This is a genomic window from Methylobacterium sp. Leaf108 (assembly GCF_001423265.1).
Taxonomy (GTDB): domain Bacteria; phylum Pseudomonadota; class Alphaproteobacteria; order Rhizobiales; family Beijerinckiaceae; genus Methylobacterium.
This window is the reverse complement of sequence record NZ_LMND01000031.1, coordinates 113,042-226,090: the sequence shown is the minus strand read 5'-3', so window position 1 is coordinate 226,090 and position 113,049 is coordinate 113,042. Positions and strand designations below refer to the sequence as shown.

Annotated in this window: 104 protein-coding genes and 3 tRNA genes (2 of these 107 only partly in view); 34 read left to right on the top strand and 73 right to left on the bottom strand. The window is 70.6% G+C overall.

Translation table 11 applies throughout. The annotated features are described in order from the left end of the window. The 7 genes from ASF39_RS15745 to ASF39_RS15715 all read right to left on the bottom strand — a co-directional run. Positions 1–884: the 5' portion of a Do family serine endopeptidase gene (locus ASF39_RS15745; protein WP_055882504.1), read on the bottom strand. The gene continues 652 nt to the left of window position 1, outside the view; only the first 884 of its 1,536 coding nucleotides appear in the window; it begins with the start codon at positions 882–884; the stop codon falls past the left edge of the window. A 367-nt stretch (positions 885–1,251) separates the two neighbouring features. After that, positions 1,252–1,980, bottom strand: a complete 729-nt coding sequence (locus tag ASF39_RS15740; protein WP_056285584.1) for a DUF2459 domain-containing protein — start codon at positions 1,978–1,980, stop codon at positions 1,252–1,254. 162 nt (positions 1,981–2,142) lie between these two features. Further along, entirely contained in the window at positions 2,143–4,875 is a 2,733-nt protein-coding gene (locus ASF39_RS15735) for a valine--tRNA ligase (RefSeq protein ID WP_056285582.1), read from the bottom strand. A gap of 95 nt (positions 4,876–4,970) precedes the next feature. Further along, positions 4,971–5,579, bottom strand: a complete 609-nt coding sequence (locus tag ASF39_RS15730; protein ID WP_055882677.1) for a DUF2497 domain-containing protein — start codon at positions 5,577–5,579, stop codon at positions 4,971–4,973. A gap of 191 nt (positions 5,580–5,770) precedes the next feature. Continuing rightward, the gene (locus tag ASF39_RS15725; protein WP_082494616.1) at positions 5,771–7,210 is read right to left on the bottom strand and encodes a TolC family outer membrane protein; all 1,440 of its coding nucleotides are present in this window, start codon (positions 7,208–7,210) and stop codon (positions 5,771–5,773) included. A gap of 340 nt (positions 7,211–7,550) precedes the next feature. Further along, positions 7,551–8,198 carry a protein-L-isoaspartate O-methyltransferase gene (locus ASF39_RS15720; RefSeq protein WP_055882495.1) on the bottom strand — a complete coding sequence of 216 codons (648 nt, stop codon included), beginning with the start codon at positions 8,196–8,198 and terminating at the stop codon, positions 7,551–7,553. A 168-nt stretch (positions 8,199–8,366) separates the two neighbouring features. Next, positions 8,367–8,440: transfer RNA gene (locus ASF39_RS15715), tRNA-Cys, on the bottom strand. Positions 8,441–8,711: 271 nt separating this feature from the next. Between ASF39_RS15715 and ASF39_RS15710 the strand changes: the two genes are divergently transcribed. The 3 genes from ASF39_RS15710 to ASF39_RS15700 all read left to right on the top strand — a co-directional run bounded on the left by ASF39_RS15710 (position 8,712) and on the right by ASF39_RS15700 (position 11,545). Continuing rightward, positions 8,712–8,787, top strand: a tRNA-Asn gene (locus ASF39_RS15710). Between the two features lie 146 nt (positions 8,788–8,933). Continuing rightward, a complete protein-coding gene (locus ASF39_RS15705; RefSeq protein WP_056285579.1) occupies positions 8,934–10,346 on the top strand; it encodes an oligosaccharide flippase family protein in 1,413 nt (470 codons plus the stop codon). After that, positions 10,346–11,545 carry a GNAT family N-acetyltransferase gene (locus ASF39_RS15700; protein WP_056285576.1) on the top strand — a complete coding sequence of 400 codons (1,200 nt, stop codon included), beginning with the start codon at positions 10,346–10,348 and terminating at the stop codon, positions 11,543–11,545. Before ASF39_RS15705 ends, ASF39_RS15700 begins: the two co-directional genes overlap by 1 nt. A 3-nt stretch (positions 11,546–11,548) precedes the next feature. Here the strand turns inward: ASF39_RS15700 and ASF39_RS21445 are convergent, their stop codons facing one another. Then, positions 11,549–11,902, bottom strand: a complete 354-nt coding sequence (locus ASF39_RS21445; RefSeq protein ID WP_056285574.1) for a hypothetical protein — start codon at positions 11,900–11,902, stop codon at positions 11,549–11,551. A 240-nt stretch (positions 11,903–12,142) separates the two neighbouring features. Between ASF39_RS21445 and ASF39_RS21440 the strand changes: the two genes are divergently transcribed. Then, complete coding sequence (locus tag ASF39_RS21440; protein ID WP_156648517.1) at positions 12,143–12,616, top strand: DUF3658 domain-containing protein; 474 nt, start codon at positions 12,143–12,145, stop codon at positions 12,614–12,616. Between the two features lie 43 nt (positions 12,617–12,659). Here ASF39_RS21440 and ASF39_RS15690 read toward each other — a convergent pair whose 3' ends face one another. Continuing rightward, positions 12,660–12,908: a hypothetical protein gene (locus ASF39_RS15690; protein ID WP_055889410.1), complete on the bottom strand. Its 249-nt coding sequence runs from the start codon at positions 12,906–12,908 to the stop codon at positions 12,660–12,662. 175 nt (positions 12,909–13,083) lie between these two features. On the opposite strand from ASF39_RS15690, the gene sseA reads away from it, so the two are divergent. Genes sseA through ASF39_RS15675 form a run of 3 tightly spaced genes read left to right on the top strand, consistent with a single transcriptional unit; the run spans position 13,084 to position 15,739 of the window. After that, positions 13,084–13,932, top strand: coding sequence for a 3-mercaptopyruvate sulfurtransferase (gene sseA, locus ASF39_RS15685; RefSeq protein WP_055889406.1), 849 nt, complete (start codon positions 13,084–13,086; stop codon positions 13,930–13,932). Further along, positions 13,929–14,867 (top strand): arginase, encoded by a 939-nt coding sequence (gene rocF / locus ASF39_RS15680; RefSeq protein WP_056285571.1) that lies wholly within the window; start codon positions 13,929–13,931, stop codon positions 14,865–14,867. Before sseA ends, rocF begins: the two co-directional genes overlap by 4 nt. Continuing rightward, positions 14,864–15,739 carry an urease accessory protein UreD gene (locus tag ASF39_RS15675; RefSeq protein ID WP_244472432.1) on the top strand — a complete coding sequence of 292 codons (876 nt, stop codon included), beginning with the start codon at positions 14,864–14,866 and terminating at the stop codon, positions 15,737–15,739. Before rocF ends, ASF39_RS15675 begins: the two co-directional genes overlap by 4 nt. Positions 15,740–15,818: 79 nt before the next feature. On the opposite strand, the gene ASF39_RS15670 is transcribed toward ASF39_RS15675, so the two are convergent. From ASF39_RS15670 to ASF39_RS15575, 20 genes are all read right to left on the bottom strand, one after another. Beyond that, positions 15,819–16,127: a hypothetical protein gene (locus ASF39_RS15670; RefSeq protein WP_056285794.1), complete on the bottom strand. Its 309-nt coding sequence runs from the start codon at positions 16,125–16,127 to the stop codon at positions 15,819–15,821. Positions 16,128–16,304: 177 nt separating this feature from the next. After that, positions 16,305–16,664, bottom strand: coding sequence for a hypothetical protein (locus ASF39_RS15665; RefSeq protein ID WP_056285566.1), 360 nt, complete (start codon positions 16,662–16,664; stop codon positions 16,305–16,307). A 212-nt stretch (positions 16,665–16,876) separates the two neighbouring features. Further along, a complete protein-coding gene (locus tag ASF39_RS15660; RefSeq protein WP_056285562.1) occupies positions 16,877–17,299 on the bottom strand; it encodes an acyl-CoA thioesterase in 423 nt (140 codons plus the stop codon). 267 nt (positions 17,300–17,566) lie between these two features. Beyond that, positions 17,567–17,863, bottom strand: a complete 297-nt coding sequence (locus tag ASF39_RS15655) for a hypothetical protein (protein ID WP_055889395.1) — start codon at positions 17,861–17,863, stop codon at positions 17,567–17,569. A 165-nt stretch (positions 17,864–18,028) separates the two neighbouring features. Next, positions 18,029–18,214: a DUF1508 domain-containing protein gene (locus ASF39_RS15650; protein WP_056285558.1), complete on the bottom strand. Its 186-nt coding sequence runs from the start codon at positions 18,212–18,214 to the stop codon at positions 18,029–18,031. A gap of 189 nt (positions 18,215–18,403) precedes the next feature. Continuing rightward, a complete protein-coding gene (locus ASF39_RS15645; RefSeq protein WP_055889388.1) occupies positions 18,404–19,915 on the bottom strand; it encodes a DEAD/DEAH box helicase in 1,512 nt (503 codons plus the stop codon). Between the two features lie 759 nt (positions 19,916–20,674). After that, a complete protein-coding gene (locus ASF39_RS15640) occupies positions 20,675–22,477 on the bottom strand; it encodes a hybrid sensor histidine kinase/response regulator (protein WP_082494602.1) in 1,803 nt (600 codons plus the stop codon). 630 nt (positions 22,478–23,107) lie between these two features. Continuing rightward, positions 23,108–24,358 carry a lytic murein transglycosylase gene (locus ASF39_RS15635; protein WP_056285552.1) on the bottom strand — a complete coding sequence of 417 codons (1,251 nt, stop codon included), beginning with the start codon at positions 24,356–24,358 and terminating at the stop codon, positions 23,108–23,110. Between the two features lie 60 nt (positions 24,359–24,418). Beyond that, positions 24,419–24,628, bottom strand: a complete 210-nt coding sequence (locus ASF39_RS22450; RefSeq protein WP_244472431.1) for a hypothetical protein — start codon at positions 24,626–24,628, stop codon at positions 24,419–24,421. Between the two features lie 117 nt (positions 24,629–24,745). Continuing rightward, positions 24,746–25,732: an aliphatic sulfonate ABC transporter substrate-binding protein gene (locus ASF39_RS15625; RefSeq protein ID WP_056285546.1), complete on the bottom strand. Its 987-nt coding sequence runs from the start codon at positions 25,730–25,732 to the stop codon at positions 24,746–24,748. Between the two features lie 41 nt (positions 25,733–25,773). Further along, on the bottom strand, positions 25,774–27,039 hold the full coding sequence (locus ASF39_RS15620) for a hypothetical protein (RefSeq protein ID WP_056285541.1): 1,266 nt from the start codon (positions 27,037–27,039) through the stop codon (positions 25,774–25,776). 640 nt (positions 27,040–27,679) lie between these two features. Beyond that, positions 27,680–27,756, bottom strand: a tRNA-Met gene (locus ASF39_RS15615). Positions 27,757–27,925: 169 nt separating this feature from the next. After that, positions 27,926–29,167, bottom strand: coding sequence for a tryptophan synthase subunit beta (gene trpB, locus ASF39_RS15610; protein ID WP_056285791.1), 1,242 nt, complete (start codon positions 29,165–29,167; stop codon positions 27,926–27,928). Positions 29,168–29,356: 189 nt separating this feature from the next. Continuing rightward, a complete protein-coding gene (locus ASF39_RS15605; protein WP_056285537.1) occupies positions 29,357–30,007 on the bottom strand; it encodes a phosphoribosylanthranilate isomerase in 651 nt (216 codons plus the stop codon). 7 nt (positions 30,008–30,014) lie between these two features. Continuing rightward, positions 30,015–30,377, bottom strand: a complete 363-nt coding sequence (locus ASF39_RS15600) for a lipopolysaccharide assembly protein LapA domain-containing protein (RefSeq protein WP_056285534.1) — start codon at positions 30,375–30,377, stop codon at positions 30,015–30,017. Between the two features lie 28 nt (positions 30,378–30,405). After that, on the bottom strand, positions 30,406–30,720 hold the full coding sequence (gene ihfB, locus ASF39_RS15595; protein WP_055889363.1) for an integration host factor subunit beta: 315 nt from the start codon (positions 30,718–30,720) through the stop codon (positions 30,406–30,408). A 67-nt stretch (positions 30,721–30,787) separates the two neighbouring features. Further along, on the bottom strand, positions 30,788–31,750 hold the full coding sequence (sppA, locus tag ASF39_RS15590) for a signal peptide peptidase SppA (protein WP_056285532.1): 963 nt from the start codon (positions 31,748–31,750) through the stop codon (positions 30,788–30,790). 360 nt (positions 31,751–32,110) lie between these two features. After that, entirely contained in the window at positions 32,111–33,832 is a 1,722-nt protein-coding gene (gene rpsA / locus ASF39_RS15585) for a 30S ribosomal protein S1 (RefSeq protein WP_055889359.1), read from the bottom strand. Positions 33,833–34,188: 356 nt separating this feature from the next. After that, positions 34,189–34,752: a hypothetical protein gene (locus ASF39_RS15580; RefSeq protein ID WP_244472430.1), complete on the bottom strand. Its 564-nt coding sequence runs from the start codon at positions 34,750–34,752 to the stop codon at positions 34,189–34,191. A 205-nt stretch (positions 34,753–34,957) separates the two neighbouring features. Further along, positions 34,958–35,668: a cell cycle transcriptional regulator TrcR gene (locus ASF39_RS15575; RefSeq protein ID WP_055889356.1), complete on the bottom strand. Its 711-nt coding sequence runs from the start codon at positions 35,666–35,668 to the stop codon at positions 34,958–34,960. Positions 35,669–35,989: 321 nt separating this feature from the next. On the opposite strand from ASF39_RS15575, the gene ASF39_RS15570 reads away from it, so the two are divergent. Beyond that, the gene (locus ASF39_RS15570) at positions 35,990–36,562 is read left to right on the top strand and encodes a fasciclin domain-containing protein (RefSeq protein ID WP_056285788.1); all 573 of its coding nucleotides are present in this window, start codon (positions 35,990–35,992) and stop codon (positions 36,560–36,562) included. A gap of 131 nt (positions 36,563–36,693) precedes the next feature. Here the strand turns inward: ASF39_RS15570 and hflX are convergent, their stop codons facing one another. From hflX to ASF39_RS15550, 4 genes are all read right to left on the bottom strand, one after another. Next, on the bottom strand, positions 36,694–38,052 hold the full coding sequence (hflX, locus tag ASF39_RS15565) for a GTPase HflX (protein ID WP_055889504.1): 1,359 nt from the start codon (positions 38,050–38,052) through the stop codon (positions 36,694–36,696). A gap of 395 nt (positions 38,053–38,447) precedes the next feature. Beyond that, positions 38,448–38,702, bottom strand: a complete 255-nt coding sequence (hfq, locus tag ASF39_RS15560; RefSeq protein WP_055889353.1) for an RNA chaperone Hfq — start codon at positions 38,700–38,702, stop codon at positions 38,448–38,450. Between the two features lie 162 nt (positions 38,703–38,864). Continuing rightward, a complete protein-coding gene (locus ASF39_RS15555) occupies positions 38,865–40,235 on the bottom strand; it encodes a sigma-54 dependent transcriptional regulator (protein WP_055889351.1) in 1,371 nt (456 codons plus the stop codon). Next, positions 40,232–42,613, bottom strand: a complete 2,382-nt coding sequence (locus tag ASF39_RS15550) for a PAS domain-containing sensor histidine kinase (RefSeq protein WP_056285786.1) — start codon at positions 42,611–42,613, stop codon at positions 40,232–40,234. The genes ASF39_RS15555 and ASF39_RS15550 overlap by 4 nt, the downstream gene beginning before the upstream one ends. A gap of 130 nt (positions 42,614–42,743) precedes the next feature. Between ASF39_RS15550 and ASF39_RS15545 the strand changes: the two genes are divergently transcribed. The 3 genes from ASF39_RS15545 (at position 42,744) to ASF39_RS15535 (ending at position 45,893) form a co-directional block, all read left to right on the top strand. Further along, complete coding sequence (locus ASF39_RS15545; RefSeq protein ID WP_056285529.1) at positions 42,744–43,031, top strand: type II toxin-antitoxin system ParD family antitoxin; 288 nt, start codon at positions 42,744–42,746, stop codon at positions 43,029–43,031. A gap of 369 nt (positions 43,032–43,400) precedes the next feature. Next, the gene (locus ASF39_RS15540) at positions 43,401–44,999 is read left to right on the top strand and encodes a gamma-glutamyltransferase family protein (protein ID WP_056285526.1); all 1,599 of its coding nucleotides are present in this window, start codon (positions 43,401–43,403) and stop codon (positions 44,997–44,999) included. A 24-nt stretch (positions 45,000–45,023) separates the two neighbouring features. Next, positions 45,024–45,893, top strand: a complete 870-nt coding sequence (locus tag ASF39_RS15535; protein ID WP_056285524.1) for a class I SAM-dependent methyltransferase — start codon at positions 45,024–45,026, stop codon at positions 45,891–45,893. Positions 45,894–45,956: 63 nt separating this feature from the next. On the opposite strand, the gene ASF39_RS15530 is transcribed toward ASF39_RS15535, so the two are convergent. The 5 genes from ASF39_RS15530 to dusB all read right to left on the bottom strand — a co-directional run bounded on the left by ASF39_RS15530 (position 45,957) and on the right by dusB (position 50,390). Next, on the bottom strand, positions 45,957–46,253 hold the full coding sequence (locus tag ASF39_RS15530; RefSeq protein ID WP_082494600.1) for a BrnA antitoxin family protein: 297 nt from the start codon (positions 46,251–46,253) through the stop codon (positions 45,957–45,959). Continuing rightward, positions 46,234–46,506: a BrnT family toxin gene (locus tag ASF39_RS15525; protein WP_056285519.1), complete on the bottom strand. Its 273-nt coding sequence runs from the start codon at positions 46,504–46,506 to the stop codon at positions 46,234–46,236. Before ASF39_RS15525 ends, ASF39_RS15530 begins: the two co-directional genes overlap by 20 nt. Positions 46,507–46,614: 108 nt before the next feature. Next, complete coding sequence (ntrC, locus tag ASF39_RS15520) at positions 46,615–48,078, bottom strand: nitrogen regulation protein NR(I) (RefSeq protein ID WP_055889331.1); 1,464 nt, start codon at positions 48,076–48,078, stop codon at positions 46,615–46,617. Positions 48,079–48,087: 9 nt separating this feature from the next. Continuing rightward, entirely contained in the window at positions 48,088–49,224 is a 1,137-nt protein-coding gene (locus tag ASF39_RS15515) for an ATP-binding protein (protein ID WP_055889500.1), read from the bottom strand. A gap of 104 nt (positions 49,225–49,328) precedes the next feature. Continuing rightward, complete coding sequence (dusB, locus tag ASF39_RS15510) at positions 49,329–50,390, bottom strand: tRNA dihydrouridine synthase DusB (RefSeq protein WP_056285517.1); 1,062 nt, start codon at positions 50,388–50,390, stop codon at positions 49,329–49,331. A gap of 198 nt (positions 50,391–50,588) precedes the next feature. On the opposite strand from dusB, the gene ASF39_RS15505 reads away from it, so the two are divergent. The 5 genes from ASF39_RS15505 to ASF39_RS15485 all read left to right on the top strand — a co-directional run bounded on the left by ASF39_RS15505 (position 50,589) and on the right by ASF39_RS15485 (position 55,728). Continuing rightward, positions 50,589–51,842, top strand: a complete 1,254-nt coding sequence (locus ASF39_RS15505) for a bifunctional 2-C-methyl-D-erythritol 4-phosphate cytidylyltransferase/2-C-methyl-D-erythritol 2,4-cyclodiphosphate synthase (RefSeq protein WP_056285514.1) — start codon at positions 50,589–50,591, stop codon at positions 51,840–51,842. Then, the gene (locus ASF39_RS15500) at positions 51,839–52,345 is read left to right on the top strand and encodes a nicotinamide-nucleotide amidohydrolase family protein (RefSeq protein ID WP_056285511.1); all 507 of its coding nucleotides are present in this window, start codon (positions 51,839–51,841) and stop codon (positions 52,343–52,345) included. The genes ASF39_RS15505 and ASF39_RS15500 overlap by 4 nt, the downstream gene beginning before the upstream one ends. A 114-nt stretch (positions 52,346–52,459) precedes the next feature. Next, positions 52,460–54,652: a pilus assembly protein TadG-related protein gene (locus ASF39_RS15495; protein ID WP_162240602.1), complete on the top strand. Its 2,193-nt coding sequence runs from the start codon at positions 52,460–52,462 to the stop codon at positions 54,650–54,652. Further along, positions 54,649–55,182: a TadE/TadG family type IV pilus assembly protein gene (locus ASF39_RS21680; protein WP_056285505.1), complete on the top strand. Its 534-nt coding sequence runs from the start codon at positions 54,649–54,651 to the stop codon at positions 55,180–55,182. Before ASF39_RS15495 ends, ASF39_RS21680 begins: the two co-directional genes overlap by 4 nt. A gap of 3 nt (positions 55,183–55,185) precedes the next feature. Next, positions 55,186–55,728, top strand: a complete 543-nt coding sequence (locus ASF39_RS15485) for a TadE family protein (RefSeq protein WP_056285502.1) — start codon at positions 55,186–55,188, stop codon at positions 55,726–55,728. A gap of 15 nt (positions 55,729–55,743) precedes the next feature. On the opposite strand, the gene ASF39_RS15480 is transcribed toward ASF39_RS15485, so the two are convergent. Together ASF39_RS15480 and lipA are read right to left on the bottom strand one after the other, a co-directional pair. Then, the gene (locus tag ASF39_RS15480) at positions 55,744–56,205 is read right to left on the bottom strand and encodes a type II toxin-antitoxin system RatA family toxin (RefSeq protein WP_055889312.1); all 462 of its coding nucleotides are present in this window, start codon (positions 56,203–56,205) and stop codon (positions 55,744–55,746) included. A 6-nt stretch (positions 56,206–56,211) separates the two neighbouring features. Beyond that, positions 56,212–57,180 (bottom strand): lipoyl synthase, encoded by a 969-nt coding sequence (gene lipA / locus ASF39_RS15475; RefSeq protein WP_056285778.1) that lies wholly within the window; start codon positions 57,178–57,180, stop codon positions 56,212–56,214. A 476-nt stretch (positions 57,181–57,656) separates the two neighbouring features. On the opposite strand from lipA, the gene ASF39_RS15470 reads away from it, so the two are divergent. The 3 genes from ASF39_RS15470 to ASF39_RS15465 all read left to right on the top strand — a co-directional run bounded on the left by ASF39_RS15470 (position 57,657) and on the right by ASF39_RS15465 (position 61,917). Continuing rightward, positions 57,657–58,862 (top strand): SDR family oxidoreductase, encoded by a 1,206-nt coding sequence (locus ASF39_RS15470; protein WP_244472429.1) that lies wholly within the window; start codon positions 57,657–57,659, stop codon positions 58,860–58,862. A 618-nt stretch (positions 58,863–59,480) separates the two neighbouring features. Next, on the top strand, positions 59,481–60,569 hold the full coding sequence (locus ASF39_RS20705) for an AIPR family protein (protein WP_162240601.1): 1,089 nt from the start codon (positions 59,481–59,483) through the stop codon (positions 60,567–60,569). Positions 60,570–61,641: 1,072 nt separating this feature from the next. Continuing rightward, a complete protein-coding gene (locus tag ASF39_RS15465; protein ID WP_056285494.1) occupies positions 61,642–61,917 on the top strand; it encodes a hypothetical protein in 276 nt (91 codons plus the stop codon). A gap of 56 nt (positions 61,918–61,973) precedes the next feature. On the opposite strand, the gene lpdA is transcribed toward ASF39_RS15465, so the two are convergent. From lpdA to ASF39_RS15430, 7 genes are all read right to left on the bottom strand, one after another. After that, a complete protein-coding gene (gene lpdA / locus ASF39_RS15460) occupies positions 61,974–63,413 on the bottom strand; it encodes a dihydrolipoyl dehydrogenase (protein ID WP_056285491.1) in 1,440 nt (479 codons plus the stop codon). Positions 63,414–63,557: 144 nt separating this feature from the next. After that, a complete protein-coding gene (locus ASF39_RS15455; protein WP_056285488.1) occupies positions 63,558–64,970 on the bottom strand; it encodes a pyruvate dehydrogenase complex dihydrolipoamide acetyltransferase in 1,413 nt (470 codons plus the stop codon). A gap of 4 nt (positions 64,971–64,974) precedes the next feature. Beyond that, positions 64,975–65,580, bottom strand: a complete 606-nt coding sequence (locus ASF39_RS15450; RefSeq protein WP_055889302.1) for a Uma2 family endonuclease — start codon at positions 65,578–65,580, stop codon at positions 64,975–64,977. Between the two features lie 12 nt (positions 65,581–65,592). Further along, entirely contained in the window at positions 65,593–65,868 is a 276-nt protein-coding gene (locus ASF39_RS15445; RefSeq protein WP_056285486.1) for a DUF5076 domain-containing protein, read from the bottom strand. A 10-nt stretch (positions 65,869–65,878) separates the two neighbouring features. Further along, a complete protein-coding gene (locus tag ASF39_RS15440; protein ID WP_056285483.1) occupies positions 65,879–67,327 on the bottom strand; it encodes a pyruvate dehydrogenase complex E1 component subunit beta in 1,449 nt (482 codons plus the stop codon). 55 nt (positions 67,328–67,382) lie between these two features. Then, positions 67,383–68,399 (bottom strand): pyruvate dehydrogenase (acetyl-transferring) E1 component subunit alpha, encoded by a 1,017-nt coding sequence (pdhA, locus tag ASF39_RS15435; RefSeq protein WP_156387826.1) that lies wholly within the window; start codon positions 68,397–68,399, stop codon positions 67,383–67,385. A 259-nt stretch (positions 68,400–68,658) separates the two neighbouring features. Continuing rightward, positions 68,659–68,970 carry a septum formation initiator family protein gene (locus ASF39_RS15430; protein ID WP_055889490.1) on the bottom strand — a complete coding sequence of 104 codons (312 nt, stop codon included), beginning with the start codon at positions 68,968–68,970 and terminating at the stop codon, positions 68,659–68,661. Between the two features lie 103 nt (positions 68,971–69,073). Here ASF39_RS15430 and ASF39_RS15425 point away from each other — a divergent pair, with 103 nt between their 5' ends. Together ASF39_RS15425 and mntR are read left to right on the top strand one after the other, a co-directional pair. Further along, the gene (locus ASF39_RS15425; protein WP_056285775.1) at positions 69,074–70,021 is read left to right on the top strand and encodes a LysR substrate-binding domain-containing protein; all 948 of its coding nucleotides are present in this window, start codon (positions 69,074–69,076) and stop codon (positions 70,019–70,021) included. Between the two features lie 62 nt (positions 70,022–70,083). After that, positions 70,084–70,536, top strand: a complete 453-nt coding sequence (gene mntR, locus ASF39_RS15420) for a manganese-binding transcriptional regulator MntR (protein WP_055889292.1) — start codon at positions 70,084–70,086, stop codon at positions 70,534–70,536. Between the two features lie 9 nt (positions 70,537–70,545). Here the strand turns inward: mntR and ASF39_RS15415 are convergent, their stop codons facing one another. The 7 genes from ASF39_RS15415 to ASF39_RS15385 form a co-directional block, all read right to left on the bottom strand. Further along, entirely contained in the window at positions 70,546–71,832 is a 1,287-nt protein-coding gene (locus tag ASF39_RS15415; RefSeq protein ID WP_056285480.1) for a type III PLP-dependent enzyme, read from the bottom strand. Continuing rightward, positions 71,825–73,333 carry an AMP-binding protein gene (locus tag ASF39_RS15410; RefSeq protein ID WP_056285475.1) on the bottom strand — a complete coding sequence of 503 codons (1,509 nt, stop codon included), beginning with the start codon at positions 73,331–73,333 and terminating at the stop codon, positions 71,825–71,827. Before ASF39_RS15410 ends, ASF39_RS15415 begins: the two co-directional genes overlap by 8 nt. Before the next feature lie 8 nt (positions 73,334–73,341). After that, positions 73,342–73,614, bottom strand: a complete 273-nt coding sequence (locus ASF39_RS15405) for an acyl carrier protein (protein ID WP_055889284.1) — start codon at positions 73,612–73,614, stop codon at positions 73,342–73,344. Positions 73,615–73,756: 142 nt separating this feature from the next. Further along, a complete protein-coding gene (locus tag ASF39_RS15400; RefSeq protein WP_055889281.1) occupies positions 73,757–75,919 on the bottom strand; it encodes a molybdopterin oxidoreductase family protein in 2,163 nt (720 codons plus the stop codon). A gap of 224 nt (positions 75,920–76,143) precedes the next feature. Beyond that, entirely contained in the window at positions 76,144–77,076 is a 933-nt protein-coding gene (locus ASF39_RS15395; RefSeq protein ID WP_056285473.1) for a transglutaminase family protein, read from the bottom strand. Continuing rightward, on the bottom strand, positions 77,073–79,592 hold the full coding sequence (locus ASF39_RS15390) for a circularly permuted type 2 ATP-grasp protein (protein WP_056285470.1): 2,520 nt from the start codon (positions 79,590–79,592) through the stop codon (positions 77,073–77,075). The genes ASF39_RS15395 and ASF39_RS15390 overlap by 4 nt, the downstream gene beginning before the upstream one ends. Beyond that, positions 79,589–82,852, bottom strand: a complete 3,264-nt coding sequence (locus tag ASF39_RS15385; protein ID WP_056285467.1) for a transglutaminase family protein — start codon at positions 82,850–82,852, stop codon at positions 79,589–79,591. The genes ASF39_RS15390 and ASF39_RS15385 overlap by 4 nt, the downstream gene beginning before the upstream one ends. A 348-nt stretch (positions 82,853–83,200) precedes the next feature. Here ASF39_RS15385 and ASF39_RS15380 point away from each other — a divergent pair, with 348 nt between their 5' ends. The 3 genes from ASF39_RS15380 (at position 83,201) to ASF39_RS15370 (ending at position 87,369) form a co-directional block, all read left to right on the top strand. Beyond that, positions 83,201–84,355: a putative zinc-binding peptidase gene (locus tag ASF39_RS15380; RefSeq protein WP_055889270.1), complete on the top strand. Its 1,155-nt coding sequence runs from the start codon at positions 83,201–83,203 to the stop codon at positions 84,353–84,355. Between the two features lie 127 nt (positions 84,356–84,482). Next, positions 84,483–85,721, top strand: a complete 1,239-nt coding sequence (locus ASF39_RS15375; protein ID WP_200938234.1) for a glycosyltransferase — start codon at positions 84,483–84,485, stop codon at positions 85,719–85,721. A gap of 121 nt (positions 85,722–85,842) precedes the next feature. Continuing rightward, a complete protein-coding gene (locus ASF39_RS15370; protein ID WP_056285464.1) occupies positions 85,843–87,369 on the top strand; it encodes an undecaprenyl-phosphate glucose phosphotransferase in 1,527 nt (508 codons plus the stop codon). A gap of 18 nt (positions 87,370–87,387) precedes the next feature. On the opposite strand, the gene ASF39_RS15365 is transcribed toward ASF39_RS15370, so the two are convergent. From ASF39_RS15365 to ASF39_RS15320, 10 genes are all read right to left on the bottom strand, one after another. Next, positions 87,388–87,747: a hypothetical protein gene (locus tag ASF39_RS15365; protein WP_056285772.1), complete on the bottom strand. Its 360-nt coding sequence runs from the start codon at positions 87,745–87,747 to the stop codon at positions 87,388–87,390. 86 nt (positions 87,748–87,833) lie between these two features. After that, a complete protein-coding gene (locus ASF39_RS15360) occupies positions 87,834–88,241 on the bottom strand; it encodes an EF-hand domain-containing protein (RefSeq protein WP_056285770.1) in 408 nt (135 codons plus the stop codon). Between the two features lie 372 nt (positions 88,242–88,613). Beyond that, entirely contained in the window at positions 88,614–91,055 is a 2,442-nt protein-coding gene (locus ASF39_RS15355) for a TonB-dependent receptor (protein ID WP_055889265.1), read from the bottom strand. A 416-nt stretch (positions 91,056–91,471) separates the two neighbouring features. Next, entirely contained in the window at positions 91,472–92,104 is a 633-nt protein-coding gene (locus tag ASF39_RS15350; protein WP_055889263.1) for a hypothetical protein, read from the bottom strand. Beyond that, positions 92,101–92,988, bottom strand: coding sequence for an ABC transporter permease (locus ASF39_RS15345; protein WP_055889261.1), 888 nt, complete (start codon positions 92,986–92,988; stop codon positions 92,101–92,103). The genes ASF39_RS15350 and ASF39_RS15345 overlap by 4 nt, the downstream gene beginning before the upstream one ends. Continuing rightward, positions 92,985–93,728: an ABC transporter ATP-binding protein gene (locus tag ASF39_RS15340; RefSeq protein ID WP_055889258.1), complete on the bottom strand. Its 744-nt coding sequence runs from the start codon at positions 93,726–93,728 to the stop codon at positions 92,985–92,987. The genes ASF39_RS15345 and ASF39_RS15340 overlap by 4 nt, the downstream gene beginning before the upstream one ends. Beyond that, on the bottom strand, positions 93,725–93,970 hold the full coding sequence (locus tag ASF39_RS15335) for a hypothetical protein (protein WP_056285461.1): 246 nt from the start codon (positions 93,968–93,970) through the stop codon (positions 93,725–93,727). Before ASF39_RS15335 ends, ASF39_RS15340 begins: the two co-directional genes overlap by 4 nt. Before the next feature lie 14 nt (positions 93,971–93,984). Continuing rightward, positions 93,985–94,443, bottom strand: a complete 459-nt coding sequence (locus tag ASF39_RS15330) for a hypothetical protein (protein WP_056285458.1) — start codon at positions 94,441–94,443, stop codon at positions 93,985–93,987. A 99-nt stretch (positions 94,444–94,542) separates the two neighbouring features. Then, entirely contained in the window at positions 94,543–95,544 is a 1,002-nt protein-coding gene (locus ASF39_RS15325; RefSeq protein WP_056285455.1) for a YVTN family beta-propeller repeat protein, read from the bottom strand. A gap of 152 nt (positions 95,545–95,696) precedes the next feature. After that, positions 95,697–96,887: an ABC transporter substrate-binding protein gene (locus ASF39_RS15320; RefSeq protein WP_244472438.1), complete on the bottom strand. Its 1,191-nt coding sequence runs from the start codon at positions 96,885–96,887 to the stop codon at positions 95,697–95,699. A 210-nt stretch (positions 96,888–97,097) separates the two neighbouring features. Here ASF39_RS15320 and ASF39_RS15315 point away from each other — a divergent pair, with 210 nt between their 5' ends. The 7 genes from ASF39_RS15315 to ASF39_RS15285 all read left to right on the top strand — a co-directional run bounded on the left by ASF39_RS15315 (position 97,098) and on the right by ASF39_RS15285 (position 102,618). Then, a complete protein-coding gene (locus ASF39_RS15315) occupies positions 97,098–97,619 on the top strand; it encodes a DUF3280 domain-containing protein (protein WP_056285449.1) in 522 nt (173 codons plus the stop codon). A gap of 92 nt (positions 97,620–97,711) precedes the next feature. After that, positions 97,712–98,440, top strand: coding sequence for a (5-formylfuran-3-yl)methyl phosphate synthase (locus tag ASF39_RS15310; protein WP_056285447.1), 729 nt, complete (start codon positions 97,712–97,714; stop codon positions 98,438–98,440). Beyond that, positions 98,430–99,026, top strand: a complete 597-nt coding sequence (locus ASF39_RS15305) for a uridylate kinase (RefSeq protein ID WP_056285444.1) — start codon at positions 98,430–98,432, stop codon at positions 99,024–99,026. The genes ASF39_RS15310 and ASF39_RS15305 overlap by 11 nt, the downstream gene beginning before the upstream one ends. Before the next feature lie 17 nt (positions 99,027–99,043). Continuing rightward, complete coding sequence (locus ASF39_RS15300) at positions 99,044–100,510, top strand: DUF6513 domain-containing protein (protein ID WP_056285767.1); 1,467 nt, start codon at positions 99,044–99,046, stop codon at positions 100,508–100,510. A gap of 4 nt (positions 100,511–100,514) precedes the next feature. After that, positions 100,515–101,111: a DUF447 domain-containing protein gene (locus ASF39_RS15295; RefSeq protein ID WP_056285443.1), complete on the top strand. Its 597-nt coding sequence runs from the start codon at positions 100,515–100,517 to the stop codon at positions 101,109–101,111. A 29-nt stretch (positions 101,112–101,140) separates the two neighbouring features. Then, positions 101,141–101,671: an SRPBCC family protein gene (locus tag ASF39_RS15290; RefSeq protein WP_056285440.1), complete on the top strand. Its 531-nt coding sequence runs from the start codon at positions 101,141–101,143 to the stop codon at positions 101,669–101,671. Then, positions 101,668–102,618 (top strand): YncE family protein, encoded by a 951-nt coding sequence (locus ASF39_RS15285; RefSeq protein WP_056285439.1) that lies wholly within the window; start codon positions 101,668–101,670, stop codon positions 102,616–102,618. Before ASF39_RS15290 ends, ASF39_RS15285 begins: the two co-directional genes overlap by 4 nt. 9 nt (positions 102,619–102,627) lie before the next feature. On the opposite strand, the gene ASF39_RS15280 is transcribed toward ASF39_RS15285, so the two are convergent. Together ASF39_RS15280 and ASF39_RS15275 are read right to left on the bottom strand one after the other, a co-directional pair. Next, the gene (locus ASF39_RS15280; RefSeq protein ID WP_055889225.1) at positions 102,628–102,828 is read right to left on the bottom strand and encodes a hypothetical protein; all 201 of its coding nucleotides are present in this window, start codon (positions 102,826–102,828) and stop codon (positions 102,628–102,630) included. Beyond that, positions 102,825–103,922: a hydantoinase/oxoprolinase family protein gene (locus ASF39_RS15275; RefSeq protein WP_200938233.1), complete on the bottom strand. Its 1,098-nt coding sequence runs from the start codon at positions 103,920–103,922 to the stop codon at positions 102,825–102,827. Before ASF39_RS15275 ends, ASF39_RS15280 begins: the two co-directional genes overlap by 4 nt. A 25-nt stretch (positions 103,923–103,947) precedes the next feature. Here ASF39_RS15275 and ASF39_RS15270 point away from each other — a divergent pair, with 25 nt between their 5' ends. Next, entirely contained in the window at positions 103,948–104,646 is a 699-nt protein-coding gene (locus ASF39_RS15270) for a HisA/HisF-related TIM barrel protein (protein WP_056285437.1), read from the top strand. A 138-nt stretch (positions 104,647–104,784) separates the two neighbouring features. Here the strand turns inward: ASF39_RS15270 and fae are convergent, their stop codons facing one another. From fae to ASF39_RS15235, 7 genes are all read right to left on the bottom strand, one after another. After that, positions 104,785–105,297 (bottom strand): formaldehyde-activating enzyme, encoded by a 513-nt coding sequence (fae, locus tag ASF39_RS15265; protein ID WP_055889218.1) that lies wholly within the window; start codon positions 105,295–105,297, stop codon positions 104,785–104,787. A gap of 234 nt (positions 105,298–105,531) precedes the next feature. Beyond that, entirely contained in the window at positions 105,532–106,353 is an 822-nt protein-coding gene (locus ASF39_RS15260; RefSeq protein ID WP_056285433.1) for a triphosphoribosyl-dephospho-CoA synthase, read from the bottom strand. After that, the gene (locus ASF39_RS15255; protein ID WP_056285430.1) at positions 106,350–107,258 is read right to left on the bottom strand and encodes a RimK family alpha-L-glutamate ligase; all 909 of its coding nucleotides are present in this window, start codon (positions 107,256–107,258) and stop codon (positions 106,350–106,352) included. The genes ASF39_RS15260 and ASF39_RS15255 overlap by 4 nt, the downstream gene beginning before the upstream one ends. Before the next feature lie 123 nt (positions 107,259–107,381). Beyond that, positions 107,382–108,368: a methenyltetrahydromethanopterin cyclohydrolase gene (mch, locus tag ASF39_RS15250; RefSeq protein ID WP_056285427.1), complete on the bottom strand. Its 987-nt coding sequence runs from the start codon at positions 108,366–108,368 to the stop codon at positions 107,382–107,384. Further along, the gene (locus ASF39_RS15245; protein WP_056285761.1) at positions 108,365–109,513 is read right to left on the bottom strand and encodes an ATP-grasp domain-containing protein; all 1,149 of its coding nucleotides are present in this window, start codon (positions 109,511–109,513) and stop codon (positions 108,365–108,367) included. The genes mch and ASF39_RS15245 overlap by 4 nt, the downstream gene beginning before the upstream one ends. Further along, a complete protein-coding gene (locus ASF39_RS15240) occupies positions 109,510–110,403 on the bottom strand; it encodes an NAD(P)-dependent methylenetetrahydromethanopterin dehydrogenase (protein WP_055889209.1) in 894 nt (297 codons plus the stop codon). The genes ASF39_RS15245 and ASF39_RS15240 overlap by 4 nt, the downstream gene beginning before the upstream one ends. A gap of 195 nt (positions 110,404–110,598) precedes the next feature. After that, the gene (locus tag ASF39_RS15235) at positions 110,599–111,558 is read right to left on the bottom strand and encodes a beta-ribofuranosylaminobenzene 5'-phosphate synthase family protein (RefSeq protein WP_056285760.1); all 960 of its coding nucleotides are present in this window, start codon (positions 111,556–111,558) and stop codon (positions 110,599–110,601) included. Between the two features lie 338 nt (positions 111,559–111,896). On the opposite strand from ASF39_RS15235, the gene ASF39_RS15230 reads away from it, so the two are divergent. Both ASF39_RS15230 and ASF39_RS15225 read left to right on the top strand, forming a co-directional pair. Further along, entirely contained in the window at positions 111,897–112,976 is a 1,080-nt protein-coding gene (locus ASF39_RS15230; protein ID WP_056285425.1) for a hypothetical protein, read from the top strand. After that, on the top strand, positions 112,970–113,049 hold the 5' portion of the coding sequence (locus ASF39_RS15225; protein ID WP_055889203.1) for a formylmethanofuran dehydrogenase subunit A. It continues 1,564 nt past the right edge of the window; only the first 80 of its 1,644 coding nucleotides appear in the window; its start codon is at positions 112,970–112,972; the stop codon falls past the right edge of the window. The genes ASF39_RS15230 and ASF39_RS15225 overlap by 7 nt, the downstream gene beginning before the upstream one ends.

Sequence of the window (113,049 nt, the reverse complement as noted above, 5' to 3'; positions counted from 1 at the left end):
TCGACCACCGCCTGCACGGTCTCTGCCGGGATGGCGAAGGCGAGGCCGACGCTGCCGCCCGAGGGCGAAGCGATGGCGGTGTTCACGCCCACGACCTCGCCGACCACGTTGAAGGTCGGGCCGCCCGAGTTGCCCTTGTTGATGGGCGCGTCGATCTGCAGGAAGTCGTCGTAGGGGCCCGCGCCGATATCGCGGCCGCGCGCCGAGACGATGCCGGCGGTGACGGTGCCGCCCAAGCCGAACGGGTTGCCGATGGCCACCACCCAGTCACCCACCCGCGGCGCGGTCTTGCCGAGGGAGACGTAGGGGTAGGTACCGCCCTCGGTGATCTTGAGGAGGGCGAGATCGGTCTTGGGGTCCTTGCCGATGACCTTGGCGTCGAGGGTGCGGTTGTCGTCGAGGGTCACCTGCACGGTCTTGGCCTTGTCGACCACGTGGTTGTTGGTGACGACGTAGCCGTCGGCCGAGATGATGAAGCCCGAGCCCATGCCGCCGCGCTGGTTCTTGCGCTGGGGCATCTGGCCGCCGGGACCGCCCTGGCCGTTGCCCTGGCCGTTCTGGCCGAAGCGCTTGAGGAACTCGCGCAGCTGCGGCGGCGCGTTCTGCATGCCGCGCCCGCCGGACCCGTCCTCGTCGTCGTCGCCGGCGCCGTCCTCGAGCTTCACCTTCACGGCCACGACGCCGGGCTTCACCCGATCGACGATGCTGGCGAAGGAGCCGGGCGGCTGGTCGGGGATGGTGGCCGAGGGCTTGGAGAGGGCCTGGGCCAGGGCGGGGGTCACGGGCTGGACGACGCTGACGCCGACGGCGCCGGTCGCCATCAGGGCGGCCGCGGCGACGGAGGCGAGCGCAGTGCGGCGCAGGCGGTCGGACTGGACGGGCATGGATCACTCCGGATTGTCGGGGCACCGCGAAGCGGGCCGTGGTCCGGTGCATAGCCCCCGGCGCCTGACCTGATCGTGGCGCTAAGGTTACCGTTTGGACAGGTTGGGGAGGGGCGCCGCGGCGAAGCCGTGGAAGGTTCACCGTGCCGCCTCCGCCATGGCCTCCTCATCGATCACGCAGGGAACCGGACGTGCCTGGCCCCGCCCGACCGCGGACCCGTAGAAGGCCGGGGTACGCCCGTCCTCGTCATGCCTTCTTCGTGCAGACGGTCGCTGTGCCACCAGACCGGACCCGAGCGGTCGAGGATCGGGTCTGTGGCGCGGTCCGAGCGGCAGGCCTCGATCTCGGCCCAGCGCGCCTCGCGGTTCACCGGCCCGTCGTCGCGGCGGTGGACGCCGGCAGGGCGCCAACCCCCGCCCGCCACCGCAGGTCCAGCAGCAACCCCGCCGGATGGGTGTCCACAACCGGTGTGATCGGCAGGCCCGCCGCGTCGAGCAGCCGGGCGGTCCAGTGGTTGCACAGGTTGAGCGCCGAGAACCGGCCCTCGCCCTCGTAGAACAGGCTCGGCCCGTAGAGCCCCGGCCCGCCCGCCACCGGCTGGCCGGCCTCCAGGCGGAAGCTCGCGTCGAGGCGGGCCAGCAGCCGGGCGAGGCCAGCCTGCGACAGCCGGATCGGCACGATGTCGGAATGCGGGAAGCTCTCCCGCACGCCGCGCTCCAGTCCCACCACCTGCACGACGCCGGTGCGGCCGCCCGGCGTGAACAGGGCCGCCAGGGCGAGGCCGACGTCGACCTCTGCCAGGGTCGGGGTCGCCCGGTAGAAGCGGGCCTCGCCCCAGCCGAACTCGAGGCGCGGATAGTCGCGAAAGCGGGTGGCGATGGCGCGCAGGGCGCTGCCCGTCCCCTCCCCGGTGAGGGCGTCGCGGGGAAGGACCAGGCCCGAGTGCCAGCCGTGGCTGACGAGGTGGATCGTCTCGGCGTCCGCCCCCTCGGCCGGCGGATAGAGCGCCGGGTCGCCGGGGCGCGCGGTGAGGACGGCGGCGAGGATCAGCAGGGTGACGAGGCCCGCGAGGGCACGTCCGAGGCGCGGCAGCACCTTCCCGAAGCGCCGGCTCGGCGGAGGATGCCCGTGGTCCGCGCCTCGCGGTGAGCCGGCGGCGACGGCTGTCCGGTCGCTCTGCGCGTCCGGCGGAACCCTCCCCACCCTATCCTTCCCCGTCAGCGGGATGGATCGTCGTCGCGATCGCAGGCGTCGGCCTCACGCCTCCGCCAGTCGCGCCAGCGCCTCGCGGATCTTCTCCAGCCGGGCGGCCTCGGCGTCGCGGCGCTCGCGCTGCTCGTCCACCACCTCGTCGGGGGCGCGGGCGAGGAAATCGGCGTTGCCGAGCTTGGCCTCGATCTTGGCGATCTCCGAGGCCGCCTTGGCCGCCTCCTTGTTCAGGCGCACCACTTCGGCGGCCAGATCGACGATGCCCTCCAGCGGCAGGGCGGCCACCGAGCCGCGCACCAGGAGCTGCACCGCGTTCCTCGGCGCGGTCTGCGCGAAGGTGATCTGCGAGAGGCGGGCGAGGCGCAGGAGCGTGTCCTGCCACTGGCGAGCCCGCGCCCGCAGGGCCTCGCCGGCGCCGACAATCACGAGGGGAATCTGCGCGCCGGCCGGCACGTTCGTCTCGGAGCGGGCCGAGCGGATCTCGGAGACGAGGTCCACCACCCAGCCGATCTCGGCCTCGGCCTCCGGGTCGGCCAGGGTCGACAGGTCGGGCCAGGGTGCCAGCGCCAGGAGCCCGCGCCCGGCGATGCCCTCGCCCTTGATCGCCCACAGTTCCTCGGTGAGGAAGGGCATGAACGGGTGCAGCAGCTTGGCGATCTGGTCGATCAGGAAGGCGACGGTTGCTTGCGTCTCCGCCTTGGAGGCGGCGTCGCCCTCGCCCTGGAGGACGGGCTTGGCCAGCTCGACGTACCAGTCGCAGAAGATGTTCCAGACGAAGCGGTAGGCGGCGGCCGCCGCGTCGTTGAAGCGGTAGGCCTCCAGCGCCGCCGTCACCTCGGCCACCGCGCGGGCGGCCTCGCCCAGCGCCCAGCGGTTCAGGGTCTCGGCGGCGTCCCCGGGCCGGTAGTCGGCCCGCAGGACGCAGCCGTTCATCTCGGCGAAGCGCGAGGCGTTCCAGAGCTTGGTCGCGAAGTTGCGGTAGCCCTCGACCCGGTTGACGCCGAGCTTGATGTCGCGCCCGGGCGCGTTCATGGCGGCGAGGGTGAAGCGCAGGGCGTCGGCGCCGTATTGGTCGATGAGCCCGAGGGGGTCGACGACGTTGCCCTTCGATTTCGACATCTTGGCGCCGGCGGCGTCCCGCACCAGGGTGTGCAGGTAGACCGTCGCGAACGGCACCCGGCCGGTGACGTGGAGGCCGAGCATCATCATCCGGGCGACCCAGAAGAAGATGATGTCCTTGCCCGTCACCAGGGCGTCGGTGGGGTAGAACCGGTCGAGCTCGGGCGTCGCGTCGGGCCAGCCCAGCGTCGAGAACGGCCACAGGCCGGAGGAGAACCAGGTGTCGAGGACGTCCTCGTCACGGGTGAGGGCGGTCGGGCGACCTTGCCGGGCCTCGGCCTGTTCGCGTGCCTCCGCCTCGCTCGTCGCGACGAAGATGCCGCCGTCCTCGTCGTACCAGACCGGGATGCGGTGCCCCCACCACAGCTGGCGCGAGATGCACCAGGGTTCGATGTTCTCCAACCATTGGAAGAACGTCTTCTGGTAGGTATCTGGAACAAAACGGGTTTCTCCGTCTCGCACCGCCTGGAGCGCCCGCTCGGCCAGGGGTTTGACGTTCACGTACCACTGGTCGGTGAGGTAGGGCTCGATGACCACGCCCGAGCGGTCGCCGTGCGGGACGGCATGGGTGTTGGGCTCGGTCAGGCGCAGCCGTCCGCGCTCCTCCATCAAGGCGACGACGCGGGCGCGCGCCGCCTCGCGGTCGAGGCCGTGCAGGGCGAGGGTCTCCGGCTCCGGCGATGCACCGGCCAGGAAAGCCTCGTTTCCATCGAGGGTTATGCGCGCTTGTGCATCCAGGACGTTAATGGCGGTGCAACCGGCGCGCCGGCCGACCTCGAAGTCGTTGAAGTCGTGGGCCGGGGTGATCTTGACCGCGCCGGTGCCCTTTTCGGGGTCGGAATAGGTGTCGGCGACGATGGGGATCAGCCGGCCGACCAACGGAACGCGGACCCGCCGACCCACGAGGGACGTGTAGCGCGCGTCGTCCGGGTGGACCGCCACGGCGGTGTCGCCGAGCATGGTCTCGGGGCGGGTGGTGGCCACCGTGATGACCTCGCCGGTCTCGGCGCCGGCCTCGTCCACGATCGGGTAGTCGAAGTGCCAGAGGTGGCCCTTCACCTCGACCTGCAGCACTTCGAGGTCGGAGATCGCGGTCTGGAACTTCGGGTCCCAGTTCACGAGGCGCTTGTCGCGGTAGATCAGCCCCTGCGCGTGGAGATCGACGAAGACCTTGGTCACGGCCCGGACCATCTGGTCGTCGGGCGCGCCCGAGACGCCCATGGTGAAGCGCTCGCGCGACCAGTCGCAGGAGGCGCCCAGGCGCTTCAACTGGTTGACGATGGCGCCGCCCGATTGCGCCTTCCAGGCCCACACCGTCTCGACGAAGGCCTCGCGGGTCATCTCGCGCCGGCCGGGCTTGCCGGCCTCCGCGAGCTGGCGCTCCACCACCATCTGCGTCGCGATGCCGGCGTGGTCGGTGCCCGGCTGCCACAGCACGTCGCGCCCGCGCATGCGCTCGAACCGGCACAGGATGTCCTGGAGCGTGTTGTTGAGGGCGTGGCCCATGTGGAGGCTGCCGGTGACGTTCGGCGGCGGGATCATCATGGTGAAGGGCTTGGCGCCGGCGCGGTCGGGCCGGCCCGCCTTGAAGGCTTCGCCGGCCTCCCAGGCGGCCGAGACGCGCGCCTCCACGGCGGCGGGGTCGAAGGTCTTGTCCATCATGACGGAGTCGGGGCCACTTCACGCGGAACGTCGCGTCCGGCCGCTTTCAACCCGTCACGGGGCCCGCGTCAACCGACGCTCGGCGGATCGGCGCTTCAGCGGCCGCGGGCCACGCGCTCGATCTCGGCCCGCACCAGGCGCTCGACCATCACCGGCAGGTTGTCGTCGAGCCAGGATTTGAGCATCGGGCGCAGCATGTCCTGCACGAGGTCCTCCAGCGTGCGGGCGTTGTGGCTGAGCACCGTGCTCGCCAGCATGCCGAAGGCCTGGTGGACGCTGGCATCGGTCACCGCCGAGGTGAGGCGGTCGTGCGCGCTCGCCGGCTCGGGCCGGATGTCCCGGTAGGGCTCGTGCCGAACTTCCTGGCGAGCGTCCTGGCGAACCTCCTCGCGGATCTGTTCGCGGATCTCTTGCCGGGGCGCGGGAGCCGGTTCGTCCCAGCTGAGTTCCGGCTCGGGCTCCGGCGCGTCGTCGAAGGAGATCGAGTCGAAGTCGATGACGTCGTCGGCCGTCGCCTCGCGAAAGCCGATCGGCTCCTCCTCGATCGGGGCCGGCTTGCGGATCGGCCGGGCGACCTCGGCGAGATCGAGGATGTCGTCGTCCTGGCGCCTGGGCTGGGGGGAGCGCACGGGCTCCGCGTCCTCGGTCTTGGCGACCTGGTCGTCGGCGATGATGCGGCGGATCGAGGCCAGGATCTCCTCCATGGAGGGTTCCTGGCCCAGCTCCTGGGCCTTGTCCTGCGCCTTGGGGCTCGCTGCACTCATAAGGACGATGCTCGGAGCATAAGGTTAAGGAACGGTTGATCCGGTGGATCACGATGCTCACGCCCGTGGCGGAGCACAAGCCGCGGGACTCTTCCGCAACACCGCGGGCCACAGGAAACCGTCGGCCGGGGTCAGCGCCCGTCGGGGGTCCGCACGCCGTACCAGAGGTCCTTGACCTGGTCGAAATGCTCCTTGGGGGAGTAGATCGCGGTCGGGATCGCGGTGAAGCGCACCGTCAGCCGGCCCACCGCCTGGACGACGCCGTAGGAGTTCACCACCCGGTCGCGCTGGGCGATGATGAGGTTGACGCGCGAGTTGAGCAGTTCCTGTTGCGCGTTCAGCACGTCGAGGGTGGTGCGCTGGCCGACGCGGGCCTCCTCGCGCACGCCGTTGAGGGCGACCTCGTTGGCCTGGACCTGGGCCTGGGAGGCGATCACCTGGGCCTTGGAGGCCTCGAGCTGGCCCCAGGCGGTGACGATCGCCGAGCGGACCTGGTCGCGCACGTCCTCGACGTTGATGCGGGCCTGGCCGACCTGCTCCTTGGCCTGGCGGATCTGCGAATAGGTCTGGCCGCCCTCGTAGAGCGGGATCGAGATCGAGCCGACGATGGAGGCGGTGACGCCGTTGTCGCCGGGGAACTGGGTGTCGTAGCGCTGCTGCACCGCGCCCTGCAGGCCGACGCGGGGATAGAGCTGGCCCTCGAAGATCTTCACCTGCGCCTCGGCTACGTCCACCGCATGGAGCGAGGCCAGGATCTGGGGATGCTCCTTGAGGCCGATCCCTACCGCGGCATCGAGGCCGGGGGGCACGAACCGGTCGAGGGGGCGGCCCGGGGCGAGCTGGCGCGGCTCGACGCCGATGCGGCGGCGGTAATCGCCGATGGAGGACCGCAGGTTGGATTCGGCGGTGCTCACGCTGGAGCGGGCACCGGCCAGGCGCGCCTCGGCCTGGGCGACGTCGGTGCGGGTGACCTCGCCGACGTTGAAGCGGTCGCGGGTCTGGCGAAGCTGCTCCTCGAGCACCTCGACGTTGTTGCGCTGCAGCTCCAGGTTGGCCGTGTCGCGCAGGACGTTCATGTAGGCCTGCGCCGCGCTGAACAGGGTATTCATCTCGGTGGCGCGCAGGGACTCGCGCGTGCTCAGCACGTTCGATTCGGCGCGTCGGGTCTGGTTGTTGGTCTGGAACCCGTCGAACAGGTTCTGGTTGATCGTCAGGCCCGCCCCGCCCGGCCGGGTGGTGTTGTTCAGCTGCTGGCCCGAGATGCGGCCCTGGAACTGCTGGATGCCGATGTCGGCGCTGAGGTTGACGGTCGGCCGATACCCGGCCTGGGCCTGGGCCACGTTCTCGTCGGTGGCGCGCAGGCCGGCGCGGCCGGCGTTGAGCACGGGATTGGCGCGGTAGGCCCGCGCCAGGGCGCTCTCGAGCGTCTCGGCGCTCGCGGGGGCCGCCGAAGCGACGGCGAGGCCGGCCAGGGACAATCCGGCCAGCGCCAGACGACCCAGCCCAGGTGCGGCGAAGCCGGCGAGCGCAAGCTCAGCCCGCGTCGCGGAGTTCCGTTCTCTCACGTCCATCAGCCCTTGCGGTTTCTCGATGAACCGGCCGACCGTCCAGCGACGGTCGCGGCGCCCGAGGGTTCCCACTTGACGTCCGTGGGGATCCAGAAAGCGCAGTCCGGGTTGCCCGCCCCGGTGCTCTGTCTAGACGAGCTTGGCACCATCGGCACAGGCCCCGTCGGCCGGTGGGTAAAGAAAGGTGATCGGGTGCCGCATAAAAGCGACACCCGATCGGGGGGCGCGGAGGGCGTCTCATGCCATCTCCGGTTGATCGCGTCGTGATGCGGGAAATGGGCTTCGCTCGGGCGCCGCGCGGGCTTCGTGAGACGGTTCACACTGGATTCGAGCGGAAACCGTCTCAGAAGACGAAGCCGGCGTCGGCCGCGAAGCCCGGCAGGGCCGGCAAGGCCGCGTCGAACAGCGGGCGCGAGCCGAAAGCGGAGCCGGCACGCACGAACAGGGTCGCCTTGGCGGCACGGTCGCGCCCCATCACGCAGACGAGGCGGCCGCCGTCGGCGAGCTGGTCGAGGAGGCCCTGCGGCCGTACCTCGACGCGGCCCTCCACGAGGATCACGTCGAACGGGCCACCCTCGGTCGGGCCCCCGTCGAGGGCGGCCTCGACCACGCTCACGCCGGGCCGGCCGGCCAGTCGCTCCCGGGCGCCCGCCGCCAGGGCGGCGTCGGGTTCGAGGGCGACGCCCTCGGCGCCCAGACCGGAGAGGATCGCCGCCCCGTAGCCGTAGCCGGCGGCGACGTCGAGGAAGCGGGCGCCGGGCTCCACCGCCAGGGCCTGGATCATGCGTGCGAGCAGCATCGGCGCGGGCATCGCCCGGTCCGGTCCCAGCCGCAGGGTCTGGTCGCTGTAGGCGAAGGCCGCCCGGTCCGCCGGTACGAACCGCTCGCGCGGGACCGCGCCGAAGGCGTCGAGGACCGCGACATTGGTCACGTCGAAGGTCCGCAACTGGCAATCGACCATGAGGCGTCGCGCCTGCGCATCATCGAGCATCGGTGCCCTTTCTCCCATGGCCGCCGGGGCGTGCCGAAACTCTCGCAGGACGCATCCGACAGGACGGTCCGAGCTCGGCGGCCGAAGCCCGCGGTTTGTCGGGGATCGGCTCGAGAAACGCAAGGTTCCCGGTCGGAAACCGAAAGCGTTCGAAGGGAAGAAGGAAATTGGAGGCCTCGGAGGGAATCGAACCCCCGTACAAGGATTTGCAGTCCTCTGCGTAACCACTCCGCCACGAGGCCTCGTCTGGCCGTACCCCATCCTGGGGCCGTGCCGCGCTGGTCCGGATCGGGCGGCCGATCGGGGGCGAGCGGCTCTCTAGCAGAGGCGGGCCCCCTTGAGCAACGGCCAACCCGACATCGGCGTCACGCATCCGTCACGTGAGGCAAGGCATCCCGCGAGGCAGGCAAGGAACGGCATCACGTCGGGACCGACGCTGCGTGACGGATTCGTGAAACCTCGCCCCCCGGCCCTTGCGCCCCGCCGTTCCCGTGTGTAGAGACCCCGCCGTGGTCCCCGATAGCTCAGTTGGTAGAGCAAGCGACTGTTAATCGCTTTGTCGTAGGTTCGAGTCCTACTCGGGGAGCCAATCCTTTCGATTGCGATCATGCCTCAGGTCAGCCGAAGCATCCGATGCGCGATGCGTGCGGTCTGCGACTGGCTGGACCGTTAAGGTCTTTTCCAAGGGCGCCGTGATAAGGCTTCGTCCTTGCCCGGATCGGGCCGGGGTCCGGGATGATCGCGCGCCACACCTTCACCTATGTCGGCTCGCGCGGCCTCGCCGCCGCCCTCAACATGGCCGCCGTGGCCGTGTTCACCCGGCTGGCGCCCCCGGAGGCCTTCGGGACGTATCTGCTCATCCTGTCCTGGTCGCTCCTCCTCTACAGCGCCACCAGCCAGTGGCCGAAATACGCGTTCTTCGCCCTCTACGACGAGACCCGGGCGGCGGTGCAGGTCGGCACCGTGCTGCGGCTGCTGGGTGGCATGGTGCTCCTCAGCGGGGTCGTCTGCGCGATCGCCTGCGCCCTCGGCCTCGTCTCCGGCCCTGTCGCCGTCGCGGTGCTGGCTTCGGGGGCGGGCATGACCCTGTTCGAGGCCGCCGCCGAGATCGCCCGCACGCGGCTGGCCGCCACCGCCGTGGCGGCCGCGGTGGTCCTGCGTGCCGTGCTGGTGCTCGGCCTCGGCAGCCTCTCGCTCCTGGTCTCGGGCGATGCGCGCCACCTCCTCCTCGCTATCGCGCTCGCCAACGCCCTGGCCGCCCTGCCCGCCCTCGCGGCCATCGCGCCGCTCCTGCGCGGGCGCGGCAGCCTCGCCGAGGCCCGCGCGATCCTGGCCTACGGCTGGCCCCTGATCGTGTCCTTCACCGCCGCCGCCCTCGCCCAGACCGTCGACCGGCTCATCGTCGGCGGCGTGCTCGGCACGGGCGCGCTCGGCGCCTACGGCGCGGTGTCCGATTTCCTGCGCCAGAGCTTCGTCGTGTTCGGCGAGGCCATCGCCCTGTCCCTGGTCTCCATCGCCAAGCGCGACGCCAGGGCCGGCGGCATGGCGGCGGCGCGACCCGCCCTGGCCGATGCGATGCGGCTGATGGCGCTGGTGGCGGCCTTCGGGGCGGTGTTCGTGCTCACCTTCGACGGGCCGATCGTGTCGGTGCTGCTCGGGCCGGACTACCGCGCGACGGCCCTGTCGGTGGCGCCGCTGCTGCTGGCCGCCAGCATCCTCGTGATGTTCCGGGCCTACTACTTCGGCCAGGTCATCTACTTCTCGCCCACCAGCCGCCTCGAAGCGGTGGCCTCGATGGTCCTCCTGGCCACCGTCGCCGGCCTCTCGGCGGTCCTCATCCCCCGCTACGGCGTCGCCGGGGCGGCCGTGGCCAACCTCGCCGGCCAGGCGGTGGCCTGCCTCGTCCTGGTGCTGGGTGCCCGCGAGGCCGTGCGCCTGCCGATCCCCTGGACCGATCTGATGCTCATCGCGCTCGGCGCCTTGGCCTGCCGGCTGGCGGTGGTCGGTGTCGACGCGCTCGCCCTCGGGCCCGTCGGCGCCCTCCTGCAACTGGCGCTGATCGGCCTCGCGGCGGCCGCCACCGCCTGGCACCTCAACCCGATCGGCCTCGCCGACCTGGTGCGGCGCCGGATCGGCCGGGTCTCGTGATGGCAAAGCCCGATCAGCGTTTCGGCCCGACGCGCCGCATCGGCGACCTCGTGGTGGCGCTCCGCCCCCTCTCGCCGGCCGCGCCCTGGCTCGGGGCCTGGCGGACGCTGGCCGCCGCGCCCGCCTTCGACAACTTGTTCTACCATCCCGACTTCGCGATTCCCGCCGCCGGTCCGTTCGGCTCCGGCGTGCGGGTGATGCTGGTGGGCGACCGAGCCCCCGAGGAGCCGGGCCTGCGCCTCCTCGCCCTCTGGCCGATCCGGGTCACCCGCCGCCGCTGGGGCCTGCCCCTGGCCATCGGCTGGATGCATCCGTTCGGCGTCTTCGGCGTGCCGCTCCTCGACGGCGACGACCCCGCGACGGCGCTGGCCGCCCTGTTTTCGGGCCTGGATGCGGTCGGCCAGCGCCGGGCGATGCTCACCCATGTGCCGACGCGAGGAGCCTTCGCCGACCTGCTGGCGGGCTGGGCGGCGGCGGCGGGCACGCGCCGGACGCCGTTCTGGGCCCATGCCCGTGCCCTCCTCGACCTGACCGGCCGCAGCGAGGCCGAGCGGGCGGCCTACCTCGGCCATCTCTCCGCCCGCCGGCGCCGGCGCCTGCGCCAGTCGCGCGAGCGCCTGGAGGCCGACACCCCCCTCGCCTTCGACACCGCGCGGACGCCGGGTGCGGTCGCTGCCGCCCTCGACGATTTCATCGCTCTGGAAGGCGCGGGCTGGAAGGGGCGCACCGGGGCGGCCACCGCGCTGGCCTGCCGCCCGGACGAGGCGGCCTTCGTCGCGGCCGCGGTGGCGGCCTTCGCGGCGCGGGGCGCCATGCGGATCGACCGCCTGCACCGGGACGGGCGCAGCCTCGCCTCGGCCCTCACCTTCGCCACCCGCGGCCGGGTCTGGTGCCTGAAGATCGCCTTCGACGAGGCCGCCGCCCGCGATTCCCCCGGCGCCCAGCACCTGCACCACCTGACCCGGAGCCTGATCGACGATCCCGCCGTGACGGTGGCCGATTCCTGCGCGCCGCCGGACTTCTTCCTCGCCGAGACGTTCTGGGCCGAGCGCCTGCCGCTGGCGCACGTCCTCGTGGAAACGCGAGCGGGGGATCGGTTCTACGGCCTCGGCGTTCGCCTGGAATCCCTGCGTGCCGCCGCCGTGCGCGCGGTCAAGCGCTGGCGCGGCCGCGACAAGCCGGCGGCCGAGGCGGAGTGAGGCCTACCAGCCGAAGCGCGAGATCTGCGCCGACTTGGCCTCGATCGCCGCCGGATCGCGGCCCAGGCGGGCGATGCGCACCGACAGGTCGTAGCAGGTCGGGCAGAAGCCGAAGCTCATGAGCGGGATGCCCTCGGCGCGCGAGCGCGCCACCGAAGCGATCAGGCAGGCGATCGGCAGTTCGGCCGCCGGCGTGGCGAGGCAATCCCCGCGCGGGCTGCCGAAGGGCGAGCGGTTCGGCCAGGTCAGCGACACCACGGTGCCGCCCTGGCGGTCGGGGGCCGGCGGCACGGTGTAGCTGCGCACGAACAGGGCGCAGACGGCGAGGACGGCGGCGAGGGCGAGGAGGAGGCGCATGGAACCAATCGGTTGTCGGAAGCCTGTGGGGTGCTGGGCATGGACAGGGTTGTTTCGAGTCGCGAATGATATCCGCTGGTTGGCGGAGCTTGAAAAGGGCAGGCATGACGAACGACGAGGCCCTCGACGCGATCGACAATCTTCAGACGTGGGGATGGGAAAAACCGCCCGCCCTATCCGATGAAGATTTCAGCTGTGTCATTGATGAATTATTTTGTTATTTGACCGACCGTTCGCAGATTGAGCCGTATTGTAAGACTCAATTTTTGCAAGAAACTATTGATAAATCGAATCGGCGATTACGCGCGTTTCTTCCTGATTTTCGACGCCGTTTTGAGGCTGGAAGCCGTAATCAAGCAGAATTTTTTCGAAGAAGCCATAAATTGGAGTTCGAACAAATTTGAACGGATGATAGTGAATATTTATATTGAATCGACGCAAAAAGTTCGTCAAAAACACGACATCAAGGACGATATGGGTATCGACGAAATCATTATGCAACTAGTTGGCTGCCATTGGCAGAAGGTTGCTATGATTGCGGGAACCGTCATGGCACTGCGCTCGGGACTCGTCGACACGAATATCGCTGAGCGAGTGAAGGTCCTCGTCAGTAGTGGCTTGCTCGAGTTGCAGGGTTCCCTATCGAATATGCGCTACAGTGAGGTTCGCTTGCCGGTGGGAAAGGAAGGCGCAGTAACCGATACTTTGTCGTGAGGTCGTAGCTTGTCGTGCCATCGCTCAGCCGCAACAGAAGACGCTAGCCCGGCTCGTCGTACCGGCTCCAGCGGAACACCTCGGTGCCGGCCCCGTCGATGACCCGCACGGCTTCCGCCGGGGTCCCCGTGCGCTGGGGCACCCGCGCCCTGGCGAACAGGCCGAGCGCCCGTTCCTTGGCGCCCTCGACGCCGGCCGTGCGCACCGAGATGCGCTGGCGCACGACATCCTCGTGCGGCGCGTCCGTCTCCGGGCCGAGGACTTCGATGTGGTAGGTCTCGCGAAGGCTCACGGGCGGGGCTGGTCCTGTCGTCCGGGTGGTGCATCATCGTAGGGCATCGCGGCCCGCCCGTCTGCCGCGGGTGGGTCCGACCCGCGCGGCGCGATCGTCCGGGGCCGTGCAAGGCCAGCCGCGATGTGATTGAGTGGCGCCTCCGTCCAGACCCTCGCCCGCACCGGATCGTTCCATGGCGCCCTCCCCCTTCGTCACCGCCGACTGGCTCTCGGCCCGCCGCGATGCCCCCGACATCGTGGTGCTCGACGCCTCCTGGTATCTGCCCGCGCAAGGCCGCGACGCGGCGGCCGAATACCGTGCCGGCCACATCCCCGGCGCGATCCGCTTCGACCTCGACGCCATGAGCGACGAGACCTCGCCGCTGCCCCACATGCTGCCGCGCCCGGAGGTCTTCGCCTCGCGCATGCGCGGCCTCGGCATCGGCGACGGCGCGCAGGTCGTCGTCTACGACGGCCTCGGCCTGTTCTCCGCGCCGCGGGTGCGGTGGATGCTGCGCACCTTCGGCATGCGCGACGTGGTGATTCTCGAGGGCGGGTTCCCGGCCTGGGTCGCCGGCGGCCATCCGGTGGAGGACGGCGACCCCCGACCGCGCGAGCGGCGCCACTTCACCGCCCGCCTCGACCATGGCGCCGTGGCCGATGCGGGCGACATCGCCCGCGCCCTGGAGACCGGCGCGGCGCAGGTGGTGGACGCCCGCTCCGGCCCGCGCTTCCGCGGCGAGGAGCAGGAGCCCCGCCCCGGCGTGCGCCCCGGCCACATGCCCGGCGCCCGCAACCTCCATTACGCCGCCCTTCAGGGCGACGGCCGCCTCAAGGACGAGGCGTCCCTGCGCGCCGCCTTCGAGGCCGCCGGGGTCGACCTCGACCGCCCGGTGGTCACCACCTGCGGCTCCGGCGTCACCGCCGCCATCGTCTCGCTGGCGCTGGAGACCCTGGGGCGCCCCTCCCGCGCCCTCTACGACGGGTCCTGGTCGGAGTGGGGCGCCGACCCCGCCCGCCCCGTCGCCACAGGCCCGGCGTGAGCGGCAGCGGCCGTCGGGCCGTCGAGGTCATCGGCGCCCCGATCGAGGTCGGCACCCACGAGGCCGGCGCCATCATGGGCCCGGCCGCCCTGCGCACGGCGGGGCTGGTGCGGGCGCTCGCCGACCTCGGCTGGCCGGTGACCGACCGCGGCGACGTCTCGCCCGATCCGGCTGCGCCCGCGCGCGGCGCCGGCGCGGTGGCGGCCTGGGCGCTCGCCCTGCGCGAGGCTGTCGGCGCCGCCCTCGGCCGGGGCGCCCTGCCCGTGGTGATCGGCGGCGACCACAGCCTGTCGCTGGGCACCGTCGATGCGGTCCTGCGCCATTGCGCGGCGGGCAACCGCGCGCTCTTCGTGCTGTGGCTCGACGCGCATGCGGATTTCAACACGCCCGAGACCTCGCCGTCCGGCAACATGCACGGCATGCCGCTGGCGGCGCTCTGCGGCGAGCCGGGGTTCTCGGACCTGTTCGCGGACGACGACCGCCCGACTCTGGCGCCGGGCAACGTCCACCTGTTCGGCCTGCGCTCGATCGATGCGGGCGAGCGCGCCCTGGTGGCCGCCCGCCGCATCGACGTCGTCGACATGCGCACCATCGACGAGTTCGGCGTGGTCGCGCCCCTGCGGCGCATCCTGGAGCGGGTCAAGGCCGCCGACGGGGTGCTGCATGTCAGCCTCGACGTCGACTTCCTCGATCCCTCCCTGGCGCCGGGCGTCGGCACCACGGTGCCGGGGGGCGCCACGTTTCGCGAGGCGCATCTCATCATGGAGATGCTGCACGATTCCGGCCTCGTGGCGGCCCTCGACGTGGTCGAGCTGAACCCGTTCCTCGACGAGCGCGGCCGCAGTGCGCGGCTCTTGGTGGAACTCGTCGCCAGCCTGTTCGGCCGCGCGATCCTGGAGCGGGCGCCGGTCCTGCCGGACGTGGGCGGGGCGTGAACCGGATCGAAGACCCCTCGCGCCTCGACGAGGAAAGGCCTGCCGCGCCGGCCCGGCAGCGCTCGCAGGGGTTCGCCGGCCTCCGGCTCGGCTGCCCCGGCGGTGGCGGCACCCGCGTCCTCGACATGCGCGAATCCGGCCCGCTGCGGCTGCGGCTGCCGCGCCGGCCGGAGGGCGCGCTGGAGGCCGTCCTCCTCAACACCGCCGGCGGCATCGCCTGCGGCGATGCCTTCGCCGTCGAGGCGACCCTCGACCCGGGCGCCGACCTCGTGCTGACGACCATCGCCGCCGAGAAGGTCTATCGCTCCGACGGGCCGGTGAGCACGGTGGCGACCCGCGCCCGTCTCGCCGCCGGCGCCCGCCTCGCCTTCCTGCCGCAGGAAACCATCCTGTTCGACCGCAGTGCCCTCGACCGGCGTTTCGAGGCGGATCTGGCGGCCGATGCCCGGCTGCTGGCCTTCGAGGCGGTGGTGTTCGGGCGCGCCGCCCGCCACGAGGCGATGACGCAGGGGCGCCTCGTCGATGCCTGGCGCATCCGCCGCGCCGGCCGCCTCGTGGTCGCCGACACGCTCCGGCTCGAGGGCGCGCTGGGCGACCTGCTCGACCGCACCGCCATCGGCGCCGGCGCCCGGGCGATGGCGACCCTGATCGACGTCTCCCCGCAAGCCGAAGGCCGCCTCGACGAGATGCGGGCCCATCTCGACGCCGCGGGGGCCAATGTCGTGGCGGGGGTGGAGGCCGGGGCCAGCGCCTGGAACGGCCACCTCGTCGCCCGCTTCCTCGGCCGCGACGCCGATGCCCTCAAGGCCGTGGCGATCCGGGTGCTGGTGGCCTATCGCGGAGTGCCGATGCCCCGCGTCTGGCAGAGCTGAAGAGCCGCCGGTCCCCGGCCCATGCGAAAACGGCGGCGCTTTCGCCCCGCCGTCCGCTCTTCGAACCGTGGTGTGCCGGTCAGTAGGCCGGGCCGCCCGAGGTGGTGCCGTAGTTGGGCACGACGCGGTTGTTGCCCTCGGCGTTGCCGGCCTTGGCGGAACTGTCGAAGCCGCGACGGCCGACCGACCCGGTGGTCAGGTCGTCGTCGAACGCGCCCCGGCGCGCGGCCTCGGCATTGCGGCGGGCCGTCCGGCCCTCGAGCCCGGCCGGAGCGGTCGCGGCGGCGATGCCGGCCGGTGCGTTGTAGCTCTGCGCAAGAACAGGCGAAGCAACGGTGCCGGCGGCGACGAGCAGGGCGGCGGCGAGGGAAGTAAGGCGCTTGGTCATGACGATATCCATTCCGTTCTAGGCGGTCGTTGCCGTTCCCGGTCGGCCGCGTGATCTTGTGTGATCCGGATATGGGACGGGCAACGCCGCCTCGTCGTGCGGTGCCGCACGCGACCGCGATGGCTCCGCGCCTCCTGCGGGCTCCCAAAGCCGGCGACCAGCTTTCGGTCCGATGCTCTAATCCCGACGGCGGCGCGAGGCGGTGGTCCGGTTGGGCGTCCGGCCGGCCACGGTGGCGAACAGGGCTGGATGCGGCTCGATCCCCGGCTTTGCGGGAAACTTTCCGGGCGGACGCCAGACCGTCGGCGGCCGCCGGGACGCGTCGGCGGCCGGTGTCGAGACCGTCGCCGCGCGGGCCTTGCGCGGGACGGCCCGGCGCGGGGCCGGGAACAGAGCGGCGATGCCGGCCAGCACCAGGCAGCCGAGGCCGATCGCCAGGCCGCTCGGCCCCGGCACGGCGTCCGTCATCATGACGACGAGGCCCGCGAGGGAGAGGATGCGAACGAGGTTGTGGGCCGCGAAGGGGTCGTAAGGCATGGCGGCAGGATCGTCGCCAACCCTTGCCGGACCTTGAAGCCGGTCCGTCGCAATCGATGCATCGATTGCTTCGTCAAGGGCTTACGAGCAAGGGCTTGCGAGAAAGTCCTGCGCCAGGGCTTTGCCTTGGTGGCCTGGCCCTCGCGCGCCGCCGACGCGGCACCGGCCCGATGGCCTCGGGCCGACGCTTGCGATGCCGCGCAAGGGCCGCTTCAGCCCGCCGGTCCTGCGGGCGGGAGCGGGCGGGGCCGGCCCTCGTCGTCCACGGCCACGAAGGTGAAGGTCGCCTCCGTCACCTTCTCGCGGGTCTGTGTGCGGAAGCGGCGAGCCCAGGCCTCGACCTCGATCTTCATGGAGGTGCGGCCCACGGTCGGAATGCGTGTGTAGACACACAGGACGTCGCCGACCCTCACCGGACGGATGAAGGTCATGGCGTCCACCGCCACGGTCACCACCCGGCCCTGGGCGCGGTCGACCCCGGCGATGCCGCCGGCCTGGTCCATCTGCGACATCACCCACCCGCCGAAGATGTCGCCGTTGGCGTTGGTGTCGGCCGGCATGGCGCTGGTGCGGACCGTGAGGTCGCCGCGCGGCTCGACCGCCTGATCCGTGGACGAGCCCTTGTCGCGCTCCATCGATCCCTCCCGTGCCCGCCGGCGAGCCCGGCTTGTCCCGTTCGGCGATGGGGTGCCGACCGTACCGGGCCGCCCCGGCCGCCGTGGCCGGGATCATGGGCCGCAACCGGCGGGAAGGCCAGTGCGGCGACGGCTCGGGGCGACGGCTCGCGCGAGCGCGCAGAACGACGAAGGCCCGGCAGCGGATGTCGCTGCCGGGCCTCGTCCGGGCGTGTCGCCGGCGGGGTCCCTCCCCCGAAGGAAGGTCCCCGCCCGATGACGGGAGCGTCAGTAGAAGCGGCGCGGGCCGTAGAAGCGCGGGCCGCCGTAGAAGCGACGCGGGCCATAGAAGCGACGCGGACCGTAGAACCGGCGCGGGCCGTAGAAGCGGGGGCCACCGTAGAAGCGGCGCGGCCCGTAGAACCGGCGGCGATAGCCGTAGTACTGCGCCTGCTCGACGACGGCCGGAGCGGCCTGCGCCTGAAGGGCGAGCGCGGGACCGATCGGGGCCGCCGAGGCGCCCTGGGGCGCCGTCGCAGCGAATCCAAGAGCCAGCAGGGCTGCCAGCAGCATCTTCCTCAGCACGTTCAGAACTCCTCGGATAAGGGCCACCGGCCCGGTGAACGATCGGGCGGCCGGCCGTCACCCTGGCCTTGCCGCCCGCTCGAAGTCTTCAAACGCACGATGCGCCCAAAGCGTTTCAGGCTCGACCGCCCCTTCGGTTCGGGAGGCCCCGGCCTGTCAAAGACCTCAGGCGATCTTGAGCGTCATGTCGACGACCGGTGCGTCTCCGACACGGCGAACCAAGCCGATGCCGTGCTCGCAGTCCTCGCGGCGGACGTAGCCCTCGGCGCAATCGGCGATCACGTTTCCGTTCTGCGCCCGGAGCCGCCAGCGCCATTCGCCGCCGGCATCCCGATAGAGTTCGAACCGCATCCCGATGCCTCGCCTGCGACAAACCGACCGGACATGAGATGGGGTATCGCGCGGCGGCGGCAATGCCGGTGGCACCGATGGCCCACGAAAAAACCGCCTCGGACGAACCGAAGCGGCTTTTTCGTTCCTGGCGTGTCGCGTCGGGAGGTCGACGCGACACGCGATGGCGGTGCGGTCCGCGGTGTCGGATCAGGAACGCGGGGCGCGGTCGAGCCAGCCGATCGCGCGGCCGCCTTCGCCGCTCGTGGTCCGCTGCGGGCGGCCGGCACCCTGGGGGCGACCGTCGCCGCGCGGCTCGCCGCGGGGAGCCTGGGTGCGGGCCTCGGCCTGGCGCTCGCCGCCGCGGTTGTCCGGGCCGCGATTGCCGTCGGGGCGACCGGACCGGGCCGGGGCGCCGCGGTTCTCGGTTCCACGCGCTTCGGGACGGCCGCCGTTGCCGGACCGGCCGTTGCCCGGACGGCCGCCGCCGGGGCGCTGGCCCTGGCGCTGGCCGGGACGCTGGCCCTGCGGCAGCGGGCGACGCTCCTCGGCCTGGGCCGCGTCCATCGCCTCCTGGCGGCTCGGGGGCGCGAAGCCCTCGGGGAAGCCGGCGACGGGGATCTTCTGGCGGGTGGTGCGCTCGATGTCGCGCAGGTACGCCTTTTCCTCGTCGTTGCAGAACGAGATCGCGAGGCCGTCGGCCCCGGCCCGCGCCGTGCGGCCGATGCGGTGGACGTAGCTCTCCGGCACGTTGGGCAGGTCGTAGTTGATGACGTGGCTGACCGCGTCGACGTCGATGCCGCGGGCCGCGATGTCGGTGGCCACCAAGACCCGGCAGGAGCCGTCCTTGAAGGCGGCGAGCGCCCGCTCGCGCTGGGGCTGCGACTTGTTGCCGTGGATGGCGGACGCCGCGATGCTCACCTTCTCGAGGCCGCGCACGACGCGGTCGGCGCCGTGCTTGGTCCGCGTGAAGACGAGCACCCGCTCGATCTTGGGATCGCGCAGGATGTGGTTGAGCAGCGCCTGCTTGGCACCGGTGTGGGCGAAGATGACCTCCTGGGTCACCCGCTCGGCGGTGGTCGCCACGGGCGTGACGGCGACCTGGACGGGGTCACGAAGATACTGGTCGGCGAGCCCGGCGATGTTCTTGGGCATGGTGGCCGAGAAGAACAGGCTCTGGCGCTCACGCGGCAGCATCTTCACGATGCGCTTGAGGGCGTGGATGAAGCCGAGGTCGAGCATCTGGTCGGCCTCGTCGAGGACGAGGATCTCGACGGCCTCGAGGGTGAGCGAGCGGCGCTCGATCAGGTCCATCAGGCGGCCGGGGGTGGCGACCAGGATGTCGACGCCGTTGGCGAGCGCCTTCTCCTGGCGGGAGATGGTGACGCCGCCGAACACCACGGTGTTGGTGAACGACAGGTGCCGGCCGTAGTCCGAGAAGCTCTCGGCGATCTGGTTGGCGAGCTCGCGGGTGGGCGAGAGCACCAGGACGCGGCAGCCGCGGCGGATCGGCCGGCGCGGCGTCAGGGCGAGGCGATGCAGGATCGGCAGCGCGAAGGCCGCGGTCTTGCCGGTGCCGGTCTGGGCGATGCCGCAGAGGTCGCGGCCCTGCATGGCGGGCGCGATGGCCTGGGCCTGGATCGGTGTCGGCGTGGTGTAGCCGGCTTCCTCCAGCGCACGCAGCACGGGCTGGGCGAGGCCGAAATCAGTGAATTGGGTCAAGGGTGGTCTTTCAAAGCAGCGGGACCGGCCGCACGCCATCGATCGCGATGGTCGTCGTACGCAGGCTGGTCCGTTGGGCTGGAGGCTGCCCGCGTGATGGGGCAGTCCGGGTGCATGCACGTTGAAGAGAGGGGCTCAGGTCGCTGGGGCCGCGCTGATGCGCAATCGGCGATCCGTCACGCAGCCCTCTCAAGCGGAACCATGACGGCCGCTGACGCTGCAGGGCGACATTTGCGCCTTCGCACTTGCGAAGTCAATCCCCGGACCGAACCCGCCCCGGACCGAACCCGCCCCGGACCGAACCCGCCCCGGACCGAACCCGCCCCGGACCGAACCCGCCCCCGACCCGTGCGGGCGATCGGTCGCGGAAATCCGAGGCCCGAAACGATGACGGCCACGGGTGGCGGTGCCCTGTGCGCGTACATCCGGCGTCACAGGTCACCGGCTCCGTGGCCGTGTCCGACGGTGCGACTGGGTCGCGATCGGCATGGGTCGACGATGACCCGAGATGGTTAACGCCCCGTCAACGCCGGGGCGATTCCCTCCGGGTCGGTCGCGGGATCAATAGGTCCGGCGCTGCCCGCGGCCGCCGAAGCGACGGCTGACGAACTGGATCAGCCGGGGCAGGAGGAAGGCGACGAGAAGCTTACGGATCATCGAAGGTCTCCGAGAAAGGCGGCGTGACTGCCGGTATGGAGACGTAAAGGCGCGATGCCGCGATGCGTTCCATGCCGTCGGCATCCGCGTGCCGCGGATCGGTCAGGCGGCCATCCGGCTGGATTCCGGCGCGGACACCGGAAAGACGAGCTGGACGGTCGTGCCCTCGCCCGGGCGGCTCTCGATCGACGCGCTCCCGCCGGCCTGCTGGGCGAACCGCAGGACCTGGTTGAGACCGAGCCCGGTGCCCTTGCCCACGGGCTTGGTCGTGAAGAACGGGTCGAAGGCGCGGGCGATCACCTCCGCGCTCATGCCGGGCCCCGTGTCGCTCACCGCGATGCTGACCTGGACCGTCCGCGTGGCCGTGGCGACGGCGCGTGTGGCGATGGTGAGCGAGCCCCCCGCGGGCATCGCGTCGCGGGCGTTGACGGCGAGGTTGAGGAGCGCGTTCTCGAGCTGGTTGGCGTCGAGGGTCAGGTTCGGAACGTCCGGCGACAGCTCCAGCTCCATCCTGATCTGTCCGCCCAGCGTGCTGCGCAAGAGCTTGGCGAAGCGCAGGATCAGGTCGTTGACGTCGGTCGGCGCGACCGACAGCGGTTCGTTGCGGGCGAAGGACAGCAGCAGGTGCGTGGTCTCGGCCGCCCGTTCGGCGCCCCCGAGGGCGTCCTTCACCCGTGCGAGCAGGGCCGGCTCGTGTGCGAGATGACGTTCGAGCCAGTCGAGGTTGGCGATCACCACGTTCAGGAGGTTGTTGAAGTCGTGGGCGATGCCGCCCGCGAGCTGGCCCACCGCCTCCATCTTCTGGGATTGGCGCAGCTGCGCTTCCGCCGCCTCGCGTGCGCGCACCGCGTCTTCGCGCGCCAGCACCGCCTGTGCCCGCGCGATGTTGGCGCGCGCCTGGCGCGCCAGGGTCCAGAGGATGCCTAGGATGGCGGCGATGCACAGGACGGTGGCGCCGGCGCCCAGGATCGCCTGGTTGCGCCAGTCGTGCAGGATGTCGTCGCGGGCACGGCTGACGTTCACCACCATCGGGTAGCCGGTGACGGCGCGGGTGGCGACGAACCGATGGACGCCGTCCATCGCATCCGAGACCTCGTAGTAGCCGCCCTGGCTGGCCACGAGGTCCGGGGTGAACGCCTTGATCCTGAACTGCCGCCCGACCCCGGCGATGGCCGGCTCGCGGGTCAGCAGGGTGCCGTCCTGGCGCCACAGGCTGATCGCCGACCGGCCGCCGAGCTTGAGCGAGCGGTAGAAGCTGTCGAAGTACCGGAGGTCGATCGCCCCGAGCACCAGGCCGACGAACCGTCCGTCCGGCCCCACGAGCCGGCGCGCCAGATAGATCGTCCAGGTGCCGGTGCCCCTGTTCTGCACCGGCTCGGTGACGTAGGCACCGGTCACCTCGGTATCGCGCAGGTGCGCGAAGTAGTCCCGGTCCGACAGGTCGATGGCCGGAATCGGAAGGAAGCGGGAGAAGGTGACGAGCCGGCCGTCGGCTCCCACCACCGACACGGCATCGAGCTGCGGGATGCCGGCGATCTTCGCCTTCAAGCCCTCGTGGAAGCCGCGGTCGCCCGCGAGGCTGGCGAGCCCCTCCCCCGTGGGCGGGCCGTCCTTCGAGAGGGAGGCGACGATGGTGTCGACGACGAGGTCGACGCTCTGCATCGCCCGTGCGGTCTCCTCCGCGAGCACCGTGTTGAGGGTCATCAACTCGCGCTTGGCGTCGAGCAGCTGCTTGGTGCGCAATTCCAGGATGACGAAGGCCGGCATGGCCACGAGGCCGACGCTCAGGACCAGCCCGACCAGGGCCAGCCTGCGCGAGAGCATGCCGATCGTCTGCCGGAGCTTGACGATCGAGCGGGCCTCCCCCTCCGGTAGCCGGGCTCCCGCCTCGGTGTCAGGTCTCATGCCGCCGGCCTACCCTCGCGCCCGGCCGGCGGTCGAACGGCGGGCCCGTCGACGGCGGCCACCGCTGGTCTCAGATCCGCCATTCCGTACCCGTCCGCCTAATTTATGAGGAGCGCCGCCACGCTGACATCCAAGACCGTCACGGGTGATGACACCGAGGATCGGACAATCGGACGATCCGCCTAGTCTGGTCGATGGAGCCCGTGGCGTAAATGGAGGCCGAACGTCGTATCCTCCACGTCCGGCGGCCCCGCCGCACGAGGAGGACGTCGTGGTGTGTCGGGACGGCCCTCGATCCAGGAGCGCGAACGGCACCGACATATCCGACGTCTGTCATCGGCTTCGATGCGGAAGTCGCAGGATTTATTCTGTATAAAATCTGCCGAACGGCATATCGACAATGAAAAATCAGGTTTTAATTTCTGGCGCAAGCTTCGATATTGAATAACGAGACACAAGTTCCCGATTCATTGTGGCGACCGCCGTTCCGTCAGGGGCGTTGCTCGGGCCACTCATAGATAGAATGCGCGTCGCGACAAGTCGATTGGCGGGGGATGGTTTACAACCGAGAGGCGCGGGACGCCCGCCGGATCGCCGGGCCGGGAGGGTGGCCGTTCGAGGCCGGTTCGGCTAACGCTCCGGTCCGAGCCGGTCGAGGAGGACGCCGTCGGCATAGCCGTCCGGCGTGAGCCCGACCGAGGCCTGGTAGGCGCGGATGGCGGCCCGGGTCCGGGGGCCGATCTTACCGTCGATGCCGCCGGCCGCATGGCCGCGTTCCGTCAGCCGGGTCTGCAGCGTCCGGATCTCCTCGGGCGTCGGGATGCGGTCGCCCCGCGGCCAGTCCCGGGCGAAGGCCGGTCCTCCCCGCAGGCGGTCGGACAGGTGGCCGACTGTGAGGGCGTAGGCGAGCGCGGTGTTGTAGCGCAGGATCACGGAAAAGTTCGGCAGCAGCAGGAAAGCGGGCCCGCGGGCGCCCGCGGGCAGGATCAGCGTCGCCCGCGTCGTCGCGTCGGGTGGCACGAAGCCCGGCACGGGGCGCACGCTCAAGGCTGCCCATTCGGCGAGGCTGCGTGGCGTGGTCTCGTCGGCCAGGGCGTAGTCGAAGCCCTCCGGCAGGGTGGCCTCGGTGCCCCAGCCCTCGCCCGGCCGCCATCCCATCGCCGAGAGATAGGCGGCGGTGGAGGCGAGCGCGTCGGGCACGTTCCAGAGGTCGCGCCGGCCGTCGCCGTCGCCGTCCACCGCATGGGCCTGGTAGACCGTCGGCATGAACTGGGTGTGGCCCATGGCGCCGGCCCAGGAGCCGGTGAACCGCTCCGGCGCCACCTCGCCGCGGGCCAGGAGCTGCAAGGCCGCGATCGTTTCGCCGCGCCAGTAGCCGGCCCGGCCGGTGTCCCCACAGGCCAATGTCGCCAGGGAGCGGACCACCGGCCGCACCACGGCCGCGTTGTCGAGGACGGCGCCATAGCTCGATTCGACCCCCCAGAACGCCGCCAGGGTGAAGCGGTCGACCCCGAACCGCCGTTCGATCTCCTCGAAGACGGTCGCCCACTCCTGAAGCTTGCGCTTCCCCTCGTCGATGCGCGACGGCGAAGCGCCGCCGTCGAGATAGGTCCAGATCGGGGTGACGAACTCCGACTGGTTGCGGGTGGCGGCCAGCACCTCCGGGTCCGGCGTCAGGGCCAGCAGGCGCTCGGCGATCACCGCCTGCGGCACCTCGCGGGCCGCCGCCTCGGCGCCGATCCCGGCGATGCATTCCGCGAACGGGGGCGCGGGCGCCGCCTCCTGGCCCGCCGCCGCTCCTGCCTGGAGGCCGAGCACGACCGAGGCCGCCGCCATACCGCGCGGGATCGGGGACCGGCGATGGGCCGTGCGATCGCGCATCCTGATTCTCCCGGCAGGCCATGCTGCGCCCGTGCCGGCGGGGTACCACCGCCCGCCGCCCTATGAAACTGTCCTTGAAACCGTCCCGGCCCGCCCGGCGAGGAGGCCGGGGTCCACCGAGACCTCGACGATGCGCGGCTTTGGGTCGTCGAGGTTCTTTTCCGGCCACTCGGTGGTGACGAGGGGATCGTCGGCCGCGGTCGGCGCGGCGGGGGACGCGGCTCCGGTGAAGGCGATCGCAACGTCCGGCCGGCAGGTTCGCAGTCTCATGACAGGTCCCTCGCTCATGACAGGTCCCTCGCTCATGACAGGTCCCTCGCTCATGACAGGTCCCTCGCTCATGACGGGTCTCTCGGCGAAGATGCGGGGACGACGGGTCGAGAGGGGTCAGCGTCCCGGCTTGCGCACCGCATCCGCGATCGTGACGGGCTTGGGCAGAAGGCCGAGCGCGTGGAAGGCGTCCGCGACCCGCTGCTGGTCGGCGACGGTCGCCGCATCGAGGGGCGTCACGCCGTAGGTCTGGCGCTTGAGCGCGACCGAGAGGACCGCGGCCGGGATGCCGATGGAGGGCGCGAGTTCGGCCGCGACCGCATCGGTGTTGTCCTTGGCCCAGGCGTCGATCTCGCCGATCGCCGCCACCACCGCGTCGATGGCGGCTCCGTTCGCCTCGGCGAAGCTGCGCCGCGACAGGTAGAACTGGCGGTTGGGCACGAGATCGCTGCCGTTCACGAGGGTGCGCGCGCCGGTGGAGCGTTCGCCGGAGGCGAGGAAGGGGTCCCAGATCGCCCAGGCATCCACCGCCCCGCGCGCGAAGGCGGCCGCCGCGTCCGCGGGCGAGAGGTGGACCGGGGTGATCGCCTCGTAGGGGACGCCGGCCCGCTCCAGGGCCCGTACCAGCAGGTACTGGACGTTCGAGCCCTTGTTGAACGCGACCTTCTTGCCGCGCAGGTCCGCCACGGAGCGGATCGGGCTGTCCTTGGCCACCAGGATCGCCTCGCCCGAGGGGGCCGGCGGCTCGTGGGCGACGTAGAGGAACTCGCCCGGGTTGGCGGCCTGCGCGAAGACCGGCGGGGCCTCGCCGGCCGACCCGACGTCGACCGCGGCAGCGTTGAGCGCCTCCAGCAGCGGCGGCCCGGACGGGAACTCGGCCCAGACGACCCTGTAGCCGAGCGGCTTCAGCTTCTGTTCGAGGAGGCCCTTGCCCTTGAGCAGGACCAGGGTGCCGTACTTCTGGTAGCCGACGCGGATCACCCGCTCGTCGGCACGCGCGATCAGCGTGCCGGACACGACGATGGCCAGCACCAGGAGGGCGGTCCACAGCCGTCGGGCGATGTCCGGGCGGAGGGTGGCGAGAGGCAGGGCGGATCGGGACATCGGGACGGGTGTTCCTTCGGTGTGCGGGAGACGGGTGGGGATCATTTCGCGGCGACCAGGGTCGCCGGCTCGGCGAGAAGCAGGGCGCGCAGGGCCGAGGCCGCCTGATGGAGGGGCCGGGCCAGGGCTCGGCGCAGGGCCTGGGTCCCGGCCCGGCAAGCCCCGGTCGAGGGCCGGGCGGGAGGCCGCATTCCGTCTTCGGACGCGGCGACCGCGGTCCGGCCCCCGCCCTGCCCGCGCGCCCGCGCGATCAGGGCGGCCACGCCCGCTCCCGATGGCCGGAGGGTGCCGAGCGTGTCCGCGATCACGACGGCGTCGCCGCCCGCGATCGCCTCGCACGCGCTCCCGTCCGTGGCCTGCCGCATGGCGGCGAGGGCGGCCTGCCCGAACGCCAGCACCGTCGCCTCGTCGGCCCCGCGCAGCACCGCGCGCAGATGGGCGGCCGCCTGCCGGTGCAGCCCGTCGAGGGCGTCCGCCTCGGTGCGCCCCGTGGCGTAGCCGTCGCGGTACCAGGCGGCGATCCGGTCGACGGCGGCGGGGTCGGCCCCGGCGAGGATCGGCAGGTTGCGCAGGACCTGGGTGCGGGCCGCCTGCGGGCTGTCGTCGTCGTCGAGGGTCGAATCGGGGAAGCGGTCGGTCCCGACCACGTCGGTGACCACGCCGGCCCGGACGAGCCGCTCCGGCTCGGGCGTCCACATGTCGTCGGAGGCCACCGCCAGCGCCTCGGCGACGAAGTCCGCCGCGATGCCGGCGTCGCGGTAGGCGGCGCGCTCGGGCGCGGGGTCCAGCACCGGGCTCCGCCCGGACGGCCCGGTCTCGTAGGGGGCGTGGAATCCGAGCCGTCCACCCGTCCCGAGGTAGCGCCGAGTGCCGCGGACGAAGACGAGGGTGCAGGCCGAGGCGCAATCGTCCGGGACGTAGGTGGCCAGGCCGTGCGCCGCGACGAGGCTCCCGAGGCTCATGCCCTCCGAGACGAGGCCGCCGCCGCTGGTGAGGTGGATGCGCCGCACGCCCGGGTTTTCCGCGAGCAGGGCGGCGACCCGCGCCGACACCCCCTCCATGAGATCGCCGGCCAGACGCAGGTCGCGGCCGCCCGGGCCGAGGGTCACCCGCGCCGCCGGTTCCGCGTCGTCGGTCTCGACCTCGTCCGGAAGGTCGGTTGCGACCGAGGCCGGGATGGGGCGCGGCGTCGAACCGCCGCCCGATCCATCGGACGCGACCGCGGCAAGGCAGGCGGCGCCGAGCAGGGTCGCGCCGCACAGGATCGCCCAGGGCCTGCGAGGAGGTCGGGACAGGGTGATGGGCATGAAAAGTCCTCCCGTCCGCGGGGATGCGAGAAGCATGGAACCGTCGGCCGGCCGATCCGGGCCGCCGAGCGGGACCGCGACGGCGTCAGCCTCGAGACGGCGCGCCCGGCATCGGCCGGAGGGCGCTACCGGATCTCAGGCCGTCATCGACGGGGGAGCGATCGCACGTCGGCGATGACCGACCGCATGCCGTCCACAGAGGTTCTCACCGGCTCCGCCTCGACAGGACGCACGGGACGGCAACGTCGTCTGTTCCAGAAAGTACATCCGGGCGATCATCGGCAATGCAGGCTCTCCCGTCGCAAGCCTATGCTTTCGATGGGGTGATTCTAGCCGCTCGGACCGGGGATGTGCTTCCAAAGATGGGCCGTCGTGCAGTCGGTTCGACGCGCGAAACGCCCGATGCGCGAAACGTCGGTCTTCCTGCGCGAACGGGTCGTCGGGGACCGGTCATCACGCCGAGACCGGCACGTCGGCCAGGCCGACGAAGATGCGATCGGGGACGCGGTGGCCGATGCGGATCGCCGAAAACGCAGGGCCGCGACGCCGACGCCATCCGGCGGGACGACGTCCTCCGGCCGCGACAACAAAAAACCCCGGCTGCGGGGCCAGGGTTTGAAAGCGCGATCATCGACAAATTTGGTAGCGAGAGAGGGACTCGAACCCCCGACACAAGGATTATGATTCCTCTGCTCTAACCAGCTGAGCTACCCCGCCCCAACGTCCGGGGCCTTCGCGTGAGCGACGGTCCCGACCGGAGCCGGCGGTATAGGGAAAACCGCCGCGTGGTGTCAACGGTGCGTTTGGGGTGCGTTTGGCGTCGGCTTTGCGCATCGTGGCCGCCGGCTTTCTCCCAAAGTCGGCGGCCACCTCCCGGTCCGACGCCCTAGAGGGTGGTGCCCATGATCTCGGCCACCTGCGGCACGTCCTTGTCGCCGCGGCCGCAGAGGTTGACCACCATGAGGTGGTCGACCGGCTTCGTGGGGGCGAGCTGCATCACCTTGGCCAGGGCATGGGCCGGTTCGAGCGCCGGGATGATGCCTTCCAGGAGCGAGCACAGCTTGAACGCCTCCAGCGCCTCCTGGTCGGTGGCCGAGATGTAGGTGACGCGGCCGGTCTCGTGCAGCCAGGAATGCTCGGGCCCGATGCCGGGATAATCGAGGCCCGCCGAGATCGAATGGGCGTCCGAGATCTGGCCGTCGGCGTCCTGCAGCAGGTAGGTGCGGTTGCCGTGGAGCACGCCGGGCCGGCCTCCGGTGAGCGAGGCGGCGTGCAGGCCCGAGGAGACGCCGTGGCCGGCGGCCTCGACGCCGAAGATCTCGACGTCGCGGTCGTCGAGGAAGGGATGGAACAGGCCCATGGCGTTGGAGCCGCCGCCGATGCAGGCGACCAGCGAGTCGGGCAGCCGCCCTTCCCGCGCCAGCATCTGCTCCTTCGTCTCCTTGCCGATGATCGACTGGAAGTCGCGCACCATCGCCGGATACGGGTGCGGCCCGGCCACGGTACCGATGCAATAGAACGTGTCGGCGACGTTGGTGACCCAGTCGCGCAGGGCCTCGTTCATGGCGTCCTTCAGGGTGCGGGTGCCCGATTGCACCGGCACCACCTCGGCGCCCAGCATCTTCATGCGGAACACGTTGGGCGCCTGGCGCGCCACGTCGACGGCGCCCATGTAGATCACGCACTTTAGGCCGAAGCGGGCGCACAGCGTGGCGGTGGCGACCCCGTGTTGGCCGGCCCCGGTCTCGGCGATGATCCGCGGCTTGCCCATGCGGCGGGCGAGCAGGATCTGCCCGAGCACGTTGTTCACCTTGTGCGAGCCGGTGTGGTTGAGCTCGTCGCGCTTGAAGTAGATCTTGGCGCCGTGGCCCGGCTCCGACTGCGCGCGCAGGTGCTCGGTGAAGCGCTCGGCGTAGTAGAGCGGACTCGGCCGGCCGACGTAGTGGGTCAGGTAGCCGTCCATCTCCTCCTGGAACGCCGGGTCGGCCTTGGCCTTCGTATAGGCGGCCTCGAGGTCGAGGATCAGCGGCATCAGCGTCTCGGCCACGAAACGTCCGCCGAAGATGCCGAAGCGGCCGCGCTCGTCGGGGCCGGTGCGGAACGAGTTCGGGGTCGGGGCGATGGTCACGGTGGCGGTTCCTTGCAAGCGGGCGTCCTCCGTGTCGGCGGGCAGCGTGAGGTCGTGCCTCCGGCCGGCGACGGGGATCGCGGTTCGTGAACGAAACGATGCGGTTCCGGGCTCTCACATGAGTCTAGCACGGTTTGCCGACAATGCGGCGCGAGCGCCATCCGGGCGGAAAACGCGAGGCTTCGGGTTTCACCCGCCGCCGGCGCGCGCCGCGGCCATGAAGGCCCGGATCCGGTCCGGATCCTTGACCCCCGGCGCGCGCTCCACGCCCGAGGAGACGTCGAGAGTGCCGAGGCCGGTCCGGCGCAGGGCTTGCGCCACGGTCTGCGGCGTCAGCCCACCCGACAGCATCGTTCCGGCGGGCAATTCGGCGCCCGCAAGGACATCCCAGTCGAAGGCATGGCCGTTGCCGCCCGGTAGGTCGGCGTCCGTCGGCGGCTTGGCATCGAGGAGGAGGATGTCGGCCACGCCCGCATACGGCGCCAGTGCCGCCAGGTCGTCACGCCTGGCGATGCCGATCGCCTTGATCACCGGCCGCCCGATCGCCTTGCGGATGGCGGCGACGCGTTCGGGGGACTCGCTGCCGTGGAGCTGCACGAGGTCCGGCTCGACCGCGGCGATGCCTTGCGCCAGCAGCGCATCGTCGGGATCGACCAGGAGGAGGACGCGCCCGGCACGGCCCCTCGCTTGCGCCGACAGGCGGGCTCCGGTCTCCCAGTCGACGTGGCGCGGGCTCTTTGGGAAATGCACGAAGCCGACGAGGTCGGCCCCGGCATCGAGGGCGGCCTCCAGGGTGTCGGCCGTGCTCAGCCCGCAGATCTTGACGCGCGTCGCGGGCATCGTGGTGTCAGCGCGGCGCCGGCAGGGCGACCTGGTTCGTGCCGCCGCGCGAATAGAGGTCGTCGCCGCTCGGCACCTGCGTCTTGAGCCGGGCGGTCTCGGTCTCGAGGCGGTGGATCTCGCGGCGGCGATCGCGGCTGCGGCGGCGGACGCTGGACTGGCCGAGCCAGGTGCCGATCCCGCCGAGCACCACGCCCAGCGCCACCGCCCCGAACAGGATCAGGTAGAACGGCAGCGTCACGCTGAAGACGGGCATGTCGGGCGAGAACGGATCGAAGGACAGGCGCACCGCCTCGCGATTGGCCACCGCCAGCGCGACGACGACGATCGCCACCGGCAGCAGCACAAGTCCCTTGAGGAAGCGGATCATCGAAGTCCTCCGGTTGTCGTGAATCTCGTCACGGGGCCGCCTCGGCCCGATCGTCGCCGATCCCCGCGTCGTTCAAGCGCTGGCGCATTTCCTTGCCGGTCTTGAAGACGGGGATGGCCTTCTCGGAAACGGCAACGGCCGCTCCCGTGCGCGGGTTGCGTCCCCGCCTCGCATCGCGGCGTTTCACCGAGAAGGCGCCGAAGCCCCGCAGCTCGACCCGGTCGCCCCGCGCCAGGGCGTCGGCGATCGTGTCGAGGATGGCGTTGACCAGGGTCTCGACGTCGCGCTGGTAGAGATGCGGGTTCTGCTCGGCGATCCTGAGCACGAGCTCCGACTTGATCATGCGGCCGTCTTCTCGCAGGTCTGTCGCCGGCGAGGCCGGCGGTGGAGGGTGGAGAACCGTAGGTCGATCAGGGCCGCCACAGGGCCAGCAGGCCGCCCTGGGCGAGGTCGGTGGTCTCGGTGCCGACGGCGCGCAGTTGCATCGCGGCTCCCGGGAGGCCGAGGAGTTCGGCGCCGGTGCCCAGCGCCGACCAGAGCTGGAAGTCGCTCTTGCCCTTGGGCTTCCAATCGGTCACCGGCAGTCCCTTGGCGACGCCGCGGCTGTTCTCGAGCCAGGCCACGGCATCGCGCTCGCCGCCCAGCGCGTCCACGAGCTTGAGGGGCACGCTCTGGCGCCCACTGAAGACGCGACCGTCGGCGACCACGGCTAGTTCCTTGTCGCTCATCTTGCGACGGTCGGAGACGAGGCCCTTGAACCAGCCGTAGGTATCGCCGACCACCGCGGCCAGGGCCGCGCGCGCCTCGGGCGAGGTCGGGGTGAAGCCCGACGGCTCGGCCTTGAGCGGGGCCGACTTGATGGATTCGACCTTGACGCCGACCTTGTCGAGAAGCCCGGACAGGTCCGGGTACTGGAACAGGACGCCGATCGAGCCGACCAGCGCGGTCTCGCGCGCCACGATGTGGTCGGCGGCGATCGCGGCGATATAGGCGCCCGAGGCGGCGGTGCCGTCGACGAAGGCCACCATCGGCTTCTTCTCGGCGAGCGCACGCAGGTTGCGGTGGAGTTCCTCCGACCCGGTCGTGGTGCCGCCGGGCGAGGAGATCGAGACCACCACGCCCTGGACGGCGCTCGACTCGCGCACCCGCGCGATCAGCTTGGTGGTCTCCTCGCTCCCGGCGATGAAGCCGCCCACGCTGATGCGGGCGATCTGCGGCTTGATGGCACCGAAGCCCGCGACCTCGCCGCCGCGCAGGCGAAGGCCCACGGCGCCCACCGCCACCACGAGGGAGCCGATGCCGACCACGCGCCACACCGACAGCTTTCGGCGCAGGCGGCGGCGATCGATCAGAAGTTCGGCGTCGGCTGCCATGCGTTCGGTCACTCCCGCGGGTCCGGCTCGGATTGGGGCGAGCCTGTTCTTGCCCCCTTCTCCCACAACCCCGGACCGTTTGCACCATCCTTCGGCGTCGCGTTCGGGTCCGTGACGGTCGCCAAGTCGTTGGCGGGGATGGACTTGGCGGGCATGGACCTGGCGGGCATGGGCTTGACGCCCGGGAGGTCGACTCGGGGGCGGTGTTCTAGCCCCGCCCGCGCCGGAGCGGCAAGAGGCTGTACGTGCGCGCATCGAAGAGGCTGCGCGCATGGCATGGAAAAACCCGCGCGGGAGGCGATCCCGCGCGGGTTGCGTGGTCGTCCGGCCCACCGCCCCGAAGGGCGGCGGGGGATGAGACTATTCCTCGTCCTTGTCGTCGCTGGTGCGGGCCTTCTTGAAGGCCGCGCCCAGGATCTCGCCGAGCGAGGCACCCGAATCGGCGGAGCCGAACTGGGCCATCGCCTCCTTCTCCTCGGCCATTTCGAGGGCCTTGATGGAGAGCTGGACCCGGCGGACCTTGCGGTCGAACTGGATCACGCGGGCATCGAACTTCTCGCCGGCGGCGAAACGCTCGGGACGCTGGTCGCCGCGGTCGCGGGCGAGTTCGGCACGGCGGATGAAGGTCGAGAGGTCGGTGTCGATGATCTTCACCTCGACGCCCGAATCCTTCACCTCGACCACCTCGCAGGTCACGACCTGACCCTTCTTGAGCTCGCCGGCCTCGGCGAAGGGGTCGCCGCCGAGCTGCTTGACGCCCAGCGAGATGCGCTCCTTCTCGACGTCGACGTCGAGGACCTGGGCGCGCAGCATGTCGCCCTTCTTGAACTCCTCGATGACCTGCTCGCCGGGACGGTTCCAGTCGAGATCCGACAGGTGGACCATGCCGTCGACATCGCCTTCGAGGCCGATGAACAGGCCGAACTCGGTCTTGTTCTTGACCTCGCCCTCGACCTCGGAGCCGACGGGATGCTTCTCGGAGAAGGCCTCCCACGGGTTCTGCAGGGTCTGCTTGAGGCCGAGCGAGATGCGGCGCTTGACCGGATCGACCTCGAGGATCTGCACTTCCACTTCCTGGGAGGTGGAGACGATCTTGCCGGGGTGGACGTTCTTCTTGGTCCAGCTCATCTCGGAGACGTGGATCAGGCCCTCGATCCCCGGCTCCAGCTCCACGAAGGCGCCGTAGTCGGTGATGTTGGTGACGCGGCCCTTGATCTTGGCCTCGACCGGGTAGCGCTGGGCGATGCCCTCCCACGGATCGGCGAGCAGCTGCTTGATGCCGAGCGAGATGCGGTGGGTCTCGTGGTTGATCTTGATGATCTTGACCTTGACCGTCTGGCCGATGGTCACGACCTCGGACGGGTGGTTGACGCGGCGCCAGGCCATGTCGGTGACGTGGAGCAGGCCGTCGATGCCGCCCAGATCCACGAAGGCGCCGTATTCGGTGATGTTCTTGACGACGCCGTCGATGACCTGGCCCTCTTCGAGGTTGGCCACGAGCTCGGAGCGCTGCTCGGCGCGGCTCTCCTCGAGGACGGTGCGGCGCGACACCACGATGTTGCCGCGGCGGCGATCCATCTTGAGGATCTGGAACGGCTGGGGCGTGCCGAGCAGGGGCGTGACGTCGCGCACGGGGCGGATGTCGACCTGGGAGCGCGGCAGGAACGCCACGGCGCCGTCGAGGTCGACGGTGTAGCCGCCCTTGACCTGGTTGAAGATCGCGCCGGTGACGCGCTCGTTGGCCTCGAAGGCCTTCTCGAGCTTGACCCAGCTCTCCTCGCGGCGCGCCTTGTCGCGCGAGATGACGGCCTCGCCGAGCGCGTTCTCGATGCGGTCGACATAGACCTCGACCTCGTCGCCGACCGCGAGGTCGTCGCGGCCGGGGCCGTTGAATTCCTTGAGGGCGACACGGCCTTCCGTCTTGGCGCCGATGTCGATGACGGCGACGTCCTTCTCGATCGCGACGACGCGACCCTTGACGACGGAACCTTCGGTGATCTCGTGCTCGAGGAAGCTTTCCTCGAGGAGAGCCGCGAAGTCGTCGCGGCTCGGGCTACGCTGCAGGGCGTTACCAGCGGTCATTCTGTCTCCTGACAGGCCTCCTGAAGAGGCCGGCATCGGCGGCTCGTGTGACGGGAGACCCCCTCCGACGCCGCCCGGGATCCGTTCGGGATCGACGGGCTCACCTCCCCGAGGGAGGGCCGACGCAGTCTCAACGCTGGTCGAGGGCCATCCCCGCAATGGCGCGGCGGCGGGCAGGAACTGCCCAGGAGACGTCGCATCCATCGTGAGGAACGGCGACGACATACGCGATCGCGCGCTCAGGGGCAACCGCGCCGCGCCGTTTGGGCGCCGGTCTCAGGTCAGGGGCGCCGGTCTCAGGTCAAGGAAGCCTTGGTCAGGTCAGGGAAGCCTCGGTCAGGTCAGGGAAGCCTTGGTCAGGTTAGGGAAGCCTTGGGCGGCCCACCGCCGCGCAGCCACACCGCCGAGGCCACCGCGAGGGGTTCCAGGGGCAGCGTCACCGTGCCGTGGCGCCGGCCCCACAGGGTCAGACCCTTGAAGCCGACTTCGCGGATCTCCAGCCAGGCCCCGAACGGGAAGGTGGCGTCTGTCCCCTCCCCCGGCCCGTAGCATTCCTCGAAGGCGATCGGGTCGACCATGATCTCGCGGTATCGGCCGAGATGTTCGGTCATCGAGACCTTGGAGCGGAACAGCATCCGATCGCGGTGGTAGGAGGAGAAGCAGGGCTCGTATTCGGTCAGCGTCACCCACAGCTTGCCGCCGATGCGCAGATACGGCGGGTTGGGGCCGGCCTCGCTGAAGTTCGACGCGCTCCAGCCGGCGTCCGCCATGAGCGATTCGGCGAGCGTCACAGGCTCCTGCACAGCACCCTGAACGATATTGCAAGGGCGCAGGCCGCCCGGCCCGACTGCGGATCGCTCGCTCCGCGATGCCCGGTCGTAGACCGGGCCGGCGTCGGTGTCGGTTCCCAGGGAGGCCATGGGACGCTCCAGATGCGATGCCCTCGCCCATCGCGGCGGGACACTATCCGGCATTTTATCGCGCTTGGCGAGCCGTTTCGGCTGCCCCGGCCGGGCCGGACCCGGCCGAGGCAGTCCTCGTTCGTGCTCCTGGCCGACGTCGCGATATCCCGCCCGCGGCCAAGAGGTCTCAAGAGGTCTTCGGCGCCAGGCCCGCAGGCGGTGATCAGTCCTCGTCGTCCTCGTCGGTCTGGCGCATGCCCTTGAGCTTGGCGAAGACCGAATCGACGTTGAGTTTTTCGTCGCGGGCGTTGCGGTGGTGCTCGGCGTGCTCGTCGGTCTCTTGCGCCGTCGAGAGCTCGGTGGGCAGGAGGCTCGCTCCGACGTCGGCCGGCACGGTGGCGGGCCGGTCCTTGGCGGCACGCTGCACCTCGAAATCGAGGTCGATCTGCGTGCAGAGGCCCAGCGTCACCGGGTCCATCGGCTGCAGGGCGCTCGAGTTCCAGTGGGTGCGCTCGCGGATCTGCTGGATCGTCGACTTGGTGGTGCCCACCAGCCGGATGATCTGCGCGTCCTTGAGCTCGGGGTGGCTGCGCAGCAGCCAGAGGATGGCGTTGGGCCGGTCCTGCCGACGCGACAGCGGCGTGTAGCGCGGGCCCTTGGTGGTGCGCTTGACCTCGGGCAGCTTCACCTTCGAGACCGCGACCTTGAGCTTGTAGTCGGGCACCCGCTGCGCCCTCTCGATCTCGTCGCGGGTGAGCTGGCCGGTGGTGATCGGGTCGAGCCCCTTGATGCCGGCCGCGACCTCGCCGTCGGCGATGCCCTTCACCTCCAGCGGGTGCAGCTTGCAGAAGTCGGCGATCTGCTCGAAGGCGAGCGACGTGTTCTCGACCAGCCAGACGGCGGTCGCCTTGGGCATCAGCGGACCCTGGGACATCGGGCAACTCCAAACACGGCGGGCGAGGACGAGCCGGTCCGGGAATCGGTCCGCGGGGGTCCGGATCCATTGATCCGAAGCGTCCCGTCTCACGCCATCAAAAAGGGGATGCCTCGCTTATAGGCGCGAGATCGGAGCGCCGCAATCATCCTCATGCGGACTCGCATCCCGATACGGACCTCGGCGCCCGAAAACCCCGGCTCCCGGTGCGGCTACGATCGCCCTCGGACGAAAGGCCTGAAACTTTTCCCCGGAGAGCCCCGTAAGACCGATCACCGCCCCGATCGCAGGGGCTCGTACCGAGGAAAACGCTCCATGATGATGTCCAACGCCCGCCGCTCGTTCGCCTCCACCGCCGCCGCCGTGGCCCTGGCCGTCTCGGTCGGCGCGGCCCTGCCGGCCGTGGCCTTCGCCAAGAACCCGATGGTCGGCGGCGCACCGATGTTCGCATCCAAGACCATCGTCGAGAACGCCGTCAACTCCAAGGACCACACGACCCTGGTGGCCGCCGTCAAGGCCGCCGGCCTCGTCGACACCCTGTCGGGCCCGGGTCCGTTCACGGTGTTCGCGCCCACCAACGCCGCCTTCGCCAAGCTGCCGGCCGGCACCGTCGAGACCCTGGTGAAGCCCGAGAACAAGGGCACCCTCACCAAGATCCTGACCTATCACGTGGTCTCGGGCATCTACACCGCCAAGGACCTGATGAAGCTCGTCAAGGACGGCGGCGGCGAGGCCCAGCTCAAGACCGTCGAGGGCACCCCCCTCGTGATCCAGGCCAAGGGCAAGTCGGTGTTCGTCACCGACACCAAGGGCAGCACCGCCAAGGTCACGGTGGCCAACGTGATGCAGTCCAACGGCGTCATCCACGTCGTGAACGGCGTCCTGCAGCCGTAAGGCCTTGCGCTCCGCCCTTCCCCCTCCCCCTTTAACGGGGAGGGGGAAGGGTGCGGGGTTCGAGCGTCGCGGTGCCGTCTTCGCCACCCTCGCCTCCGATTCGTCTCCCCGCACGGAGGGTCGGAGCGCCCTCACCCCGCCCGGCTCAGGCGCCGCGCCCCGTCGAACCGGTTGAGGAAACGCGGCTCCTTCTCGGGGGCGATACGGATGGCGAGGTGGATCGTGCCGCCCTCCTCCTCGCGCCGGTCGAGCACTTCCGCGTTCTCGTAGAGCCAATGCAGGGCGCCGCCGTCCTCGGGTGAGAGGACCACCGCGAAGGTCGAGCGCGACTTGGCGATCCGCGCCTCGATCCGGCTCGTGAGCGCCGCCATTCCCTCGCCGGTCACCGCGGAGACGAGGACGGGGGCGCCGCTGTCGCGGTCGCTCCGCCCGGTCCCCGTGAGGTTGAGGAGGCGGTTGCGCTCGTCCTCGTCCAGCAGGTCGGCCTTGTTCCAGACCTCGATGATCCGGTCGGCCGAGGTCTCGATGCCGAGTTCGCGCAGGACCCCGCCGACGTCCTCGGCCTGGGCCTCGCTGTCGCCGTGCGAGATGTCGCGCACGTGCAGCAGGATGTCGGCCTCGATCACGTCCTCCAGCGTCGCGCGGAAGGCCGCGATGAGGGAGGTCGGCAGGTCCGAGATGAAGCCCACGGTGTCGGACAGGATCACGGTCTCGCCGTGCGGCAGCCTGGTGGCGCGCGCCGTCGGGTCGAGGGTGGCGAACAGCATGTCCTGCGCCATCACCTCGGCCTTGGTCAGGGTGTTGAACAGGGTCGACTTGCCCGCGTTCGTGTAGCCGACGAGGGCCACGATCGGGTACGGCACCCTCGCGCGGCCCTGCCGGTGCAGGCCGCGGGTGCGGGTGACGCCGTCGAGGTCGCGCTCGATCCGGGTCATGCGCTCCTGGATCATCCGCCGGTCGGCCTCGATCTGGGTCTCGCCGGGGCCGCCGAGGAAGCCAAAGCCGCCGCGCTGGCGCTCCAGGTGGGTCCAGGACCGCACGAGCCGGCTCTTCTGGTAGGCGAGGTGGGCGTGCTCCACCTGCAGCCGCCCTTCGCGCGTCGAGGCGCGGCGCCCGAAGATCTCGAGGATGAGGCCGGTGCGGTCGATGACCTTGGCGCCGAGTTCCTTCTCGAGGTTGCGCTGCTGCACCGGCGAGAGGGCGCAATCCATCACCACGAGGCCGATCTCGCGCGCCTTGATGACGCCGGCCAGTTCCTCGACCCGGCCCTTGCCGAGGTAGGTCGAGGGCCGGATGCGCGGCAGCGACAGGCAGATCGCCTCGACCACGTCGAGCTCGATGGCGGCCGCCAGCCCCACGGCCTCGTCGAGGCGGGCATCTGTGGCCCGCGAGGCCTCGCTGCGGCTGCCGCCGGAGGCGGTCCGCGCGAGATAGGGACCGATGACCAGGGTATGGGTCGCGGCCGCGATCTCACCCTCGGGAGCCGCCATCGCCTGAAGCCGGGCTTCGCCGGGGGTGATCGTGTGGTTCGTCAACTGCTGTCCGGCCTCGTCCTGATGCGTTCCAGGACAATGGGCCTTTGCCGGCTGCAGACAAGGGCGTGCTCCCATCGAACGATGGAGGCCGATGAGCTTTTGCGGAGGATCGAACCGGTCGGACGTCATGTCCCGGACGCCCGGAGCGTCAGCGGGCGACGACCCGGGAACCGGTGTCGTGAAGGGCCGCCTCGGCGGCTCGATCTCGGCGGCTCGATCTCGGCGGCTCGATGCGAGCGGCGCAGATGGTATCGACGCCGCGCGGCTCGTCGTGCCGGACCCCGGGTCGGGTTCCGTTTCGCGTCACCCGCCCGGGGAAGGGCCCCGCGGGGATCGATCGGCGTTCGACCTCACGCCTTCTCGGGCGCGGCCTCGTCGGGTTCGAACAGCTGCACCGGGTGGCCCGGCATGATCGTCGAGATCGCGTGCTTGTAGACGAGTTGCGAATGGCCGTCGCGGCGCAGAAGCACGCAAAAGTTGTCGAACCACGTCACCACGCCCTGGAGCTTGACGCCGTTCACGAGGAAGATGGTGAGCGGGATCTTGTTCTTGCGAACGTGATTGAGGAACGTGTCCTGGAGGTTCTGAGAGCGTTCGGCCGCCATTTTTTTCTTGTCCTTGTTTAATCATGCCGCCCGCCTCACCGGGCGGGTTCTCTTCAGTCGGGGTCGCCGCCACGACTTCGTGACCGGGCGAGTCAACCTCGCCATTACACGTAGATTGCCGGCCCGATGCAAGTGCGCGACCGCTCGCGACCGCGCCATTCTTCAGGAGCCGATGCCGAGCGACTTCAGTTTCCGGTGCAGGGCCGAGCGCTCCATGCCGATGAACTCGGCGGTACGGGAAATGTTGCCGGAGAACCGGGCGATCTGGGCGATGAGGTACTCCCGCTCGAAGATCTCGCGCGCCTCGCGCAGGGCCAGGCTCATCAGCTTCTCGCCGCCTGACCCGTTGGGGGTGGTGGGCACCAGGGCACCGATCTCGGTGGGCAGCATCTCGGAGGTCACCTCCTGCTCCGGATCGGTGTGGGTGAGGATCATCAGGCGTTCGACGTTGTTGCGCAGCTGGCGGATGTTGCCGGGCCAGTCGTGCGACTGCAGCACCGCCATGGCGTCCTCGGCGATGCGCCGGCGCGGCAGGCCGGTGGCGCCCGAGATCTGCTCCATGAAGAACCCGATCAGCTCGGGCACGTCCTCGCGCCGCTCGGAGAGCGACGGCACCCGGATCGGCACCACCGAGAGCCGGTGGAACAGGTCCTCGCGAAAACGGCCCCCCGCGATCTCCTCCGCGAGGTCCCGCGAGGAGGAGGAGATGATGCGCACGTCCACATGCACCCGCGTGGTGCCGCCGACCCGCTGGAAGTTCTGGTCCACCAGGACCCGCAGGATGCGGTTCTGGGTCTCGCGCGGCATGTCCGCGACCTCGTCGATGTAGAGGGAGCCGCCGTGGGCCTCCTCCAGGGCACCGACGCGCCGGACCCGGCCCTCCCCCGCCTCGACGCCGAACAGCTCGGCCTCCATGGTCTCGGGCGTGATGGTGGCCGCGTTGATGACCACGAACGGGCCGTTGGCGCGGGTCGAGGAGGCGTGCAGGGTCCGCGCGGACAGCTCCTTGCCCGAGCCGGGCGCGCCCAGGATCATGACCCGCGCATTGGTGGGGGCGACCCGCTCCACCGTCTGGCGCAGCTGGTTGACGGCCACCGAGCCGCCCACGAGCTTGCTCGCCTGGCCCGAGCGGGTCTTGAGGTCGCGGACCTCCCGGCGCAGGCGCGAGGTCTCGAGGGCCCGCTCGGCCACCAGGATCAGGCGGTCGGCCTTAAACGGCTTCTCGATGAAGTCGTAGGCGCCCGCCTTGATCGCCGCCACCGCGGTCTCGATGTTGCCGTGGCCCGAGATCATCACCACCGGCAGGTCGGGGTGGCCGGCCTTGATCTGGTCGAGCACCTGCAGCCCGTCGAGGCGCGAGCCCTGCAGCCAGATGTCGAGGAAGACGAGGTGGGGCCGGCGCGACTCGATGGCGGCCAGGGCCTCGTCGGAACCTCCGGCGGTGCGGGTGCGGTGGCCCTCGTCGTCGAGGATGCCGGCCACGAGGTCGCGGATGTCGGCCTCGTCGTCGACGATCAGGATATCGGCGCTCATGATAGGATCTCCGCGATCTCGGGGCCCGTCCGTGCGGCGCCCTTCTCGTCTGGCGCGGCGGCACGGGGCCCCCGCATGTCGTCACCGGTTCCGGCCGGGGTCCGCCCGCCGGCGGCCTCGACGTCGCGGGGGATGCGCATGCGCACCTGCCCGCCCCGTCCGGCCGGGTTGTCGTTCAGTTCGATGCCGCCGCCATGGTCTTCCAGAACCTTGCTGACGATGGCGAGGCCGAGCCCGGTGCCGCCCTCGCGGGTCGTCATATAGGGCTCGAGCAGGCGCTGGCGCCCCTCCACCGGAAAACCCTTGCCGGTGTCGGTGACCTCGATCACCGCGAAGGCGTCCTCCACGAGAAGCCTCACGTCGACCCGGCCCTGGCCGCGCTCGGCCTCCGGCACCGCCATCACCGCCTCGACGGCGTTCTTGAGGATGTTGGTGATGGCCTGCGACAGGAGGCGGATGTCGAAGGCGGCGGTGAGCGGCTCGCCGCCGTCGCCCTCGCCCGAGAAGCCGAACTCCAGGTCGGGGTGGGCCACCCGCATCATGAAGAGGTTCTGGCGGGCGATCTCGCCGAGGTCGTTGCGGCCGATGGCGGGCTTGGGCATCCGCGCGAAGGACGAGAACTCGTCGACCATGCGCTTGATCTCGTCGACCTGGCGCACGATCGTCGCCGTGCACTGGTCGAACACATCGCGGTCCTCGACGATAACCTTGCCGTACTTGCGCCGGATGCGCTCGGCCGAGAGCTGGATCGGGGTGAGCGGGTTCTTGATCTCGTGGGCGATGCGCCGCGCCACGTCGGCCCAGGCGGAGGTGCGCTGGGCCGCCACCAGGTCCGTGATGTCGTCGAGCGTCACCACGAAGCCGCGCTGGCCCCCTTGCGCCTGCTCGCTGGTGACGCGCACCGTCACCGTGCGCTCGCGGCCGTCCCGCACGAGCTGGATCTGCTGCTGCAGCGCGCGCTGGCGGCCTTCGCTGCCCTCGGGGAAGAGGGCTTGCAACTCGGGCACCACCTGGGTCAGGGGCCGCCCGACGATCTCCTCGGCGCCGATCCCCAGCGTGCGCTCCACCGCCGGGTTGGCGATGGTGACGAGGCCGGCGGCGTCGACGCCGATGACGCCCGGCGAGACGCCCGAGAGCACGGCCTCCGTGAAGCGGCGCCGGCGGTCGATGAGGTCGCTGGCCGCCGTCAGCCCGTCGTGCTGGCGGCGCAGCTCCTGCGTCATCTTGTTGAAGCTCTCGCCGAGATGCGCGAGGTCGCCGTCGGTCTTGCGGGCCGGCACCTGCGCGTAGAAATTGCCCGACGCGACCTGGTCGGCGGCGTTGATGAGGCGCCGGATCGGCGCGACGAAGCGGTTGGCGAAGTTGAGCCCGAACCACACCGCCGAGAGCAGCGCGATCAGCGCGATCAGCACGAACACCGAGGCGAAGGTGATCTGGATCGAGCGCTTGAGCGAATCGTAGGTGAGATATTCCGCCGCCGCCGCCCGCGACACGCCGGGGAATTCCACCGCGAGCTGGCTGACCTCGCGCTGGACCAGCAGCACCGCCCCGTCGTAGGCGGTCATGCGCAGGAGGGCGGCGAAGACCCGGCCCTCGGAGGGCACGAGGCAGATCGGATCGCTCGATTTGGCCGCCTCCTCGAAGGCGGCGGCCGAGGGCAGGCGGCGCTCCTTGATGATGTCGATCTTGGCGCGGGCCACCACCTCGGTGGGGCCGCGCATGATCTCGGCCACCGGCAGGCCGAGGGCGGTCGCCCGCGTGGTCAGGAAGGTCTGGAACCAGTCGCGGTTCACGTCGAAGTTCGGCCGGGCCCGGGTGAGGTCGTCGGCCAGGATGCGGATCTCGCGGGCCAGCGACTGGCACTGGTTCTCCTGGTAGGCGTCGGCCACCTCCACGGACTTCAGCACCACGTCGCGGACGCGGTCGGTGAAGCCGAGCGACAGGCCGCGGTCGATGGTCACCGCCGCCACCACCGCCAGCAGCACGGTGGGCAGGATCGCGATGAGGCTGAACAGGCCGACGATGCGGGTGTGCAGCCGCGCCACCGCCGCATTGGCCTTGCGGGCGTGCAGGAAGACCCGCGCCTCCCAGGCGATGATCACCACGAGCCCGAGCACCAGCGCGACATTGATGCCGAGCAGGGTGACGCCCACGGTGGGCGTCGGCGTCACCCGGATGACGCCCGCCAGGATCAGGAAGGTCGCGATGGCCGAGACGAGCGCGGTGGCGACCACCAGGGCGCCGATCCAGCCCGGACCCCGCGGCGGCGGCCTGACGACCACGTCAGGGGCGGCTCCGTCCGTCGAGGCGCCGGTCTCGGAGGCCTCCGAGACCGCCTCGGGAGGCCGCTTTTTGCTGAACCGTCGAAGCCACGCCATGGGCTGATGCATCGCCACAACAGTGTGGCGAAATTAATACGAATCGGGTGTCCGACACGGTTGTGACCCAGCTCGCGAAAGCCGTAAAAGTATGACAAAGTATGATTTGCTCAATAGAAAGCCGAGCGCCATGGCCGACCTCGAACGCTTGACCATCACCTTGCCGCCAGAGATGGCATCCGTCGTCCGAGGCGCCGTAGCCTCGGGAGATTATGCTTCCACCAGCGAAGTGGTCAGGACGGCGTTGCGCGATTGGAAGATGAAGCGATCCCTGCAGATCGCGGAGCTGGACGCGCTGAAGGCCGACATCGAAGCAGGCTTGGCCGATGTCGCGGCAGGCCGGACCGGGAGTTTCGACATCGGCGACATCGTCGAACGGGGGAGGACGTTATTACGCGACCGCTCGTCCTCCGTCTGACCCGTGCCGCCGAGGCCGATCTGGCCAGGATCTGGTGGCATATCGCGACCGAAGCGTCCGAAGGACGGGCGACGTCGTTCATCGAGCGGATCAAAGGCGCCTGCGAGCCATTCTGCCTTTTTCCGCTTTCCGGAGCATCGCGAGATGCCTTGGCGCCGGGCCTGCGCGCGGGGTTCGCGAGAGACTACGTGATTTACTATCGACACGACGACCAGGCGGTCACTGTGATCCGCGTTCTGCATGGCGCCCGCGATGCCGTTGCCCTTTCAGACCAGGGCGGCTTTCACGGCAACTGACATCGCCTGCGATGTTCGACCACGCTTTGAAACGCACTATGATCGCGTCGTCGTTCACACCACGAGCTCCCCCATGCCAGAAACGCCCGTCTTCGCCTCGGCCGCCGTGGCCGCACCCCATCACCTGGCCGCCAAGGCGGGCCAGAGCGTGCTGGCGCAGGGCGGCAACGCCATCGAGGCGATGGCGGCGATGGCGGCGACCATCGCGGTGGTCTATCCGCACATGAACGGCATCGGCGGCGACGGGTTCTGGCTGGTGCGCGAGCCCGGCGGCCGCGTGCGCGGGATCGAGGCCTGCGGTCCCGCCGGGAGTCTGGCCACCATCGCCCGCTACCGCGAGAAAGAATACGAGGCGATTCCCGCCCGGGGCCCCGACGCCGCGGTCACGGTCGCCGGTGCCGTCGGCGGCTGGTGCCTCGCCCTCGATCTCGCCCGGGCATTGGGCGGGCGGATGCCGCTGCCAACCCTGCTCGCCGACGCGATCCGCCATGCCCGCGACGGTGTTCCGGTGTCGCCGTCGGAGGCGCGCTACGTGCCCAAGGAACTCGACGCCCTCCACGACCAGCCGGGGTTCGCCGACGCCTTCCTCGATGCCGGCAAGCCCTACGCCGCCGGCGCGGTCCGGCGCCTGCCCGCACTCGCCGCCACCCTCGACCAGCTCGCCCATGCCGGCCTCGACGACTTCTACCGGGGCGACATCGCCCGCGAGATCGCCGCCGACCTCGAACGCCTCGACGCCCCGGTGACCCGGGCCGACCTCAAGGCCTATGCCGCGCGCGAGCGGGCGCCGCTGTCGCTCAGGCGCCGCGACGCGGTGCTCTACAACTTCCCGCCCCCGACCCAGGGGCTGGCGGCGCTCATCATCCTCGGCCTGTTCGACCGGCTCAAGATCGCCCGGCCCGAGACCACGGCGCATTACCACGGGCTGATCGAGGCCACGAAGCGAGCCTTTGCCGTGCGCGACCGCTTCGTCACCGATTACGACCGCCTCGATGGCGATCCGTCCCGCTTCCTCGAGCCCGGCTTCCTCGACGCGCAAGCGGCGCAGATCGACATGCGCCGGGCCGCGAGCCTGCCCCTGCGCAACCCCGGCGAGGGCGACACCGTCTGGATGGGCGCCATCGACGGCAGCGGCCTGGCCGTCTCCTACATCCAGTCGATCTATTGGGAGTACGGCTCGGGAGTGGTGCTGCCGAAGACCGGCATCCACTGGCAGAACCGCGGCACCTCGTTCTCCCTCGACCCCAAGGCCGTGAACCCGCTGGAGCCGGGCCGGCGCCCGTTCCACACCCTGATCCCGGCACTGGCCGCCTTCGACGACGGCCGGGTGATGTCCTACGGCAGCATGGGCGGGGACGGCCAGCCGCAGTTCCAGGCCCAGATCTTCTCCCGCTACGCCGATTATCGGATGGGCGTCGCCGATGCGGTCGATGCGCCCCGCCTGCTCTACGGCCGGACCTGGGGCGCGGAATCGCTCAGCGTGAAGGTCGAGGACCGGTTCGACCCGGCCTGCATCGCGGCACTGCGCGCCATGGGCCACGAGATCGAGGAACTCGGCGGCGCCTACATCGATTCGCTGGGCCACGCCGGCATGCTGGTGCGCCACCCCGGCAACGGCCGCATCGAGGCCACCCACGATCCGCGCTCCGACGGCGGCGCCGAAGGTTTATGAGATTCGGCTCTGAGGAGAGCGACCATGGCCGAGACCATCACCCAGGCCGAATACTGGAACGGCGACGCCGGCCGGCGCTGGGCCCGCAACCAGCGCGCCATCGACACGGTGTTCGCCCCCCTGACGCAGGCCCTGTTCGCGGGTGCGGTCCTGCGGCCGGACTCTGCCGTCCTCGACGTCGGCTGCGGGGCGGGCGATTGCGCCATCCGTGCCGCGCGCGACCTCGGCGCCCGCGGCCGGGTCGTGGCCGCCGACGTCTCGGCGCCGCTCCTCGCCGTGGCGCGCGAGCGCGCCGCCCTGGACGCGCCGGGCGGCGCGCCGATCGCCTTCGTCGAGGCCGACGCCCAGCGCCACGATTTCGGCGGCGCGGTGTTCGAGCGGGTGATCTCGCGGTTCGGGGTGATGTTCTTCGAGGATTCCGTGGCGGCCTTCGCCAACCTGCGCCGGTCCCTGGTGCCGGGCGGGCGCCTGACGTTCCTGTGCTGGCGCCCGCTCGCGCAGAACGCCTGGATCGCGGTGCCGCTGGCCGTCGTCCAGCCCCTGGTGCCGGAGCAAGAACCCTCGCCGCCCGGCGGACCGGGGCCGTTCCGCTTCGCCGACCCGGACGTCATCGGCGACATCCTCGCCGCGGCGGGCTTCCTCGACATCGGGATCGAGGCGATCGACCGGCCCCTCGTCCTCGGCCTGTCGGGAGAGGCCGCCGCGGGTGCCGCCGCCGAGGCCGCGGCGCGCTTCGTGCTCGAACTCGGGCCGGTCTCGCGCCTGCTGCGCGACCGCGACGACGATCTGCGTGCCCGCGCCCATGCGGCGGTGGCGGCCGACTTTTCCGCCCGCGCCGAAGCGGGGGCCGTGACCCTCGGGGCCGCGTGCTGGCTGGTGTCGGGGAGGCGGTGAGCCAGTCCGTGGCAGTGCTTGCCGTGACAGTGCTTGCCGTGACAGTGCTTTGGGAGCCGCGGCCTACTTCCCGCCCCTCGGCATGTGCTCGCGCAGAACCGCGTTCATCCGCGTCTGCCAGCCGTCGCCTTCGCGACGATAGGCTTCCAGCACCTCGGCATCGAGGCGAAGGGTCTGGTTGACCTTGCGATCCGGTTTGCGAGGGCGGCCGGGTCCCCGGCGCAACGCTTCCGCCGCCTCTGCACCGAAGACGCCTTCGATGACGGTGAGCGCCGGACGAGCCGTGCTCACGTCGTGCCGCGTCCATTCCGGGTTCTCGTCGTCCGGCCGCGAGACGGCATCATCGCCTATCGTGCTCATAGCGCCTGACCTCCCGCGCATTGGCCTTGCGAAAGCTGATCACATGGAGGGCGTCACCACGCATGGTGATCACGACGGCGTACAATCGGCGATCGATGAAGCCCAAGACCCGCACACGTTTTTCGCCGTAGTCCCGGCGCGTGTCCTCCTGCGACAGGGCCGTGTCCCACTCGATGTCCGCGACCCGCTCGAAAGACAGGCCGCGCTCGGCAACGTTCCGCGCGTCCTTTGCGGGATCGAACGTGATCCGCATTTTATGCTACAGCGTAAAATCGCGAGTCAAGACGAGCGTCCACCGTCATCCCGTTGAACGAACCCTGGGTCGATGAGAGAGGGTACCGCGCAGGGGACCGTCGGGACGTCACCGCGCCGTGCGGAACACCTGCAGGTCCAGATCCCGGACCTTCTTGCGCAACGTGTTGCGGTTCACTCCCAGCAGTTCGGCCGCGCGGATCTGGTTGCCGCGGGTGGCGGCCAGGGCCGCGCCGATCAGCGGGCCTTCGATCTCGCGCAGGATCCGGTGGTAGAGGCCGGGCGGGGGCAGCGTGTCGCGGTAGCCGCTGAAGTAGTCGGCGAGATGCCGCTCCACCGCCCCCGACAGGGTCTCGCTCTCGCCCGACGCCTGGCGGCGGCCGTTGCCGCCCTGGGGCGCGCTCTGGGCCAGCGGCAGGGTGTCGAGCTCGGCCTCGATCACCGGGCCGGTGATGGTCTCCTGCGGGTAGAGGGCGGCCAGGCGCCGGACGAGGTTCTCGAGCTCGCGCACGTTGCCGGGCCAGCGGTAGCGCTTGAGCTTCTCCATCGCCTCGCCGTCGAGCTGCTTGCGGCTGAGGCCCTCCTTCTCGACGAGGACGAAGAAGTGGCGGATGAGGTCGGGCACGTCCTCCGAGCGCTCGCGCAGGGCCGGCAGGCGCAGCGGCACCACGTTGAGGCGGAAGAACAGGTCCTCGCGAAAGATCCCCTGCTGGATCGAGATGCGCAGGTCCTTGTTGGTGGCCGCGATGATGCGCACGTTGGTCTTGATCGGCACCCGGCCGCCCACCGTGGTGTATTCGCCCTGCTGCAGCACGCGCAGCAGCCGGGTCTGGGCCTCCATCGGCATGTCGCCGATCTCGTCGAGGAACAGCGTGCCGCCCTCCGCCTGCTCGAAGCGGCCGGCCGAGCGGGCGAGCGCCCCGGTGAACGAGCCCTTCTCGTGGCCGAACAGCTCGGATTCGATCAGGTCGCGCGGGATCGCCGCCATGTTGACGGGCACGAACGGGCCGGTGCGGCGGCGGCCGTAGTCGTGCAGGGCGCGCGCGACCAGTTCCTTGCCGGTGCCGGATTCGCCGGTGATCATCACGGTGAGGTCGGTGGGCATCAGCCGGGCCAGGGCCCGGTAGATCTCCTGCATCGCCGGCGAGCGCCCCACCAGGGGGATGTCCTCGTGGGCCGGGTCGGCGCCGGGCGCGGGCGTCCCGCGCGGCCGCGAGAGCGCGCGCCCGACGATGGCGATCAGCTCCTTCAGGTCGAAGGGCTTGGGCAGGTACTCGTAGGCGCCGCGCTCCGAGGCCCGGATCGCGGTCATGAAGGTGTTCTGCGCGCTCATGACGATGATCGGCAGCTCGGGCCGCACCCGCTTGATGCGCGGCAGGAGGTCGAACACGTTCTCGTCGGGCATCATCACGTCGGTGATGACGAGGTCGCCCTCCCCTTGCGCCACCCAGCGCCAGAGGGTGGCGCAATTGCCGGTGGAGCGCACCTCGTACCCGGCCCGCGACAGGGCCTGGTTGAGCACCGTGCGGATGGCGGCGTCATCGTCCGCGACGATGATGTGGCGGTTCTGCATGACGCGACTCTACGGGTTCCAGGATTCCACGCTCGATTCACGCCCGTCCCGGGCGCTCGACATGGGCAGGAGAAGGCGAAAGGTGGTCCGACGGGGCACGGGATCGCACTCGACGATGCCGCCGTGGTCGCCGACGATCTTGGCGACCAGTGCAAGTCCGAGGCCGTTCCCCTGCGCCTTCGTGGTGACGAAGGGATCGAACATGTCGGACAGGAGGTCGGGGCTGACCCCCGGCCCGTTGTCGCGCACCGCGACCTCGATGGGCAGGCTGACGCGCTCGCGCGAGCCCGGCACCTGCAGGCGCAGGCCGGTGCGGAAGGCGGTGGAGAGGGTGATCTCGCCGTCCACCGTATCGGCCCCGATCGCCTCGGCGGCGTTCTTCACGAGGTTGAGGATGATCTGGATCAGCTGGTCGCGGTTGCCGAGCACCGGCGGCAGCGAGGGGTCGTAGGTCTCCACGAAGCGGATGTGGCGGGCGAACCCGCTCTGCGCCGAGCGCTTCACCTGGTCGAGGACACCGTGGACGTTGACCGGGCCGCGCTCCACCGGGCGCTCGTCGCCGAACAGCTCCATGCGCTCGACGATGCGCACGATCCGGTCGGATTCGTCGCAGATCAGGCGGGTCAGCAGCCGGTCGTCCTCGCTGCCCGACTGCTCGAGGAGCTGGGCGGCGCCGCGGATGCCGGCGAGCGGGTTCTTGATCTCGTGGGCCAGCATGGCGCCCAGCGCGATCATCGAGCGGGCGGCCCCGCGATGGGTGAGCTGGCGGTTCATCTTGTCGGCGATGGTGCGCTCCTGGAGCATCAGCACCACCGCCTCGCCGTCGTCGCCGAGCGGCGTCGCGAACACGTCGACGCTGCGCTCCTGCCCCGAGCGCGGCTGCACCAGCTCGACGCCGTACTCGCTCACGCTGGCCCGCCGCCGGCGCACGTCGGTGACCAGGGCGATGATCGGCGAGGCGAAGGGGATGATGTCGGCCAGGCGCTGGCGCTGCATCAGCCGGGCGGAATGGTCGAAGAACGATTCGGCGGCGTGGTTGACGTGGAGGATGCGGTCTTCGGCGCCGATGGTGATCACCGGCAGCGGCAGGGCGTTGATCACCGCCTCGCTGGTGGGGATCACCGCGGCGGGCAGGCCGGCGGGCAGCGCGTAGCCGCCCTTGCGCGGCGGCCTTGCCGCGCCCTCTGCCTTGGCCGTCGCCCCGGCTTCGTCGCCGGGCTGTCCCGGACCCTTCGTTGTGGCCATGGTCGTCACGCCGCCTTCCCGATCGCGGGACGATCGCCGGAGCCGCGTCCCTCCCGGGCCGGGCCGATTCCGAAGGCGGCCAGGAGCAGGTCGCGGACCCGCGCCGGATCGGTGCCGGTGAGGAGCGCGATGCGCTCCGGCCCGTCGAGGCCGCCGGCCGCCTCGGCGTAGGCGGCCAGGTGCTTGCGGGCATGGCGCACCCCCATCCGCAGGCCGTAGAGCGCCAGCAGCCCGTCGTAATGATCGAGGGCGACCTGCGCCCGCGCCGCGGCGTCGAGCACCGGGGCGGGCCGCCCGGCGAGTTCGGCTGCGACGGCACCGACGAGCCAGGGCCGGCCCAGCGCCGCCCGCCCGATCATCACCCCGGCCGCTCCCGATTCCGCCAGGCAGGTCCGCGCGGTCCCCGCATCGGTGACGTCGCCGTTGGCGACGACGGGGATGCGCACCGCCTCCACCACCGCCCGGATGGCGCGCCAGTCGGCCCGGCCCTTGTAGAACTGCTGGCGGGTGCGGCCGTGCACCGTGACGGCGTCGAGGCCGATATCCTCCGCCCGCCGCGCCAATTCGGGGGCGTTGAGGCTGGCATGGTCCCAGCCCAGCCGCATCTTGACGGTGACGGGGATCGCAACGGCACCGCGCACGGCGGCGAGGATGCGCGCGGCCCCGTCGAGGTCGCGCATCAGCGCCGAGCCCGCCTCGCCCCCGGTCACGGTCTTGGCGGGGCAGCCCATGTTGATGTCGATGACGTGGGCGCCGGCCGCTTCCGCCAACCGCGCCGCCTCGGCCATCGGACCGGGCGCGCAGCCGGCGAGCTGGACCACGTGCGGGTCGATGCCGCCGCCCTCGGCGCGCAGGCGCGCTTCCTCGCTGCCCTTCGCGAACTCGGCCGCCGCCACCATCTCCGACACGACCGCGCTCGCCCCGAGGCGGCGCACGGCCCGGCGGAAGTGCAGGTCCGTGACGCCCGAGAGGGGAGCCAGCAGGACGGGCGGCGCGGATGCCGTGGCATCCGCCGTTCCGGAGCTTCCGCCCGAGCGCAGAACGCTCAAATAATCATCAGCTCTCATTCTGCACAACAAATAGCCATATCGGAGCCGGACGCAAGGACTGACGCAGATTTGATTTCACACCTTCCCCCGCTTACACGACAGGCCCTTCGGTGACGCGGTCCTCATCCGTGGGGCGTTGTGCGCGGGCCGCATGACGTCATGCGCGATTCCGACGCAGCGAGAATCGGCGAGGGGACTTCGAGAGGGAACTTCGAGATGGCGGGCTCGGCATTTCAGGCGGCGGCCGTGGTGGTCGCGGCCGGGCGCGGCATCCGCATCGGCGGCGACACTCCCAAGCAGTACCGTCGGGTGGGAGGGCGCGCCGTCCTCACCCGTACCCTGGCGGCCTTGGCGGCCCACGACGGCATCGCGCGCATCCAGCCGGTGATCTCCCCCGACGCCGCGGCCTTCTACGAGGACTGCCTGGCGGACCTACCCGCCGAAGTCCGTGACAAACTCGCGGCGCCGGTGGCGGGGGGCGCCACGCGCCAGCTCTCGGTGCGGGCCGGGCTCGACGCCCTGGAGCGGGCCGGCGCCCCCGACCTGGTGCTGGTCCACGACGCCGCCCGGCCCTTCGTCGACACCGCCCTCCTCGACCGGGCGCTCGCGGCCGGCCGCGACCACGGCGCCGCGGTCCCCGGCATCCCCGTCACCGACACCGTCAAGCGGGTCGAGGCGGCCGAAGGCGGGATCGCCCGCGTCGCCGAGACCCCGGCACGCGAGGCCCTGCGCGCCGTCCAGACGCCCCAGGCCTTCGCCTTCCGCCTCCTGGCCGACGCCCACGCCCGCGCCGCCGCCGCCGGCCTCGACGGCTTCACCGACGACGGGGCGCTCGCCGAATGGGCCGGGCTACCGGTCGTGGTGTTCGAGGGCGACACGGCCAACCGCAAGATCACCCAGGCCGCCGACCTGATCGAGGCCGACCGCCGCTTCTCCGAGTCAGAGGGTTCGACCATGACCGCCACCGTCACGCGCCTGGGCACCGGCTTCGACGTCCACGCCTTCACCGAGGGCGACCACGTCTGGCTCGGCGGCATCAGGATCCCGGCCGACCGCGGTGTGCTCGCCCATTCCGACGGCGACGTCGCCCTGCACGCCCTCACCGACGCCCTGCTCGGAGCCATCGCCGACGGCGACATCGGCACGCATTTCCCGCCCAGCGACGAGCAATGGCGCGGCGCCTCCTCCGACCGCTTCCTCGCCCATGCCTGCGCCCTGGTGCGCGCGCGCGGCGGCCGGATCGACCACCTCGACATCACGGTGCTGGCCGAGGCCCCGCGCATCGGCGCCCATCGCGAGGCGATCCGGGCGCGCATCGCCGAGATCTGCGACGTCCCCTTGAGCGCGGTCTCGATCAAGGCCACCACCACCGAGAAGCTCGGCTTCGTGGGCCGCGCCGAGGGACTGGCCGCCCAGGCCGCCGCCACGATCCGGCTGCCCGAAATCGACCCCGCCGGGTTCGGCGCGTGATCGACGATCCCGTCCTGCGGGCCCGGGCCGGGGCGCTGGTGGTGGCCTATGCCGCGGCGGGCCGGCGCATCGCCTGTGCCGAATCCTGCACCGGCGGCCTCGTCGCCGGCCTGCTGACGGCGATCGCGGGCTCCTCCGCCGTGGTGGAGCGCGGCTTCGTCACCTATTCCAATGCCGCCAAGACGCAGATGCTCGGGGTGCCCGCCGACCTGATCGCGGCCGAGGGCGCGGTGAGCGAGGCGGTGGCCGGAGCGATGGCGCAGGGCGCCCTCGACCGGTCCGAGGCCGACGTCGCCGTGGCGATCACCGGCATCGCCGGGCCGGGCGGGGGCAGTGCGCACAAGCCCGTGGGGCTCGTGCACTTCGGGCTCGCCGCCGCGGGGGCGCCGCCGCGCCGTCTCGAGCGGCGTTACGGCGACCTCGGCCGCGACGCGGTCCGGCGACGGGCGGTGGAGGATGCCTTGGCGCTCCTCGAGTCGAACATTGCGGTCGGCCAGGCGTGACCGGTCCGGCCCGAGATGAAATTCCCGTGAGTCAGGTATCGGCTTAACGATCCTTTCGCAGGCAATGCTTACGGCTACGCTCGACATGATCAGATGTCGGGGGCGACCACGGTGATGACGATCGTACCCGCACGGGTTCTCGGTTTCGCCCGGCGTTTCGGCTCCGATACGGGTGGCGGCATCGCGATCATCTTCGCGCTGGGCGCCGTCGTCCTGATCGTGGCCTCCGGCGGCGGCATCGACCTGATGCGCTCCTACCAGGCCAAGCAGAAGCTGTCCGAGATCGCCACCCTGACCTGCCAGTACGCGAGCCGCCCGAGCGTGCTCCAACTCCTCAACGGCACCGGCGGTCCGGGCGCCACCTCCTACCAGGCGACGGTGGACGGCTACATCGACCGGGCCGTGACCACGCAGAAGATGGGCTGGACGCTCACCAACACCGACCGCTTCGTCCAGTCCGGAACCGGCCCGGCCGACGTGAAGCTCGCGGTGGCGGTGCCCACCGCCTTCGCCAGGATCATCGGGATCACGCAACTGCCGGTGACGGCCGCGGCCCATTGCTACGACGGCCCGAACGCCCCCGATCCCAGCGGCTTCGTGGTCAAGGAGGGCTTCGAGGCCACCGGCGGCGCCAACGCCGTCCAGAAGGGCGGCTGGGCTTATTACACCATCGACGGCCGCTCCATCGCCAGGCCGTCCGCGAACCCGGGCTCGACCCCGGTGTACACCGGCACCGGCAGCGCGGTCTGGTACGGCACCGGCTATTGCCTGGAGACCGACGAGGTCGGGACCATCAGCAGCACGGTCCCGGAGGGACGCCAGTCGGCCGAACTCGATTGCGAGAACGGCTCGGGCCGGGCGGGCAACTCGGCCATTTCCACCAAGGTCGACCTGAGGGCGGGAAACCAGGAGCTGCGCTACTTCTACCGCAGCCGCGTGACCTACCGTAACTACGACCCGGCCTACCTGTGCGGCTCGACGGCGGGCGACCTGTCCTGGGCCAACGACACCGCCTCGTCGGGCGGGCCGGTGCCGAACGTGTCGCGCACCAACCAGATCAACGTCTACCTCGATGCCGCCACGGCGGGCGCGAACGCCCCCCTGCATCGCACCCTCGACGGACGCCAGGAACTGGCCGGCGCCAACCTGATCGACAGCTGCGTCTACGCGCCGGCCTGGATCGAGCGCAGCGTGCGCATCTTCGTGTCGACCCCCGGGTCGTACTGGCTGACCTTCGCCGCCGATGGGCAGGACGACAGCTACGGCGGCCAGATCGACAGCATCCGCCTGTGCAACGGCACCTGCCCGGATGCGCTGCAGGACAACTTCCCCGCCGCCTGGGCAGGGGGCGGCAAGGTGCTGTTCGCGGATTCGTTCGAGTCGCCGACCTATGCCGAGGACGTGCCGCGCCACGGCATCGCCAAGGGCGGCAACCTCGCCCTCAGTCGCGGCAGCACCGGCGGCTCCCCCCTCGGCTGGCCCGCCCAGGACCCGTCCGGCTGGACCACCGCGCCGGTCAACCAGGTCAACTACGGCACCCTCCACAACGGCCAGTCGGGCGCATCGCAGGGGTCGCAATACGTCCTCCTCGACGGCTGGAGCGCATCCGGCTCGGCCGACAAGAACCGCAAGGTGATGCGGCCCTTCCTGCTCGATCCGGGCTATTACCGGGTCAGCTACGGCTACATCTCCATCGTCGACCTGAGCGGTGCGGGCGTCACCGGCACGAGCTGCCAGGCCAACCCTGCGTCCGGCGCGGTCTATCCCGCCGACGGCGCCGGCCTCACCGGCACGATCCGCCACCACACCACCCTCGCCACCGGGCGCTGGACCAACCTCGTCGGGGTGTTCATGTCCAACGGCCAGCTGATCAGCACGCCGGTTCCCGGTGCGTCGCAGGGCGCGGCCACGAGCTTCCGGAACCCCGACGGCAGCTTGAGCGCCACGCCGGCGGTCCCGCCCGACAGGGTCGACTGGCAGAGGTACGACGCGGGCGCCGTCAATCCGGTGATCGACACCTGCGGCTATGCCGACAGCTTCCGCTGGGTGCCGCGCACGGCGAGCGTGAAGATCACCAAGCCCGGGATCTACTGGCTGACCTTCTCGGCCAACGGCGGCACCGCCGACGGCAACGGCGGGGGCATCGACGACGTGAAGGTCACCGCGCTGGGCGGCCCCTACCTGGCGAACCCGCCCGGCAACACGACGACGATCCCGGTCCCCGATCCGCAGCCCGGCACGCGGATCTATTTCACCGGCTTCTCCATCGTCGCCGATCCCTTCGCACCGACGGCGCCGCTGCAGTGACGAGCCCCCCCGCCCTTCCCCCGCCGGCCGGCGGCCGGGGTCTTCCGGCGCCCCGCCGCACCGCGGCGCGGCGCTTCACCATCGATGACGGCGGCGCGTCGGCGGTGGAGTTCGCCCTCGTGTGCGCCCCGTTCTTCGTCCTGCTTCTCTACATCCTGCAGGTCGGGATCTACTACATGACCCAGACCGCCCTCGACGCCGGGGTGATCCGCACCGCCGACGAGCTTCGCAGCAGCTTCAACACCGCCGTGCCGCTGATGCCCGATGCCGCCGCCCTCAAGACCAAGGTCGAGGCCAACGCAGGCGGGCTCGTCTCCGCGGCCGGCGCCAACGTCCTGGCCGTGGAGATGCGTCCCATGACCAGCCTGTCGGCGGCCGCCGTTCCGATATCCGGCGGCGTCGCCGACTACGGCACCGCCACCAGCGTGCTCGCCCTGCGGGCGCAGACGTCCGTCGTGGTGTTCGCGCCGGGCTTCTCCAGCCTGAACAAGGTCACCTCGACCTCCCTCCTGCGACGTCAGGCACGATAGGCGATGCGCGATCGATCCGACCCGGGCCCGGCGACCCGTTTTCGCGCCTCGCGCCGGGGCAGCGCCGCGATCGAATTCGCGGCGGTCGTGCCGATCATGATCCTGCTCGCGGCGGGGATCGTGGAATGCGGGGCGGTCTTCCAGGTCTATAACCAGACCAACCGCCTGGCGACGCAATATGCCATCGTCTGGTCCGACTGCCGGGACGACACGACGTCCTGCCAGACCGAGCTGAACACCTACACGCCGGACGCCGCCAAGGGGAACGTCGCGCCCCAGCTCAGCCCGAGCAGGATCACCCTGCAGATGTTCCAGGTGAGGATGTCGGGAACGACGCCGCAGGTGGTCTACGCCTATCCCGCCGGTGCGACCCCCACCGCGGCCCAGATCGACGCGGTGCAGAAGACGGTGCCCGACAGGCAGACCGGCGTCATCGTCACCGCCACCTACCGGCATTCGCTGATGTTCTTCTCGGCGCTGGCGGCGCCCTTCCTCGACGCGGCGGCCCTGGCCCCGTCCTACACCGTGACCCAGCTCAAGACCTGAGCCGACGGGCCGCCCTCACGGGCGCGGCAGGCCGTAGACCCGGTCGGCCCGGCTCTCGAAGGCGTCGGTGAACTTGCGGAAGGCCCGGTCGAACATCGAGCCCATCAGGAGGCCGAGCGTCCGGCTCTTGAATTCGTAGGTGATGAAGAAGTTCACATCGCAGCCGCCGCTCGCCGCCTCGGTGAAGCCCCAGCGGTTCTCCAGATGCCGGAACGGCCCGTCGATGTATTCGGCGACGATCCTGTGGTCGACCGGATCGAGGGTGACGCGGGTGGTGAAGCGTTCCCGGATCGCCTTGTAGCCCACCGCCATCTCCGCGACGCAGACCTCGGTCCCGTCCGGCCCCGGCTGCCGGCGCAGGACGCGCAGGGATTCGCACAGCGGCAGGAACTCCGGATAGCGTTCGATGTCGGCGACGAGATCGTACATCTGTTGGCGCGAGTGACGCACCGTGCGGGTGATCCGGAAGGATGGCATCGAGACTCAGGTGCTGGCGGTGGCGAGACGAGCGAGCCTGGCCGCTTTCAATCGGGAAAAATCCTCGCCGGCATGGTGCGAGGAGCGGGTGAGCGGGGTCGCCGAGACCAGGAGGAAGCCCTTGGCATAGGCCGTGGTCTCGTAGCCCTTGAACTCGTCGGGGGGGACGAAGCGGACGACCTCATGGTGCTTCTTGGTCGGCTGCAGGTACTGGCCGATGGTGAGGAAGTCGACGTCGGCCGAGCGCAGGTCGTCCATCAGCTGCACCACCTCGTGGCGCTCCTCGCCCAGCCCCACCATGATGCCGGACTTGGTGAAGACGGTCGGGTCGAGCTCCTTCACCCGCTGCAGCAGCCGCACCGAGTGGAAGTAGCGCGCCCCGGGGCGCACGGTGAGGTAGTTGCCCGGTACCGTCTCGAGGTTGTGGTTGAACACGTCCGGCCGGGCGGCCACCACCGTCTCCAGCGCGCCGTCCTTGCGCAGGAAGTCCGGCGTCAGGATCTCGATGGTGGTGGCGGGGCTGTGCGCCCGGATCGCCCGGATCGTGCGGGCGAAATGCGCGGCGCCGCCGTCGGCCAGATCGTCCCGGTCCACCGACGTGATCACGACATGGGCGAGGCCGAGCTTGGCCACGGCCTTCGCCACCTTTTCCGGCTCGTCCCCGTCGAGGGCCTCGGGCAGGCCCGTGCGGACGTTGCAGAAGGCGCAGGCCCGCGTGCAGGTGTCGCCCATGATCATGAAGGTGGCGTGCCGCTTCTCCCAGCACTCGCCGATGTTGGGGCAGCCGGCCTCCTCGCAGACGGTCACGAGGCCGTTCTCGCGCACGATCCTGGCGGTCTCGGCCCAGGCGGCCGAGCCGGGGGCCTTCACGCGGATCCAGTCGGGCTTGCGCTGCACCGGGGTGTCGGGCCGGCGCGCCTTCTCGGGGTGGCGCGGGCGCCGGTCGTTGCTCAAGGTGTCGAGGACGAGGGCCATGCCGCACCGCTGCGGGCGCCAGGAACCGGCGCCCATGGTCCTGACCTAAGCGTTCGGGCGCGCGGCCGCAAACCCGACGCGACCCGGCGCCGCGTCGAACGCGCCGATCTGTCAGGCGCGAGCGCCGTCGCCGCGAGCCGCCCAGCCCCGGATCGCGCTCGCTCATGCGGCCGGCCCTGGCGGAATTCACCCTGAGATTGCAGCGTCCGATAGCCGGCTTTGCACCCGGCCTGGGTCGGCCAGCGTAATCGCCGGTGTCCTTGGCCCGCCGGCAAGGCAAAGCGCAGGACGAGAGCCTTTCGACGCGCAGACCTCACGTTAACGATAACCCAAGATCCACCCTGTGTGCCCTGCGCGCGACGCGGCCTGTTTTTTACGGGCATAACAATTGCGCGGATGTTGATGGCGATTTGTTTACGCTATTCGTGGGTGCCGGGCTGATGGCATCGTTTTTCTGGCGAGCGGGAGTGTCGACGGTGAACCGAGTTCTATTGACGGGTGCAACCGGACTGATCGGCGGCGCCGTGCTTCACCGGGCGCTATCGAGCGGGCACCCCGCCGAATGGGTCTGCCTGGTGCGGGCACCCGATGCCGAGGCCGGGCGCCAGCGCATCGCCGCCCGGCTCGGGCGCTTCACCAACCCGCTCACCGCCCAGCGCCTCGCCCAGAAGGTGGAGGTCGTGACCGGCGACTTCACGCAGGCCGACCGCATCGCCGATCCGCGGCTCGATTCGGTGACGCAGGTGCTGCACCTGGCCGCCGACACCTCGTGGTGGGCGGAAGGGAAGGTCCACAAGACCAACCACGACGGCACCCTGGCGTTGGCGCGGCGCGCCTCGCACATGGCCGGGCTGACCCGCTTCCTCCATGTCAGCACCGCGATGATCTGCGGCGGCGAGCCGCCCCACCTCGTCGACGAGACGCTCTATCCCCGGCCCGACACCCACCACCTCGTGCATTACAGCGCGTCGAAATCGGCCGCCGAGATGTCCCTGGCCGCGCAGTTCCCCGACCTGCCGCTGGTGGTGGCGCGGCCCTCGATCGTGGTCGGCCATGCCGCGCTCGGCGCCCGGCCGGGCTCGAGCATCCTCTGGGTGGTGCGCGCCTGCGACAGGCTGCGCCTGCTCTCCTGCGACCCGGAGGGCGCCATCGACATCGTGCCGGCCGACTGGGTGGCCGACACGCTCATCGCCATGCTCGACCGGCCGGAACTCGCCCACACGGTCTACCACCTCTCGGGCGGCCGCGACCATTGCACTCGCTGGGACGCGCTGGCTCGCGCCTTCGAGGCGGCCGACCCCGAGGGGGGGACGCGTAACTACGAGCGTTTCGAGGCGACCGACCGCGCGACGCTGCAGGAACGGTTCGCCGAGACCTTCGGCCTCGACGAGGCGATCAAGGTGGCGATGATGCGCGCGCTCCAGGCCTACTACCGGTTCTGCGCCCTCAACGTGACCTTCTCCAACGACCGCCTGCTCGCCGAGGGCTTCGCCCCGCCCCCGTCCCTGCCGCGGTACCTCGCCCGCTGCCTTGAGACCTCCGGCGAGATCGTCGACCAGTTCCACGAGGACTTCGGCAACTACGCCCCCGGCCAGGCCCCGCAGCGCGCCCCGAGCCGGCGCGTGGCGGCGGCTGCCGCCTGCACCGGCACCGAAGCCAGACCGGCCCGCCGCGCCGGCTGACCGCTGGTCGCGCCGCGCTGGCAGGACGGCAATCCCAACTAGCTAGCTTTTGTAGAGCCCATTACTAGCGCCCTCTGGACGACGGTGAACGTGCTGGCAGGATCGGCAGCACACTCCTGACCGAACACGTCATTCCCATACAGGAGCGCGTCTACGGTCGGCATAGCGCGCCTGGAGCCAAAACACCGACGCGCGGTGGGGGGCAGCCGTCCCGACCGCGTTGCGGCAGTGGGCATCTGCCTGGGCACGGACGCTAAGGTCCTGCCCGAGATTTGGCGCAACGGCTTGTTTGTGGCGCAGTACACTCTCGGAATCACCGTCCAATGAGCGGCGACACGCTCGTCGGCTCCGTAGTAATACTTAATGACTTCTTAAAGACGAATGAAAAGGCACAAGTACGCCTTGTTGAGGGGGGATAAGATGGACGCGTTGCTGGTGAGTGATGATGTGGGAAAAGGGATAGGGATACAGTGGTTGGAGTAAAATTTAATTTTTATTCGAGAATGAAAAACACGGAATTTACGGTTGATTGATGCGATTCGCATTGTATGAGCACCTTACGCCAAACGGGCAAGCGTCTTTCTAATACTCAGGTCAATTTATGTTATGAGGCAATCCGTGGCAAAAACCGCCGATCCAGAATGGTTAAAAGCCTTCCAGGTAATGCAGCAAAATTTTAATTTAACTGATGATGCAATAGGTGTTTTTGCAATTAATTTGAAGTTTGAATTAGATGATATTCAGACGATCATCAGCGAAGCTATAACTGGTGGTGGCGATGATAAAAAATGCGATGTAGTTTACGTTGATAAAGAGCGGCAAATTGCTGTAGTAGCGCAATGTTATATGTCTCGCAGAGAGCGAGAGGCCGCACCTGCTAATAAAGCCTCTGATTTAAATACTGCGCTGACCTGGCTGATATCCGCTAACTTGGACGATTTGCCCGACGGCCTCAAAGGCCGCGCGGATGAGTTGCGATCTGCAATTGCAGCGGGTGAAATTAAACAGTTTTATGTCTGGTACGTTCATAATCTTCCTAGTTCAGATAATGTGAGTAATGAACTTCGAGCAGTGGAAAGAACTGCACGTGCCGCTTTGAGTTCATTTTCTGGCGGGAATGACATCAATATATTTTCGCAGGAAGTATGCACTGATACATTGAGCCGACTATACCTGCAGGCAGAGCGAACTATTATTGTGACAGACGACTTGGAGACTGTGATCCCCGATGCTGTAGAGATTTCTGAGACCGACTGGAAGTCAGTCATTACGACAGTTAGAGGGTCTTGGTTGCGTGATCTATATAATAAATATAGAACAGATTTATTTTCGGCAAACTTGCGCGGATATCTAGGGTCGCGAGAAAGCGACTCAAATATAAATAACAATATCAAGGTATCTGCACAAGAAGACCCAGATAATTTCTTTGTTTACAATAATGGTGTTACTGCTCTAGTTTTAGATTATGAGCTTGGAAAGCGTTCAAGAACAGGAAGGCGCCTCAAACTAAAGGGGCTTTCTATTGTGAACGGTGCACAAACAACCGGCTCGATTGCGAGTTTAAACTCTAAGCCTTCAGATACGCTTCGGGTTCCAATACGATTTGTCAAGGCGCGCAAAGATTCCTTAGTCGCAAATATAGTGCGTTTTAACAATTCTCAAAATAAGCTTCAGGCTGCTGATTTCAGGAGTACTGATCAAATTTAAGAGCGGCTTCGTCTGGAATTTGAATCTGTTCCAGATGCTGAGTACGAAGGTGGACGTCGAGGTGGTGCGAGTGATGCGATTAAGCGCAGCAAATTTACGCTTCCTTCTTATACTGTTGGTCAGTCTTTAGCCGCTTTTCATGGTGATCCAGTCACAGCATATGATAAAAAATCAGAAATATGGACAAATGAAAAAAATTACCGAGCAACTTTTACTGACCGTACCACGGCGCGGCACATCGTATTTTGTTATTCATTGCTTAGTTCAATAAATGAGAGAAAAATACAATTGTCTCAGAAGCATCGAAGTGATCCCACTACTCTCACCTCTATGGAAAATGTTATTCTTGCATTTCTTAACAAAAAGGGCTCCAGTTATTTGCTGGTGCATGTAATCTCAAGATGCATGGAGACAATACTTTCAAAATCGGTGCCGAATAGGTTCGATTTGCAATTTTCGCAAAACATAGGTCCTAATAAGGCGGAAAAATTATGGTCGCCTATATTAGATATGATGTTGCCACTTTCAAATCAGCTCGATCCGGCTTTTTCTCGTAATCGAATATCAAACGACACGGTTTCAAAAGCTGTCCCGAATTTCGTAGGAGTCGTTGCGTCGATTAGTCATTTACAAAAGGATACGTTCGAAAAATTTGCATCAACTGTAAAAATGGGTTCGTAAAAAATTATGAGCTAAGCTGAGCATGGTTGACGGCACGAGCGCCGACGATTTCGGCTGGCGCTCCTTACCACATGCCATGGGTAGCTGCGCGTCGGCTCCGATCCAGTGAGGTCTGGCGTGTCCCTCCCTCCTGAGGGGGTATCCGGATTAGTGTGGTTCGCAAGCCACTGAAAGCCCAGGATCATCCAGCCACCCCCACCCCACATCTCCCGCACTCAATCGGATTGACCTGATTCGAGCACTCAAGGGGGGGCAGATCCTGGGCATCCCCGAGATTGATAGGAGGAGAGGCGCGAACGTCCGTTGGTCCGTCTCTCGTCCCACAGGAACGTCGCCTCTCGACCTGATGTTGACGTCGGCGTGCGAACGCCAACGATCAGGGAGAAACACCATGTCGATCAAGACGCTTCTCGTCGCCGGCACCGTCCTGCTGGGTTCCGTCGCCCTCGCCACCGCCGGCGGTTCGGGGACCAGCAAGTCGGGTACGGCCGACAAGACGGGTGCCAGCGATGCCGGCTCGGGGTCGTCGCCGGGGGCGGCGGGCAGCGGCCCGTTCACGGGCGACAAGAGCCGGTCGGGCACCACCAACAGCACCGGCGCCAACGACGCCGGCTCGGGTTCCTCGCCGGGCGCCGCGGGCAAGGGCGCGCCGGCCCCGACCCGCTGAACTTTGGCGCGTCCCCTCCCCCTGGCGGGGAGGGGACGCGCCTGACGTGACGGGCGCTACGAGTGGATCACCCGCCCGTACGCATCCAGCACGCTCTCGTGCATCATCTCCGAGAGCGTCGGGTGCGGGAAGACCGTGTGCATCAGGTCTTCCTCGGTGGTCTCCAGGTTCATGGCCACCACGTAGCCCTGGATCAGCTCGGTGACCTCGGCTCCCACCATGTGGGCGCCGAGCAACTGGCCGGTGTTGGCGTCGAAGATCGTCTTCACGAGGCCGTCCGGCTCGCCCAGCGCGATGGCCTTGCCGTTGCCCGCGAAGGGGAAGCGGCCGACCTTGACGGAGAACCCCAGCTCCTTGGCCTTGGCCTCGGTGAGGCCCACCGAGGCGATCTGCGGCTGGCAATAGGTGCAGCCGGGGATTTTCGCCTTGTCCATGGCGTGGGTGTGAAGGCCCTTGATGGTCTCGACGCAGAGCACGCCCTCGTGCTCGGCCTTGTGGGCCAGCATCGGCGGGCCGGCGACATCGCCGATGGCGTAGACGCCGGGCACGTTGGTGCGCCCCAGCCCGTCGGTGACGACGATGCCGCGCTCGATCGTCACCCCGAGCCTGTCGAGGCCGATTCCCTCGATGTTGCCGACCACGCCCACCGCCGAGATCAGCTTCTCGGCCGACAGCTCCTGGGTCTTGCCGTCTCCGGTCTCGATGGTCGCCGTGACGGAACCCTCCGCCTTCTGCACCTTCGTCACCTTGGCGCCGGTGAGGATCTTGATGCCCTGCTTCTCGAAGCGCTTGCGTGCGAGGCCGGCGATCTCGGCGTCCTCCACCGGCAGGATCTGCGGCAGCAGTTCGATCACCGTCACCTCGGCGCCCATGGTGCGGTAGAACGAGGCGAACTCGATGCCGATGGCGCCCGAGCCCATCACCAGCAGGCTCTTGGGCATCGTCTCGGGCACCATCGCCTCGTAGTAGGTCCAGATCTGCTTTTTGTCGGGCTCGATGCCGGGGATCGCGCGCGGGCGCGCACCCGTGGCCACGATGATGTGCCTGGCCGCATACGAGCCCGCCGCGAGCGCGCCCTTGGGGGCGGGCGCCCGGGTGGTCTCCTTCACGGTGACGGTGCCGGGCTGGTCGCCCTTGGGGGCGGCCTCGATCGTGCCTTCGCCCCAGATCACGTCGACCTTGTTCTTCTTGAGCAGCATGCCGACGCCGCCGTTGAGCCGGGCCGAGACCCCGCGAGAGCGCTTGACGATCGCGGCGGTGTCGTAGCCGACCTTCTCGGCCGACAGCCCGTAGTCTCCGGCGTGCTGCATGTAGTGGTAGATCTCGGCCGTGCGCAGCAGAGCCTTCGTGGGGATGCAGCCCCAGTTGAGGCAGATGCCGCCTAAGTGCTCGCGGTCGATCACGGCGGTCTTGAACCCGAGCTGCGCCGCCCGGATGGCCGCCACATAACCGCCGGGGCCGGCGCCGATGACGAGGATGTCGTAGGTGTCGGGCATGTCGGGGCTCCGTCGGCTCTCCTCCCCCTTGCGGAGAGGACGTGGAGGTGGGGGCGGCTGGGTGACCCGCTGCGGAGTGGTGGAACCTCCCCCACCCTCGATCCCTCCCCACGAGGGAGGAGGGAAGCGCGTTGTGGTTCCGGCTTACACCAGCATCCCCATCGGGTTCTCGATCAGGCTCTTGAACGCCGAGATCAGCTCGGCGCCGAGCGCCCCGTCGAGCACCCGGTGGTCGCAGGAAAGGGTGGCGGTCATCGCCTGGACCACCGCCGGGGCGCCGTCCTTGACGACGACGCGCTTCTCGCCGGCGCCCACGGCCAGGATCGAGGATTGCGGCGGGTTGATCACCGCGGTGAAGTGCTTGATCCCGAACATGCCGAGGTTCGAGACCGAGGTGACGCCGCCCTGGTACTCCTCGGGCTTGAGCTTCTTGGCCCGTGCACGGGCGGCGAAATCCTTCATCTCGTTGGAGATGGTGGAGAGCGTCTTCTGGTCGGCCCTGCGGATCACCGGCGTGAACAGCCCGCCGTCGATGGCCACCGCCACGCCGACCTCGGCGTTGTTGAAGCGCAGGATGCGGTCCTCGGCCCAGACCGCGTTGGCGGTGGGCACCCGCATCAGCGCGAGGCCCATCGCCTTGATGACGAAGTCGTTCACCGAGAGCTTGAAGGCCGGCTTGCCGTCCTTGGCGACGGCGGCGCTCTTGTTGAGCTGCTCGCGCAGGGACATCAGCGCGTCGATCTCGCAATCCACCGTCAGGTAGAAGTGCGGCGCCACCTGCATCGCCTCGGTGAGGCGCTTGGCGATGGTCTTGCGCATGCCGTCCAGCGGCACCTCCTCGTAGGCGCCCTTCTGGTAGAAGCCGCGGACCTGATCGAGGCTGAGCCCCGCCGGTGCCCCGGTGGCGGCCTTCGGGGACGGCGCAGGGGCGGCCGCCGGCGCGGGCGCGGTCGGAGCCGACTTGGGTGCGTCCGCCTTCGGAGCGCCGGCCTTGGCCGAACCGTCAGCCGCCGCCGCCCGCACGTCGCGCTCGATCACCCGTCCGCGCGGGCCGGAGCCGGACACGGCGGAAAGGTCGATCCCCTCGATCTTGGCGATGCGGCGGGCCAGCGGCGAGGCGACGACGCGGCCGCCCTGTGCCGCACCCTCGGGGGACTTGGCCTCGGGCGGATGGGTCGGCTCGGCGCCCTCCGGTGCCGCATCGACCCGGGCATAGGCCATCTGGCCGCCGCCGGGCATCGTGTTCTCGCTGGGCGGAGCCGCCTCGGCCTTGGCCGCGCCGCTGCCCGGCGCCTGGATGCCGGCCGGGTCCTCGCCCTCCCCGGCGATGATGGCGATGAGGTCGTTCACCGGCACGTCGGCGGTGCCCTCCGGCACCAGGATCCTCGCCAGGATGCCCTCGTCGATGGCCTCCACCTCCATCGTCGCCTTGTCGGTCTCGATCTCGGCCAGCACGTCGCCGGATTTCACGGCGTCGCCCTCCTTCTTCAGCCACTTGGCGAGATTGCCCTTCTCCATCGTCGGCGACAGGGCGGGCATCAGGACGTTGATGGGCATGGCGTCAGACCTCGGGCGGGAGAGGCGCCGCAGGCGGGGCGGCCGGATCGTCGAAGGGGAACAGGTCGTCGAGTGGGAACGGTGCGGCGTCGAAGGGGGACAGGGCCACCACGTCGCCGCGTGCGACGGTACCGAGCAGCAGCCACTGGCGGCCGGTGAGCGCGAAGCCTTCGAGCACGCCCTCGCCCGGATCGAGCAGCCAGAGATGGCTCACTCCCGCCTCGGCGTAGATGCGGCGCTTGGGACCGCGGTCGAGGCGCGCCGTGGACGGCGACAGGATTTCGCAGACCCAGTCGGGCGGAGTCTCGACGAAGGCGGTGGCCGGCTCGGCTATCATGCGTTCGCGGCGCCAGCCCGCGAGATCGGGCACCACCACATGCGAACCGAGGTGGAGCTCGGGCTCGATCATGAAGATCCAGCCGCCGGGGCCGCCGCGACCGTGCCGGTAGGGGGGGCCCAAGACGGACCCAAGGTCGGATGCTGCCATGGCGTGCCGAGGCCTCGGGCGCGGATGCGTCTCCAGCACCCCAAAGACGATCTCGGCCACGAGATGGTCCGGCACGGCCTCGAGATCGGCGTAGGTGGCGAGGCGGGTCGCGGCATCGGCCATGGGCATGCGCCGCTAGTTGAAGCCGCCGGGGTCGAGGCTCTCGGCCTCCCACCCGGCGCGGATGCGTTCGAACGCTTCGTCCTCCGACATCCCGGTCTCGAGGCCGTAGGCGCGCGCGGCCTGACGGGCGAGGTCGCTGAGAAGCCGCCCCCAGGTCGCGGGGTCGTCGAAGGAGCGGCGCAGGGCCACGCTGATCGCGCCGTCCACGACGGCGGCGCGCAGGACCTCGATTCCGCCCTGTTCGAGGGCGTCCGGCGGCACGGCCAGTTCGACGAAGGACTCGCTCACGGTCTGCGCCTCAGCGATAGCAGACCGCCTTGGCCGCCTCGACCACCTCGGCGACGTTGGGGAGCGCCAGCTTCTCGAGGTTGGCCGCATACGGCATCGGCACGTCCTTGCCGGTCACGCGCAGGACAGGCGCGTCGAGGTAGTCGAAGGCGTCCACCATCAGGCGGGCGACGATCTCGGCGCCGATGCCCGACTGCGGGAATCCCTCCTCCACGGTGACGCAGCGGCCGGTCTTCTTCACCGATTCCACCACCGTGGCGGTGTCCATCGGGCGCAGGGTGCGCAGGTCGATCACCTCCGCCTCGATGCCCTGTTCGGCCAGCGCCTGGGCGGCCTTGAGGGCATAGGTCATGCCGATGGAGAAGGAGACGATGGTCACGTCCTTGCCGGTGCGGTGGACCTTGGCCTTGCCGATCGGCACCACGAAGTCGTCGAGCTTCGGCACGGGGAAGGTCTGGCCGTAGAGGATCTCGTTCTCGAGGAAGATCACCGGGTTGGGATCGCGGATGGCGGCCTTGAGCAGGCCCTTGGCGTCGGCGGCGGTGTAGGGGGCCACCACCTTCAGGCCGGGCACGTTGGAGTACCAGGCCGAGTAGTCGTGGCTGTGCTGAGCGCCGACGCGGGCGGCCGCACCGTTGGGGCCACGGAACACGATCGGGCAGCCGAGCTGGCCGCCGGACATGTAGAGTGTCTTGGCCGCCGAGTTGATGATGTGGTCGATCGCCTGCATGGCGAAGTTGAAGGTCATGAACTCGACGATGGGCTTGAGGCCGGTATAGGCTGCGCCCACCGCGATGCCGGCGAAGCCGTGCTCGGTGATCGGTGTGTCGACCACCCGGCGCGCGCCGAACTCCTGCAGCAGCCCCTGCGTGATCTTGTAGGCGCCCTGGTACTCGGCGACCTCCTCGCCGATCACGAAGACGTCGTCGTCCTTGCGCATCTCCTCGGCCATGGCGTCGCGCAGGGCCTCGCGCACGCTCGTCGTCACCATCTCGGTGCCGGCGGGATAATCCTCCATCACCTCGGCCCGGGCCTTGGTGGTGATCACGGCCGGGGCGGCGGGGGCGTTGGGCGTGTCGTCGGCGGTCTTGGCGGTGGGGGCGCTCTGCGCGGCCTGCCCCTCCGCCTGCATGTCGGGGGTCGGCGCGGGCGGCTCGGCCGCGGCGCCGTTCGCCTTCGGCTTGCCGCCGCCGCTGGCCGCCGCCGCCACGTCCTCGCCCTCGGCGGCGATGATGGCGATCGGCGTGTTGACCTTCACGCCCTCGGCGCCCTCCTCCACGAGGATCTTGGCGAGGATGCCCTCGTCGATGGCCTCGACCTCCATCGTCGCCTTGTCGGTCTCGATCTCGGCGAGGACGTCGCCGGACTTGACCGCGTCGCCCTCCTTCTTGAGCCATTTGGCGAGCTTGCCCTCCTCCATGGTGGGCGAGAGGGCGGGCATCAGGATGTCGGTCGCCATAGGGTACTCTGTCGATCGAGGATGAAGCGGGCGGCCCCGTCGTCTCGTGGGTGCGTCAGGCGCGCGCCTCGAGCAGGATGTCCGTCCAGAGTTCCGAGGGGTCCGGCTCGGGGTCGTGGGTCGCGAACTCGGCCGATTCGTTGACGACCTCGCGCACCTTGGCGTCGGTGGCCTTGAGCTCGGCCTCCGGCACGCCGTGCGCCTCGATCAGGCGCTTGCGCACCATCTCGATGGGGTCGTGCTCGTCGCGCATCTTCGAGACCTCGTCCTTCGACCGGTACTTGGCCGGGTCGGACATCGAGTGGCCGCGATAGCGGTAGGTCTGCATCTCCAGGATGTAGGGGCCTTCGCCCGAGCGGGCGTGGGCGATGGCGCGGGCCGCCGCCTCGCGGACCGTGCGCACGTCCATCCCGTCGACCTGCTCGCCGGGGATGCCGAAGGAGATGCCGCGCTTGGAAAAATCGGTCTGGGCCGAGGCGCGGGCCACCGAGGTGCCCATGGCGTAGCGGTTGTTCTCGATCACGTAGACGACCGGCAGCTTCCAGAGCTGGGCCATGTTGAAGCTCTCGTAGACCTGGCCCTGGTTGGCGGCGCCGTCGCCCATGTAGGTCATGCTGACCTGGCCGTTCTTGCGGTAGGCGTCGGCGAAGCCCAGCCCGGTCCCGAGGGAGACCTGGGCGCCGACGATGCCGTGGCCGCCGAAGAATTGCTTCTCACGGGAGAACATGTGCATCGAGCCGCCCTTGCCGCGGCTGTAGCCGCCGCGGCGTCCGGTCAGTTCGGCCATGACGCCCTTGGGGTCCATGCCGCAGGCCAGCATGTGGCCGTGGTCGCGGTAGCCGGTGATGACCTGGTCGCCCTCGACCGAGGCCATCTGCATGCCGATGACGACCGCTTCCTGGCCGATGTAGAGGTGGCAGAACCCGCCGATCAGCCCCATCCCGTAGAGCTGGCCCGCCTTCTCCTCGAAGCGGCGGATCAGCAGCATCTCGTGATAGGCGTGGAGGTCTTCGTCCTTGGTGAACTGCGGCGTGTTCGGGGCCGGGGCGTGGCCGGGGTCGCTCTCGCGCATCGCCTTGGCGGCTTCGGCTGTGGCGTGACCCGCTTCGTTCGCGGCATCCATCGGCGACCTCCCGTGAACTGCTCTCGTGGCGAGGAGTCTTAGGGCAGGGTCCGGGGGAAAGCGAGGGCCGGCACGGCGCGGAGTGAAGCAACCGCCGGTTCTGTCACTCGTCCAAGTTTCATGCCGGGTTTCGCGGCGGGCGCGTGCTCGGCCCGTCGCGCCGCCGGAACGGATCGCGGCAACCGCGGTGCGCCGGCGCGCCCCGTTTTCAGGGATCGATGATCACCACGTCGTTGGCGTGGACGCGGCCGAGCATCACCCGGGCGCGCTCCTCCAGGAGGTCGCGGTCGATCTGGTCCGACCGCAGCAGCGCGACCCGGTGCTCCCAGATCGCCCGGTCGGCCCGTGCGGCCGCGAGTTCCTGGTTGAGGCCGTAGGCCTGGATCTTGAGGGCGCGCTTGGCGACGAGGCCGCGGTTGCCGCTCTCGGCCTGCTGCACGAAATAGGTCACGACGAGCGCCGACACGGCGAAGAGGCCGAGGGGCATCAGGACGGAACGGACGCGGCGACGGACAACCATGGTGCGCAGCATCGGGCGACAAGGTTAAGGAAGTGCTGATCGCACCCGGTTCGTTTCACGCGGATCCGGCAGGACGCGCGGCGATTAGGAAACCGGCCCGATGATGCGTTTCGACCTCGTCGATCTCAGCCTGTTCCGCCACGTGGTCGAGGCCGGCTCGATCACCCACGGCGCGGCGCGGGCCAACCTGGCGCTGGCGGCGGCCTCCGCCCGGGTGCGGGGGATGGAGGAGACCCTGGGGGCCGCCCTCCTCATCCGCAGCCGCCAGGGCGTCGCCCTCACCCCGGCGGGCCGGACCCTGCTCGCCCACGCCCGCGTCCTGCTCGACCGTGTCGAGCGGATGCAGGGGGAGCTGGCCGCCTACGCCGGCGGCACGGTGGGGCAGATCAGGCTCCTGTCGAACACCAACGCGCTCACCGAATTCCTGCCCGAAGTGCTCAGCGCCTACCTCGGCCGCCACCCCGGCGTCAGCGTCGACATCGAGGAGCGGACCTCGGACGAGATCGTCGGCCTCGTGGCCGAGGGCGCGGCCGATCTCGGCATCGTGGCCGGCACCGTCGATACCGGCACCCTCCAGACCTATCCGTTCCGGCAGGACCGCTTCGTGGTGGTGGTGGCGCCCGGCCACGCCCTGGCCGCCGCCGAGGCGGCGAGCTTCGCCGACGTGCTCGCCCACGACCTCGTCGGGCTCGACCGGGCGAGCGCCCTCACCCGGTTCCTGGCCGACAAGGCCGGGCGCATCGATGGCCGCTCCCTGCGGCTGCGGGTGCAGCTGCGCAGCTTCGATGCGGTCTGCCGCCTCGTCGAATGCGGGGTCGGGGTCGGCATCGTGCCGGAGACCACGGCCCGGCGTGCCATGCGCGGCATGGCCATCGGCATCGTGCCGCTCACCGACCCATGGGCCCTGCGCGACCTCACCCTGTGCCTGCGCGCGCTCGACGCCCTGCCCGCCTTCGCGCGGGATTTCGTGGCGCACCTGCGCAGCGCACCACCCCTCGAATCCCGTGCGAACCCGTCCGGGGGGCTCCCATCCGGGGCCGGGCTTGGCTAAACAGGAGCCGGACGGCACCGCGCGACGCGGCGCCGCAGCGACCGCGAGAGTCAGCCGGCATCATGCGCGAACCCTCCCGATCCGAGGCCGAGGTGCCTCTCATCGATCCGGACGTGCATGTGGAGAGCTTCCGCCAGGCGCGCGAGGCCCGGCGCCTGGAACTGGTCGAGGATTACGTCGAGCTCATCTCCGACCTGATCGGCGACGGCGGCGAGGCGCGGCAGGTCGACATCGCCGCGCGCCTGGGCGTCGCCCAGCCCACCGTCGCCAAGATGCTCAAGCGCCTGGCCGAGGACGGCTTCGTGCAGCAGCGGCCCTACCGCGGCGTCTTCCTCACCGCCGCCGGCCAGGCCCTGGCCGCCCAGAGCCGGGAGCGCCACCGCATCGTCGAACTGTTCCTGTGTGCGCTCGGCGTCAGCCCGGAGACGGCGCGTCGCGACGCGGAAGGCATCGAGCACCACGTCAGCGCCGAGACGCTGGAAGCCTTCCGGCGCTATTCCGAGCGGGGCGCCTGAGCGACCGGTTCATGGCGAGCCGATCCGCGCCGCGCGGCCTGCGTCCACCAGCACTTCCGCCGGGAGCGGGTGGCTCAGGAAACCGGTGGGGCTGGCGGTGAGGCCGTAGGCGCCCGACTGCAGCACCGCGACGAGGTCGCCCTCGGCGAGATCCGGCAGCGCCGTCGCCCGCGCCAGCATGTCGAGGGGCGTGCACAGGGGGCCGACCACGGCGCAGGGGCTGCGCGGGCTGTCGGGGGCCTCGCGCACCGCGCTCACCGGATAGTCGCGCTTGATCACCTGGCCGAGGTTGCCCGAGGCCGCCAGGTGGTGATGGAGGCCGCCGTCGGTGATGAGGAAGCGGGTGCCGCGCGAGACCTTCACCGCCCGCACCCGTGCGACGTAGATCCCGGCCGGACCGGCGAGGTAGCGGCCGGGTTCCAGGACGACGCGGGCGCCCGCCAGCCCCGGATGCGCGGCGAGGCTCCGTGCGAGGGCCGGCACGCCCGCGCGGATCGCGTCGAGGTCGAGGTCGGAATCGGAGGCGAAATACGGGATGCCGAGGCCGCCGCCGAGGTCGATCGTGGCCAGTGGCCGGCCGATCCGGTCGGCCACCCGCGCGGCCAGGGCGAGCCCATGGCCCCATTGCGCCAGCAGCGTCGCGGCCATGAGCCCCTGCGTCCCGGCGAACAGGTGGATGCCGGAGAGCGCCAGGCCGGGCTCGGCCTCGACGGCATCGACCACCGCGTCGAGGTCCTCCTCGTCGAAGCCGAACGGCGAGGGTTTTCCGCCCATGCGCATGGCCCCGCCCTGCGCCTCGGGGCCGGGGTTGATCCGGATCGCCACCCGCGCGATGCGTCCGTGGCGTCTGGCGGCCGCGGCGACGCGGGCCATCTCCTCGGCGTTCTCGAGATGGATCTCGCCGATGCCGGCGGCCACCACCCGGTCGATCTCCGTCTCGCCCTTGCCCGGCCCGGCGAACAGGATGCGGTCCGCCGCCAGCCCTGCCCCCAGGGCCGCCTCGAACTCGGCGCCCGAGGCAATCTCGGCGCCCGCCCCCTCCTGCGCGAACACCCGGATCACCGCCGGGGCGGGGTTGGCCTTGACCGAGTAGTCCACCTGCGCGAACCCGGCCACCGCCCCTGCCAGGGCGCGATAGGCGGAGCGCATCACCGCCGCGTCGTAGAGGAACAGCGGCGTGCCGTAGGTGTCGGCGAGGGCTGCGACGGACAGGCCGCCGATCGTGAGGCCGCCCTCCCCGTCCCGGGGAAAGTGGCGCGCGATCAGGCGGTCGGCGAGGTCGGCCGGCTCAGGCATGGTCGCTTGGGGCATGATCGGTCCGTTCCGCGACGAGGCGGGTGTAGTCGACCTTGCCGTTGGGGGTGACGGGCAGCGCCTCCACCGCCTCGACGGCGCGGGGCACCATGTGGGGGGCCAGACGCGTCCGCACCCGCGTCATCGCGGCCTGCGTCGAGGGCCCATCCTGCGCCGCCACCGCCACCGCATGCACGCGCTGGCCGAGGTCGGGATCGGGCAGGCCGATCACCGCCACGGAGCGGAAGGCGCCCGTCTCCATCAGGGCCGCCTCGACCTCGTTGGGGCTGATGCGGAACCCCGCACTCTTGATGAGGGCGTCGGCCCGGCCGAGGAAGGTGAAGTAACCGTCGGCGTCCACCACCGCGAGGTCGTCCGAGCGGCACACCGGAGGCGCGGCGGGATCGTCCGGATCGGGCACGATCACCCGCGCGGTGTCCTCGGGCCGGTTCCAGTAGCCGAGCGACACGGTGGGGCCGCGGTGCATCAGGATGCCCGGCTCGCCCGGCCCGGTGCGGCGCCCCCGGGCATCGACGCAGAAGACCTCCGTCTCGGGGATGGCCCGGCCGATGGAGCCGGGGCGCCGGGCGACCTCGCCCGGCGGCAGCCAGGTCGAGCGGAAGGCTTCCGTCAGCCCGTACATCAGGACGATGTCGGTGTCCGGCAGGGCCCGGGCCAGGCGGGCCACGGTCTCGGGCGGCACCGCGCCGCCCGAATTGGTGAGGTAGCGCAGGTGCGGCAGCGCCGTGGCGGCGAGGCTGGGGGCGGCCCGGGTCAGGAGCGTCCACAGGGTCGGCACCCCCGCGAGCCCGGTGATGCGGTGTTCGGCCAGCGCCGCCACCAGCGCATCCCCGAACCGAACCCGGTGCAGCACGAGGCAGGCCCCCTGCTCCACGCTCGTCAGCAGCTGGTTTAGGCCGTAGTCGAACGACAGCGGCAGCACCGAGAGCAGGCGGTCGTCGGGCCCGATCCCGAGGTAGCCCCGCACGATCCGGGTGCCGGCCAGGAGGTTGGCGTGGCTGAGCATCACCCCCTTGGGCAACCCGGTGGAGCCGGAGGTGTAGAGGATCGCCGCGAGGTCTTCCGGAGGAGGCGGGCCGTCCCGCGGTGCCAGCGCGAAGACGCGGACGGTGTCGTCCGGGCGGTCGCCGCCCCCGAGGGACAGCGGATCGGAGGTCGCGTCGCTCACCAGCGCGCCGGCCCCGCAATCGTCCAGGATGTGCCGGACCTGGGGCGGCTTCAGGCTCGGATGGATCGGCACAACGACCCCGCCCGCGAGGCTCACGGCGAAGATCGCGGCACATTCCGCCGCCGATTTCGGCAGGAGGATCCCGACCCGGTCACCCGCCCCCACCCCCGCCGTCCTCAGGCGGTCGGCCAGAACCGTCACCCGGCCGCGCAGGGCGTCGTAGCTCACGCGGTCGGCGCCATCGACGATGGCCTCGCGCCCGCCCGCGCAGGGCGGACCGTCGAGGAGGTGGTGCAGCAGGCGTGGGACGGCCATGCCGGTGGTCAGGCCCGCACCCGCCTGCCGTCGATGGACCGGGCTAGGGCGTCGACGCTCTCGAAGTTGGGAAGCGCGAAGCTCTCCTCGTCCACGGGCACGTCGAAGCGCTCGCCCAGCTCCATCAGGAGGTCGAGCACCCCGATCGAATCGAGGACGTCGCTGGTGACGAGGGAGGTCGCCCCGGTCACCGCGCCGGGCGCGATGCCGGGATTGCGGCTGGCGACGAAGGCGAGGATGGCCTCGCGCACGGCGGCTTCGCTCGGACTCAACACGGCCATGCTCCCGGCTCGGCGCCGACCTGCGCCGTTCGCGCCCTTAGCGAGGGCTGCGGGACAAGTCCACAGGGCCGTCGCGCCATGACATGCGCGACAGCAGGCGCCCTTTCGGGCGCCTGTGCTCGTCGTGACGACCCGCGGGGGCTCAGTTGGCGCGCGACACCTCGACGAGGTTGTCGGAGAAGGACGGGGCGTGGCCCATGTCGGTGAAGGCCGACGAGCTGATGCTGTTGACCGTGCCGTCGTTGAGCTGGCGCCAGTAGCCCAGCGTTGCCACGACGATGCCGGCCCTGACGTCCTCGGTGATGCGCGCCACGCCCTTGAAGGCGCCGCGGTCGTTGGCGACCTGGACGCGGTCGCCGTCCCTGATCCCGCGCGCGTCGGCGTCGGCTTGACTGATCATCACGAACTGCTCGCCCTGGCCCTTCTGCTTGTCCTCCATGTTGGCGTAGCAGGAGTTCAGGAAGTAGTGGCTTTTCGGCGAGACGATGTTGAGCGGGAAGCGCCTGGCGAGCTCCGGATCGTTCGCGTGGGACTCGCGGGGGCCGAGGTAGTCGGGCAGCGGGTCGAGCGCCTCGCCGGGCTGGAAGCCCTCGTACATCTGCCGGAACGGCGGGGCGACGAAGTTCGTGGCGCCCTCGACCTTGAGCATGCACTTGCCGGTGGGCGTCGGGAAGTTGCCTTCCCGGTGCGGCGCCCGGTCGTCCGGCGTGCCGACCTTGAGTCGGGCGAAGCCGTTCTCGCGCATGTACTGGAGATCGATGCCCTCGCAGGCCGGCGCGTTCCAGTCCACGTAGTGCTCCAGGCACTCCGTGTCGGTCCACTTGAAGTTCTCCTCCTCGAAGCCGAGCCGGGCGGCCAGCCGCCGGAAGATCTCGTTGTTGGGGATGGCCTCCCCCGGCGCCTCGGCGCACTTGGTGTTGTAGGTCAGGTAGAGGTGGCCCCAGGACAGGATCATGTCCTCCATCTCCGCGCCCATCGTGGCGGGGAGCAGGATGTCGGCGTAGGCTGCGGTGTCCGAGACGAAGTGCTCGGCCGAGACCATGAACAGGTCCTCGCGCATCAGCCCGGCGACGATCTTGTCGGTCTCGGGCGCCTGCGTGACCGGGTTCGAGTTCCAGCACATCATCGACATGATCGGCGGGTCGAGCTGCAATTCGCCGGTGAGCGCGCGTCCGATCTGCAGGTTCGAGACGACCCGGGTGCCTTCCGGGATCAGGTCGGGCCGGCACATCACGTCGAACTTGTAGGGGTGCTCCCAGACGCCGAACTGCGTGACGCCGCCGCCGACGTGGCGCCAGGCGCCGGTCAGCGCCGGGATCGAGGACACCGCCCGGATGGTCTGGCCGCCGCCGTAGTGCCGCTCCAGCGCCACGCCCATGCGGATGCCCACGGGCTGCTCAGTGGCCATCTCGCGGGCGAGCGTGCGGATGTCCTCGGCCGGGATGCCGGTGATCTCGGCGGCCCATTCCGGCGTACGCGGAGCGGCACGCTCCTTCAGGTCCTCGAAACCGACCGTGTAGTTGTCGACGTAGTCCTGGTCGACGAGGCCCTGTTCGATGATGGAGTTGATCAGCGCCATGGCGAGCGCGCCGTCGGTGCCGGGCTTGGGCGCGATGTGCCAGTCGGCGGCCTTGGCGGTGCGCGAGGCGTAGGCATCGATCACGACGACCTTGGCGCCCTTTTTCTGGGCGTCCTTGACGATGGCCCAATGGTGCAGGTTGGTGCTGACCGAGTTGCAGGCCCAGATCACGATGTATTTGGAGTGGATGTAGCTGTCCGGGTCGAGGCCCGCGGTGGGGCCGACCGTGAGCAGCCAGGCCGTGCACGAGCCCTCGCCGCAGAAGGTGCGCTCGGTCACCGTGGCGCCCAGGCGGTTGAAGAAGGCGTCGCCGCCGTTCAGCCCGTGCACGAGGCCCTGGTTGCCGAGGTAGCTGTAGGGGGCGATGGCCTCGGGGCCGTACTGGTCGACGATGCCCTTCCAGCGCGTGACGATCGTGTCGAGGGCCTCGTCCCAGGTGATGCGCTCGAACTGCTTCGAGCCCTTCGGGCCGACCCGCTTCATCGGGTAGAGCAGACGATCGGGATGGTAGTGGCGCTTCTCGTAGTCCTTGAGCTTCACGCACAGGCCGCCGCGGGTCATCGGATGGTCCGGGTTGCCGCGTACGCTCAGGAGCTCGCCATCCTTCACCTCGAACAGCATCGAGCAGGTGTCGGGACAGTCGTGCGGGCAGCCGCCGAAGAAGGTCTCGGTCAGGCTCTCGGCCTGGGCGACGAGCAGCGAGTCGGGCTTGACGATCTCGTTCATGTTTCCTCCACGGCCGAGCGTCCCGCCTTATTGTTCCTGGCGGGCCGGCCCGATGCGCCGGAGCATGCACGAAAGGTATAGGAATTCCAATTCCAGGTCGGTCCACGGTCCGACCAGGTGCCGTCGTCGAAGCTTATGAGGATGAGCCCGGACACTCCGGTTTCCCGGGCGGGGCGACCGCCGTCGGCCGGCGATCCTGCGAAGCGGAGGTGGACTCGCCCGGGTCAGGCCGTGGCGGCCTCGGGCTCGGCCCGTTCGAACTCCGCGACCTCGGGCGGCATCGCCTCGCCCTCGGGGATCACGTCCACCTCCACCCGCAGCTTCTGCGAGCCGGAGGAGGAGACGATGCCGTCGATGGGGGAGACGTCGGTGTAGTCGCGGCCGCGCGCCACCAGGATGTGGTCGTCGCGCACGCCGATGCCGTTGGTGGGGTCGAGGCCGATCCAGCCCTGCCCGCACCAGACCGCGACCCAGGCGTGGCTGGCGTCCGCCCCGCGCAGGCGCGGCCGGCCCGGCGGCGGGATGGTGCGCAGGTAGCCGCTGACGTAGGCCGCCGGCAGGCCGAGGCCGCGCAGGGCCGCGATCATGATGTGGGCGAAGTCCTGGCAGACGCCGGCGCGCAGGGCGAAGGATTCCGCCAGGGGGGTCTGCACGGTGGTGGCCTTGGAATCGAACCGGAAATCGGCCCGGATGCGCATCATCAGGTCGAAGGCGCCGCCGTAGGCGCTGCGGCCGGGCGGGAAGCTGGCGCGGGCGTAGTCGGTCACCTCCGCCACCAGGGGCACCCGCACGCTCGGGAACAGGAAGTGTATCGGCGCCTCGGGCGCCAGCGACCGCGACGCCAGGGCGGACAGGCGGACCTCCTCCCAGCTCGGGCCGGATTCGGGCTCGGGCAGGGCCGGTCGCTCCACCAGCACCCGCGACAGGGCCTCGACCCGCAGTTCGCTGTGGACCGCGTCGATGGTCACCGCCTCGGTCTCCAGGCCGAAGTAGTCGCGCCGCACGATGCGGGTGCGCGGGGTCGGTGAGATCGTGAGGGTGCTCTCCAGCACCCGCTGGCCGTCGCCGTCCTGGGGCCGCAGGCGCAGGGCGCAGCGGGCGAAGCGGACCGGCTTGCCGTAGCGATAGCGGGTGAGGTGGCGCAGCGTGTAGATCACGCGAGCCCCATCAGCTTCTCGGGCCGCAGGGCATGCGGGCCGTTGGGGAAGTAGCGCCCGGCGATGGCGTCGGCCAGGCTCTCGAACGAGGCCTCCAGGCGGGCCAGCGTCGCGCTCTCGAAGTCCACCGCCTCGCCGGTGGAGAACTCGGCCCGCAGCTGCAGGGCGAGGCGCCGGTGCGGCTCGGGCAGGCCGTCGGCGCGCAGGGCCGGCAACTCGTCGAGGTGGCGCACGATCGCCTCGATCTGGAAGGCCACCGAGCGGGGGTTGAAGGCGTCGAGCAGCACCATGTCCCGCACCGGATCGAGGGCGACGCCGTGCATGTAGCGCGCGCCGTAGGTGATATGCGAGTCGCACAGCGACAGCATCACCGCCAGGTCCTCGGCCCCCGCCTCGTCGCCGGCGAACCGCACCGCCAGGGCGCTGGTGTTGATCGCCCGCTCGATGCGCCGGCCGAGGTCGACGAAGTGCCAGCCGGCGGTGCGGTTCATGTTCTCGCCGGCCAGCCCCGAGAGGGCGGCGATGTGGCTGAGCGCCCGCTCGGCGAGGCCGAGCAGCTCCGCCTCCGAGCGCGCCTCGCCGTCGTCGTGGTCGAGGGCGTCGCGCAGGTCCGTGAGCACCCGCCAGGCCTCGCTGGAGAGGCGCTCGCGCAGGGAGGCGGCGTTGTCCCGCGCCGACAGCCCGTGCGCCAGGGCCGAGCCGTGGGTCTTGCGACCGCACAGGGCCTCGCGGGCGATGGCGACGGTGGGCAGGTCGGGCGCGCTGATGGCGCCCCATTCGTCGAGGAGCGCCCGGATGCGCAGGGCGGTGGGCGCCTTGGCGTCGCCGGCCAGATCCGCCACCACCGCGTCGCCGACGCTGCCCAGATGCGCGATGACGAGGCGGATCACGATCTCGGCGCGCTCGACGTAGCGACCGAACCAGAACAGGTTGTCGGCCGCCCGCGACGGCAGGTGCCCGGCGATGCGCCGCACACGGGGCGCGCCCTGCTGGATCAGCGAGACCGATTCCACCGGCCGGTTCGACAGGACCCACACGTCCGCCGACTTGATGCCCGCCCGCATCTCGATGGGGGCGACGTCCGGCCGTTCGGAGATGCGGCAGAACCCGCCGGGCATGACGCGCCAGCCCTCGGGGGTGGCGGCCGCGAACACCCGCATCACGAACGGGCGCGGCACCAGGCGCAGCCCGCCCGGGCCCCGCTCCCAGCCGGGGGTGGTGGAGAGGGGCGCCGCTTCCTCTGCGATGAAGTCGAACGGCCGGTCGCGCAGGGCCGAGACCAGGCGCTCGCGCTCGGCCTCCAGCGCGTGGGGGCCGAGGATGGCGTCGCGGGCCATGCCCTTGCCGGGGGTCGCCACCGGGCGGAGGGTGAGGCCATCGAGGTGGTCGCGGACATGGGCGAGGGCGTCGGGATCGCCGCACCACCACGAGCGCGGCCCCGGCAGCGACAGGCCGTGCCCGAGCACGTGCCGGGCGATGCCGCCGAGGTAGGGCGAGAGCGCGCCCGACTCGAGGATGCCCGAGCCCGGCATGTTGCCCACGACCAGGTGGCCCCCGCGCAGGGCTTCGACCAGCCCGGGCACCCCCAGCCGCGAGGCCGGGTTGAGTTCGAGGGGGTCCATGTAGTCGGAATCGATCCGCCGCCACAGGACGTCGGCTCGCTTGAGGCCCGAGACGGTGCGCACGTGCAGCACCCCGTCCTGGGTGACGAGGTCGTCGCCCTCCACCAGCAGCAGCCCGAGGTAGCGCGCCAGCGCCGCCTGCTCGACGTAGGTCGAGCTCATCGGCCCGGAGGTCAGCAGGCAGATGCGCGGATCGCTGCGCTGGGCCCCCACCGCCAGGCCCTCGCGAAACGCCTGGAAGAAGCTCGCCAGCCGCTCGACGTGGAGGTCGGTGTAGAGGTCGGGGAAGGCGCGGGTGAGCACAAGCCGGTTCTCCAGGGCGTAGCCCGGGCCGGAGGGAGACTGCGTCCGGTCGGCGAGCACCCGCCAGCGCCCGTCGGGGCCGCGGCCGATGTCGGCGGCGTAGAGCTTGAGCCAGCGCCCGCCCGGCGGCGCGACGCCGTGGAGCGGCCGCAGGAACTCGGGGCTGCCGGCCACCGCGGCGGCGGGGAGCAGGCCCTGCGCCACCAGGCTGCCGGCGCCGTAGATGTCGGAGAGCACCCATTCCATCAGGCCGGCGCGCTCGACGATGCCCTCGCTCAAGGAGCGCCACTCGTCCTCCTCGATCACCAGCGGCATCGAGCCCAGCGGCCAGGCGTGGTCGCGCTGGTCGCCGTAGATCCGGTAGGAGACCCCGGCATCGCGGATGTGGCGCTCGGCGGAGGCGAAGCGGGCGCCGATCTCGGATTCGTCCATGGCGCCGAGGCGGTCGAGCACCCGCGGCCAGGCCCCCTTCACCCGGCCCTGGTCGTCCATGAACTCGTCCGGCACGCCCGCGTGCGGCCGGTAGCCGGCCGTCCAGCGGGCGATGCGCTGGCTCGGTGTCTCGTGCGCCGATCCCGAGGGCGGTGTCATGTCGGGGCCGGAACCCGCATGTCGAGGGTCATGGGGAACTCGCGGCTGCCCTCCTCGGGCGGCATCGCGACCTTGCCGGGGGTGTGGCCGTGCGCCTGGAACCGTGCGAGGCGCCGCCCCTCGGCCTCGTAGGTGTTGACCGGGAAGGTCTCGTAGTTGCGCCCGCCCGGATGGCTGACGTGGTAGCGGCAGCCGCCGAGCGAACGCCCGCTCCACGCATCGAGGATGTCGATGGTGAGGGGCGAATGGGCCGGAATCGTCGGGTGCATCGACGAGGCCGGTTGCCAGGCCTTGAAGCGCAGGCCCGCCACGGCCTCGCCGGAGACCCCGGTGGAGGTCATCGGCAGGCGCCGGCCGTTGCAGGCGATGACGTGGCGGCCGGGCACGAAGCCGGTGGCCTTCACCTGCAGGCGCTCCACCGAGGAATCGACGTAGCGCACGGTGCCGCCGATGGCGCCCTCTTCGCCGAGCACGTGCCAGGGCTCCAGGGCCTGGCGCAGTTCGAGGCTCACGCCGCCCTGCTCGATGCTGCCGAACACGGGGAAGCGGAACTCGAACTGCGCCTGGAAGGCGGCCGGGTCGAAGTCGTAGCCGGCCTCGCGCAGGTCCGCGAGGACGCCGAGGAAGTCGCTCCAGAGGAAGTGGGGCAGCATGAAGCGGTCGTGCAGCCCAGTGCCCCAGCGGACGCAGCCGCCACCTTGCGGCTCGCGCCAGGCCCAGGCCACGATGGCGCGCAGGAGGAGCTGCTGCGCCAGGCTCATGCGCGGGTCCGGCGGCATCTCGAAGGAGCGGAACTCGAGCAGCCCGAGGCGCCCCGTCGGCCCGTCCGGCGAGTACAGCTTGTCGATGCAGATCTCGGAGCGGTGGGTGTTGCCGGTGACGTCCACCAGGATGTTGCGGAAGATGCGGTCCACGAGCCAGCGCGGGATGTTGGGCTCGTCGGGCTTGGGCACCTGGGCCAGCGCGATCTCGAGTTCGTAGAGCCCGTCGTGGCGGGCCTCGTCCATGCGCGGGGCCTGGCTGGTGGGACCGATGTAGAGGCCGGCGAACAGGTACGAGAGCGAGGGGTGGCGCTGCCAGTACAGCACCAGGCTCTTGAGGAGGTCGGGCCGGCGCAGGAACGGCGAATCCGCCGGCGTGGCGCCGCCGAGCACCACGTGGTTGCCGCCGCCGGTGCCGGTGTGGCGCCCGTCGATCATGAACTTCTGGGCGCCGAGCCGGATCTGGCGGGCCTCCTCGTAGAGGTCGGTGGTGATGGCGACGGCCTCGCGCCAGCTGGCGGCGGGGTGCACGTTGACCTCGATCACGCCGGGATCGGGCGTGACCTTGATGACCCCGATGCGCGGATCGAACGGCGGCTCGTAGCCCTCGATGTGCAGGGGCTGGCCGAGGTCGGTGGCCACGGCCTCGAGGTGGCCGAGCAGTTCCAGGTACTCGTCCACCCGTTCGAGGGGCGGCATGAAGACGTGCAGCACGCCCTCGCGCGGCTCGATGGCCAGGGCGGTACGCACCGCCACCCCGGTGACGCCCGAGCCGTTGGCCGTCGTCGTGGCCGGCGCCGCCCCGGGCAGCGCCCCACGCTCTTCGAGCGGGTCCTGCGGCTGGTAGTAGGGATAGTGCTCGGGCGGCACGTAGGGGAGCGAGGACAGCGGCAGGCGGTAGCCCGCCGGGGAATCGCCCGGCGTGAGGAAGGCGTGGCCGCGCCGGAACTCCCAGGCCTCCGAGATCCAGCGCCGGGCGTCGTCCTCCCCCAGGGCGAGGCTCGCCAGCGGAAGGGCGAACCCGGTGGGCTCGCCCAGGCCCCGCTCGAACACCCGCTTCATGCGGGCGTTGGTCTCGGGGTTGGGGAACTTCGGGTCCGAGGTGGTGACGTTGACCGGCAGTTCGTCCTTCTTCTCCTGCCAGTAGACCGGGTCCTCGTAGGCCGGGAGCACGTAGGCCGACAGGCCGAGCTTGCCCGCGAGCCCGTCGATGAGGGCCTTGGCCTTTTGGATGTCGGCGTCGCGCGGGCCGGTCTCGGAGGCGATCAGGTCGGCGTCGCGCCAGATCGGCTGCCCGTCCTTGCGCCAGAACAGGGCGAAGGCCCAGCGCGGCAGGCTCTCGCCGGGATACCACTTGCCCTGGCCGTAGTGCAGCATGCCGCCGGGCGCGAACCGGGTGCGCAGGCGCCGGATCAGCTTGTCGGCGAGGCCCCGCTTGGTCGGCCCCACGGCGGAGGCGTTCCATTCGGCGGATTCGAAGTCGTCGATGGAGACGAAGGTCGGCTCGCCGCCCATGGTCAGGCGTACGTCCTGGGCCAGGAGGTCGGCGTCGATGCGCTCGCCCAGCGCATCCATCGCGGTCCAGACCGCGTCCGAGAACGGCTTGGTGATGCGCGGCGCCTCCGCCACGCGGGTCACGTTCATCTCGAAGCCGAAGGTCACCCCGGCCGGCTCGGCCAGGCCCGAGATCGGGGCCGCCGACTGGTAGTGCGGGGTCGCCGCCAGGGGGATGTGGCCCTCGCCGCACAGGAGGCCGGAGGTGGCGTCGAGCCCGATCCAGCCGGCACCCGGCAGGTAGACCTCGGCCCAGGCGTGGAGGTCGGTGAAATCGGTGGAGGTGCCGACCGGCCCGTCGACGGCGGTGGTGTCGGGAATGAGCTGGATCAGGTAGCCGGAGACGAAGCGGGCCGCCATGCCGAGGCGGCGCAGCACCTGCACCAGCAGCCAGGCGGAGTCGCGGCACGAGCCGCTCTTGAGGGTCAGGGTCTCGGCCGGCGTCTGGACGCCCGGCTCCATCCGCACGCCGTAGGCGACCTCGGCGGCGATCTGCGCGTTGAGCGCCACCAGGAACAGGACGGTGTTGGTCTCCGTCGGCAGCCGGGTCAGGAAGGCGTCGATCTCGGGGCCGGTGGCGTCGTCGGTGACGAGGTAGGGCTTCAGCTCGGCGGTGAGGTCGGCCTCGTAGGCGAACGGCCGGGTCTGGGCGTACTCCTCCACGAAGAAGTCGAACGGGTTGATCACCGCCATGTCGGCGGTGAGGTCGACCTGGATCTTCAGTTCGGTGGTCTTCTCGGGAAACACCAGCCGGGCGAGCCAGTTGCCGTTGGGGTCCTGCTGCCAGTTGATGAAGTGGTTCTCGGGCGTCACCGTGAGCGAATAGGCCGGCACCTTGGTGCGGGTGTGCGGCGCCGGACGCAGCCGCACCACCTGTGGCCCCAGCGCGATCGGCCGGTCGTAGGTGTAGTGGGTGACGTGGTGCAGGGCGGCTTTGATCGACACGGAGGCTCCCGCAAGTTCAGTCGAGGAGGCCGTGCCCGTCCCGCGCTCGGGATCGACACGGCGATGATCGAGGGACGGCCCGTCGGCCGCCCGTCACGATGCCGGCCCTCTATAGGCCGGCGATGGTAGGCCTGTAACCGGGCCGATGCGAATCCCGCAGGGCCCGGGGTGCGCGCGCCCGCTTCGTGAGCCGGCGGCGAGGCTTGGTGGCAAGCAAATCCCGTGCATCATGCCGTGGCGGGAACCGGGGGGCCGGCAATCCTCTTGGTTCCCGCCGGTGACGCCCGGTGCGAGCCCGCGGCGTGCGCCCGCCGCCCTCACCTGGAGTTCCGCCATCGAGACCCCGTCATGAAGATCTTCCAGTGCCAGGCCTGCGACCAGCCGGTGAGCTTCGAGAGCACCGCCTGCGACAGTTGCCAACGGCGCCTCGGCTACGTCTGCGAAGGGCACAGCGTCTCGGCGCTCGAACCGTCGGGAGACCTCTGGCACGCCTATGCCGACCCGGGCCGCAAGTATCGCTTCTGCGCCAACGCCGAGCACGGCGCCTGCAACTGGCTGGTGCCCGACGACGAGCCGGGGGCGTTCTGCGCCGCCTGCCGCCACAACCGGCTGGTGCCGGACCTGCGCATCGCCTGGAACCTGACCCGCTGGCGCCAGATCGAGGCGGCCAAGCACCGCCTGTTCTACTCGCTGATGCGCCTGCGGCTGCCGCTGATGACCCGTGCCGAGAACCCGGCCTCCGGGCTCGCCTTCGACTTCCTGGTGGACCCCACCGAGAGCTACCGCCTCGGGCCGCCGGTGATGACGGGCCATCTCAACGGCCTCATCACCATGAACATCGCCGAGGCCGACGACGTCGAGCGCGAGCGCCGGCGGATGCTGTTCGGCGAATACTACCGGACCCTGCTCGGCCATTTCCGGCACGAGATCGGCCATTACTTCTGGACGATGCTCGTGCGCCAGGACCCGAGCCTGTGGGATTTTCGCGACCTGTTCGGCGACGAGACCCGGAACTACGCCGCCGCCCTCCAACGCCACCACGCCTACGGGCCGCCCGACGACTGGGCCGAGGGCTACGTCAGCGCCTATGCCACCTGCCACCCGTGGGAGGATTTCGCCGAGACCTTCGCGCATTACCTCCACATCGTCGACACCCTGGAGACCGCCGGCGTGTTCGGCCTGAGCCTGAACCCGCACCTGCGCAACCAGGCGCCCCAGACCGTGCGGATCGAGTTCGACCCGCACCGCAGCCCCGACCTCGACCGGATGATCGAGGCCTGGCTGCCGTTGACCTACGCCATCAATTCGCTCAGCCGCAGCATGGGCCAGCCGGCCCTCTACCCCTTCAAGCTGACGCCGGCCGTGATCGCCAAGCTCTCCTTCGTCCACGACCGGATCTACGCGGCGCAGGGCTACCGGCAGGTCCAGGGCGACGCGGGCACCGACATCCTCAAGGCGGTGATCACCGGGCTGCGCCAGCGGGTGGCGGCGCCCAACATCTGAGCGTCCGCCCGCACGGCGGAACGATCACGGCCGATGCCCGCGGTTCCCTTAACCGGCCCCCCACACTTTCCGGCTAACGCTCGACGCGGCGCGACCTCGTCACGGTTCGGCGCGCAGGAGCCTGCCCGTGGCCGTCCCCTCCCTCGACACCCCGTCCGCGTCGCCCGCCGGCCAGGAGCCGCGCCGGCGCATCCTGCATGTGTTCCGTGCCCCCGTCGGCGGCCTGTTCCGCCACGTCTCCGACCTCGTCCGTCTCCAGGCCGCGGCCGGGCACGACGTCGGGATCGTCTGCGATGCCGGCACCGGCGGCGACCGGGCCGAACGCGCGCTGGCCGACCTGCGCCCGGTTCTCCGCCTCGGCGTCGTGCGCATCCCGATGAGCCGCAATCCGCACGCCGCCGACCTCGCGGCCCTGTGGCGGCTGTCGCGCCATGCCGCCGCCCTCGGGGTGGGCGTGCTGCACGGGCACGGCGCCAAGGGCGGCGCCTATGCCCGGCTCGCCGTCGTGCGGGGCGCCATCCGCGCCTACACGCCCCACGGCGGCAGCTACAACTACCGTCCGGGCAGCCGCCTCCACCGCCTCTACATGGGCGTCGAGCGTGCGCTCGCGGGGCGCACCGACGTGTTCCTGTTCGAGAGCGCCTTCGTCGCCGGCCGGCACCGGGCCTACGTGGGCGAGACCCGCCGCGCCCGGATCGTCTACAACGGCATCGACGCCGCCGAATTCGCCCCCATCGCGAGGGCGCACGACCCGTTCGACCTCGTCTATGTCGGCGAGTTGCGCGAGGCCAAGGGCATCCCGGTCCTCATCGACGCCCTGGCGGCCTTGCGCGCGGCGGGGCGCCCGGTGCGCCTGCTCATGGTCGGATCGGGCCCCGACGCCGATGCGATCGCCGCGGCCGTGGCGCGGCTGGGCCTCGCCGACGCCGTGGTCTACGAGCCGCCCCAGCCGATCCGGGACGCCCTGGCCCGGGGCCGGGTGATGGTGGTGCCCTCGTTCGCGGAATCCCTGCCCTACGTGGTGCTGGAGGCGGCGGCCGCGCGCCAACCCCTGGTCGCCACCGATGTCGGCGGCATTCCCGAGATCTTCGGCGCCGCGGCCCGGGACCTGGTGCCGCCCCGCGACGCCAAGGCCCTCGCCGCGGCCCTCGCCCGTGTCCTCGACGAGGCCCCCGAGGCCCTCGCCGAGCGGGTCGGCCGGCTGGCGACATCGGTGGAGGCCCGGTTCTCGATGCGGCGGATGGGAGCGGGCGTGCTCGCCGGCTACGCCGCCGCCGTGGCGGCCAGGGGCGACCCGGCCCGCTCGGCGGCGATCTTCGCCGACGACCCGCTCGGGTCGGGGGCGGCACCGTTAAGCCTTCCGTGAGGTCGGCCCGCTACGCTCGACCGACGCGCGATCCGGACCGGACGACGGGTCCCGACCCGCGAACGGGGGCGGTCGACGCCCGGCTCCCCCTCCCCGGTCCGATGTGCAAGGTGGCCATCCGATGAGTGCCTTCGACGTCCGCGACCTCCTCAAGGTGGCCGGCGCGCCCGGAGCCCGGGTCGCCGGGTTCGACGTCCCCGCCGCCGCGCCACCGGCCGAGACCACGCGGCCGATGCCCGCCGCGCCGCTCTCCCCCGTCGTCCTGACGGGGACGGTCCGCGTTCTCGAATTCGCGGCGATCGTCGGCTTCGGGGTGGCGGTCCACCTCGTGCAGCCCGACCGGATCGGGCCGCTGGGCCTGCGCTACCTCGCCGCCATCCTCGGCAGCGCGGTCCTGGCCGTGGCGATGATCCAGGTGAGCGGCGGCTATCGCATCGCGGCCTTCCGCAGCGTCCTCAAGGCCGCTCCCCGGCTGTTCGCGGCCTGGTCGCTCGCGTTTCTCGTGGTGGCCGCGGCCCTGGTCTTCGCCAAGGTCGCCGACCAGTACTCGCGGATCTGGCTCGCCACCTTCTACGGGGCAGGCCTCGTCGGCGTGATGGCCGGCCGCATGGTGCTGGCGCGCATCGTCGCCACGCAGATGCGCCAGGGGCGCTTCGACCGCCGCACCGCCATCGTCGGCGGCGGGCCGCTGGCCGAGAACCTGATCCGCGCCCTCGAGGCGCAGGCCGATGCCGGCATCCGCGTCGTCGGGTTCTTCGACGATCGCGCCGACGACCGCGCCGCCACGGTGATCGCCGGCTATCCGAAGCTCGGCACGGTCAGCGATCTCGTCGCCTATGCCCGCTCCACCCGCCTCGACCTCGTGGTCTTTACCCTGCCCATCGCCGCCGAGGAGCGGCTGATGCAGATGCTGACCAAGTTGTGGGTCCTGCCCATCGACATCCGGCTCTCGGCCCAGGCGACGCGGCTGAAGCTGCGCCCGCGCGCCTATTCCTACCTCGGCGACGTCGCCGTCCTCGACGTGTTCGACAAGCCGATCGCCGATTGGGACATCGTGGTGAAGGGCATCTTCGACCGGGTCGTGGGCGTGGCGATGCTCCTCGCCCTCGCTCCCGTGATGATCGGCGTCGCCCTGGCGGTGCGTTTCACCTCGCCCGGCCCGATCCTGTTCCGGCAGAAGCGGCACGGCTTCAACAACGAGATCATCGAGGTCCTGAAGTTCCGCTCGATGTACGTCGACCAGTGCGACTACGCCGCCGCCAAGCAGGTGACGCGCGGCGACCCGCGCGTCACGCCCGTCGGGCGCTTCATCCGCCGCACGTCCCTCGACGAGTTGCCCCAGCTCTTCAACGTGCTCAAGGGCGAGCTCTCCCTCGTCGGGCCGCGCCCGCACGCGATCAACGCGCGGACCGCCAACACCCTCTACGACCAGGTGGTGGACGGCTACTTCGCCCGCCACAAGGTCAAGCCGGGCATCACCGGCTGGGCCCAGGTCAAGGGCTGGCGCGGCGAGACCGATACCGACGACAAGATCCAGCGCCGGGTCGAGCACGACCTGTACTACATCGAGAACTGGTCGGTCCTGTTCGACATCCGGATCATGCTCGAGACGCCGATCTCGCTGTTCACGACGCGCAACGCCTACTGAGGTCCTGGGCGGCGTACGCTACGGCAGGGCGCCGGCCTTCTCCTTGGCCTGGGTCATGGTCGCCTCGCAGCCCTTGACGTCGCCGGCCTTGTCCTGGGCCTTGGCCTGCCGGATGAGGTCGCGCGCCGCCTCGACACCCGAGGCGGTGGGGCGGGCCGCCGGATCGGTCGGCTTGCCGGCCGGGGGAGCGTCCAGCGCCTTGCCGGATGCCGGCGGGGTCGGCCCGCCGGGCGGGACCGTGCCGGTGACGGTGGCCGCCCCGGCGCTGTCGAGACGCTTCTCGATGGTCGCGATCTGGTCGGTGCAGGACGAGGCGAAGGCCGGCGCCGTACCGGACAGGGCGAGAAGACCGGCCGCGAAGCCAAGGGTGAACCGCATGAACACATTCCCGATCGTTGAAAAACAGACAACGCCGGAGGCGACTCCGGCGTTGCTGCGACAGATCGGGCCCTGGGGGGCGGCGGTTACTTCATCAGCTTGAGGACGGCCTTACCGGCCGGCTTGCCGAATTCCTTGGCGTCGAGGGTGCCGTCGCCGTCCGGATCGGCCTTCGAGAAGCGCTTGGCGACGATGGCCAGGTACTCGTTCTTGTCGAGGGTGCCGTCCATGTCCGGATCGGCGGCCTTGAGCTCCTTGGCCGTCAGGCGGCCCTTCAGCTCCTTCTTGTCGAGGGTGCCGTCCTTGTCGGGGTCGAGGGAATCGAACAGGGCGGCGGCGGCGGCCTGCGCCTCCTTGAGATCGACCGTGCCGTCCTTGTCGGGATCGAACATCTCGACGGCCATCTTGCCGGCGGGGGCGGCGACGGCCTGCCCCATCGGCAGGGCGACGAGGATCGCGGAGAACAGCAGGGCGTGACGAAGGTGGGAGGACATCGATCGGGTCTCCAAGGTCATGGACCAGGGAACGGTCGGTCCCCGGTTCTCGTCCGTCGCAAGGGCCGGTCGGCGGGTGCTTCGCCCGCCGGGACCGCGGCGCATCCCGTGGCGACGGTTTTCGGGACGGCTGAGGCGACATAGTGCAAGTCGGCGGCCAAGGGAACGATGCGCAACCCATCCGGGTGACAATACCCGCCGATGTGCGTGTTTTTCCCGGTCCCCGAGGCGGTGTCTCACGCCTGCGAGTCCTGTCCGCCGTCGTTTTCGGCGTGCCCTCATGACAAAGCCCCCGCGGGGGCGACCCGCGGGGGCTTGTATCGGGATGATGCGGGGCCGCTCGGCGCGGCCCCGCGATCGCATCGGGCGGTGCTACCAGAAGATGCGCAGGCCACCGTAGGCGGCGATGGGCGCTCCGGGCGCGAGGCTGCGGTTGGAGCTGGCGTTGGGCAGGGCCAGGATCGGCACCTCGCCCACCGGCGAGAAGGTGCCGAAGGTGGCGTATTTCGCGTTGAGGGCGTTCTCGACGTAGCCGTAGACCTCGATGTTCTGGGCGATCCGGTAGCTGGTGTTGAAGCCGATCACCGCGTAGTCGCCGGTGGTCTTGTTGAGGTTCGAATCGTCGCCCACCAGGAACTTGCCGGTGGCGTAGCGGGCGAGCATGCCGACCTTCCACTCGGGCGTGACGAGGTACTGCACGCCGACCTTGATCTGGTGGGGGGCGACGCCGGGCAGCCTGTCGCCGGGCCGCACGAACACCTGGCGGGCCTCGTCGTTGTCCGGCTGGGCCGGGTTGGGGGTGGCGAAGGGGTTGCCGCCGGAGTTCAGGGTCAGGGGCGTCTGGAAGGTGGCGTCGACGAAGGCGTAGTCGAGGAAGGCGTTCCAGACCGGGGTGGTGTAGGCGATGCCCGCCTCGACGCCCTGGCGGCGGGTCGAGCCGACGTTCTGGAAGAAGGCCCGGCCGATGGTGATGTCGGAGGGGACGAAGGTGATGTCGTCCTCGTTGCGGGCCCGGAACACGCCGGCCTTCCAGCTCACGATGCCGCCGAATTCCGCCGACACCGGGATGCGGCCGCGAAAGCCGGCTTCCACGGTGCGCGACACCACCTGCTTGAGCGGCGGGTCGCCGACGAAGAAGTTGGTGAGCGAGCACGGCGCCAGCGGGTCGGCGCAGGAGAGCTCGGCCGGGGTCGGCGCGCGGTTGGCCTCGACGTAGCCGCCGTAGGCGGTGAGCAGGTCGGGGATGATCTTGTAGGTGGCGCCGATGCCGGGGTTGAAACGCTCGAAGTAATGGTCGCCGTTGAGCGCCGTGCCGATCTGGTCGCGCAGGACGATCTTGGCCATGTTGTAGCGGCCCTGCAGGGTCAGGGTCAGCCGGTCGGTGATGTCGGTGTTGTTCTGGATGTAGATGCCGCCGTAGTCGTTGCTGGAGTGCACGCTCACCGGGGTGATGGCGTTGTCGTCGGAGCGCACCACGATGCCAGGGCCGGCGAAACCGCGGTCGAAGGTCAGGCCGCCCACCGAGTTGTCGGCGGAAAAGCGGGTGCGACCGCCGTCGTAGGAGCCGCCGAGCACGAAGCGGTTGGGCATGTCGAACAGCCGCTCGCGCACCGTGGTCTGGATGGTGGCGCCGAAGTTGTCGGTCTGGGTGCGGGTCTGGTTGAGGAAGGCGTAGGGCCCGCCCTCGTCGAAGCGGTCGGCGAAGAGCGGCAGCGAGGCGAAGTCGGCCGTGCGCACGCTGCTGGCCCGCACCGGGGCGTTCATGCGGTCGCGCAGGAAGAACTGCTGCTCGTTGGCGCCTTCCGAACAGATGAAGTCCGGGTTGGCTTCGCAGTTCTCGAGCTCGGCGGCGTCGCCGTTGGCGGTCTGCTGCGAGAACCGGCCGATGTAGGCGTTGCCCTGCAGGGTGACGGTGGGCGCGATGTCGTAAATGCCCGAGATGCCGATGCGGCCGTACTCGTTGAGGGTCTTGTCGGGGTAGGTGAAGACCTCGTTGCGCTGGAAGGCGAGCAGGTCCACCGGCAGGGTGCCGTTGCCGGTCAGGCTGTTGATGGCGCCCGAGAAGTTGAGGTGGAACTCGCCCTTCTCCGCCTGCACGCCGAGGTCGGCGTAGAACTGGCGCAGCCGCGAGGGCGAGCGCTTGCGCCAGCCGTTCTCGGACAGCGAAGTGCCGGCGATGTAGAGGCCGACGTTGTCCGAGCGCTGGCCGTGCTGGAACGAGACCGAGCCGCGGCCGAACGAGCCGCCGAGCACGTTGAGCTCGGTGCCCTGGTAGGTGAAGCCGTTCTTGAGCAGCACCTGCAGCGAGCCGCCGAGCGCGTTGAGGCCGAAGGCCGGGTTCGAGCCCTCGAGTTCGATGCGGTCCACCGCGATGTCGGGGATCAGGTCCCACTGCACCGTGTCGCCGAACGAGGTGTTGAAGCGCTGGCCGTTGACGTAGACGGCGACCCCCTGCGGGCTGCCGCCCAGCGGCGAGGCCTCGAAGCCGCGATAGGTGATCGTCGGCTGGAAGGGGTTGCCCTGGGCGTTGTTGATGCTGATCGAGCCGACGCGCTCGTCCAGTGCCCGCAGCACGCTCGGTGCGCCGACGCGGTTCACGTCGGCCGAGGTCAGCACGCTGGAATTCTGGGGCAGCTTGTCGCGGTCGATGCCGAGGAGCGCGCCGCTGGCGCTGCGCACGCTCGCCGAGGGGGCCGAGGCGACGACGTCGAGCTCGCCCAGGGTGACCGCCTGCTGGGCGCCCTGAGCGTAGACCACGCTCGGCAGCATCGCCGCCGATACGAGGAGGCTGCTGCGCAGCGTCCGCTTGTTCATTCTCTCGACCCCTGTCCCCGGTTTGGTCCGCCGGTTGTTCCCCGGCGTGTTCGGGTATGTTTCGAGAGGAGTGCGCTTCAACACAATCGGGTGAGCCGCGAATTTCCCCATCTCACCGGAGGTTCGGTCCGGATCGCGATCAAGGGTGTCCAAACGGCAACAGAAATCTCAATGGCCACAACGGGTTCATGCCAATTCGGCATCAAATCCGGGAGGATTCGGCAATGCGCGGCGACACGATTTTGGCCCGGTGTTGCGGATTGGCCCAGGGGCTCCGACCGTGTCGCTACGGGCGGTGCGGCGGTCGAATCGGGTCGGCGGTCGGGCCCAAGCGGCAGCTCGCCGCGGCGACGAAAAAAGGCCCGCCGGGAGGGGTCCGGCGAGCCTTTCGGTGAGAGGGAGCGGGGTCTTGCGATTCAGAGCCGCGCCTGGATCTTGCGGGCGATTTCGCCCAGGCGCTGTTCGAGCAGGGTCGGCACCTCGCAGACGTAGGCCAGCGACTGGCTGCGCTCGGTGAAGATGCGCCGGTCCCAGGCGAACTGGTTCTCGAGCTCGGAGGCTTCCTTGGGGATCTCGCGGGCGTCGGAGGCGCTCGGGCCGTCCTTGGTGGCGCTGATCTTGTCGGCCTCGTCGCGGATGCGCTCGGCCATGCGGCGCTGGCCCTGGGCGTAGCGGGTGATGCCGCCCATGACGCGGGCGCGCTCGCCGTTGACCACCTCGAACACGCCCGCGAACACCCGGGTCAGGCGCTTGGCCTTCTCGTCGCCGGCCTTGGCCGCGAAGTCGTCGAGGAGCGGATCGACCTGGGACAGCTCGGTGCGGCGCGAGGCGATCTTCTGGGCGAGGGCGGCCGCCTCGAAGTCGTCGCCCCACGGGCCGGCCTCGGCGATGTCGGGCCCGGTCCAGACCGTGCCGGGGCTGAGCGTCGTGACCTTGCGCTGCACGCAGGGCCAGTCGGGATCGCTCTTGGGCTGGGCGCCGGCCGGGGCGGCCAGGAGGGCGAGGGAGGCGAGGACCAGGGCGGAACGAACGGGAACGAAACGGATCATGGGGCTTCTCCGGCGGGACCGCCGCGCCGGGCCATGATGCCGCGGCCGGGATCGTAGGCGATGACGGCGAGGGTGAAGACGACGAGGGTGGTGCCGACCACCACGGCGCAGGCCAGCGGATCGAACTGGCCGTAGAGGGCGAACCGCACGAGCTGGACGGCGTGGGTGAAGGGGTTGGCCATGCAGATGGCGTAGAGGGTCTCGGAGGATTCCCGGATGCGCCAGAGCGGGTAGAGCGCCGAGGAGGCGAAGAACATCGGGAAGATCACGAAGTTCATGACGCTCGCGAAGTTCTCCAGCTGCTTGACCATCGAGGACAGCAACAGGCCGATGGCGCCGAGCATCAGCCCGGCGGCGACGAAGGCGGGCAGGGCGGCGAGGTAGCCGATCGCGGGGATGTCGAGCTCCCAGAAATACGCGATGGCGAGGAAGGCGTAGGCCTGCACCACCGACACCGTGACGCCGGCCACGAGCTTGGCCAGCAGCAGCAGCCAGCGCGGATAGGGGCTGGTGAGCAGCACCTTCATCGAGCCGACCTCGCGGTCGTAGACCATCGAGAGCGACGACTGCATGCCGTTGAAGAGCTGGATCATCACCGCGAGCCCGGGCACCACGTAGACCTCGTAGAGCACGTAGGTCTGGTAGGGCGGCTCGATGGAGACGCCGAGCGTGTTGCGGAAGCCCGCCGCGAAGATGAACAGCCACACCAGCGGCCGCACCAGGGCGGAGAAGAACCGCTCCTTCTGGTTGAAGAAGCGCAGCAGCTCCCGGCGCACGATGCCGGACAGGCAGATGAGGTATCCGACCGCATCGAGCCGCCCGAGGTGGGGGACCGGCTTCTCGAGGGGGGTGGCCGAGGCCTGGGGGCCGGGTGGTGTCGTCATGCCGCCTGCCTCGCCGGGTCCGCCACCAGGCGCCGGAACGCCGCCTCCAGGGTCTCGCCCGGACGGGCGATGCTGCCGGCGGTGCCGCGCGCCACGATGCGGCCCTTGTGCAGCACCACCGCGTCGTCGTCCCCCTCGATCTCCTCGAAGATGTGGGTGGCCCACAGCACCGACAGCCCCTCCTCCCGCACGAGGGCGCGCACGATCGCGACGATGTCGGCCCGCGATTCGAGGTCGAGGCCGACGGTGGGCTCGTCGAGGAGCAGGAGCCGCGGCTCGTGGATCAGCGACCGCGCGATCTCGATGCGGCGGGACTGGCCGCCCGAGAGCGTGCGGATCTTGTCGGCCCGCCGGTCGGCGAGCCCGACCCGGTCGAGCAGCACCGCGATCCGCGCCCCGGCCACCCGGCGGGCGATGCCGTGCAGGCTGGCGTGGTAGAACAGGTTCTGCTCGACGGTGAGATCGGTGTCGAGGGTCCGGGCCTGGAACACCACGCCCATCCGGGCCAGCGCCCGGGACGGCTCCCGGTCGAGGCCGTGCCCGAAGATCGCGACCCGGCCGTCCTGGTGGGTGTAGAGCCGGGTGATCACCGAGAACAGGGTGGTCTTGCCGGCGCCGTTGGGGCCGAGCAGCGCCACGAACCGGCCGCGCCCGACCTCCAGGGAGACGTCGGAGAGCGCCGCCCGGCTGCCGAAGCGATGCGTGACGCCGGCGACCGCGAGGGCCGGAGCGTCGCTCATCGCGCCAAAGCCCGCTTGGCGTCGCCCACCGCGTCGAGGCACTCGTCGAACTCGCCCTCGTCGCGCTCGCGCTTGGCCACGCGCAGGGCGGTCGCCAGCTTGGGCCGCGCGGCTTCCGAGGGGGACGCGGCCAGGGCCGCCTCGATCATGGCGATGCCCTCCGAGCACTCGGCCTTGTCGTCGGCGAGGGCGGGCGCGGTGATGAGGGCCAGGACGGCCAGGCCGTGACGGAGGGAACGCATGGAGGAACTCCGGTCTACTTGACGATGAACTTGCCGGTCATGCCCTTGGCCTCCAGGCCGCGGATCGTCCAGGGGTACTCGCCCGGCTTGATCGTCACGAACTCGACCGCGATCTCGCCCGGCTCGTCGAACTCGAAATGGTCGGGCGGGCCGCCGCCGTGGATCTCCAGGTGCTGGATCACGATCTGGTTGAGCCAGATGTGGCGGAAGAACTCGGGCGCGTAGAACTTGTACTCCTGCCGGCCCTTGGCGACGATGCGCAGCCGGTAGGCCTTGCCGGATTCGAGTTCGATCTCCTTGTTCTCGACGACGAAGTCGTTGCCCTCCTCGTTGCCGAGGACGAGGTCGGGCAGGGTCTGGCGCTTCTTCGTGAGGTCGAGGGCGGTGGCCGGGCCCGCTGCCAGGAGGGCCGCCAAGGGGGCCGCCAAAAGGGCCGCCAGCCATAGGCCGGCGAGCCGAAACGTCGCTGTCATCCGTCTTGTCCCTCCCTGAGCGCCGCCTTGTGGCGGTCGCGTTCGGTCATCGTCTTCGCGACCCGCTCCCCTCCCCTGTGGAGAGGAGAAGCGCCTCGGCTAGTTCGGAGAACTCGCGACGCCCCAGGGCAGCAGCCCCACCGCGATGCTCTTCACGACCTTGCCGGCCTCCACGTCGATCACCGAGACGTCGTTGGACGAGCCGTTGGTGGAGAACAGGAGCTTCTGGTCCGGCGTGAAGGCGAGCTGCCAGACGCGCTGGCCCACCGGCAGGTACTTCTCGACCTCGAAGGTCTTGGCGTTGACCACCGCCACCCGGTTGGCCGGCCCCAGCGCCACGAAGGCCTTGGTGCCGTCCTTCGTGATGCGTACGCCCACCGGCTGGATCGCCTCGTCCGTCACGCCGGGGATCTTGAAGGTGATCTTGCGGGTCACCTTGCGCGTCTCCACGTCGATGATGCTGATCGTGCCGCCGACCTCGGCCGAGACCCAGAGCGTCTTGCCGTCCGACGTGAACTCGGCGAACCGGGGCCGGGCGTCCACCAGCACGTTGTCGACGATCTGGTGCGTCGTGGTGTCGATGAAGTGGGCCATGTTGGTGGTCTCGGAGGTGTTCACGAGAATCTTGCCGTCCGGCGAGAGGCCCATGCCCTCCGGCTCGACGCCGACGGGGATCTCCGCCAGCACCTTGTTCTTCTCGATGTCGATCACCGTGACCTGGCTGTCGTCCTCGTTGGCGACGTAGAGCGGGTTGCCGTCGGGACCGAGGATGAACTGCTCCGGGTCGGGCCCCGAGCGCAAGGAGCGCAGGGTCTTGCCGGTGGCGGTGTCGAGCACGTCGACGCGGTCGTCGTCCGAGGCGCAGACGAACAATTCCTTGCCGTCCTTGCTCACGGTGACGCCGCGCGGGCGGCGACCCGTCTTCCAGGTCCCGGTGACGGTCAGAGTCGTCGTGTCGATGACGCTGACCGAGTTGCCCTTCTCGTTGGTGACGTAGACGGTGTAGGCCGCGGCTGGGGCAGCCGTGCCCAGCAGCGCCCCGGCGAGGGCGGCGAGCCCGAACCCGGCCTTCACGTCCATGCGGGCCTTCTTACGGCTCATCCGTGTCTCCCTGTCCCTGCGCGCGGCGCGCTCGTGTCGCGTCCGTCGTTTGAGGTTCCCGGTGCTGGTTGTAGGGCAGTTCGGCCTCCGAGACAGGCCCGGACCGCATCCGCATCGCCGCAGCCGGGCCGGTCGGCGGAGCCTGCCGCCCGTCAGCGCAGCTTGCAGGTCGTCTCCGGCTGGTCGACGCCCAGCGTGTCCAGCGGCGTGCGCTGGTGGATGAAGCCCTGCTCGGGCGCCACCGTCACCATCGCCTTGGCCTGCGCCACCACGATCGGTTGGCGCAGCTGGTGGTCCCACGGGCGGTAGCTCAACGACACACCCTTGTAGGCCGGCAGGCCGAAGGCGGGGTCGGCGAAATACGGCACCAGCACCGCCGGATCGGCGGTCTTCTTCTGGGTCGCCGCCTCGCCGACCGTGCGGACCGCCGCCCAGGCCTGGTAGTCGAGGGGGCGCATCAGCCGGCCGGCCTGACGCCGGAACCGGTTCTGCGCCTGGGCCGCCCCCCAGGTCTCCAGCGTCGGGTGCCAAGTGGTGGCGATCAGCCCCTGCGTGCCCGCCACGGGGCGCGGGTCCACCGTGCGGAACGGGACGTAGTCGCCCCAGTCGTTCGCCTCGTCGGCGACCACCGCGAGGTCGTAGTCGAGGCCGCGGGTGAACACCATCGCCTCGGCGCGGGTCGGCGTGTCGCCGCGCGCCCGCGCCAGTGGGCCGAAGGTCCAGGGTTTCTCGGAGTTGATCTTGAGCGAGAACTTTTTCGCCGATTTCCGGAACGCGTCGGCATAGAGCCCGTCGGCCTCGTTGGGGCCGACGATGAGGAACATCTTGCGCCAGCGCATCAGCGTGAAGAACTGCGCCAGGGCGTCGGTCTGCATCGCCCGGCTCGGCACCACGTGGAAGACGTTGGCGCGGCACTCGGCCCCCCGCAGGGCGTCGTCGGGGGCGGCGGTGTTGAAGACCGTGACGCCCTCGCCCTTCACCGCGTCGGCGACCGCCAGCACCTCCGCCGCCGGCAGGGCGAGGACGAGATAGCGGATGCCGCGCGAGGCCAGGTCCCTGGCCGCCGCCACGGCCGCGTCCCGCCCCTGCTCGGGCGTCAGGGCGACCTCGTCGAGGGCGTAGGTCTGCTTGGTGAAGCGGCCGGTGGTGTTGTTGTCGCGCACCGCCATGCGGGCGCCGGCGACCCCCTCGTCGTCGGGCACGGCCTCGGCGTCGTAGGAGGACGGCGCCGGCTGCGGCCGGTAGATCAGGCCGATGTGGGTATCGCCGGGCGCCGCCGCGGGCGACGCGGCGCCCTGCCCCTTGCTCTCCTGAGCCGACGTCTCCTGGGCTGCCACCGGCATGGGGACGAGCCCCGCCGAGGCTGCGGCGATGGCGAGGGCGAGGAGGGACCGGGATGAAGCGTGCATGCGGCCGGCACGCTAACAACATTGCGGGTTCGCGCTCAACGCCGGATGCATAAGGAAACGCTAAGGAGCCGCCGTCGCCGTTGCCCGGCGCCCGCCGGGTGCTATCTGAGAAACGGCCGGCACCGATGAGAGGCTAGAGATCGCATGACCGTCGTCTTTAAGTCCCTCGCGGGCGCCCTCGCCCTCGCCCTCGGCCTGATGCTGCCGGGCGTCGCCTCGGCCGCCCCCGACAAGGTCGCGATCTTCGGGATCGAGCTCAACGATCCGGCCGTGGTCGGCGGCCGCAAGGCCCGGCCCGACGAGGTCCGCCGCCTCGGGCTCGTCACCGAGGAACTGCGCAAGGCGCTCACCGCCACCCTGGAGCCGGTGGACGTGGCGCCGCAGGCGACCGAGATCACGAAGCAGGCGCCGCTGTTCAAGTGCGAGGGCTGCGCCGCGACGATCGCCAAGGCCCTGGGCGCCGATCTCGCCGTCACCGGCTACGTCGACAAGGGCTCCAACCAGATCTTCAACCTCAACGTCGCCATCTCGGACGCCGCCACCGGCAAGGTGCTGCGCGCCGGCCAGGCGGTGATCCGCGCCGACACCGACGACACCTGGGCCCACGCCATGCGCTGGATCGTCAAGAACCGCCTCCTGGCCGAGCCGTTGCCGAACCGCTCGTGAACGGCGTCGTCCCGGCCCGCGCTCGCTCGTCGCCGGTCGCCCCGAACCGACCGCATTGATCATTCGGCGCGCGTATGACACCCCACGGCCCCATGACCCGGCCCGAGCCCCATCTGTCCGTCCGAGCGGCCCCGCGCCTCCTCGTGAGCGTGCGCGACGCCGCCGAGGCGGAGGTCGCCCGTGCGGCGGGAGCCGACCTCGTCGACGCCAAGGATCCCGCCCGCGGGGCGCTGGGCGCCCTCGACCCGGCCCTGGTCCGTGCCATGGTGGCCCGCATCGGGGACCGCGCGACCACCAGCGCCGTGGCCGGCGAGCCGCGGGAGGCGGGCGACCTCGTCGCCAAGGTCGCCGCCATGGCCGCGACGGGGGTCGACTACGTCAAGGTCGCGCTTCCTCCCGGCCTGCGCTCCGGCCGCGACGCGCTTCGCGATGCGGCGGATGCGGCGCGCGGCCGCCTCATCGCCGTGCTGTTCGCCGAGGACGGGCTCGACCTCGCCGTTTTGCCGACCCTGGCCGACGCCGGGTTCGTCGGCGCGATGATCGATACGAACACCAAGGACGGGCGCCGCCTCACCGACCGCATCGCCGTGCCGGCTCTATCCGCCTTCACCGCCGCCTGCCGGGCGGAGGGGCTGGTCTCGGGGCTGGCGGGCTCCCTGGCGCTCGCCGACATCCCGGCCCTGTCGGACCTCGGCGCCGGTTACCTCGGCTTTCGCGGCGGCCTCTGCCGGGGCGGCGACCGCCGGGGCGACCTCGATCCGGCTCGCATCGCCGAGGCCGCCCGGCTCCTGCGCGCCGGAGGCCGCCGCGATGCCGCCTGAGGCGACGCCTTTGAGCGTGGTGAAGGTCGGCGGCAGCCTGCTCGCCGATCCTGCCCGCCTCGCCCGCCTGCTGTCGGACCTCGCCGAAGGGCGCGAGGGAGCCGTCGTCGTCGTGCCCGGCGGCGGCGGCTTCGCGGATGCCGTGCGCGCGGCGCAGGCCATCGCGCGCTTCGACGACGGCGAGGCCCACCGCCGCGCCCTCGACGCCATGGGCCGCATGGCGGCGTGTTTCATCGGGATCGAGCCGAGGCTGAGGATCGCGAAAACCCTCGCCGCGTGCCGGAGCCTGTCCGAGGCCGGCGCCACCCCGGTATGGGACCCGGTGATGCTGCGGGCCGGGCACCCCGACATCGCCGAATCCTGGGCCGTCACGTCCGACAGCCTCGCCCTGTGGCTGGCGGGCGAGATCGGGGCGCGGGCCTGCATCCTCGAGAAGTCCGCCGCCGTGCCGGCCGGCGCCGGTCCGGCCGAACTCGCCGCGACCGGTCTCGTCGACGCCGCCTTCCCCGACTTCGCCCGGCGCTTTGCCGGCCGCATCGTGGTCCGCGGCCCGGGCTGCGCCGCGCCGGACCGGGCCGCCGCATGAGCGCCGCAGGCAAGAGCATGAGCGCCCCCGAACACCTCGTCTTCATCACCGGCAAGATGGCGCGGGCCCGGCTGGAGAAGGTCGCCGCCACCCTGCCGGCCGACCGGTTCGCCTGGAGCATCGCCGATGCCGGGGTGAAGGTCGCCGCGCTGATGACCGAGGAGATCATCCGCCGCCGGGTGACGATGCCCGAGGGCGCCACCCGCATCGTCCTGCCCGGCCGCTGCCGTGCCGACCCCGAGGCCCTGAGCCGGCATTTCGGCCTGCCGGTGGAACGCGGCCCCGACGAGGTGGTGGACCTGCCCGCCCACCTCGGGCTCGCCGGCCGCACCATCGACCTCTCGAAACACGACCTGCGCATCTTCTCCGAGATCGTCGATTCCTCGAAGATGACGCCCGAGCAGATCCTGGCCAAGGGCCTCGACCTCGCCCGGCGCGGGGCCGACGTGATCGACCTCGGCGGCCTGCCCGACACCGACTTCCCCCATCTCGAGGAGAGCGTGCGCCTGCTCAAGGGCGCCGGGCTCAAGGTCAGCGTCGATTCGTTCTCCCTCGACGAACTGACCCGCGGCGCCAGGGCCGGGGCCGACTTCCTCCTCAGCCTCAACGAGGAGACGCTCGATCTCGCCTTCGAGACCGACGCGGTGCCGGTGCTGGTGCCGATGCGGCCCGACGACCTGCCCTCCCTCGACCGGGCGATCGAGCGGATGGAGAAGGCCGGGCGCCCCTACATGGCCGACCCGATCCTGGAGCCGATCCACTTCGGTTTCGTCGAATCGATCACCCGCTACCACGAGATCCGCAGGCGCTGGCCGGGCATCGAGATGATGATGGGCACCGGCAACCTCACCGAGCTCACCGAGGCCGACAGCCTCGGCGTCACCGCGCTGCTGGTGGGGATGTGCTCGGAGCTGACCGTGCGCAACGTGCTCATCGTGCAGGTTTCCAACCACACCCGGCGCACGGTGGAGGAGCACGACGCCGCCCGACGGGTGATGTTCGCCGCCAAGGGCGACGCGGCCCTGCCCAAGGGCTACGGCCGGGAGCTTCTGGCACTTCACGACAAGCGCCCCTTCGTGCAGACCTCGGACGAGATCGCGGCGCAGGCGGCCGAGGTGCGCGACCCCAACTACCGCATCGCGGTGGCCGAGGACGGCGTCCACGTCTACAACCGCTCCGTTCACGAGGTCGGCACCGACGCGATGGCGTTCTTCCCTCATCTCGACGTCGCCACCGACGGAGGCCACGCCTTCTATCTCGGCGGCGAACTGACCAAGGCCGAGACCGCCTGGCGGCTCGGCAAGCGCTACGTGCAGGACGAGCCCCTGCGCTGGGGGGCCGCCGCCGATCCGGTCGCCGAGGACACCACCGCGTTCAAGGCCGCCGGGCCGACGCGGGGCACCGGCTCTCCCTCCGCGGCGGAACCCGCCGCCGAGGCCGGGCGTATCGTCTGCGGCAAGCTCGTGCCGGCCGGGGAGCGTTGAGTCGGTGCCCTTGATCCTGGAAACCGTGGTGACGACGCGCTCGGCCGAGGGCGACGTCCATCTCGTGCCGTTCGGCCTGATCGAGGACGGCGGGGAGTGGATCCTCGCCCCGTTCCGGCCCTCGCCCACCATCCTCAACCTCGAGGCCAACCCGGTGTTCGCCGCCTCGAGCCCGCGCGACATCCGGGTGATCGCCGGCGCCGTCACCGGCCGGCGCGAGTGGGCCACCCTGCCCTGCGCGGTCATTCCCGGCGTGCGCCTGGCCGAGAGCTTCGGCCATGCCGAGTTCGAGGTGGTGGCGGTGGAGGAGAACGAGACCCGCCCGCGCTACCGCGGCCGCATGGTCCATCGGGAGAGCCACACCCCGTTCATCGGCTACAACCGGGCACAGGGCGCGGTGCTGGAGGCGGCGATCCTCTCGACGCGCCTGACCATGCTGGAGCCCGAGAAGATCCTGACGGAGATGGCCTACCACGCCATCGCGATATCCAAGACCGCCGGGCCTGCCGAGCGCGAGGCCTGGAGCTGGATCGAGGACAAGGTCGCCGCCGCCCTCGGGCGCGACGGTCCCGTCCTCGCACAACCCGACGCCGCCGGCTGAACCGCGGCTCGTCCAAGGAGAACGAACACATGAAAGTCATGACGCTGGCCGCCGTGGCGGCGCTCGCCACGGTGTCCTTCGCGGCGCAGGCCCACGGCCCGACCCGCCAGAAGGTTTCGGACTCGATCGAGATCGCCGCCCCCGCCGACAAGGTCTGGGCCGTCGTCGGCGAGTTCCAGGACGCGAGCTGGATCCCGGTGGTCGAGAAGACCGAGGGCAAGGGCGGCAACGACGCCAAGGCCACCCGCGTGCTGACGCTCAAGGGCGGCGCCACCGTCGAGGAGGAGCTCAACAAGCGCGACGCCGACAAGAAGACCCTCTCCTACCGGATCACCAAGGTCGACGTGAAGACCCTGCCGGTGAACGACTATTCCTCCACGATCGAGGTCGAGGGCGACGGCGCCAAGACCAAGGTCACCTGGAAGGGGGCGTTCTACCGGGGCTACATGAACAACGATCCCCCGGCCGACCTCAACGACGAGGCCTCAAAGAAGGCGGTCCTCGGCCTCTACAAGGCCGGCCTCGAGAACCTGAAGACGAAGGTCGAGAAGGGCTCGTGAGCCGTCCGCGCCTCGTCGCGGCCTGCCTCGTCGCGTTGATCGCGACGGCTCCCGCCGCGTTGGCGGCGCAGGCCGTGGTGACGGTGCAGGGCGCCAATGCCGTCGAGATCGTCGATCTCGACGGCGGCGCCGTCGTCGCCACGATCCCGGTGGCGGGCTCGCCCGCCGGGGTCGCCCTGTCCCCCGACAGGGCCACCGCCTACGTCACCCGGCCCGACGGGCCGGGGCTGGCGGTGATCGACCTCGCCACCCGCCGGGTCATCGGCCTCGTCCCCCTCCCCGGCGGGCCGCTGGGCATCGCCGTCGACCCGGTCTCCGGAGCGGTCTACGTGGCCGATTGGTACGCCGCTCGCGTCTTCGTCCTGGTGCCGAGGGACGGCACCCTCGCCCCCGACGGCGAGATCGCGGTGGGCGCCTCGCCCTCGGGCCTCGCCGTGACGCCGGACGGTGCCACGCTGCTCGTTGCCAACCGCGAGGACGATTCCGTCTCCATCGTCGCCCTCGCCACCCGGCGCGAGACGGCACGCGTCAAGGTCGGCCACCACCCCTTCGGCCTCACCCTCGATGCGACCGGCGCGCGCGCCTACACCGCCAACGTCACCGGCAACGACGTGTCGGTGATCGACGTCGCCGCCGCCCGCGAGGTCGGCCGTGCCGCCACGGGCGAGCGGCCCTACGTGGTGGCGCTGGCCGGGGGGCGCGGCTTCGTCACCGACCAGTACGGGAACACCGTGACGGTGTTCGACCTCGCCACCCTGAAGACCCTCAAGACCATCGACGTCGGCGACCATCCCGAAGGCATCGCCGCCACCAGGGACGGGCGCCGGCTCTATGTCGCCAATTGGGGCGACAACACGCTGAGCGTGATCGACGCCGGCACGCTCGCCGTGACCGGGGAGATCAAGATGTCGGACGGGCCGAGGGCGTTCGGGGATTTCTTGCGCTAGCCCCTGGCCTCACGCCGCCTCCGGCGGCTCGCCGGTCCCCTCGTCGGCCGGCGAGTTGAGGATATCCTCCAATTCGTCGATCAGCCGGTCGACCTGATCGGGCGTCGCCAGCAGCTTGAGGGTCTGGCCACCCTGGGTTGCGATGGCGAGCTCGATGTCGGCGCCCGAGCGCGCGGCGAGGATGCGGGCGAGTTTCTGGGCGTGGCTCATGAGGGGCTCCGGTCGGATGGGGGCGAGGTCGGGCCCGGCGCTACCTCGGCGAGCAGGGCCACCGCCACGGCCGGGCCGCAGGTGGAGGCCCATTCCGCCCCCTCCCCGCTGGGAAGCCGAGGGGCGATCAGGTCGGTGAAGGCGATGCCGGCGCGGCCGAGGCGCCGGGCCAGGCGCTCGGCCAGGAAGCGGCCGGCGCCGCAGACCACGAAGGGCGCGTCGCCGGGCATGTCGGGGTGCGACAGCAGCCGGGCGGCCGCGTCGTGGACGAGGCGCAGCTGCGCCTCCGCCACATGGTCGGCGAGCGCGCGCCAGTCCGCCGTGCCGCCCTCGCCGTGGTCGCGTCCGATCATCCGGGCGAGCCGGGTCTCGCTCTCGGGGACGGACTTGCCCTTGAGGTCGGCGCTGTCCTGCTGGTCGGCCCCGGCGGGGAGGTCGCCGGTGATCCGGTAGACGTCCGCCGTGGTGGCGAAGACTTCCGCCATCAGCGCCGTGCGCCGGCCCCGGAACGGAACGTGGCGGCACAGGGCCAGCACCGGCGTGCGCACCACCCCGGTGTAGACGAGTTCGCCCGTCTCCAGCCGCTCGGCGTCGCTGTAGCCGGTGGCCGCCGGCAGCCCGTCGCGGATCGGGATCAGGTCGGCGGTGGTCGAGCCGATGTCGACGAGGAGGCCCGCGCGAACGCCCTGCCCGGCCAGGGCCGCGGTGGCGTGCCAATTGGCCGAGGCGATGTCGGCGGCCGCTCGGCGCGCGGCTTCGGGCGCGACGAGGCCGGCGCGTCCGCCGTAGATCGCCACCGATCCGCGCAGGGTCCGCGCGGCCCACTCCGCGATCTGCCCGACGCCGTCGGTCCGGTCCGAAAAGCAGTCGGTGAGTTCGCCGGTCATGGTGACGGCGTGGCGGGCCTGTCCGCGAAAGACCTCCGGCAGCAGGCCGAGGGCGTCGTCGATGGCGCCGACCCCCTCCCACAGCCGGCACGGCGCCTGGACCACCTCCACCACCCGGCCGTCCCGCACCAGGGCCGCCTTGACATGGACCCCCCCGAGATCCCAGCCGATCACCGGCGACGTCGAGGGCAGGGCTGGATCTGTCACGGCGGTGGCTCGACGGAGGAAACGGATGGGCGACGCGTTCGAGGTGATCCCGGTGATCGACCTGCGCCACGGGCTGGTGGTGCGGGCGCGGGCCGGGATGCGCGACTCCTATGCCCCGATCGTGACGCCCTTGGCAAAGGGGTCCGCCCCCGCCGACGTCGCTCGCGGGCTGATCGGGGCGACCGGTGCCGCGACCCTCTACGTCGCCGACCTCGATGCGATCGTGGAGGGCGCAAGCCCGGATCTGGCGAGCCTGCGCCGGATCGCGGCGGCCTGCCCGGGGGTGACGCTGTGGGTCGATGCGGGATTTCGCGATCGTGATTCCGCCGATGCATTCCTGAGTGAAGAGCTCGGCCGGCCGGTGATCGGCAGCGAGAGCCAGACGGATGCGGCCCTGGTACGGGCGCTCGGCGACCGGGCGGTGTTCTCCCTCGATACCCGCGGCGGGCAGGCCCTGGGGCCGGCGTGCCTCCACGCCGATGCACAGGCCTGGCCGGGCGAGGTGATCGTGATGACCCTGGCCAGCATCGGCACCGGGGCGGGGCCGGACATGGCGCGGCTCGCGGGCCTCGCGGCGGCCCATCCCGGCCGGCGCTTCTACGCGGCGGGCGGCGTGCGCGGGCCGGAGGACCTCGCGGCGCTGGCGGCGATCGGGGTCGCCGGGGCCCTGGTCGCCTCGGCGATCCACGACGGACGCCTCGGCCGCGGTGCGGTCACGGGGTGACGGGGCCGCCAAAAAGAATGGGGCGGCCGAAGCCGCCCCACGCAAAGAAGTTCATCGTCCGAGGAAGATGGAAGCCAGTCGCTGGAGCAGGCCCCGCGGTACGGGCGGAGGCTCGCTCTGCCCAGGACTGCCCCCAATCTAAGCGTTCGCGGCGAAGGGGTGCGAGGCCGAGTTGCGCTGCTCGGTGACGACGGCCGCGGTGGGCTCGCCCTTCACGGCGCGCTCGATCGAGAGCTTGACGGCGTCGTAGTTGTACTTCTGGATCTTGGCGTCGTCGGCCGCTTCCCAGTGGATGAACACGCCGACCAGGATGAACAGGTCGTCGGCTTCGTCGGCCGGGATGGTGCCTTCGGCAACCGCGTCCTGGACGGCCTTGGCGACGCCGTGCTGAGCAGGGCCGAACATCTGGACGGCCTGACGGGCGTCGTTGATGGTGACCTTGTTGAACATCAGGGTGTTGGGCTTGCAGGGTAGGTTCGGCGCGATGACCGCGAGCAGGCTGGTGAAGCCGTGCTTGTTGTTCACGAGGCCGTTGCAGAAGGCGGTCTCGGCAGGCGAACCGCGCGGTCCGATGATGAGATCGATGTGGGCGACCTCGTTGCCGTCGCCGACGAGAGCCTCGCCGACCATAACCTTGGTGATTTTCGCCATGTGGGGTTTCTCCCGGTAGTCTTGAAAGACGCGGCCGCATCCGGAGTCGGACGCGGCCCAAAGCCATCCTTGTTCACGGCGTCCAGCCCCGTTCGGGCCGGACCGGTTTGCCCGGATCGCGGCGCGGACCCTACTCTGGGCTCCTGCCCGGAACAACCCGCCTGCGGCCGGGAGGGTGCGGAATTATCGAGCGGCCGCCATCCGGGGGCGAGGAGGGCTCGCCGGCCGTCGGGCTCACGCCACGGGCAGGGCGAGGGCGTCGCAGAACAGGGTCGCCACGGTGAAATCGGCGCTGGTGCCCGGGTTGATCGCCTCGGCCTTCAGCCGCGCGTCGTGGGCGAGCAGGGCGGAAACGGGGCCCGTCGCCAGGTCGAGGGACAGCAGGGCCCGGGCTTCGCTCCGCACCGCCTCGGCCCGGGCCGCCCCGTGCTTGCGGGCCACATGGCTGTCGGGCACGGCCGCGAGATAGGCGAGGAACACGGCTGTGGTCGTCCAGGGCGGCGCCAGCCCGCGGCCACGGGCGGCGGCCAGGGCCGGCAGGCCGATGGCGGCAAGATCCGAGAACCCGGTGACGTAGGCCCCGGCGATGCGGTCGCGCGGGGCGGCCTCGGCCATCGCCGCCAGCAGCGAGGCGGGGGCGGCCTCGTGGACGTCGTGGCGCGCCGCGGCGCCGAGCCCGCCCGGATTGGCGATCCGGATCGCGGCGAAGACGTCGGCGGCGTCCTGCGCCTCCAGCCCGTCCAGCACGTCGCCGAGCGGGATGCCGCGTTCGGCGGCCATGGCCAGCGGGGCGCACAGGAGCAGGATGCCGAGGTTGGTGTTCTGGCCCACGGCCGCCATCGTGGCCTCGACCCCGCCCAGCACCCGTTGCCCGAGGCCGGCCCCGGCCTTGGCGAGGTGGGGCGCCGAGACGGCGGCGCTGGTGACGAAATCGGCCGCGTCCATGCGGTGGCCGGCCGAGAAGACGTGGACGTTGCCGGGCTTCAGCGCGTCGAGTTCGGCCAGGCAGCAGGCCTCGTAGGCCGCCGCGACGGCGGCGGGCGGGAGCAGCGTCACATCACCACCAGCCGCGGGGCGTGGCCGGCGCGCACCGCCGCGAGGAAGCCGCGCGCCACGCTGAGCGCGATGTCGACCTCGGTGACCTTCTGCAGGCCCGACCAGGCCGGCATCGAGTTCACCTCGAGCACCTGGTAGCCGCCCTCCCCGTCCTCGACGAGGTCGACGCCGGTGTAGTCGACGCCCACCGCCTGCGCGGTGCGCTCGGCGAGGTCGGCGGCCTGGCGCGGCATCGCCCAGGGCAGCGGCCGGCCGCCGCGATGGACGTTGGTGATCCAGCCGTCGCCCTCGCGGATCATGCCGGCGATGGCGCGGCCCTCGCAGACGAAGACGCGGAAGTCGCGCCACAGCCCGTCGCTGCGCGGCACGTAGCGCTGCAGGTAGTAGACCCGCGACACGGCCGCCTCGTCGGGCAGGTCCTCCGGTCGTTCGACGAGCTGGAGCCCCTCTCCCTGCGACCCGAACAGGGGTTTCAGGACCAGCGGACGGCCCGGGGCCGCCTCGCGGGCGACGATGGCGGCGGCGGCCTCGCGCCTCGAGACCACGAAGGTGTCGGGCGTCGGCAGGCCGGCGCGGGCGATGAGCAGGCTCGTCATCGCCTTGTCCACGGAGCGCTCGATGGCCACGGGCGCGTTCCAGACGGTGGTGCCCGCCGCCACCAGGGCGTGCAGCACGCCGAGCCGCATGGTGGTCGCCTCGAAGGTCCCTCCGGCGACGGTGCGCAGGAGGACGCCGTCCGGCAGGCCGTCGGGGAAGCCCGGCACCCGCAGCGGCTCGCCCCCGTCGGTGACGATGGCGACGTCGGCCAGCGAGAACAACACCGGCTCGGCCCCGAGCGTCCGCAGGGCCGCCAGGAGGCGCCCCTTGTGCCAATTGCCGTTGTCGGCGGCGAGCCCGATGCGCATGGAGGTTTTCTCTGACGTCACCCGCCCCCTTCGTGGGGAGGGTGGCCCACGAAGGGGGTCGGGAGAGGGGATCGCCGCCATATCCGAAGCGGTCGCGATCCCCCGTCTACCCTGTGGAAGTGCTCAGCTGAACGAGGCTTCCACCAGCTCGGGCATCAGCTTGCCCCCGCGAAAGCTCTCGCCGGTGGTGAGCGAGGTCACGATGACCTCGGCCGGGCTGAACAGGGCGCCGTCGATCTTGTAGAAGTCGCCGTTCACCCGCGAGAAGATGTCGGCGAAGGGCGCGCCGTGGTCGGCGGAGGTCGTCGAGGGCAGCTGCTCGGCGAGCTGGCGGGCGTCGGCCGAATCGGCCTCCACGAACAGCTGCACCCGGCCGCCGTAGATGATGGCGTCGTTGGTGCGGCCCATCGCCTTGACGAAGTCGGGATGCTGGGGCGAGAGCGGCGCCGAGCCGATGCCGTCCACGATCTTGTGGAGGTCGAAGCCGACCGTGTGGGCCTTGTGCAGGGCGACCTCGAGGACGCGGGCCACCACCTGGGTGGAACCGGCGAGGCTCTGGGTCGGCGCGTAGATGAAGGTCACGGCCTCGGGCGACAGGCCTGCCGCCTCGGCGACCTTGGCGACGACGGAGGCCGGGGGCGCGCTGGCGCTCTCCAGCACCAGGGCGGTGGCGCCGGCGGCATCGCGATACCCGAGTTCCTTGTAGAGGTCCTCGACCACCGCCAGCGCCCGGCCGGGGCCCGACCCCAGGGCGAAGAAGCCGGAATCGCCGGTCTCGTCGGCGAGACTCCAGCCGGCGTACTGGCTGCCGAGGCAGGCGAGCACCGGATCGGCGGCATGGACCACCACCGAATACGGCCAGGCCGCGATCGGCCCGGTGGGGGAGATCGTGACGGTGCCCAGCCCCCCGAGGCAGATCTCGGCGATGCGCCGGCCGGCCTCGATCGATCCGCGCGCGCGAGCGCCGGCATCGACCATGCGCGCGCCGTGCTGTGTGGTCACCGACAGGCGCAGGCTCTCGGCCTCGGCCACCAGCCGCTCCACCAGGGGGGCGGTGAGGCCGTTGAGGCTCGGGCTGGTGCGGACGGGGCCGGTGTGGGTCGTGCTCATCGATGGACTCCTTGAGAACCGAGGCGGGCGCGGAGCCTGTCGGCCCTCGCCTGCGAGATCGCGCGCGCGTCCGATGCGTCCCGTCCCGTGGCGACCACCGTGCAGAGCGGCGCCCCCCGTGCGACCGGGGAGCCGGCGCGGGGGCGGTCACGCACGTGGTCGGGCCAGTCGAGGGGGGGCACCGGGGCGTAGTCGGTGGTCGCGTAACAGATCCGCGCGGCCGCCGCATCCACCGGAACGTCGCCGACGGACAGGAGACGGCCGAGATGGGCCGCCACATGCGCCGACAGCAGCGGTTCTGGGCGCCGGTCGAGGACGTCGAGGGTGGCACCGGGGCGCGGGTTGATCTCCATGAGCCACCAGGCCCCGCCGTCGACCAGGATGTCGGCGCTGGCGAGCCCCGTGAGGCCGGTGGCGGAGACGAGCGCCGCCGCCGCCCGCGTCACCGCGGCGACGAGGGCGGGAGGCAGCAGGGGCGTGGCGTCCCGCGCCTGCTCGACGGCGCCGCCGTAGCGGAAGGGCCGGATCCGCGAAGGGTCGCTCCATTGCGCCGTGACCCCGACCGCGGCGATGTCGCGGCCGTCGGCGAGGAAGGCGAGGGCGTGGGCATTTCCTCTTACCCGCGCCTGGAGATAGGCGCCCGGCGGCGGCGCGGCGGCGGTCGCCGCGCGGATGTGGCTGCCGCCCGAGCCGCCGTCCCGCTTCAGGAGCCAGGCCTTCGGGTCGGCGACCGCCCCGCGGGTGACCGCCGGATGCGGGATGGCGAGGCGCTCGCACAGGGACGCGAAGCGGATCGGGTCCTTCAGCGCCGCCACCGCATCGGCCGAGGCGCCGAGCAGGCGATGGCGCGTCGCGATTCTCGCGATGAGGTCGGGGGCATCCTCGAAGCCTGAGCCGAGCACGATGCCCAGCGGCGTCGGGCCGGTGGCCGCGAGGTCGTCGAGGTGCGCCAGCAGGGCGTCGCCGTCGAGGCGGCCGGCGCCGAACCGCCCCGCCGCCAGCCGGTGGCGTCCCGCCAGCGCCAGGGTGTCGGCATCGCCGAACAGGTCGACCACCAGGGGGACGAGCCCGGCCCGGCGCGCCGCCTGCGCCAGGGCGCGGCCCGATTGCGCCGCGACGAGGATCGTGTCCGCGGACCGGTTCAGCCGGCGACCTCGACGGCCACCGTGTAGGCATCGCGGAAATCGAGGATCAGCGGCTCGGGCGCCTCGAGCATCCGCCGGAGCAGGCGCGACTGGGTCTGGTACTTGACGTTGCCCACCGCCAGCGCGCCGATGCCGATGCCCTTGCCGGTGGGCAGGGCCACGTCGACGGCGTTGACGTCGATGCCCGCGATGCCGGCGGGGGGCACGGCGTTGACGTCCGAGGCCACCAGGAGGCGAGGCGCCGATTCGAGGTCCTCGGCCGAAAGGATCGAGACGCCGGCCGGGCCGGCCGAGAGGATGACGTCGGCGTCCCGGATGGCGGCGCGGCGCGCCTCCGCGTTCGAACCGTCGACGGCGCCGACGTCGATGCCGAAGCGCCACTTCATGGTGAAGGCGATCTTGCTCACCCGCTCCTCGCCGTCGTGGCCGACGATGACGGTCTTGGCGCCTTCGAGCGCGCCGATCACCGCCGCCACGTAGGCGACGACGCCGGCGCCCCCGAAGATCACGATGCGCTTGTCCTTGAGGTCGGTGTCGAACTTCGCCTTCAGCGCGCGGGTCACCTCGGCGACCATGGCCGCACCCGTGGTGAAGGAGCCGGCGGGATCGGCGATGATGTGGTTGGCGAAGGGCGGCACCAGGGCCTTCCTGGCCCGGTCCACCATGTCGAGGGCGTCCTCGGCGTTCTTGCCGCCGATGAAGATGCCGGTGCGGATCCCGTCCTGGGGGGAGCGCGAAAAGATCGAATCCTGCACCAGGGAGGTCACGTCGGGCAGCGTCACGTCGGTGTAGGTGGCGATGGTCTCGAAGCCGGCATCGATGGCCATGTTCACGTCGAACGGGCTCATGTGCTTGAGCGGGGTCAGCATGTGCAGGATCGAGCGGGCCATCGTCGGTTTCCTCGGATCTGGCGTGTCGGATCAGGCGTATCGGCGCCGGCGTACGTTCGGTGCGTTGAAGGACGGCGGGCCGACGAGGTCAAGCGCGGCCGGGGCGGCGACCCTGCCACGCCCTCTCTTAAGGTGCCGTGACCGTCACGTGACCGCGCAGACGTCAGGCCGAGGGGATTTCAGGCCGAGGAGACGTCAGGCCGAGGAGACGTCGGCACCGGTGTTGCGGCCCCGCGCGACGAGGAAGCGCAAAGGTCCGGGCCGCTGCAGGCTCGCCACCAGGGCCCGCGCCTCGGCTTCGGAGGCCACGAGCGCGAAGCCGGTGGGCCCCCACGAGCTCTGGCCGTAACCGGCCACCCCCTGCGCCGCGATGGCGGCGAGCACCTCGGCGACGCGGGGGCTGGCGAACCGCCCGCCCTGGTGGGGTGCGAAGTGGTCGCCGACGAGGCGCTGGATGGTGCTGATGCCGGCCCCGAAGCCCTGCGGCTCCGCGGTGGCGAGCGCGGGCAGGATCTGCATCAGCACGATGCGGCAGATCTCGGCGGCCTCGCCTTCGGGGAACCGCGGCAGGTCGCGGAAAGCCTCGACCTCGCGGCTGCCGTGGACGCCGGTCATCGCCTCGTCGAGGATGAGGACCACCCGCCAGGCGTCCGGATAGGGCAGCCGCGCGATCACGGGGGGTGGGGCGCCGCCGGCATCGCGGCCGCCGTCGACGATGAGCCCCCCTTGCGTGAAGGCGGCGAGCCCGACCCCGGAGCGGTTGCCCCGATCGAGGACGTCGGCGAAGTCGGCGGGTGCGAAGGGCCGTCCGTGCAGGGCGGCCAGGGCCGCCGCCACGGCGAGCGCGAGCTGCGTGCCCGAGCCGAACCCGGCATGCGCCGGAATCGCCGACTCGATCCGGATCGCCACGTCGGGGGGCAGGTCGAGGTGCTTGGCCGCCGCCAGGACGTAGCCGCGGACCCGCTCGACCTCCGGTCCGGTGACGATCGTGCCGGGGGCGCGTTCGGCGGTGAGGGCGACCGCCGGCGTGTCGAGGGCGAGCCCGATGCTGCCGAAACGCCGGCCGAGGCCGCCGTGCAGGTCGAGGAACCCGAAATGCAGGCGGGCCGGGGCGCGGACCGCGACGCGGGCCGGCAACGCTTCGGGGGTCTCCATCACTTCGGGGGTCTCCACCACGACGATCCCCTCGATCCTCTTCGACGGCGCGGCCGACGACGCCGCGCGGGCTTCTCCCACGGCGGCGGGAGGCCTCGCAAGCCGCGTCGCACGAAACCTGGTCGACCACGGACGGTGCCGGAGAAATCGCGCCCCGGGACTTGCTTGCGGCGTTGCGCGAATGCAAACGTCCCCGCCGGGCCCCCTCGGGAGCCCGCACGACGTGACCGGCCGGACCCGAGTAGACGGCATCCGATCGACGGAGACGGCGTCCGATCGAAGCCGGGCACAACGGCCGGCAGCGCGACAGCGGCGCGCGTTTCCCGAAGGTGAGGACCATGGCAGCCTGGGTTAAGGGTGGCGCGACCGACGCCGACGCGGCGATCAAGGCCGCCGCCGATCTGCTGGCCGGCGCCCGGACACCCGTCTTCGCCGGCCTCAACGCCGACGTCGCGGCCCTCCGCGCGGCCTACGGCCTGGCCGGGGTCATCGGCGCCTCCCTCGATTCCGTCGCCGCCCCCGCCCTCTACGCCGAACTCGGCGTCCTCAGCCGGGCCGGCGCCATGCTCACCACCGCCGCCGAGGCGGTCGGGCGCGCCGATGTCGTGCTGGTGATCGGCAGCGCGCCGTGGGACCGTCCCATCGTCGCCGAGATCGCCGCGGCCGCACCCCGGCGCGGCCGCGCCGCCGGCTCCGAACGCACCCTTCTTTCGCTCGGGAGCCCGAGCAACGGCGCCACCCGCCACGTCTCCTACCCCGTCGAGGACGGCGGCCTCGCGGTCTCGATCGCGCACCTGCGGGCCTTCGCCAAGGGCAACCTGTCCGGCGAGGCCGCCTATGCCGACCTCGCCCGTCGCCTCGCCGCCGCCCGGTTCGGGGTGGTGCTCTACGAGCCCGCAGAGGTGGGCGAACTCGGCGTCGAGATGCTGCAGGGCCTCGTCAAGGACCTCAACGAGACCACGCGCTTCTTCGCCCTGCCCATCGCCGACCCCTTCCAGGGTCGCGCCCTGGTGCAGCTTTCGGCCTGGACCACCGGACAGGCCCCGCGCACCGGCTTCGGCCGATCCCTGCCCGAGCACGACCCCTGGCGCTTCGACAGCGAGCGCCAGGTCCGCGCGGGCGAGGCCGATGCCGTCGTGTGGCTCGCCACCCTGCCCGCCCCGCGGCCGGATTGGCTCGGCTCGGTGCCCTCGGTCGCCATCGTCGGCGAGGGCGGCACCGACGCCACCGGCGACGCCGCCGAGGTCGTGATCGCCGTGGGCGTCCCGGGCGAGAGCGCGGGCGGCACGCTCTGGGACGAGCGCCGGGGCACGCTGGGCTATCGCGCCGCCGCCGGGCAGCCCGCCGCGCTGACCGCCGCAGCGGTCCTCGACGCGATCCGCGCGCACCTCACTGTGAAGGACCTTGCCGCATGCTGACGCTGATCAGGGGTGGACGGGTCGTCGATCCCACCGCCGGCCGCGACGCCGTCGGCGACGTCTGGATCGAGGA

Bases quoted from the DNA above. Each gene is read 5' to 3' on its own strand.
- ASF39_RS15735 (WP_056285582.1), bottom strand. From the start codon at position 4,875: ATGATGGACAAGACCTTCGACCCCGCCGCCGTGGAGGCGCGCGTCTCG.
- ASF39_RS15730 (WP_055882677.1), bottom strand. From the start codon at position 5,579: ATGGAGGAGATCCTGGCCTCGATCCGCCGCATCATCGCCGACGACCAG.
- ASF39_RS15725 (WP_082494616.1), bottom strand. From the start codon at position 7,210: ATGGACGTGAGAGAACGGAACTCCGCGACGCGGGCTGAGCTTGCGCTC.
- ASF39_RS15720 (WP_055882495.1), bottom strand. From the start codon at position 8,198: ATGCTCGATGATGCGCAGGCGCGACGCCTCATGGTCGATTGCCAGTTG.
- ASF39_RS15705 (WP_056285579.1), top strand. From the start codon at position 8,934: ATGATCGCGCGCCACACCTTCACCTATGTCGGCTCGCGCGGCCTCGCC.
- ASF39_RS15700 (WP_056285576.1), top strand. From the start codon at position 10,346: ATGGCAAAGCCCGATCAGCGTTTCGGCCCGACGCGCCGCATCGGCGAC.
- ASF39_RS21445 (WP_056285574.1), bottom strand. From the start codon at position 11,902: ATGCGCCTCCTCCTCGCCCTCGCCGCCGTCCTCGCCGTCTGCGCCCTG.
- sseA (WP_055889406.1), top strand. From the start codon at position 13,084: ATGGCGCCCTCCCCCTTCGTCACCGCCGACTGGCTCTCGGCCCGCCGC.
- ASF39_RS15670 (WP_056285794.1), bottom strand. From the start codon at position 16,127: ATGACCAAGCGCCTTACTTCCCTCGCCGCCGCCCTGCTCGTCGCCGCC.
- ASF39_RS15665 (WP_056285566.1), bottom strand. From the start codon at position 16,664: ATGCCTTACGACCCCTTCGCGGCCCACAACCTCGTTCGCATCCTCTCC.
- ASF39_RS15660 (WP_056285562.1), bottom strand. From the start codon at position 17,299: ATGGAGCGCGACAAGGGCTCGTCCACGGATCAGGCGGTCGAGCCGCGC.
- ASF39_RS15650 (WP_056285558.1), bottom strand. From the start codon at position 18,214: ATGCGGTTCGAACTCTATCGGGATGCCGGCGGCGAATGGCGCTGGCGG.
- ASF39_RS15640 (WP_082494602.1), bottom strand. From the start codon at position 22,477: ATGAGACCTGACACCGAGGCGGGAGCCCGGCTACCGGAGGGGGAGGCC.
- ASF39_RS15635 (WP_056285552.1), bottom strand. From the start codon at position 24,358: ATGCGCGATCGCACGGCCCATCGCCGGTCCCCGATCCCGCGCGGTATG.
- ASF39_RS22450 (WP_244472431.1), bottom strand. From the start codon at position 24,628: ATGAGACTGCGAACCTGCCGGCCGGACGTTGCGATCGCCTTCACCGGA.
- ASF39_RS15625 (WP_056285546.1), bottom strand. From the start codon at position 25,732: ATGTCCCGATCCGCCCTGCCTCTCGCCACCCTCCGCCCGGACATCGCC.
- ASF39_RS15620 (WP_056285541.1), bottom strand. From the start codon at position 27,039: ATGCCCATCACCCTGTCCCGACCTCCTCGCAGGCCCTGGGCGATCCTG.
- ASF39_RS15605 (WP_056285537.1), bottom strand. From the start codon at position 30,007: ATGCCCGCGACGCGCGTCAAGATCTGCGGGCTGAGCACGGCCGACACC.
- ASF39_RS15600 (WP_056285534.1), bottom strand. From the start codon at position 30,377: ATGATCCGCTTCCTCAAGGGACTTGTGCTGCTGCCGGTGGCGATCGTC.
- ihfB (WP_055889363.1), bottom strand. From the start codon at position 30,720: ATGATCAAGTCGGAGCTCGTGCTCAGGATCGCCGAGCAGAACCCGCAT.
- sppA (WP_056285532.1), bottom strand. From the start codon at position 31,750: ATGGCAGCCGACGCCGAACTTCTGATCGATCGCCGCCGCCTGCGCCGA.
- rpsA (WP_055889359.1), bottom strand. From the start codon at position 33,832: ATGACCGCTGGTAACGCCCTGCAGCGTAGCCCGAGCCGCGACGACTTC.
- ASF39_RS15580 (WP_244472430.1), bottom strand. From the start codon at position 34,752: ATGGCCTCCCTGGGAACCGACACCGACGCCGGCCCGGTCTACGACCGG.
- ASF39_RS15575 (WP_055889356.1), bottom strand. From the start codon at position 35,668: ATGTCCCAGGGTCCGCTGATGCCCAAGGCGACCGCCGTCTGGCTGGTC.
- ASF39_RS15570 (WP_056285788.1), top strand. From the start codon at position 35,990: ATGTCCAACGCCCGCCGCTCGTTCGCCTCCACCGCCGCCGCCGTGGCC.
- hflX (WP_055889504.1), bottom strand. From the start codon at position 38,052: ATGGCGGCTCCCGAGGGTGAGATCGCGGCCGCGACCCATACCCTGGTC.
- hfq (WP_055889353.1), bottom strand. From the start codon at position 38,702: ATGGCGGCCGAACGCTCTCAGAACCTCCAGGACACGTTCCTCAATCAC.
- ASF39_RS15555 (WP_055889351.1), bottom strand. From the start codon at position 40,235: ATGAGCGCCGATATCCTGATCGTCGACGACGAGGCCGACATCCGCGAC.
- ASF39_RS15550 (WP_056285786.1), bottom strand. From the start codon at position 42,613: ATGGCGTGGCTTCGACGGTTCAGCAAAAAGCGGCCTCCCGAGGCGGTC.
- ASF39_RS15545 (WP_056285529.1), top strand. From the start codon at position 42,744: ATGGCCGACCTCGAACGCTTGACCATCACCTTGCCGCCAGAGATGGCA.
- ASF39_RS15540 (WP_056285526.1), top strand. From the start codon at position 43,401: ATGCCAGAAACGCCCGTCTTCGCCTCGGCCGCCGTGGCCGCACCCCAT.
- ASF39_RS15535 (WP_056285524.1), top strand. From the start codon at position 45,024: ATGGCCGAGACCATCACCCAGGCCGAATACTGGAACGGCGACGCCGGC.
- ASF39_RS15530 (WP_082494600.1), bottom strand. From the start codon at position 46,253: ATGAGCACGATAGGCGATGATGCCGTCTCGCGGCCGGACGACGAGAAC.
- ASF39_RS15525 (WP_056285519.1), bottom strand. From the start codon at position 46,506: ATGCGGATCACGTTCGATCCCGCAAAGGACGCGCGGAACGTTGCCGAG.
- ntrC (WP_055889331.1), bottom strand. From the start codon at position 48,078: ATGCAGAACCGCCACATCATCGTCGCGGACGATGACGCCGCCATCCGC.
- dusB (WP_056285517.1), bottom strand. From the start codon at position 50,390: ATGAGAGCTGATGATTATTTGAGCGTTCTGCGCTCGGGCGGAAGCTCC.
- ASF39_RS15505 (WP_056285514.1), top strand. From the start codon at position 50,589: ATGGCGGGCTCGGCATTTCAGGCGGCGGCCGTGGTGGTCGCGGCCGGG.
- ASF39_RS15495 (WP_162240602.1), top strand. From the start codon at position 52,460: ATGACGATCGTACCCGCACGGGTTCTCGGTTTCGCCCGGCGTTTCGGC.
- ASF39_RS15485 (WP_056285502.1), top strand. From the start codon at position 55,186: ATGCGCGATCGATCCGACCCGGGCCCGGCGACCCGTTTTCGCGCCTCG.
- ASF39_RS15480 (WP_055889312.1), bottom strand. From the start codon at position 56,205: ATGCCATCCTTCCGGATCACCCGCACGGTGCGTCACTCGCGCCAACAG.
- lipA (WP_056285778.1), bottom strand. From the start codon at position 57,180: ATGGCCCTCGTCCTCGACACCTTGAGCAACGACCGGCGCCCGCGCCAC.
- ASF39_RS15465 (WP_056285494.1), top strand. From the start codon at position 61,642: ATGTCGATCAAGACGCTTCTCGTCGCCGGCACCGTCCTGCTGGGTTCC.
- lpdA (WP_056285491.1), bottom strand. From the start codon at position 63,413: ATGCCCGACACCTACGACATCCTCGTCATCGGCGCCGGCCCCGGCGGT.
- ASF39_RS15455 (WP_056285488.1), bottom strand. From the start codon at position 64,970: ATGCCCATCAACGTCCTGATGCCCGCCCTGTCGCCGACGATGGAGAAG.
- ASF39_RS15450 (WP_055889302.1), bottom strand. From the start codon at position 65,580: ATGGCCGATGCCGCGACCCGCCTCGCCACCTACGCCGATCTCGAGGCC.
- ASF39_RS15440 (WP_056285483.1), bottom strand. From the start codon at position 67,327: ATGGCGACCGACATCCTGATGCCCGCCCTCTCGCCCACCATGGAGGAG.
- pdhA (WP_156387826.1), bottom strand. From the start codon at position 68,399: ATGCGCGAGAGCGACCCCGGCCACGCCCCGGCCCCGAACACGCCGCAG.
- ASF39_RS15430 (WP_055889490.1), bottom strand. From the start codon at position 68,970: ATGGTTGTCCGTCGCCGCGTCCGTTCCGTCCTGATGCCCCTCGGCCTC.
- ASF39_RS15425 (WP_056285775.1), top strand. From the start codon at position 69,074: ATGCGTTTCGACCTCGTCGATCTCAGCCTGTTCCGCCACGTGGTCGAG.
- mntR (WP_055889292.1), top strand. From the start codon at position 70,084: ATGCGCGAACCCTCCCGATCCGAGGCCGAGGTGCCTCTCATCGATCCG.
- ASF39_RS15415 (WP_056285480.1), bottom strand. From the start codon at position 71,832: ATGCCTGAGCCGGCCGACCTCGCCGACCGCCTGATCGCGCGCCACTTT.
- ASF39_RS15410 (WP_056285475.1), bottom strand. From the start codon at position 73,333: ATGGCCGTCCCACGCCTGCTGCACCACCTCCTCGACGGTCCGCCCTGC.
- ASF39_RS15405 (WP_055889284.1), bottom strand. From the start codon at position 73,614: ATGGCCGTGTTGAGTCCGAGCGAAGCCGCCGTGCGCGAGGCCATCCTC.
- ASF39_RS15400 (WP_055889281.1), bottom strand. From the start codon at position 75,919: ATGAACGAGATCGTCAAGCCCGACTCGCTGCTCGTCGCCCAGGCCGAG.
- ASF39_RS15390 (WP_056285470.1), bottom strand. From the start codon at position 79,592: ATGACACCGCCCTCGGGATCGGCGCACGAGACACCGAGCCAGCGCATC.
- ASF39_RS15380 (WP_055889270.1), top strand. From the start codon at position 83,201: ATGAAGATCTTCCAGTGCCAGGCCTGCGACCAGCCGGTGAGCTTCGAG.
- ASF39_RS15370 (WP_056285464.1), top strand. From the start codon at position 85,843: ATGAGTGCCTTCGACGTCCGCGACCTCCTCAAGGTGGCCGGCGCGCCC.
- ASF39_RS15365 (WP_056285772.1), bottom strand. From the start codon at position 87,747: ATGCGGTTCACCCTTGGCTTCGCGGCCGGTCTTCTCGCCCTGTCCGGT.
- ASF39_RS15360 (WP_056285770.1), bottom strand. From the start codon at position 88,241: ATGTCCTCCCACCTTCGTCACGCCCTGCTGTTCTCCGCGATCCTCGTC.
- ASF39_RS15355 (WP_055889265.1), bottom strand. From the start codon at position 91,055: ATGAACAAGCGGACGCTGCGCAGCAGCCTCCTCGTATCGGCGGCGATG.
- ASF39_RS15350 (WP_055889263.1), bottom strand. From the start codon at position 92,104: ATGATCCGTTTCGTTCCCGTTCGTTCCGCCCTGGTCCTCGCCTCCCTC.
- ASF39_RS15345 (WP_055889261.1), bottom strand. From the start codon at position 92,988: ATGACGACACCACCCGGCCCCCAGGCCTCGGCCACCCCCCTCGAGAAG.
- ASF39_RS15340 (WP_055889258.1), bottom strand. From the start codon at position 93,728: ATGAGCGACGCTCCGGCCCTCGCGGTCGCCGGCGTCACGCATCGCTTC.
- ASF39_RS15335 (WP_056285461.1), bottom strand. From the start codon at position 93,970: ATGCGTTCCCTCCGTCACGGCCTGGCCGTCCTGGCCCTCATCACCGCG.
- ASF39_RS15330 (WP_056285458.1), bottom strand. From the start codon at position 94,443: ATGACAGCGACGTTTCGGCTCGCCGGCCTATGGCTGGCGGCCCTTTTG.
- ASF39_RS15325 (WP_056285455.1), bottom strand. From the start codon at position 95,544: ATGAGCCGTAAGAAGGCCCGCATGGACGTGAAGGCCGGGTTCGGGCTC.
- ASF39_RS15320 (WP_244472438.1), bottom strand. From the start codon at position 96,887: ATGCCGGTGGCAGCCCAGGAGACGTCGGCTCAGGAGAGCAAGGGGCAG.
- ASF39_RS15315 (WP_056285449.1), top strand. From the start codon at position 97,098: ATGACCGTCGTCTTTAAGTCCCTCGCGGGCGCCCTCGCCCTCGCCCTC.
- ASF39_RS15310 (WP_056285447.1), top strand. From the start codon at position 97,712: ATGACCCGGCCCGAGCCCCATCTGTCCGTCCGAGCGGCCCCGCGCCTC.
- ASF39_RS15305 (WP_056285444.1), top strand. From the start codon at position 98,430: ATGCCGCCTGAGGCGACGCCTTTGAGCGTGGTGAAGGTCGGCGGCAGC.
- ASF39_RS15300 (WP_056285767.1), top strand. From the start codon at position 99,044: ATGAGCGCCCCCGAACACCTCGTCTTCATCACCGGCAAGATGGCGCGG.
- ASF39_RS15290 (WP_056285440.1), top strand. From the start codon at position 101,141: ATGAAAGTCATGACGCTGGCCGCCGTGGCGGCGCTCGCCACGGTGTCC.
- ASF39_RS15280 (WP_055889225.1), bottom strand. From the start codon at position 102,828: ATGAGCCACGCCCAGAAACTCGCCCGCATCCTCGCCGCGCGCTCGGGC.
- ASF39_RS15270 (WP_056285437.1), top strand. From the start codon at position 103,948: ATGGGCGACGCGTTCGAGGTGATCCCGGTGATCGACCTGCGCCACGGG.
- fae (WP_055889218.1), bottom strand. From the start codon at position 105,297: ATGGCGAAAATCACCAAGGTTATGGTCGGCGAGGCTCTCGTCGGCGAC.
- ASF39_RS15255 (WP_056285430.1), bottom strand. From the start codon at position 107,258: ATGCGCATCGGGCTCGCCGCCGACAACGGCAATTGGCACAAGGGGCGC.
- mch (WP_056285427.1), bottom strand. From the start codon at position 108,368: ATGAGCACGACCCACACCGGCCCCGTCCGCACCAGCCCGAGCCTCAAC.
- ASF39_RS15240 (WP_055889209.1), bottom strand. From the start codon at position 110,403: ATGGCCCGCTCGATCCTGCACATGCTGACCCCGCTCAAGCACATGAGC.
- ASF39_RS15235 (WP_056285760.1), bottom strand. From the start codon at position 111,558: ATGGAGACCCCCGAAGCGTTGCCGGCCCGCGTCGCGGTCCGCGCCCCG.
- ASF39_RS15230 (WP_056285425.1), top strand. From the start codon at position 111,897: ATGGCAGCCTGGGTTAAGGGTGGCGCGACCGACGCCGACGCGGCGATC.